We start from the raw sequence: 113,646 nt of genomic DNA on the forward strand, positions 1-113,646 counted from the left end.
AAGACTGACATTTACTATGAGCGAAAAACTTCGTTTACCGGCAGGTGAACTTGTTCTGCGTACTCTGGCTATGCCGGCCGACACCAACGCTAACGGGGACATCTTCGGCGGTTGGATCATGTCACAAATGGATATTGGCGGCGCTATCCTGGCAAAAGAGATCGCAGAGGGACGCGTGGTGACCGTGGCGGTGAACGCGATAACCTTTCTTAAGCCGGTGGCGGTAGGCGATGTAGTGTGCTGCTATGCCCACTGTATCCGCACCGGGCGCAGCTCTATCACCGTGAACATTGAGGTCTGGGTGAAAAAGGTCGCCTCCGAGCCGATTGGGCAGCGCGAATGCGTTACCGAGGCGGTATTTACCTATGTCGCGGTAAACGACGCGAATAAATCCCGCGCGCTGCCTGCTGGGAAGGCCAACTTCCGCAACGACGCCGCGCAATAGACGCCCCCACGCCGGGCCATCGCTGGCCCGGCGCTTATTCGACGGCCGTCCGGCCATCGATCCGAAAATAGACGGTCACCTCAACGTTCTGCCCCGGGCGTCCGGGCTGGTAACGCCAGCGGCGCGCGGCGCGCTTGACCTCTCGCTCAAATACCCCTGGCGGATCGGCCGACAGGATACTGACATTGCCGACGCGCCCCTCGCTATCGACGTCAAAACGCAGCCTCACCCGTCCCTCAATATGCAGCGCCAGCGCACGCTGAGGATAGGCCGGCTCAGGTCGGCTGGCCGCCTGCGGCGCGCCCGACGCCGCAGGATGCCCCCCGTTCGCCGCCGGCGCGTGACCGCTTGCCGCACCTGGCAGAGCGCCTGCTGTCCCCGTCGCCTTTGGCGCGACGCCCTGAGCCTGATCCGACGGCGTTACCGCCTGCGGCGTTGATGATACCGCCTTGGCCACCGGCGCCTGAGGCACCGGCGGTTTCGCCTTCGGCGGCGCCGGTTTCACCTCCCGCTGACGGGGCTGCGCCCTCTCGCTCGGCTTCGGCTGCGGCTTCTCGGGCGGCGGCGCCTCTTTTTCCCTGTGTGCCTCGGGCGCGGTGACGTCCGGTGCCGCTGCCGGCGCCGGCGCCGATCCGGCCTGCTGCGGCGCGGCCTGTGGCGCAGACGCCGCCTGCCCTGCGGCGGCAAACATGGCCGGATTGACCATTATCGCCTGGATCTGCCCCGCTTCCCCGGCAGGCTGTGGGCGGATCTCATGGTAGGAGGCATACAGCAGTCCGGCAATCAGCGAGGCGTGCAGGGATACCGATAGCGCCATCGGCCAAGAAAGGCGACGGACCAGGAAAAATCGCTTCAGGGTTAATTTATCAGCCGACAAGGTGTTGGTAACTCAATGGGTAAATGGACATCGCGTATTGCAGTCAAGTTTAAATGCAAATAGCAATCATGTTCAACTGAGAACTGTCGAAGAGCGCAAAACTGTGCGACCGCACGGATTATCCCCTGCGCCGACAGTACAGATATTGCGCCTATGGCAACGATACCTTAACGTATCGGCTCAGGCGGCGCCGTATTTTCCCCAGCGTCAGGCTCTGCGCCTGTGCCCCTCGCAAGAGAGGCCAAAACCAGAGCACACTACCCTCGATTGGCTCGAATCAATACAAGGAGGAGAATATGTTGTACCTGATTTATGCTCAGGATGCACAGGATACGCTGCAGCAGCGTCTGGCGGCACGCCCGGCCCATCTGGCCAGGCTGCAGACGCTGCGCGATCAGGGACGTCTGCTGACAGCCGGCCCCCTGCCGGCTATCGACAGCAGCGATCCCGGCGCCGCGGGGTTCACCGGCTCGGCGGTGATCGCCGAATTTGAATCGCTGAGCCAGGCCCAGGCATGGGCGGGAAATGACCCTTACGTTGCCGCCGGAGTCTACCGTCAAGTCAGCGTAACCCCCTACAAACAGGTGTTCTAACGCCGCGTCACCGCATTCAGGACGAGTCATACCCAAGAAAAAAGCCCGCATTCGCGGGCTTTCCCTTACCGCAGAGAAGCGCACTTAGCCGGGGCTACATGGAGATTCCATTAAAATGCTAAATGCGCTTTTCTGTCACATTGCTGTGATGCCGGGCAGTCTACCCTGATTCCTCGCGGGTCGCAATATCATGATAATTCGGATAAATGCGTTCGCTGCTTTTATTATCACCTGGCGCTTATTGGGGGACTCGCCGCTCCGTAGCACGCGGGCTGGATCTCCGCCGCCGACTCTGGCAGGATGGATAAAAAACGGACTATCCCACTGTATTCAGCGGTGATTGGCGTCCAGCGCGCCTGCCGCTATCCATCGTGTCATCCAAGGAGAGCATGCAGAATGGCAAACAGTAAGAAGAACGCCAAAACCCATATCGGTTTGGATCCCAAAAAATCAGCCGCGCTGGCCGATGCACTCAATATCCTGCTGGCCAACTACCAGATCCTGTATATGAATGTGCGCGGCTACCACTGGAATATCAGCGGACCGCAGTTTTTTGAGCTGCACGTTAAGTTTGAAGAGACCTATAACGATCTGTTGCTTAAGGTCGATGAGCTGGCCGAGCGGATCCTGACGCTCGGCTACCGCCCGCGTCACGCCTTCAGCGACTATCTGAAAAGCGCCGAGATCAAAGAAGACGTCGATGTCACCGACGATTGCGGCACCCTGCAGGGATTATTGAGCGGCTATGCCCTGCTGCTGCAGCAGCAGCGAGAAATCCTGCGACTGGCGACGGACGCGGCGGACGAGGGAACCGTCTCTCTGATGAGCGACTATATTAAGCAGCAGGAAAAGCAGGTGTGGATGCTGAACGCCTATCTGGGGCAATAGCCGGCGGGCGAAAGGTGACCTCAGCCCCGCTGCGCGGGGCTGAATGACTACCACCCGTAGGCAACGGAATAGAGCAAAGAACGGTGATGCTGGATTCTGTGTAAACGGCGAATGCAATAGATATGACGGTTTCTGCGTGACTGACCTTCCAGCCAGCGGCTGCGCCGCCGATGGATCTGACGCAGCATACGCCAGCGCCCTACTTCATTTCGACTGTGTCGCATTGTACCCCTCCGGATAATTGCGCTGCGATTATACCCCCCTGAGAGACAAGCCAACCCCCCGGGCGAGCCCATCGTATAAAAAGTGCCGCGCGCCGCGATCTGTATATATTTAACCGCTAAAGGTTTCTTCTTTGTATATCTGTGCGTAAACTCTCAATTGATGGATTTGTGCAAGGACAACCTGCGGTTATGAGCACTTTTTATACAGTAATCAGCTGGCTGGCAATCTTTGGCTACTGGCTGCTGATCGCCAGCGTCACGTTACGGATATTAATGAAACGCCGGGCGGTTCCCTCCGCCATGGCTTGGCTGCTGATCATTTACATTCTGCCGCTGGTCGGCATTATCGCCTATCTCTCCTTTGGTGAGCTGCATCTGGGAAAACGTCGCGCCGAACGCGCGCGCGCCATGTGGCCATCCACCGCACGCTGGCTGGCCGATCTGCGCAGCTGTCGTAGCATTTTTGCCACCCATAACAGCGAGGTCGCCGCACCGCTGTTCCAGCTGTGCGAACGACGCCAGGGCATTGCCGGCGTCAAGGGTAACCAGCTGCAGCTGCTCACCTCTACCGACGACACGCTCAACGCCCTGATCCGCGATATTGAGCTGGCGCATAACAGCATTGAGATGATGTTTTATATTTGGCAGCCCGGCGGGTTGGCCGATCGGGTTGCCGAGGCGATGATGGCGGCGGCCAGACGCGGCGTACGCTGCCGCCTGATGCTCGATTCGGCCGGTAGCGTGGCGTTTTTCCGCAGCCCTTATCCGGCCATAATGCGCGAAGCGGGTATTGAGGTCGTCGAGGCGCTGCAGGTCAACCTGCTGCGCGTTTTCCTGCGCCGCATGGATCTGCGTCAGCACCGCAAGGTGGTGCTGATCGACAACTTTATCGCCTATACCGGCAGCATGAATCTGGTTGACCCGCGCTACTTCAAGCAGGACGCCGGTGTCGGACAGTGGATCGATGTCATGGCACGCATGGAGGGACCGGTCGCGACCACCATGGGCATCTACTACGCCTTCGACTGGGAGATGGAGACCGGTAAACGCATTCTGCCGCCAGAGCCGGTATGCAATATCCTTCCCTTCGAAAAAGAGTCGGGCCACACCATTCAGGTGATCGCCTCCGGCCCCGGCTTCCCGGAGGAGCTGATCCACCAATCGCTGTTGACCGCCGTCTACTCCGCGCGCCAGCAGCTGGTGATGACCACCCCCTATTTTGTTCCCAGCGACGACCTACTGCACGCCATCTGTACCGCCGCCCAGCGCGGCGTGGATGTCTCTATCATCGTGCCGAAAAAGAATGACTCGATGATGGTCGGCTGGGCCAGCCGCGCCTTTTTTACCGAAATGCTGGCCGCCGGCGTTAAAATCTATCAGTTTGAGGGCGGCCTGCTGCATACCAAGAGCGTGCTGGTCGACGGTCAGCTCAGTCTGGTCGGCACCGTCAACCTGGATATGCGCAGCCTGTGGCTCAACTTTGAAATTACGCTGGTCATCGACGATGACGGCTTCGGCAGCGATCTCGCCTGCGTACAGGAGGACTATATCGCTCGCTCCTCCCTGCTGGACCCGCTGGCGTGGTTAAAACGCCCGCTGTGGCAGCGCGTCGTCGAGCGCCTCTTTTACTTTTTCAGCCCTTTGCTGTAACCGTCCGCGGCTCGGACTCCCCTCTGGCCGCGGCCTCAATGAGATACTGACATGATGGATTTAAACAACCGCCTGAGCGAAGAAGAGACCCTGGATCAGGCCTACGATATTTTCCTGGAGCTGGCGGCGGACAATCTGGATCCGGCGGACGTGCTGCTGTTTAACCTGCAGTTTGAGCAGCGCGGCGCTGCCGAGCTGTTCGATCCGGCCGAAGACTGGCAGGAGCATGTCGATGTCGATCTCACCCCGGACTTCTTTGCCGAGGTGGTGATCGGCCTGACCGACGGTAATCCGGACAGCGACGATATCGAGGATGTCTTCGCCCGCATTCTGATCTGCCGAGAGAAGGATCATAAAATGTGCCATATCCTGTGGAAAGAGTAGCACCGCCGCTCTTCGCCCACTAAAAAACCGCCGTCAGGCGGTTTTTTAGTGCTCCCCCCGGCTACAGCGGATCGACCTTCAGGCAGGAGACCGCGTGACGAAAGCTGCCCTCCAGCAGCGGCCGGGTCTGTGCGCACTCCGGCCCAGCCTGAGGACAGCGGGTGCGGAACACGCAGCCCGACGGCGGATCGATCGGCGACGGCAGCTCCCCCTCCAGCAGCTGAATCTGCTTATTGCGCTCCCTGTCGGGATCCGGCACCGGCACCGCCGACATCAGCGCCTTGGTATAGGGATGCTGTGGGTTGTGATACACCTCATCATAGGTGCCCAGCTCCACCGCATGTCCCAGATACATCACCAGCACGCGGTCGGAGATATGCTTTACCACCGCCAGATCGTGTGCGATGAAGATCAGCGACAGCCCCATCTCCCGCTGCAGCGACTGCAGCAGGTTGACCACCTGCGCCTGAATCGACACATCGAGCGCCGACACCGGCTCGTCGCAGATAATCAGCTTGGGCTCCAGGATCAGGGCCCGGGCAATCCCAATACGTTGACACTGACCGCCGGAGAATTCGTGCGGATAGCGGTTGATGAGATTAGGCAGTAGGCCCACCTTCATCATCATCGCCTTCACCCTGTCGCGCATCTCGCCGCGCACCATCTGCGGATAATAGGTCCGCAGGGGCTCGGCAATAATCTCCCCAATCGTCATCCGCGGGTTTAGCGACGCCAGCGGATCCTGAAAGATCATCTGGATATCGCTACGCACCTCGCGCCACTGCTTTTCGTTCATGCCCAGCAGATCGCGCCCCAGCCAGCTGACGCTGCCGGAGGTCGCCTTCACCAGGCCGATCAGCGCGCGGGCAAAGGTCGACTTGCCGCAGCCTGACTCGCCGACAACGCCCAGCGTTTCCCCCTGATACAGACGTAGGGTCACACCGTCCACCGCCTTTAGGCGCTTGGGCGGCTGCCAAAACCAGGCCTTGTTGTCTCGAATATCAAAATGAACCCGTAGATCAGCCACTTCCAACAATACGTTTTTGTCACTCATCGGCCCACTCATGCCAGTTCCTCCACCGTTCTGAAGCAGGCGCGTAGACGCCCCTCGCCAAAGGCCGTCAGCGGCGGCGCCGCATCGCAGCCGGCATCGGCATAGGGGCAGCGCGGCTGAAACGGGCAGCCGGCCGGCAGACGCAGCAGGTTAGGCGGGTTGCCCGGGATGGTCAGCAGCGCCCCGCTCTCGGCATCCAAGCGCGGCACCGCGCTCAGCAGCCCGATGGAGTACGGGTGCGATGGGTGATAGAACACGTCGCGCGCCTGGCCATACTCCATGGTACGCCCGGCATACATCACCAGCACCTTGTCACAGATACCGGCAACGACCCCCAGATCGTGCGTTATCATAATGATCGCGGTGTTAAACTCCCGCTTCAGCTCATTGAGCAGCGTCATGATCTGCGCCTGCACCGTCACATCCAGCGCCGTGGTCGGCTCATCGGCAATCAGCAGCCGCGGGCGGCACAGCAGCGCCATCGCAATCATCACCCGCTGGCGCATCCCGCCGGAAAATTCATGGGGGAACATGCGCATACGCTTACGCGCCTCCGGCATCTTCACCGCATCCAGCATCCGCACCGACTCATCAAACGCCTGCGCCTTGCTCATTCCCTTGTGCAGCATCAGCACCTCCATCAGCTGCTCGCCCACCCGCATATAGGGGTTGAGGGAGGTCATCGGGTCCTGAAAGATCATGGCGATCTCTTCGGCGCGCAGCCGATTAAGGGCCTTCTCCGGTAAATTTAAGATCTCACGGCCATCGAAGCTGGCCGAACCGTCGATGCGCCCATTCGGTGCCAGCAGCCCCATCAGGGCAAACGCGGTCTGCGACTTTCCCGAACCGGACTCACCGACGATCCCCAGCGTCTCGCCAGCGTCCAGCGAGAAGTTCAGATCGTTGACCGCCGTGACGTCGCCGTCCGGCGTTGTGAAGGTCACGCGTAGGGAGCGTACGTTCAGTAAGCTGGATTTCATCTCTGCGCTCCTCAGCGATCTTTCGGGTCGAGGGCATCGCGGAGCCCATCACCGATAAAGTTAAAACAAAATAGCGTGATCACCAGAAAAGAGGCCGGGAAGATCAGCAGCCAGGGGGAAACCTCCATCGAGTTGGCCCCATCGCTCAGCAGGGCGCCCCAGCTGCTGAGCGGCTCTTGGGTACCCAGCCCCAGGAAGCTCAAAAACGATTCAAACAGGATCATGCTCGGCACCAACAGCGACGCGTACACCACTACCACGCCCAGCACGTTAGGCACCACGTGGCGCAGGATAATACGCCCCGTCGTCACCCCGCCCACCTGCGCCGCCTCGATAAACTCCTTACGCTTCAGGCTCAGCGTCTGCCCGCGGACAATACGCGCCATATCCAGCCAGGAAACCATGCCGATCGCGATAAAAATCAGCAAAATATTCTGGCCAAAGAAGGTCACCAGCAGAATGACAAAGAACATGAAGGGAAACGAGTTAAGGATCTCCAGCATGCGCATCATCACCGAGTCCACCTTACCGCCCAGGTAACCGGAGAGAGCGCCGTACAGCGTACCGACCACCACGGCCACCAGCGCGGCGGCAATCCCGACCATCAGCGAAATACGTCCACCGATGGCGACACGCACCAGCAGATCGCGTCCGGAGGAGTCGGTACCGAAGTAGTGCCCCCCTCCAGCGCCGGCACCGCCGACATCATCTCCCAGTCGGTATCGTCGTAGGCAAACGGCGACAGCATCGGGGCGAATATCACAAACAGGGCGATCAGCAACAGAATGCACAGGCTGACCAGCGCCGCGCGGTTATGCATAAAGCGGCGGCGTGCATCCTGCCATAGGCTGCGCCCTTCCACGTCCAGCTGTTCGCTGAAGCTGCTCACCGCGGCGGCGCTGTTTTTATTCACTAACATAGGCGCCTCTTTCAGTAACGGATTTTGGGATCGATTACGGCGTACAGCACGTCAACGATGGCGTTAAAGGCAATCGTCAGGGTGCCGACCAGGATCGTCAGGCTCAGCACCAGCGAATAGTCCCTGTTCAGCGCGCCGTTGACGAACAGTTGGCCGATCCCCGGCAGGCCATAAATAGTTTCAATGACCATCGAGCCGGTAATGATCCCGACAAAGGCAGGCCCCATGTAGGAGAGCACCGGCAGCAGCGCCGGACGCAGCGCATGGCGCAGCACAATGCGGTGCAGCGGTAGCCCCTTGGCCCGGGCGGTGCGGATAAAGTTAGAGTGCAGCACCTCGATCATCGAGCCCCGGGTAATGCGCGCGATACCGGCAATATAGGAGAGCGACAGCGCCACCATCGGCAGCAGTATGAACTTCAGCGCCCCGCCGTTCCAGCCGCCGCCCGGCAGCCAGTGCAGCGAGATGGCGAAGATCAGCACCAGCAGCGGCGCGACCACAAAGCTTGGGATCACCACCCCGGTCATGGCAAAGCTCATCACCACATAGTCCCAGCGCGAGTTCTGCTTCAGGGCCGCGATGACCCCGGCAGAGACTCCCAGCACCACCGCCATGACAAAGGCGGCAAAGCCCAGCTTGGCCGAAACGGGGAACGAGGCGGCCACCAGATCGTTGACCGAATAATCCTTGTATTTGAACGAGGGGCCAAAGTCTCCCTGCGAGAGCTGCAGCAGGTAGTGGCCATACTGCTTCCAGATGGGATCGTTGAGATGGTATTTGGCTTCGATGTTGGCCATCACCTCCGGCGGCAGCGTGCGTTCACCGGTAAACGGGCTGCCCGACGCCAGACGCATCATAAAAAACGAGATGGTGACCAGAATAAAAAGCGTCGGAATCGCTTCCAGGAAGCGACGGAATATAAATTTTAGCATAGCCCAAACCCTGTACGTCAGCCCCGCGGGCTGTCAGCCTCGCCGGCGGCCGGTCTCCCGGCCGCACGACGGACAATTAATGTTGAACGATATAAAGGTTTTTGTCGTAGACATAGTCCAGCGGATCCTTGCCGGTATAGCCACCGACAAAGGGTTTCACCAGACGGGCGTTAACATAGTAATACACGGGAACGATGGCCGAATCACGGTCCAGCTGCTGCTCAGCCTGCTGGTAGACCGCCGCGCGGCCGGCTTTGTCCGGCGCCTGCAGCGCGCTAGCCATAATGCGGTCAAAGGCCGGGCTCTTGTAGTGCGGGGTATTGTTGCTGCTGGTCGACAGCATCATATTGAGGAAGGAGCTCGGCTCGTTATAGTCGGCGCACCAGCCGGCGCGGGCGACATCGTAATTGCCCTGATGGCGCGAATCGAGGAAGGTCTTCCACTCCTGATTCTCCAGCTTCACATCGATCCCCAGGTTTTTCTTCCAGATCGAAGCCGCGGCAATCGCCAGCTTCTTGTGCAGATCCGAGGTGTTGTAGAGCAGGTTAAACGTCAGCGGCTTGCCCGGGCCATAGCCCGCCTCGGCCAGCAGCTTCTTGGCCTCTTGGTTGCGCTTCTCCTGCGACCAGCCGAACCAGGCCGGTTGCGTCAAATCAGCGCCGTCGGTATAGGGCGGCGTAAAGCTGTACGCCGGCAGGTCGCCCTGGTTCTTGACCTTATTCACGATAATATCACGGTCCAGACCCAGCTTCAGCGCCTCACGCACGCGGGGGTCGTTAAACGGCGGCTTCTGGTTATTGATTTCGTAGTAATAGGTGCAAAGATACGGGTCTACCTTCACCTGCTCGGGGATCTCTTTTTTCAGCTTCTGGAACAGCTCGATCGGCATATTGTTATAGGTCATATCGATCTCGCCGGCCCGATAGCGGTTCACATCGGTCACCTCCGAGGCGATGGGCAGGAAGGTCACCTTATCGATGATCGTCTTCGCATTGTCCCAATACTGCGGATTTCGCTCCAGCACGATACGTTCGTTGACGATCCAGTCTTTCAGCTTATAGGCGCCGTTGCTGACATAATTCTGCGGCAGGGTCCACTTGTCGCCGAACGTCTCTACCGCCGCCTTGTTGACCGGCTTCATCGCATAGTGCGCGGTCATCTCCGGCAGATAAGGTACCGGTTCGCTCAGGGTCACCTGGAACGTGCGATCGTCCAGCGCCTTGACCCCCAGAGCGGATTTATCCTGCTTGCCGGCGATGATGTCATCGATATTCGCGACGTGGGCATACTGCAGATAGCTCGCGTAGGGCGATGCAGTCTTGGGGTCGGCCATCCGCTGCCAGCTATAGACGAAGTCCTCTGCGGTGACAGGGTCACCGTTGGACCACTTCGCGTCCGGGCGCAGGTAAAATATCCACACCTTGTTATCTTTGCTCTCCCAGCGCTGCGCTACGCCGGGAATAGTATGCCCTTGGCTATCGTGCTGCGTCAGCCCTTCTAGCAGATCGTTGGTCACGTTGTTTTCCGGTACCCCTTCGATCTTGTGCGGATCGAGGGAGGAGACCTCCGAACCATTATTTCTGACCAGCTCCTGTTTAGCCGCCAGCTGTACGCCGGCCGGTACCTCGGCGGCCTGCGCCACCGCCGCGACGCCCAACGCGCTACAAATCCCAAGGGTTAATATACTTTTTTTAATGATGTGTTTGCTCATTACTACCACTCCCGTATTCAAAAGGAAGCCTGCGGGCAGGCGGGTCAACATCGTTATTTATTCACTGCAGTAATGAAGGAACGGTTCATTCGCTGCAGCTTGCCTTATACCGCCCTCGCGGCGGCTGGCATTTATTGTTGCCGGGTAACAAAATAACGGCGCCTAGGGCCGCTTGATGATGGGCTGGCTCAGTGCGGCTACCCAGAAGCCGCTCCCGTAGCATCCTGGGCTACCGAGAGCGCCCTCCCGTATGCCAACGCCCGTAAAACAGCGTGACGTCCTGAGCGAGCCGGCTGATGGCCATGTGAGCACTGTTGTATTTCGTGCTTTCTCACAGACTGCCCTCTCCCATGACAAAAATCAATTGTAAGTTACTGATATAACATAAAATATAAGCTTAAAGCATTTTGCATTGTCTAAAATTTCAACCTCATGCCGAAAATCAAAACAATATTGCAATGAACAAGATTTATTTAGACAAAAAAACTAACTGAAATGAATGATGAGAGGAAAAAACGCCGGACAATGTACACAATGTCGGCGTCTGTATAGGACAATTTTACGGAAATGGGCGCGAGGCAGGCGAATTAACCCACCGATGAATACGATCGCAAAATAAAAATAAGATGATTAAATATATTGCGCAGATATATCTATTAGCGGAGCGGCGTCCCCGCCGCCCCCTGTCGATTACAGCAGGCCGGGAAAAATAGCCTTCACCCCGGTGACGATAAATTCAATGCCCAGCGCCATCAGCAGCAGCCCCATGATACGGGTCACGACGTTGATCCCCGTCTGCCCTAACAACCGCACCAGCAGCGGCGCGGCGCGGAACAATAGCCAACAGCAGAAGGCGAACAGAATGATCGCCAGCGAAAAGCCCAGCAGGTTTTGCCAGCCGTGATAGCGGGAGCTCCAGACGATGGTCGAGCTGATGGCGCCGGGGCCGGCCATCAGCGGCAGCGCCAGCGGCACCACGCCGACATTTTCGCGGATAGCCGTTTCCGACTTCTCCTGCTTATTCTGCTTATCCTCACCCAGCTTACCGCTGATCATCGACATGGCGATCGTCATCACCAGGATACCGCCGGCAATACGGAAAGAGTCGATGGAGATACCAAAGACGTTCAGTATCGAGTCCCCCAACAGCAGCGCCGTAATCAGTATAATGGCCACCGACAGGTTCGCCGTGAGGTTGGTTCGGTTACGCGCCGCGGCGGCCTGATAGCTGGTCATGCTGATAAACACGGGCAAGATCCCGACCGGGTTTACCAAGGCGAACAGACCAATAAAGAATTTGATATACCCGGACAGGTCCAGCAGAGACTGAGTCACTATGTGCTCCACAATATAAAGATGATGGTCATCGCGCGTAATGTAATTGAAATGACTGCGCCGATCTATCATTCCACCGCAGAATTTTTACTGTTTGCCGCGGATATGCGCAGTATCGTCTGTGACTAAATCCGGCGACGAGATAACGGTTTTGTTGTTTTTTATACCTAAAGGCGCTGAGTTTTCGTTAAGAATGAGAACAGCTCTCAACAAAACCATGCTGAATGGTGTCAGCTTGGCGTTTTCGTGACTTTAATCACAAAACAAATACCCAAGAATGAGTAAGCTCGACGATATCAAAAAGAGGGAGACGGATGGCCATCTCGGCGAGGTATCAGGATAACGCGTTCAATGCAACGCCCGCGACCATCCACGTTAAGCTGTTTTAGCAAATTAGCAGCCCGTCGGCAGCAAATGCCCGGCTGAGCGACGCGCCAGCATCTATACTGGTATGCCCCATGCGGCTGATTGACTAAAAAAGTTTAACATTATCAGGAGAGCATTCATGGCTGTAACCAACACTGCTGAACTCGATGCGCTGGTCGCCCGTGTCAAAAAAGCCCAACGCGAGTTTGCCAACTTCTCTCAGGAACAGGTAGACAAAATCTTCCGCGCCGCCGCGCTGGCCGCTGCCGATGCCCGTATTCCGCTGGCTAAAATGGCCGTCGCTGAATCCGGTATGGGTATCGTGGAAGACAAGGTGATCAAAAACCACTTTGCCTCCGAATATATCTACAACGCCTATAAAGATGAAAAGACCTGCGGTATCTTGTCCGAAGACGATACCTTCGGCACCATCACCATCGCTGAGCCGACCGGTCTGATCTGCGGCATCGTACCGACCACCAACCCGACCTCCACCGCGATCTTCAAGGCGCTGATCAGCCTGAAGACCCGCAACGGCATCATCTTCTCCCCGCATCCGCGTGCCAAGCAGGCGACCAACAAAGCCGCCGATATCGTGCTGCAGGCGGCCATCGCCGCTGGCGCGCCGAAAGACATCATCGGCTGGATCGATGAACCCTCCGTCGAGCTGTCTAACGCGCTGATGCACCATCCGGACATCAACCTGATCCTGGCCACCGGTGGCCCGGGCATGGTGAAAGCGGCCTATAGCTCCGGCAAGCCGGCCATCGGCGTTGGTGCGGGCAACACCCCGGTGGTGATCGACGAAACCGCGGATATCAAACGCGCCGTCGCCTCCATCCTGATGTCCAAAACCTTCGACAACGGCGTCATCTGTGCCTCCGAGCAGTCAGTTATCGTCGTCGACTCTGTCTACGACAAAGTGCGTGAGCGTTTTGCTACCCACGGCGGCTACCTGCTGCAGGGTAAAGAGCTGAAAGCCGTTCAGGATATCATCCTGAAGAATGGCGCGCTGAACGCCGCCATCGTAGGCCAGCCGGCAGAGAAGATCGCCGAAATGGCAGGCATCAGCGTACCGGCGGGGACTAAGATCCTGATCGGCGAAGTCAGCGTCGTTGACGACTCCGAGCCGTTCGCACACGAAAAACTGTCTCCGACCCTGGCGATGTACCGTGCCAAAAACTTCGAGGACGCCGTAGAGAAAGCCGAGAAGCTGGTTGCCATGGGCGGTATCGGCCATACCTCCTGCCTGTACACCGACCAGGATAACCAGGGCGCGCGCGTAAACTACTTCGGCGAGAAGATGAAGACCGCCCGTATCCTGATCAATACCCCGGCCTCGCAAGGGGGGATCGGTGACCTGTACAACTTCAAGCTGGCGCCTTCACTGACGCTGGGCTGCGGCTCCTGGGGCGGTAACTCCATCTCTGAAAACGTGGGTCCAAAGCACCTGATCAACAAGAAAACGGTAGCGAAGCGAGCAGAAAACATGTTGTGGCATAAACTTCCGAAGTCTATCTACTTCCGCCGCGGCGCCCTGCCGATCGCGCTGGAAGAAGTAGCAACCGACGGTGCCAAGCGCGCCTTTATCGTCACCGACCGTTTCCTGTTCAACAACGGTTATGCCGACCAGGTTACCAACGTACTGAAAGCGCACGGTATCGAAACCGAAGTCTTCTTCGAAGTTGAAGCCGACCCAACCCTGAGCATCGTGCGCAAAGGCGCCGAGCAGATGAACTCCTTCAAGCCGGACGTGATCATCGCGCTGGGCGGCGGCTCCCCGATGGATGCAGCCAAGATCATGTGGGTGATGTACGAGCATCCGGAAACCCACTTCGAAGAGCTGGCGCTGCGCTTTATGGATATCCGTAAGCGTATCTATAAGTTCCCGAAAATGGGCGTCAAAGCCAAAATGATCGCCATCACCACCACCTCTGGCACCGGCTCTGAAGTCACGCCGTTCGCCGTAGTGACCGACGATGCGACCGGGCAGAAATACCCGCTGGCTGACTATGCGCTGACCCCGGACATGGCCATCGTTGATGCCAACCTGGTGATGAACATGCCGAAATCCCTGTGCGCCTTCGGCGGTCTGGATGCGGTAACCCATGCGCTGGAAGCCTACGTTTCCGTTCTGGCCAACGAATACTCTGACGGCCAGGCGCTGCAGGCCCTGAAGCTGCTGAAAGAGTTCCTGCCGGCCAGCTATGCCGAAGGCGCCAAAAACCCGGTAGCCCGTGAGCGTGTACACAACGCCGCTACTATCGCCGGCATCGCGTTTGCCAACGCCTTCCTCGGGGTATGTCACTCCATGGCCCACAAACTGGGCTCCGAGTTCCATATTCCGCACGGTCTGGCCAACGCCCTGCTGATCTCTAACGTTATTCGCTACAACGCGAACGACAACCCGACCAAGCAGACCGCATTTAGCCAGTACGACCGTCCGCAGGCGCGTCGCCGTTACGCTGAAATCGCTGACCATCTGGGTCTGAGCGCACCGGGCGACCGCACCGCGCAGAAGATCGAGAAGCTGCTGGCCTGGCTGGAAAGCATCAAGGCTGAGCTGGGTATCCCGGCCTCCATCCGCGAAGCCGGCGTACAGGAAGCCGACTTCCTGGCGAAAGTGGACAAGCTGTCCGAAGATGCTTTCGACGATCAGTGCACCGGCGCCAACCCGCGCTATCCGCTGATTGCCGAGCTCAAGCAAATTCTGCTGGACACCTACTATGGCCGCGAGTTTGTCGAGCACGCGCAGGAAGAGAGCAAGGCCGTCGCCGCGCCGAAAGCGGAAAAGAAGGCCAAAAAAGCCTGATTAACCCTGCTCCATGCCGGTGCACGCTGATGCAATCGGCATAAATCACTGCCACGGGCCCCGCGTAAGCGGGGCCCGTTTCCTTTCTCTATCACCCCCGCAATCCCCCACCGATGCCGCCCCTCCGAGCCCCCCAGACGCGCGCCTCTCCCCGCCGTAGCGCCAACCGTACGGCTACAGGGGGGATGACGCTCGCGGCATACAGCGACTCCACCACTGCGCAACCGTACGGCTACGGGGATGACACCCCCGTGGCGGCGGGTCACAGGGCTCGGCAGCAGGAGCCCCTCCGAACATCATTAGACTAGCCTCCGCATCGCCTGCCCGGCAGGGACGATATCGATGCGGGGCTCGCGGGGCGGCAGTCATCGGACAGATCACGGCGCGATGGCCTTAGGGAGGCGCTGGAGAGGCTGAGAGGCGTTGAGCGCGGCCGCTGAGAGGGCGCGACGCGCGCTGATGAAGCGATGACGCTACGGGGCAGTCACGCCGAGCGTTTCCTTATAGTGCCGGCGGCAAACGGAGACATAGCGCTCGTTGCCGCCGATCACGACCTGCTCACCGTCTTTCAGCGCCCGCCCGTCCTGATCCAGGCGCAGCACCATATTCGCCTTGCGGCCACAGTGGCAAATAGTCTTAAGCTCAACCAGCTTATCGGCCCAGGCCAGCAAATATTGGCTACCGGGAAAGAGCTCCGCCCGGAAATCAGTACGCAAACCGTAGCACAGCACCGGAATATCCAAATCATCGACCACCGTCGACAGCGCCAGCACCTGCGCCTTGGTGAGAAACTGACTTTCATCAACCAGAACGCAGTGTACGCACTGCTGCCGATGCGCCTGGCGGATCTCGGCCAGCAGATCCGTCTGCTGGTTATACAGCATCGCAGGCGAGTGTAGGCCGATACGCGAGCTGACCTGCCCCACCGCATAGCGGTTATCTATTTCAGCCGTGAATACCAGGGTATGCATACCCCGCTCGCGGTAGTTATAAGAGGACTGTAACAGCGCCGTGGATTTCCCGGCATTCATTGCAGAGTAATAAAAATAAAGTTGTGCCATCAAACAGCCTTAAACCGAAAAAATCACCTGATGTGCAAGATTCTACCATATATACAGGGCCGCGTGATGTCCGGGTTATTCCCCAAGACACCGCGCCACAGATGTGCAAAATCTGTACAAACCGCGCTTATCTACTGGCATACCAGCGTACACTTACAGAATAAATATGACATGATTCATGCAAATAAGTGATCGACCTAACGGTTGTTTCCGGCAGGCTTATGATGAGCATACCATGGACTTCTCCCGGACAATTGTCCGGGCAAAGGCAGAGTCAGGGTGCATTTATATACATTAAACGGCTAATCAACAGGTAAAACCGTACACGGTATGGCCTAGCCGGCATCGTACGGCGATATAGATAATAGGGTGAAATATTAACAAGGTCAGCCTCTCGATATTTGACTCATACAGACGAATATTTTTCCATTCTTACAAAATTCACTATTGCGTTAAATAAAGTCGCACTCTATTATAAAGATGACGCCCCCACCAATATAATTTGAGATTAGGAAAATGAGCGAAGCATTAAAAATTCTTAACAACATTCGTACTCTCCGCGCCCAGGCCCGTGAATGCACTCTGGAAACTCTAGAAGAAATGCTGGAGAAACTGGAAATCGTGGTAAAAGAGCGCCGCGAAGAAGACCAGCAAGCTCAGGCCGAGATCGAAGAGCGTACCCGCAAGCTGCAGCAGTACCGTGAAATGCTGATCGCTGATGGCATCGACCCGAATGAACTGCTGCAGACCATGAATGCCACCAAAGTTGCCGGTAAAACCAAGCGCGCTGCGCGTCCGGCTAAATATCAGTATGTTGACGAAAATGGCGAAACCAAAACCTGGACCGGTCAGGGCCGTACGCCTGCCGTGATCAAGAACGCCATTGAAGAGCAGGGCAAGTCTCTGGATGACTTCCTGATCTAATCAAGACGTTCGGTATACCCATGTTAAAAATAGCCTCTGATGAGGCTATTTTTGTTTTACCCCCCTCGCCCCTGCCTGCACCGCCGCCGCGCCTGCCTCATTATCGATAATGAGGGTTTCAGTATGGTTATTATCGCTGCACCCTTTACCACCATTAGGAATAGTCTCATTCATGAATTTAATCAATTATAGGTATCCCACTACCCATACCTTTGTCTAGTTGCATAATGAAAAAAAGATGGCGCCCCTGAGGACGCCATCTTTTATTTACCGACTTACTTGCTTAAATTCAGCCCTTTGATCCAGGCAGCGAAATCTTTGCCCAGCGCAGGATGACGCAGCCCATACTCGACAAACGCCTGCATATAGCCCAGCTTATTTCCACAGTCATGGCTACGCCCTTTCAGGTGGTAAGCCTCAACGGTTTCATTCTTCAGCAGCATAGCAATCGCATCCGTCAGCTGAATTTCCTCACCGGCTCCCGGCGGAGTTTTAGACAGCAGCGGCCAAATGTCCGGAGAGAGAACATAGCGGCCAACGATAGACAGGTTAGACGGTGCCTTATCGCGCGGCGGTTTTTCGACCACGGCACGAATAGCAATGCTTTCCCCCGCGGCCAATTGCGCACCGCTACAATCCACCACGCCATAATTAGACACATCGGCCATCGGCACCGGCTCAACCATAATCTGACTGGCGCCGGTGGATTCATAACGACGCAGCATCTCACTCAGGTTATCGCTGCTTAAATCTGCGCTGTATTCATCCAGAATAACGTCAGGCAATATCACGGCAAAAGGCTCATCGCCGACCAGCGGATGTGCGCACAGAATGGCGTGACCCAAACCTTTAGCCAACCCCTGACGCACCTGCATAATGGTCACGTGCTTGGGACAAATCGCCTGGACTTCGGCCAGCAGCTGACGCTTAACGCGCTTCTCCAGGATCGCCTCCAGCTCAAAGCTGGTATCGAAGTGGTTCTCGATGGAGTTCTTCGATGAATGCGTGACTAAAATGATCTCATTAATACCGGCGGCAATACACTCATTAACCACGTACTGGATCAGCGGCTTATCTACCAGCGGCAACATTTCTTTAGGAATAGCTTTCGTTGCCGGCAGCATACGCGTTCCCAATCCGGCCACCGGGATAACGGCTTTTTTTACTTTTCTCACTGACGTTGACATACAACCTCTCTATACGAATGGCGCATTGTTCGCTCGTCCATAACCGAACGATATGAATGCAAAACTCTCAGCGAGTATACCAGCTCGGTAATCGCACGCATGCCTTTCATCTGTATTTAAGATCAAATGGATAAACAAACGACAGCGCCGAGAATGGCGCCGATTGATGAGAGAAAGGATAGCAGAAAATACCGAAAAACGCGGGGCGCCACCTACCGCGCGATGGCCCCCGGTGCCAGATGCCGCAGCGGCTGTAGCGCCTGATGCTCCGGTGCCGTCAGCATCAGGCGAAGCTGCCCTACGCTGCCCCAGATCTGACACTGCCAACTCCGGCTGCGCAGGCTGAGCTGGTTCATATGCACGCTCCCCAGGGTCCCCAGCGGCATAGCGCCGCTCAGCTGGACCGTACGCTCCTCTGCCTCCAACCGAGCGTGTAACCCTGCGGAAACCAGCACCACATGGCCGCTGACGGCATGATAATACCCGGCCAGCATCGGAAATTGCCCGCGCAGCCCCGCCTTGCGTAACAGTTGATTGACGCGTTTAAGGATCACCGACATATGCGGCAATGGCCGCTCCTGAGCGGCCAGCTGGCTCTGCAACAGCGCGTTAAAGATAGCACGGATCATCAGCGCCGCGAGAACGCCATACTCTGCGCTGCGCGTCGTATCCAGGCAGTAAAACGCCATCTCCCGCGACGACAGCGGCGCGATATCTAGCACCAGGCCACAGCTGTCCGGATCCGTCAGCTGACGGTAGTTGACTCGGCAGCCGGCGATCACCTGCTGAACCGGCGGCTGGAGCTGGCGCAGAAGCCGTACAGCCTGCGCGGGATCACGCTGCAGCGCGGCCCAATCATGGCTCAGGGCATTCTCCTCCAGCGCCAGCGAATCGAACAGCGCCGGGTAAAGGCAGGCCAGAAGCATCTGTCGAAAGCGGGTAAAATCACGCACCGGCTTCAGCAGGACATCCTTCGCCCCGAGCCGCATGGCCCGAGCAATATCGCTGACCGACTCCGTCGCCGAAATCACCATCACCGGGGTCTGGCTGCCGCGCATCAGCAGATGGCGCAATAGCTCAATGCCATTCATCTCCGGCATGAACAAATCACACAGGATAAGATCGGGATGGCACTGCGGATACAGCCTCAGCGCCTCGCGCCCGTTGGCCGCCTCGGTGACCCTGACGCCCTGCGTCGTCAAATACCCGGCCAGCAGGCGACGAAACACGACGTCGTCGTCGACGATCATAATCTGTTTATCGGTGAGCACCTGTGACATGGCCGGCCTCTCATACCCTGACTGATCCTAGTGTGGTTCAATATCGGCACGCTTGCCCTGACGACCAGTAAAAATGTTATATATTGCGCGATTCCCCGCAGTTTTCTAAAAATCAGATTTTTACTTATCTGCAGCAGATATTGGTTATTATGATCAGAATAGAAGCCGGGCGATATTGCGCCTAACCTTTTCTCACCAATAGTTGCAAATGGTTATTCCTATGACGTTACACCACCCTCTCGATGCGCCCTGCCCCTGCGGCAGCGAGCGCGGATTTTCTGACTGCTGCGCCCCTTATCTGAACGGGGAGCGGCGGGCGACAACGCCGGAGCAGCTGATGCGCTCACGCTACAGCGCCTTTGTCACCCACCACGCAGACTATCTGATCGCCACCTGGCACCCCGATTGCCAGATGGCAGCGGAGCGCGATGCGATTATCGCCAGCTTTGCCGATACCCAGTGGCTGGGACTCCGCGTTATCGCTACCCTGCCGGGCCGCGATGCGCATGAAGGCTTTGTGGAGTTTATCGCCCGCTTTCATACGCCCTCGACCCAGCAAAACGGCGCGATCCATGAACGATCGCGTTTTCTGGATCTCAATCACGCTTGGTACTATGTTGATGGAGCCCGGCCCACGATAGGACGTAATGACCCCTGCCCGTGCGCCAGCGGCAACAAATATAAAAAATGCTGCGGACGCTAGGCTGCGTCCCGCCCTGAACAGGAGATTTGACGCTCCCTTCCCGGCGGGCGCCGCGGCAACGGCCCCGGCGAAAACAAGGATGCAAACACATGTCACAACCCGTTATTCAACGAAAAGTACTGCGCACCGTCTGCCCCGATGCCAAGGGGCTGATCGCCAAAATCACCAATATCTGTTACAAGCATCAGCTCAACATTATTCAGAACAATGAGTTCGTCGACCACGCCAGCGGACGCTTCTTTATGCGTACCGAACTTGAGGGGATCTTTAATGACGCCACTCTGCTGGCCGATCTAGATGACGCACTGCCGCCGGGATCCGATCGCGAAATCATCACCACATCCCGTCAGCGCATCGTCATCTTGGTCACAAAAGAGGCCCACTGTCTCGGCGATCTGCTGATCAAGAGCGCCTATGGCGGGCTGGATGTCGAGATTGCCGCCGTCATCGGCAACCACGCGACGCTACAGGCATTAGTCGAAAAGTTCGATATCCCCTTCGTCCTGATCGGTCACGAAGGCCTCAGCCGTGAGGCGCACGATGCGGCCGTCGCCGAACAGATCGATCGCTTTGAGCCGGACTATGTGGTGCTGGCCAAATATATGCGGGTGCTGACCCCCGACTTTGTCGCCCGCTATCCTGACCGCATCATCAATATCCATCACTCGTTTCTCCCGGCGTTTATCGGCGCCCGCCCCTATCACCAGGCCTACCAGCGCGGGGTGAAGATCATTGGTGCGACGGCGCACTTTGTAAACAATGATTTGGATGAAGGGCCGATCATCATGCAGGACGTTATCCACGTCGATCACAGCTATACCGCAGAGGAGATGATACGCGCGGGGCGCGATGTAGAAAAAAATGTGCTCAGCCGGGCCCTGTATCGCGTACTGGCTCAGCGGGTGTTCGTCTGTGGCAATCGCACTGTAATTTTCTGATTTGTTCGTTTTTTCTCTGTTTTCTGTACGCCCGCACAGCAGTGCGGGCAAAAAAACGGCAAACGAATTTTTTTTCCTCTCCAGCGCTTTACAGCGCGGCGCGATTTGTTATTATGCGCCCCGCTTCCGGTGATAACGAAGCGCGACAATCTGGTGGGGTTCCCGAGCGGCCAAAGGGAGCAGACTGTAAATCTGCCGTCTCAGACTTCGAAGGTTCGAATCCTTCCCCCACCACCATTCTTCTGTTGTTCTCTGCTATACATCCCAAGCACCTATATCAAACCAGCACCCGAGCTGAGGAAGGTGAGAACCTTCGACCAAGGTTCACGTCGAGCAACGCGAGACAACGTTGCCGCAGGCAACGGCCCGCAGAACGAGGCGCAGTGCGCCGAGTCATCCTTCCCCCACCACCATTCTTCTGTTGCTCTCTGCTATACATCCCAAGCGCCTATATCAAACCTGCACTCGAGCTGGGGAAGGTGAGAACCTTCGCGACCAAGGTTCGCGTCGAGCAACGCGAGACAAACGTTGCCGCAGGCAATGGCCCACAGGGCGAGGCGAGACGCAGCACGCCGAGTCATCCTTCCCCCACAACCATTATTCTGTTGTTCTCTGCGATACATCTCAAGCGCCTGTATCGCCCCCAAACGCTACGCGGGGAAGATGACCACCTGACACCCTGCCCTGCGCGGCGCTTATCCCTTGCCATCCGGCGGGACATTCGCTATACCTCACACTTTGCCTGCAAATTAAGGGAAATAATGCGTAATGCAATTTGTGTCTTTTGCGGAGCCAGCGACGGCGTGGCCGAGCGCTACGTAGACAGCGCGCGCCATTTGGGGCGCACCTTGGCCCGCCAAGGACGAACGCTGATCTACGGCGGCGGCGGCAAAGGGCTGATGGGGGCGCTAGCCAACGCGGCGCTGGAAGCCGGCGGCGAGGTTCACGGCGTGATCCCCCAGCGCTTAGTGGACGCCGAAACGGCGCATCACGGTCTGACGTCGCTGGAGATCGTCCCCGATATGCACACGCGCAAGGCGCGTATGGCGGCCCGGGCCGACGGATTCATCGCCCTGCCGGGCGGTATCGGTACCCTAGAGGAGCTGTTTGAGATCTGGACATGGAGTCAGATTGGCTGCCACAGCAAGCCAGTAGGGCTGCTGGATGTAGCAGGCTATTATCAGCGCCTGTGCGACTTTTTGCGCTACAGCGCCGACGAGGGGTTTATTCGCGCCCCCTATCTGGCGACGCTGCTGCGTGATGACAGCGCCGGACGCCTGCTGGATGCGTTCGACGCCTACCGGCCGCACAACCTGAGCCGCTGGGACTGAACGCCGCCCATCCCCCGAATACCCCCACGCAGGACAAGGTTCAGCTCGCGCCCGCCATCTGCTACCATGCGGGCACCTTTATTCAATGGCCAGAATCCATGAAGTTTATCTCTTTCAACATCAACGGGCTGCGCGCCCGTCCCCATCAGCTCGCGGCGATTGTTGAGAAGCACAGCCCGGACGTGATCGGTCTGCAGGAAACCAAGGTACATGACGATATGTTTCCGCTGCAGGATCTGGCGCAGCTGGGCTATCACCTGCACTACCACGGCCAGAAAGGCCACTACGGCGTCGCCCTGCTGACCCGTATGGCGCCGCTGGCGGTGCGTAAAGGCTTCCCGGGTGACGATGCCGAAGCGCAGCGGCGCATCATCATGGCCGATATACCCACCGAGCTGGGCACGCTGACCGTCATTAACGGCTACTTTCCACAGGGCGAAAGTCGCGATCACCCGATAAAGTTCCCGGCAAAGAGCAAATTCTACGCCGATCTGCAGCGCTACCTGCAGGACTCACTCTCGCCGCAGAACCCGGTGCTGATCATGGGTGACATGAACATCACCCCACGCGATATCGACATCGGGATCGGCGAGGATAGCCGGCGGCGCTGGCTACGCAGCGGCAAGTGTTCCTTTCTGCCGGAGGAGCGGGACTGGCTGGATCGTCTGCTGGCGTGGGGGCTGGTCGATACCTATCGCCAGGCCAACCCGCAGTATGATGACCGCTTCTCGTGGTTCGACTATCGCTCCAAGGGGTTCGACGATAACCGCGGTCTGCGTATCGACCTGCTGCTGGCCAGTCAGCCGCTGGCCCAGCGCTGTACCGATACCGGTATCGACTACGCGATCCGCGCCATGGAGAAACCCTCGGATCACGCCCCGATCTGGGCCGAGTTCGCACTGTCATGAGCGCGCCGGCGGCGGAAAAAATCTTGCACGTCGTCGCCGCCATCATTGAGCGGCGCGGTGCCATCCTGCTAGCCCAGCGCGGCCGGGGGCAGGATCAGGCGGGGCTGTGGGAGTTTCCCGGCGGTAAGGTCGAGGCGGGAGAGAGCCAGCCCCAGGCGCTGCAGCGTGAGCTGGATGAAGAGCTGGGGCTACGCTGCCGGGTCAGCGACTACGTCGCCAGCAGTACGCTGCATCTGCCGGGTAAACGCATCCACCTGCACGCCTGGCGGGTACAGCCGGAAGAGGGGGAACCCGAGGCGCGGGAGCACGCGGCGCTGTGCTGGGTTACCCCATGCCAGGCCCAGACATATGACCTGGCACCGGCGGATAGGCCGTTGCTGCAGGCCTATCTGGATCTGCTGGCGCGTTTTCACGCCGATGCCTGAGGCCATCGCGGAGAGAGCCTGTCGCGTTTACCCTTTCTTCAGCACCACCCAGCGCAGGTTGTTGGTACTCAACACCTGTGGATTGGCCTGACACTGTAGCAGCAGGCCATCCGTGCTGACGACCGCGCCCTCGGAGTAGTAGCGATCCTGATACAGGCAGCAGCGGCTGCAGCTCACGCCGTTGACCCCGTTGGTATATCCGTTGGCCGGCATCGGCACCACCACATCGATACCGCCGGCGGCGACGGCGGCGGCTCCCTGCTGGGCGCCGTCGGTGGAGACCGATCCCTGAGCCTGCAGCGCCCCGCTCCACAGCAGCGCAGCAAGCGCCATCATTACGGCCTGTTTCATGCTTTTTTCCTCTTATTTGACGCAGTTGACGCCCCCTTGGCGCGCCGCGGCCGGGCGCTTTCAGCGGGCGGCAGATCACAGAACGCTCGGGGGTTCACGGCGGTGCGCGCCTGGTGGATCAGCTGCTGCAGCGTCTCCACCAGCGGTTGCATAAAGTCCTGGTAGCGGCAGCCCCGCTCGCTGATCTTCGTCAGCGTCGCCTCCCAGTGCGCCGTCATATCCGGGCGACCGGCCATCTCGGGCAAACAGTGGATCAGCGCGCTTCCCGCCTGGCTGGCGTGGATATAGCGCCCCTTTTTATGCAGAAACCCGCGGCGAAACAGCAGTTCGATAATACCGGCGCGCGTAGCCTCGGTACCTAAACCATCGGTCGCTCGCAGGATTTTCTTTAGCGATTTATCCTGCACAAAGCGGGCGATCCCAGTCATGGCCGACAGCAGCGTGGCATCGGTAAAGTGGCGCGGCGGCTGCGTCTGGCGCGCCATTAGCTCGCCCCGTTCGCAGTGCAGCAAGTCATCGCGGGCCACCACCGGCAGCGGCATCCCCTCGTCTTCGTCGTCCCGCTCCTTGGCGCCGAGCAGCGCACGCCAGCCGGCCTGAGACAGAAAGCGCGCCTTGGCGATAAATACCCCGCCCTCAATCTCCAGATCGATAACGCACTTACGGTACTGCGCATCGGGGCAGAACTGCATCAGGTATTGACGGGCCACCAGCTGATAGATGTTGCGCTCATCCTCATTCAGCGTAACGCCACCTGCCCGGGCCGTAGGAATGATGGCATGGTGGGCATCAACCTTGGCGTCATCCCAGCAGCGGTTACGCCGCTGGACGTCGACGCTCTCCAGATTGGCCAGCGCCGGCGCATGGGCGGCAATCGCCGCCATCACCGCATGACGCCCGGCAAAGTGCTCCTCTGGCAGATAACGGCTATCGGAGCGGGGGTAGGTCAATAGCTTATGGGTTTCATACAGGCGTTGACAGGTATCCAGCACCTGCTGAGCGCTCATGGCAAAGCGTTTGGCGGCCTCGATCTGCAGCGCTGACAGGGAGAACGGCAGCGGCGCCACCTCGGACTCACGCTTATCGTTATAGCCGGTCACCCGGGCAGGCTTATCCTGGATCCGGGCGATAACATGCTCCGCCAGCGCGCGGTTGAGCAGACGCCCCTCCTCATCCTGATGAGGCTCACAGGCCTCGCTGGGCTGCCACTGCGCCCAGAAACGCTCGCCGGCCGGCGTCACAATATGCGCTCGCACCTCGTAGTAGTCCTTGGCGACAAAGTGCGCTATCTCCTCGTCGCGGCGCACCACCAGCCCGAGCACCGGCGTCTGCACCCGGCCGACGGAGAGCACACCGTTATAGCCTGCGTTGCGCCCCAGCAGGGTATAGGCGCGGGTCATGTTGATGCCGTACAGCCAGTCGGCGCGCGCGCGCGCCAGCGCGGAGACGCACAGCGGCATAAACTCATGGTTATCGCGCAGCCGCTCCAGCGCCCGCGCCACCGCCTGGGGGTTAAGATCGTTAATCAGGCAGCGCTGCACCTGACGCCGCTTTTCCGGCGCCAGGGCCAGAAAGTCGAGCACCTCATCCACCAGCAGCTGTCCTTCACGATCCGGGTCGCCGGCGTGTACCACCTGCTGCGCATCGCGCAGCAGACGCTCGATCACCTTCAGCTGTTTGGCGCTCGATGCCTTGGGCCGCAGCTGCCACTTCTGCGGAACTATCGGCAGATCGGCTAGATTCCAGCGCGCGTAGCGGGCATCGTAGGCGTCCGGCTCGGCCTGCTCCAACAGATGACCCACACACCAGGTCACCACGTCGCCGTCGCCGCACTGAATATAGCCGTCCGCACGTCGGTGTGGTTTAGGCAGCACATCCGCAATGGCCCGCCCCAGGCTGGGCTTTTCCGCAATAAACAGCCGCATCAGTCATCCTATATCTGGCTGAGAGAGAGGAGATATTCCCTGACGGCCCGATAGTCACCGCGAAAAACAATCCGCGCTGCCTTCTTCTCCAACTGGTAGCCGTACATCGGATCATAGTAGTCATGCAGCAGCGGAACCAGCCAGGCCAGGTGCCCCTCACTGCCGCGGCCAGCCTGCTGCTGCTGCAGCGCCCTGACCAAGTGGGCATCCAGCTCAGCGTAACGCTCCAGCCCCAGCCGGCGACGGATGGCAAACAGCCCGTGATGCAGGTACTCCGCATAGGCCTGCCAGCCCGCTTCTCGCCCGTAGGCGCGCTCATACTCCACGCGCATCAGGTCGATATACTCCTCCTGCAGCCGGGCCAGACGGGCCTCAAAGGGCTCATCCACCACCGCCACCGCCGCCTGCAGCATCTGATTATAGAAGCACAGCGGAACATGGTTAGAGCCGATCACCCGCCCCTCATCCTCCAGGATCCAGCGGCGGATACCGGCGCGGTGCTTCTTCAGCAGGGCGATACCGAGCTGATTCTCAAAGTCAATCTGCGTGCCCTGTGCAACCACGGTACGCCCAAAGGAGGAGCCGCGGTGGTGGGCGGCGCCCTCCAGATCGATACCGGCGTGCAGCTCACGCAGCATCCGCGTTTTGCCGCAGCCAGTATTGCCGCCGATCAGCACCATCGGCAGCGCCGACGCCTGCTCGGTAAACTGCAGGATGGCATGGCGCAGCGCCTTATAGCCCCCGTCGATCAGCGGATAGTCCAGCCCCGACTCGCGCAGCCACTGCTGTACGATATGGGAGCGCAGGCCGCCGCGGAAACAGTAGAGATAGCCCTCGGGGTGACGCTGGCACTGCTCACGCCAGGCCGCGATGCGCGCGGCGCGCACCTCGCCGTAGACCAGGCGATTACCCAGCGCGATGGCGGCGTCCTGCCCCTGCTGCTTGTAGCAAATACCGACCGCCTCGCGCTCGCTGTCCAGCATCAGCGGCAGGTTACAGGCGCTGGGAAACGCCCCGGTCTGAAACTCTACCGGGGCGCGCACATCGATTAACGGAATATCATTGGCCAGGATGGCGAGGTAGTCCGTGCCATCTGGGCGGGTTACAGCCTTGCCTGTCATCCCTGAACCTCGATCAGCGGTTCACCCGCACGCGGCGCGTGCAGCTCACCGATGGCGCTCAGCGTCAGACCATGGCGCAGCGCGATGTCGCGTACCGCCGCCTCGGCCTCCGGCGTTACCGCCAGCAGCAGACCGCCGGAGGTTTGCGGATCGCACAGCAGCTGGCGCTGCAGCGAGTCCATCGCCCCGACTAGATGCCCATAGCTGTCAAAGTTACGCCCGGTTCCCCCCGGCACGCAGCCCTGGGCGATATACGCCTCGACACCGGGAAGGCGCGGGATCTGATCAAACCACAGCGTCGCCTGCAGACCTGAGCCCTGGCAAATCTCGCTCAGGTGACCCAGCAGGCCAAACCCGGTCACGTCGGTCATCGCCGTCACGCCCTGAATATCGGCAAAGTCGGCGCCAGGACTGTTCAACTGACACATGGTATCGCGCGCCAGCCCGCGGTGTTCGGGGCGCAGTGCGCTCTTCTTCTCTGCGGTCGTCAGCACGCCGATCCCCAGCGGCTTGGTCAGGTAGAGACGGCAACCAGCCTGCGCCGCACTGTTCTTCTTCACCCGCTCGGTGCTGACCGTCCCGGTGACCGCCAGGCCAAAAATGGGCTCCGGTGCGTCAATGGAGTGGCCCCCGGCCAGTGAGATACCGGCTTCGCGGCACACCTGGCGCCCCCCTTCGATAACCTGACGGGCAATCTCCGGCGCCAGCTTCTCCAGCGGCCAGCCCAGGATGGCGATCGCCATGATCGGTTTACCGCCCATGGCGTAGATATCGCTGATGGCGTTGGTGGCCGCGATACGGCCAAAATCATACGGATCGTCTACGATGGGCATAAAGAAGTCGGTGGTGCTGATAATGCCAACCCCGTTGCCGATATCGTAAACCGCCGCGTCATCGCGCGTCTCATTCCCTACCAGCAGGTGGGGATCGACAAACTTGGCCTGCTCACTGTGCAGGATGGACTCCAATACTTTCGGCGAGATTTTGCAGCCACATCCCGCCCCATGGCTGTACTGTGTCAAACGAATGGCCGGCGCAGTCATACCCTACTCCTCTCCATCAAGAAAAATAAAATCATGCAATAGTAGCGCCAGCGCGATGAATTGATAAGTCACGCGATCAATTCACCGCGCGATCGCACAGAGGCAAACGGTTACGCGTGCAGGAAATGGTCATTCGCCGCGCCCCGGAGAGGACGCTGACTCCGGGGCGCGTGATACGCATGCTGAATGAGAGAGGCGGGAAGATCAGAACGGGCGGACAAAGGCGCTGCTATCCAGCGGCTGTACCCTGGCGGCCTTCAGGGTGGGCGTGCCCAGATAGAGGAAGCCGACGATGACATCCTGCTCGCGGCAGCCAAACGCCTGACGCACCCGGGGCTCCTCGGTCCAGTGGCCGCTGCGCCAGATACCGTTAAATCCCTGCGCCTGCGCCGCCATCTGCATCGCCATCACGGCACACCCGGCGGAGGCGACCTGCTCCCACTGAGGCACCCGGCTGTCACAATTGCAGTGGGCGATCACCGTAACGATCAGCGGCGCGCGAAAGGGCGCGCTGCGGGCCTTCTCAACGCCTTTCTCATCGCGCCCCTCGGCCAGCGCGATATCGTGCAGCAGCGCGCTCAGGCGCTCACGCCCGTCGCCCTGCACGGTCACGAAGCGCCACGGCTGCAGGCCGCCGTGGTCCGGCGCGCGCAGCCCGGCCTGAAAGATATTTTCCAGCGCCTGAGCGGACGGGGCTGGATCGCTCAGGCGGGAAGCGGAACGGCGCTGCAGCAAGAGCTCTAATGCATCCATGGGACTCTCCAAGTGATAAGTCAAACACATAATCTGTAATGATGTTACAGAGAGGTTACGGCAATTATCCTCCCGCGCGCCGTAAGATGCCAGCCCCGGCATACGCACAGAGGGCGGACCAGCGCAGCCGGGCGCATATCGACGCTGACTTTTCCCGGCGACGCCGCTAGGATAGCGGAATTGTAATCATTGACCTGGAGTTAACATGCGCATGCTATGGCGCTATATCGCCGGCGCGTTTCGCTGGTGCTGGCGAATACTCAATTTTATTCGCGAGTTTATCCTTAACCTGTTTTTGGTCCTGCTGATCCTGATCGGCGTCGGTATCTACCTTCAGTTTCAGGATACGCCCGTCGATCCCGCTACCAAAGGCGCTCTGCTGGTGGATCTCAACGGCGTGGTGGTCGATAACCCCGCGTTGAACAGCAAGTTCGGGCAGCTGGGCCGAGAGCTGCTGGGCATCCGCGGTGCGGCGCTACAGGAGAACTCCCTGTTCGATCTGGTGGAGACCCTGCGCCAGGCCAAAAGCGATCCCAACATTACCGGGCTGGTGCTATCGCTGAATAACTTTGCCGGCGCGGACCAGCCGTCGCTGCAGTACATTGGCAAGGCGCTGGCCGAGTTCCGCGCCAGCGGTAAGCCGATCCTGGCGGTCGGCGAAAGCTACACCCAGGCGCAGTATTTCCTGGCCAGCTATGCGGATAAGATCTACCTCTCTCCCCAGGGCAGCGTCGGCCTGCAGGGGATGGCGACCAATAACCTCTACTATAAGAGCCTGCTGGATAAGCTGGATGTCAGCACCCATATCTTCCGCGTCGGCACCTATAAGTCCGCCGTCGAACCGCTGATGCGCGACCAGATGTCGCCGCAGGCGCGCAGCGCTGACAGCCAGTGGCTCAACGGTATGTGGCATAACTATTTAGCCATGGTTGCCGCTAACCGGCACCTTACGCCGGAGCAGGTTTTCCCCGGCGCCGAGCAGATGCTGAAAGGGCTACAGGCCACCGGCGGTGATATGGCGCAGTACGCCGTACTGCATCGGCTGGTCGATGGGCTGGCATCGCGCAGCGAGGTCGAGGGCATTCTGTCCAAACAGTTTGGCTGGGATGCGCGCGCGCGCGACTACCGCCACATCAGCCTCTATGACTATCCCCTGAAGCCGAAGCGTACGGGCAATGGTCAGATCGCCGTTATTTTTGCCAGCGGGCCGATCATCGATGGCAACGCGACGCCGGGCAGTGTGGGCGGCGATACCACCGCGGCCCAGATTCGCCAGGCGCGTCTCGACCCGGCTATCCGTGCGATCATCCTACGGGTCAACAGCCCCGGCGGCAGCGTCACCGCCTCTGAGGAGATCCGTTCGGCGCTGGCGGCGGCGCGCGACGCCGGTAAGCCGGTGGTGGTCTCCATGGGGGGACTGGCGGCATCCGGCGGTTACTGGATCTCGACGCCCGCCAACGCCATTGTGGCCAGCCCCAGCACCCTCACCGGCTCGATAGGGATCTTTGGGGTCATCAATACCTTTGAAAAGCCGCTGAGTCAGCTGGGGGTCTATACGGACGGCGTCGCGACCTCGTCGCTGGCCGACACCGCCCTGACCAAAGCACTGCCGCAGAGCGTCAGCGAACTGATGCAGTTGACTATTGAGAACGGCTATCAGCGCTTTATCAGCCTGGTGGCCACCGCCCGTCATAAAACGCCGGCGCAGATCGATAGCATCGCGCAGGGGCGCGTCTGGCTGGGCGTCGATGCCAAAGCCAATGGGCTGGTCGATCGGTTGGGCGACTTTGACGATGCCGTTAGCCAGGCGGCGACGCTGGCCGGCATCAAGCAGCCTCAGCTGCGGTGGTATGTCGATAATCCGAGCCTCAGCGAAATGGTGTTCAGCCAGCTGACTAGCTCCGTCCAGGCCTCCCTGCCGCAGGCGCTGCAGGGCATGATCCCCGCTTCACTGCTTCAGCTCTCACGCCAGATCTCGGCGCAGAGCGATTGGGTCGCCTCTCTCAACGATCCGCAGCAGCGCTACGCGCTGTGCCTGAGCTGTAGCGAGATCCGTTAATCCTGCCTCCCGCCGGACCAGCAGGCCATTATTCATGGCTGCTGGCCCGGCGGGCTTTTTTTCTTCCGTATTATCCCTATAATCCACGCATATTTGCGCATCAGCGCCCCAGCTACGGCGAACTTTCTGTCATGCAAAAAAAATCTATCTATGTGGCCTACACCGGCGGCACCATCGGCATGCAACGCTCCGCACAGGGCTACATCCCCGTCTCCGGGCACCTGCAGCGTCAGCTGGCGCTGATGCCGGAGTTTCACCGCCCCGAGATGCCGGACTTTACCATCCATGAGTATCAGCCGCTGATCGACTCGTCCGATACCACGCCCGCCGACTGGCAGCACATCGCCGACGATATTCAGGCCAACTACGCCGACTATGATGGCTTTGTGATCCTGCATGGCACCGATACCATGGCGTTTACCGCCTCGGCGCTCTCGTTTATGTTCGAGAACCTGGCGAAACCGGTGATCGTCACCGGCTCACAGATCCCGCTCGCCGAGCTGCGCTCCGACGGGCAGACCAATCTGTTGAACGCCCTCTATCTGGCGGCCAACTACCCGATCAATGAAGTCTCGCTGTTCTTCAATAACAAGATGTTCCGCGGCAACCGGACGACCAAGGCGCACGCCGACGGCTTTGACGCCTTCGCCTCGCCCAACTATCCCATCCTGCTGGAGGCCGGGATCAACATTCGCCGTATCGCGCCGCTGGTAACGCCGCTGCATCAGGCGCCGTTCCGGGTTCACCCCATCACGCCGCAGCCGATCGGGGTGGTGACCCTCTATCCTGGAATCTCGGCCGATGTGGTACGCAACTTCTTGCGCCAGCCGGTGCGGGCGCTGATCCTGCGCTCCTACGGCGTCGGCAACGCGCCGCAAAACCCAGAACTGCTCGATGAGCTGATCCTCGCCTCACAGCGCGGTATCGTTGTCGTCAACCTGACCCAGTGCTTCTCCGGCCGGGTCAACATGGAAGGCTACGCCACCGGCAACGCCCTGGCCCACGCCGGGGTGATCAGCGGTTTTGACATGACGGTTGAGGCGGCGCTGACTAAACTGCATTATCTACTGAGTCAATCGCTGGCCGCAGACCAAATCCGCCGCCTGATGCAGCAAGATCTGCGCGGTGAGCTGAGCGAGAATCCCTAGAGCGCCCCATCACCGAGTAGGCCGGCTCTAGTCACACAACCATGGGAGAAAGACCGATGTCCGCCGCACTTTTGCTGATCGATCTACAGAATGATTTTTGCCCCCAGGGCGCCCTGGCGGTGCCTCGGGGCGATGAGGTCATTCCCATCGCCCTGCAGGCGGTCGCCATGGCGCGCCGGGACGGCATCCCAGTGATCGCGACCCAGGATTGGCACCCGGCGGAGCACGGCAGCTTCGCCAGCCGCAGCGGCGGGCAGATAGGCAAGGTCGGCGAGCTCAATGGGTTGCCCCAGGTCTGGTGGCCTGACCATTGCGTGCAGAACACCATCGGCGCCGCGTTTCATCCGGCCCTGCGCGATACCGCCTTCGATTTTGTGGTGCATAAGGGAACCGACGCCGCAGTAGACAGCTACAGCGCCTTTTTCGACAACGGGCGACGCGGCGCCACCGCGCTGGATGCCTGGCTACGCCAGCACGGCATCACCCGCCTGTGGCTGCTGGGTCTGGCGACGGATTACTGCGTGAAGTTTTCGGTGCTGGACGCCCTACGCCTGGGCTATCAGGTCAATATCATTCGCGACGGCTGCCGCGGCGTGGATCTCACGCCCGGCGATAGCGAACGCGCGCTGGCTGAGATGGTCAGCGCCGGGGCGGCCCTAACCCCGCTCACCGCGCTCAGCCACCTGCGCTGAGCCGCGCGCGCCGCGCCGTTGGCCCCCTACTCCGCCTACGGCGCATTAAACAGCGCCTTCAGCGCTTGCTTGCTTTTCATTTCTATCTCCCCGCGGGTGTTCACCGTTAAATGCGCCGCACGGTGATTATGACGCGACTGGTACAGCATCACCATCTGCAGCGCCTCACCGCGCTGCGACTCGCTCAGCCGAGAGCCGTCCGGCCACTTGCCCAGCTCAACGGCGGTCGTCAGACGCCGGTAGACATCTTCATTCATTATTGAGATCAAGCGCTCAATATCCATATGTCCTCGCTAATATCCGCTTTGCTGAATCGCTTCACCATGGTACTATCATTTCAAGACATCAAGGGGTTATCCTAGGGTCCAGCGGCCATCCTCTCCGGCGCAGAAATGCAGCGCGGCGGAGTTCACGCAATAGCGCTCACCGCTGGGCTGGGGACCGTCGGGAAACAGATGCCCCAGATGGGCATCGCAGTGCGCGCAGCGGATTTCGATGCGGTGCATATGGTGCGAATCATCATCCAGACAGCGAATGGCGTCGGCGCTATAGGGGCGAAAGAAGCTCGGCCAGCCACAGCCGGAGTCATATTTACTGTCGGAATAGAACAAGGGGCTGTTGCAGCACAGGCAGTGGTATATCCCCTCCTGGCGGTTATGCAGCAGCCGGCCGCTAAACGGCGGCTCGGTGCCACGCTGCTGAGTGACATAGCGTTGCATTTCGGTTAATTGATGTGGGGACTGAGAGGGTTTTTCTTTAGCCATGTTATGTTCCGCGGCCTGCGTCGAATGGATAGGATTGGGCAGAAATAAAATGCCATCCAACATAACAAACAGTTAACAATAGATCAGCATCATTTGGTCTAAACTGTGTGGCTGGAGCGCGACGGGGGTGACTTTTGTGATGAGTATCACAAACAGACAGCACGCAGGTTTGAGACTCTCGCCGCCGCCCCCATGTATGATGGAATACGGTGAGTTTGGCATCGTGGATGCTATCTGCACAGTCGCCGCGGCGGCTTTGACGTATAGCAACAATTGACACGATTCCGCTTGACGCTCCATAAGGTTTTTGTAATTTTACAGGCAACCTTTTATTCACTAACCAATAGCTGGTGGAATATATGACTATCAAAGTAGGTATCAACGGTTTTGGCCGTATCGGCCGTATTGTTTTCCGTGCTGCTCAGGAACGTTCTGACATCGAAATCGTTGGCATCAACGATCTGCTGGATGCCAACTACATGGCATACATGCTGAAGTACGACTCTACTCACGGTCGTTTCAACGGCACTGTTGAAGTGAAAGATGGCCACCTGATCGTTAACGGTAAAAAAATCCGTGTTACCGCTGAAAGAGATCCGGCTAACCTGAAGTGGAACGAAATCGGCGTTGACGTTGTTGCCGAAGCGACCGGTCTGTTCCTGACCGACGAAACCGCGCGTAAGCACATCGCCGCCGGCGCCAAGAAAGTCGTCATGACGGGCCCGTCCAAAGATGCTACCCCGATGTTCGTGATGGGCGTAAACCACAAGAACTACGCTGGCCAGGAGATCGTTTCCAACGCATCCTGCACCACCAACTGCCTGGCTCCGCTGGCTAAAGTCCTGAACGACAACTTCGGCATCGTTGAAGCGCTGATGACCACCGTTCACGCCACCACCGCAACCCAGAAAACCGTCGACGGCCCGTCTATGAAAGATTGGCGCGGCGGCCGCGGCGCTAGCCAGAACATCATCCCGTCTTCTACCGGTGCAGCCAAAGCCGTTGGCAAGGTCATCCCGGAGCTGAACGGTAAACTGACCGGTATGGCTTTCCGCGTTCCGACCCCGAACGTCTCCGTTGTCGACCTGACTGCACGCCTGGCCAAGCCGGCGACCTATCAGCAGATCTGTGACGTGATGAAGGCCGCTTCTGAAGGCGAAATGAAAGGCGTTCTGGGCTACACCGACGAAGCCGTCGTTTCTACCGACTTCAACGGCGAAGTATGCACCTCTGTGTTTGATGCCGACGCCGGTATCTCTCTGAACGACAACTTCGTGAAACTGGTTTCTTGGTACGACAACGAAACGGGTTACTCCAACAAAGTTCTGGATCTGATCGCGCACATCTCCAAGTAAGCGCGCATTGTGATCTCGTGATAAAAGGGCGACACTCGGTGTCGCCCTTTTTATTTTGTGTCTGCGGCACCGCCTTCACCGAGGAGTCTTACCATGTCCCAGAACATGTCCGAAAAGATTTTTTCCTTACCGGTCGAACGACAGATCACCCCTTACCTCAGCCTGCGCCAGCTGGATGCATTGCCCATCGTGGTGGTCAACCATCCGCGGCTGCGGGCCGCCGTCGCCCTACAGGGCGCCCATCTGCTGCTGTGGCAGCCCAGCGGCGAAAAACCGGCGCTGTGGCTCTCGCCGGACTCAGCCTTTCAACCGGGCGAACCGATCCGCGGCGGCGTGCCCATCTGCTGGCCCTGGTTTGGCCCAGCCCAACAGGAGGGCTATCCGGCACACGGCTTCGCCCGCAACCTGCCCTGGACTCTCAGCGCGCATGATGAAGACGCGCAGGGCGTAACCCTGACCCTCACCCTGAAAGAGAGCGACGCCTCGCGTAAATACTGGCCTCATGACTTTAGCCTGACGGCCCGCTATCGTCTCAGCGACCACTGCAGTATGGAGCTTGAGGCCTATGGCGACTACCGCTGCCAGGCCGCGCTGCACACCTATTTCAATATCGCCGATATTAACGCCGTCTCCGTCTCTGGGCTGGGCGAACCCTATCTGGATAAAGTCAACGGCGGCGCCGAGGCTATCCAACAGGGAGCGCTGACCTTCAGCGCGCGTACCGACCGCGTCTATACCGCGCCGGAGCCATTCAGCGTCATTCACGATCGCGGCTTCCAGCGCAGCATCGAGATCCATCATCACCATCACAGCGACGTCGTCGCCTGGAACCCGTGGCGTGAGATTGCCGCCGCCATGGCCGATATGCCCAATGACGGCTATCACACCATGGTGTGCGTTGAGACCGCCCGCGTCAGCCAGCCGCTGCAGGTCAGCAGCGGCTGCCCTGCCCGTCTGGCCGCCACGCTGCGCCTGCGTCCGCAGCGCTAATACGCATCAACCGGCTCTCCGCTGCGCGGGAGCCGGGATCTCCCCGGTGCGCTTGGCACCCGCGCACGCGGCGCAGCCGTAGCCCCCGTTCCCCGCCGGTCACCCGTGCCCGCAGTCAGCGCATTCACCGACATCCCTCTCATCGCGGCCGAAATCCGCCGGCACGCTCTCTGGCTTGCCGGCGGCGATGCTATCCCGTCTAACCGGCGCTCATGCCTGTCCTGCCCACCGCCGGAGGGGCGACGATAAGCACAGGGTGCGCGACGGAGCACCTCACCCCGCGCTGAGCATCCGCCGCGCCGGTCATATCTACGCCGCGCTCATACCGAGTAAACACACATCGCTTAAAAATAATTATCATTATCAATTAATATGTATGACCTTTTAAATGCTTCTGGGTTATGTATATGATAAAAAAAATACTTCTTACTACGCTGCTCCCCGTCAGTACCCCCCTTGTCGCGCAGGCGACGGGGACGGAGAAGAACGATGCCGAGGATATCGTCTATGTCATCGAAAAGAAGGAGGAAAAAATTAATGAGACGACGCTCTCGCAAAATGAGATAGAGAATCAGCTTATTTTTGATATGCAGGATATTGTCCGCCACCTTCCCGGCGTCGGCGTCTCCAGCGATGGCCGCTTCGGCAACAATGGATATAGCATGCGAGGCGTCGATAAGGATCGCGTGGCCATCTCCGTCGATGGCATCCCGCAGGGTGAAACTTTCGACAACCTCATTTACAAGGGATATGGCTATTTTAACGGCAGCATCAACAACATCGAAACTGACCATCTGAAAACCGTGCTGATCGCCAAGGGGGCCGACTCGTTATTCATGGGCAGTGGCGCCCTGGGCGGCAGCGTGCAGTATGTCAGCAAAGATCCCAGCGATCTGATTCGATCGGGCAATAGCGGCTTGGTTTCCCGCAGTGCCTATAGTTCGAAAAATGATGAAAAGATGCAGACCCTCGGGGGCGCGTTCAGCACGGATTTTGCCGAAGGCATGCTGCTCTACACTTACCGCAGCGGCCATGAAACCGACAACTTCCGCCATGAAAACGATGTTTTTGGCCGCGCACGTGGAACGCCGGACCCGCAGGATAAAAAGCGCCACTCGCTCCTCTCGAAGGTCAACCTTATGCTCGGCGACGCACACACCCTCAGCGCCACCGTCGAATATGCCAAGGAAAAGACCTATACCGATGAGAAGTCGTGGTACCTCTTTTCAACATATCACCGTACCGGTAACGACCTCTCAGAAAAAAGGCGCTACAGCGTTTCTGATACCTGGCAGCCCGGCATCTATATCGACACGGTCAAAACCGAGTTTAACTGGCAGAAAATCACGCAGACCGCCTTTAGCACGATCTATGAAGACTTTGAGCAGGGATATTATGGCGATATTTTTGAAGAGAAAAATCGCAGGCTGACCCAGTATGGCCGCTACCTGAATAGCGAAATCTCGTTCAACAGCTGGTCGTTATTGGCTACGCGCCATCATCTGACCCTGCGGACCCAGTATGCCTCGAAGCGCTTTGATAACGTCAATGTGGACACGACCTGGCTGGGTAACCCCAAGAAACCCCACCTGGACGATCAAAAAATCATCCGGCCGGTCTCTAGCCGTGATGTCAATGCCACCGTCGTCGATGAAATCACGCTGCCCAACAATCAGCTCAGCCTTATCGCCGGCGCCCGCTATGATAGCGTCGCACATAAACCCGACGCAGGTCGGTTATCCCTGGCGAAAGACAGCGATCCACGGCCCAACCGCTACTCAGCCCTTTCATGGGCGCTGACCGCCAGCTACGCCATAACCCCCCGCTATACGTTGCAGTATAAAATTGGTAAGGGCTTCCGCATTCCTACGGCGCAGGAGCTTTATTTCGATTATGGCGATAGCATCGCGGCTAACCGCGTTGAGCCGAACCCCAATTTAAGGCAGGAGCAAGGCCTGAGTAACGAAATCGCGCTCAGTTATCAAGGCGATATCGTACAGAATAAGATCAACGCCTATTACACCAAATACACCGACTTTATCGATCTCAAGCAGACGGAGAAACAGGTCCCCAACCCTTGGTTCGATCCCTCAAATCCCTCACGCTGGAACAAGCCAACCCTTCCACAAAACCATCTGCAATATACGAATGTCGCCTCAGCCTATGTCTGGGGGCTTGAGCTGACAAACGAGTTCCACCTCGCCAAGGCGCTCGGTTGGCAGGATAGCTATAGCTTACGCAATAGTCTGAGCTACGCCCAAGGGAGAGATGCCAGCGGAAACTCATTGCTCTCCATTCAACCTTTTAAATGGGTTTCTTCATTAGCCTATCGCCATCCCAGCGCCAGATATGGCGCGGAGCTCTTTATGACCTATGCGGCGAAAAAGAAGGAGAGTCAGGCCATTCACAATGGACGCGCCTGGCCATACCTGAGCGCAAGCTATGTCGTCTTCGATACTACCGCCTATTATAACGTCAGTGAAAATATCTCACTGCGCGCCGGCGTGTTTAATATGTTAAACAGAAAATATAGCACTTGGGATACCCTGCGCAGCCTGCCGGAATTCGGTACGACCAATCAGATAGACAGCGATAGAGTTGGCCTACGGCGCTTCACCGCACCGGGGCGAAACTTCGCCGCCGATATTTCATTCTACTTCTAAAATGAAAGCAGGGTCGCCGAGGCGACCCTGCCGATCGTAACGCGATGCACGCGGCGACGATTAGAAACGGTAGGTCACGCCAGACCACAGCATGCCGGTATAGTTCTTCGCGATCATCGGGCTGTCCTTAATTTGGCTGCTCAGCTGCACAAAGCGGCCGGCGAAGAACGCGTTCCAGTCCGCATTGATGCGATAGTAGGTGGTCAGCTCCAGGTAGGGTGACTAGCTGTTTTCCGGGCTGTACTGCTGCAGACTGCTGCGACGCGCCTCGCTGTCGGACACGCCAAAGTAGTAGCTGTTCTGATTGGCGCTGTTCCAGGTCACGCCGACGCCGGGAGTAAAGCTCCAGTCCCCGCGGTGCAGGGTGTATAGGTAGGCCAGATCGCCCACTAGGCCATTGCTGTTATCCAGAATATCGCCCACGAAAGAGGCGCGCAGCGTTCCCCACGCTTCGTGATGGCTATAGCTCAAGCCGGCCATCACGGTCGCGTAGCGGTTATTCAGGCGCTTCATCCGCCAGTCATCGCTGTCGCTGGCGCGAAAGCGCCACGGAGAATAGAACGCGGTGGCGCTCAGCTGATCCTGCTGATCCTTCCACAGATAGTAACCGGCGGTCAGACTGTGAAAATAGAAGCTGTCGCTGTCATAGTTCACCATCGGCACAGGATAAACGCGGTCGTTATCGCCACGGTAGGGATCCGGGGCGACCAGAGCGGAGGCACCGATAGACCAAGTGCCGGCGTGGGCGGCGGCAGTAACCAGCAGGGCCAGTGAGCCCAGCGCAGAGAGCGTACGTTTTTTCACCGTTAACATCATCCAATACAGAATAAAAATATGTCGGATGATTATACTCATAGAGTGGTTAATCGCATCACCTTTTACCTGGAAAACAGTTAACATGCCACTTTTCATCCTATTCTAATCCCTACTTCCCGCGCGACCGCCGGACGCGGGTATCCTGCGCCGCCGCATCACCGTGTCTAAACTGAGTGCTTGAAATGCCATGGGAAAAAAGCCGTGAGCGGCGGGCAAATTCCTGGAGGCCAACTAAGCTTGATCTCAGGGGGAGACTACGGTCGGCCTGCCATGTGCGGATGCCCCGGCGCAACAGCGCGTTTTCGCGCGACCGCAGCGACGCGGCATTATCCTTAACCTGTGCTGAAAAAAGGACGGGCATCGCTATGAACATATTTGACCAATATCGCCAGCGCTATGAAGCGGCCAAGGATGAAGAGTTCACGCTGCAGGCATTTCTCACCCTCTGCCGCCAGGATCGCAGCGCCTATGCCAATGCGGCAGAGCGTCTGCTGCAGGCCATCGGCCAGCCCGACATGATCGATACGGCGCAGGATCCCCGCCTCTCCCGTCTGTTCTCCAACCGCGTCATTGCCCGCTATCCCGCCTTTGCCGAATTCTATGGCATGGAGGATGCCATCGAGCAAATCGTGGCCTACCTGCGCCACGCGGCACAGGGGCTGGAGGAGAAAAAACAGATCCTCTATCTGCTGGGGCCGGTCGGCGGCGGCAAGTCCTCTTTGGCCGAGCGGCTGAAGGCGCTGATGCAGTGCGTTCCCATCTATGTGCTGAGCGCCAACGGCGAGCGGAGCCCGGTCAACGACCATCCCCTGTGTCTGTTCGATGCCCGGGAGGATGGCGCCATCCTCAGCCAGGAGTACGGCATCCCGCCGCGCTATCTGGGAACCATCATGTCGCCGTGGGCCGCCAAGCGCCTGCGTGAGTTCGGTGGCGATATCACCCAGTTCCGGGTCGTCAAGGTGTGGCCCTCGATCCTGCAGCAGATCGCGATCGCCAAGACCGAGCCGGGCGACGAAAACAACCAGGATATCTCCGCGCTGGTCGGTAAGGTGGACATTCGCAAGCTGGAGCACTACGCCCAGAACGATCCCGATGCCTATGGCTATTCCGGCGCGCTGTGCCGGGCCAACCAGGGGATCATGGAGTTTGTGGAGATGTTCAAGGCGCCGATCAAGGTGCTACATCCGCTGCTGACCGCTACCCAGGAGGGAAACTATAACGGCACCGAGGGGATCTCTGCCCTGCCCTTCAGCGGTATCATTCTGGCACACTCCAACGAATCAGAATGGGTGCAGTTTCGTAATAACAAGAACAATGAGGCCTTTCTCGACCGCGTCTATATCGTGAAGGTCCCCTACTGCCTGCGGGTATCGGAAGAGATTAAGATCTACGACAAGCTGCTGCGCAACAGCGAACTGGCGCTGGCGCCCTGTGCGCCGGGCACCCTGGAGACACTGGCCAGCTTCAGCGTGCTGTCGCGCCTGAAAGCGCCGGAAAACTCCAGCCTGTTCTCCAAGATGCGCGTCTATGACGGCGAAAGCCTGAAGGACACCGATCCCAAGGCTAAGTCCTACCAGGAGTATCGCGACTATGCCGGGGTCGATGAGGGGATGAACGGCCTCTCCACCCGCTTCGCCTTTAAGATCCTCTCCAAGGTCTTCAACTTTGATCATGCCGAGGTCGCCGCCAACCCGGTACACCTGTTCTACGTCCTGGAACAGCAGATTGAGCGCGAGCAGTTTCCCCAGGAGACGGGGGAAAAATACCTTGAGTACCTGAAAGGCTATCTGATCCCCAAATACGTCGAGTTTATCGGCAAAGAGATCCAGACGGCCTATCTGGAATCCTATTCCGAGTATGGCCAGAATATCTTTGACCGCTATATCACCTATGCCGACTTCTGGATCCAGGATCAGGAGTACCGCGATCCGGATACCGGACAGCTGTTTGATCGCGAGTCGCTCAACGCCGAACTGGAGAAGATCGAAAAGCCGGCGGGGATCAGTAATCCCAAGGATTTCCGTAACGAAATCGTCAACTTCGTGCTGCGCGCCCGCGCGCACCACAGCGGTCACAACCCTAACTGGACCAGCTATGAGAAGCTGCGTACAGTGATCGAGAAAAAGATGTTCTCCAACACCGAAGAGCTGCTGCCGGTGATCTCTTTCAACGCCAAGACGTCCAGCGAGGAGCAGAAGAAGCACGATGACTTCGTGCACCGCATGATGGAGAAGGGCTATACCCGCAAGCAGGTCCGCCTGCTGTGCGAGTGGTATCTGCGGGTCCGTAAATCATCCTGACGACCCGCTCCGGGCGGCGCCCTGCCGCCCTTTCCACTTGGCAGACTGGGAGGCGCCATGGCCTACTTCATCGATCGCCGCCTGAACGGCAAGAATAAGAGCGCGGTAAACCGCCAGCGGTTCCTGCGCCGCTACCAATCGCAGATCAAACAATCGGTCGCGGATGCCATCCACCGCCGCTCGGTCTCTGACGTAGAGAGCGGCGAATCGGTCACGATTCCACGCGACGATATCAGCGAACCGCTGTTTCAGCAGGGGAGCGGCGGTGAACGCCACCGGGTTCACCCCGGCAACGATCACTTTGTCCCCCATGACCACATAGAGCGCCAGCAGGGCGGCGGCGGCAGCGGCGATGCCGGCAACGGTGAGGGGGGACAGGATGACTTCGTTTTCCAGATATCCAAGGACGAGTATCTGGATCTGCTGTTTGAAAACCTGGCCCTGCCCAATCTGCGCCACAGTCACTACCAGCAGCTGACCGAATTCAAAAACCATCGCGCCGGCTACACCGCTAGCGGCGTTCCGGCCAACATCAGCGTCGTGCGATCCCTGCGGAACTCGCTGGCGCGACGTACCGCCATGAGTGCCGCCAAGCGGCGCGAGCTGCTTCAGCTGGAGCAGCAGCTCGACGCGCTGCAGCACAGCGAACCGGCGCAGCCGCTGGAGGCCATGCGGCTACGCCAAGAGATCGAGGCGCTGCGCCAGCGTATTGCCCGGGTGCCGTTTATCGACAGCATCGATCTGCGCTATAAAAACTACGAGCGACGCCCCGAGCCCTCGAGCCAAGCGGTCATGTTCTGCCTGATGGATGTCTCCGGCTCCATGGATCAGGCCACCAAAGAGATGGCCAAGCGTTTCTATATCCTGCTGTACCTGTTCCTGAGCCGAAACTACAAGAATATCGAGGTGGTCTATATTCGCCACCACACCCAGGCCAAGGAGGTCGACGAGCAAGAGTTTTTCTACTCTCAGGAGACCGGCGGCACCATCGTCTCCAGCGCGCTAAAGCTGATGGATGAGATCGTCCGCGCCCGTTACGATCCCGCTCAGTGGAACATCTATGCCGCCCAGGCCTCCGACGGGGACAACTGGGCCGACGACTCTCCCCTGTGCCAGCAGCTGCTCACCACCCGGCTGCTGCCGCTGGTACGCTACTATTGCTATATCGAAATCACCCGCCGCGCCCACCAGACCCTATGGCGGGAGTATGAGGGGCTGAGCCAGCGCTGCGACAACTTTGCCATGCAGCATATCCGGGAACCACAGGATATCTACCCGGTCTTTCGGGAGTTGTTCGCCCGTCAGCTAGCCCCCCGCTGATTCGCCGCCGCCGGACAGGGCGGCGGACAACCATCTCGATACTCGCCCGCCGTTCGACGGCGGGGGTATCCTAAACGCTCGGCATATCATTAAATTACTTTACAATCGGCCACAGAACGTTTGTCATGTCCCGTGGCCTAAACGGGCACACCTTTTTATTATTTTCATGCTGTAGGAAAGTCATCGCATGCATTTCACCCAAAAAACCACCCACTGGCGGGAAGTGTGGCAGTTGATCAGGCCCTACTGGGTTTCAGAAGAAAAAGTCAGCGCCTGGACCCGCCTGTTCGCCATCGTCGTGTTGACCCTGGCCGCGGTGTATATCAACGTCCTGTTTAACGAGTGGAACCGGGTGTTCTACGATGCCCTGCAAAACCGCAACTATGCGGTCTTCAAGGCGCAGCTGATCCGCTTTAGCTATCTGGCGTTTATCTACATCGCGATCGCCATCTTCCGTATTTACCTGACCCAGGGGCTGCAGATGCTGTGGCGTCAGTGGATGACCCGGCGCTATATGGATAAATGGCTGGGGCATCAGGCCTACTATCACACGGAAATGCAGCAGTCGATCGATAACCCCGATCAGCGTATCGCCCAGGATCTGAACACGCTGACCAGCGGCACGCTCTCCCTGACGCTGGGGTTTCTCTCCAGCCTGGTGACCCTGTTCTCCTTCGTCACGATTCTGTGGTCGGTCTCCGGTTCGCTTTCGCTGATGATCGCCGGCCATGCGCTGGAGATCCCCGGCTACATGGTGTGGTTCGCCCTGCTGTATGCCGGACTCGGCTCCATGATGATCTGGCTGGTGGGCCGCCCGCTGGTCGATCTCTCCTTCGATCAGGAGCGCTTTGAGGCAAACTTCCACTTTGGCCTGATCCGAATCCGCCATAGCGCCGACCCCATCGCGCTGTACCACGGCGAGCAGCAGGAGCGCCGGCAGCTGGAGGGTCAGTTTCAGAATATCCGTCGCAACTGGTGGAATATCATGCGTCTGACCCGACGCCTCAACTTCGCCAGCAACTTTTACGGCCAGTTCGCCATCATCTTCCCGATTCTGGTGGCCGCGCCGCGCTATTTCGCCAACGCCATCCAGCTGGGCACCCTGATGCAGATCTCCTCGGCCTTCGGCCAGGTGCAGGAGGCGCTATCCTGGTTTATCAATGCGTTTGACGATCTGGCCTCCTGGAAAGCCTGCGTTAACCGTCTGGCCGGCTTCAATAAGGCGGTAGAGGAGATCAACCGCCATCCCGGCGACATCCGCCATGGTCAGACCCAGTGCGCCGACGAGGCGCTCAATATCAAGGCGCTGACCCTGCAGCTTCACCAGGGGCGTACGCTGTTTAACAATGTCACTCTGCGGGTGCTGCGCGGCGATCGCGTGCTGATCACCGGCCCCTCCGGCTGCGGTAAGTCGACCCTGCTGAGCGCCATCGCCGGCGTCTGGCCCTACGGCCACGGCGAGATCCTGCGTCCAGATGAGACGACGCTGCGTACCCTGTTCCTGCCACAGCACAGCTATCTGCCGATAGGCAGCCTGCGTGAGGCCATCTGCTACCCCTACAACGCAACCACCTATAGCGATGACGAGCTGAAGGCTATTCTGCGAGCCTGTCGCCTGAGCCACCTGTGCGATGCATTGGGCAGCCGCTCCAACTGGTCACAGCAACTCTCCCCCGGTGAGCAGCAGCGCATCGCCTTTGCACGTGCGCTGGCGCTGCGCCCGGATATTCTGTATCTGGATGAGGCCACCAGCGCACTGGATGAAGATACCGAACAGCACGTTTACCGCCTGCTAGAGGCGTCTCTGCCGGGCGTGACGCTGATCAGCGTCGCTCACCGCAGCAGCGTCGCGCCGTTCCATACCCTGCGCTGGCGTTTTCATCGGGAGGCGGAGGATGACCAAGGGGGAGAATTTGCCCCGTCGCAGGTCGAGGTCTCCACGCTCGGCGAGCACTAAACGTAGACGGCTGGGGCGCATGCCCCGGCCGCCTACGTCGCCTTCTGCTTACTCGCTGCGCGAGATGATCGTGTGTCCTACCTATGCGGCGGGATGATCGGGTGCGTTGAGCAGCCTCTCCAGCCGCGGCGCCAGCCACCAACAGATCGGCGCAACGATCAGGGTCGCCAAAGCCAAGGCATAGAAGTAGCCGCCATACTGCTGCAGAGAGCGCTGCGCGTCTCCCCCCGCCTCACTGTCGCTGGCGGAGAAACCGGCCAGCGAGGCCAGTGCTAATACCATCCCCCAAGCGCCATAGATAAAACCACGCACCTCACGCGGGAATAACTTGGCGATCATCGACTGGCCTAACGCCGATATCAGTAGCTCGCCGATGGCGAACAGCAGATAAGGCGCAATAATCCAGAACGGCGAGACGATGCCCGCCTCATTGCCGAAGAAACGCGCGCTACCGGCAAGCGACAGCGCAGGCCAGCATCCCCACGGCGAATTTGACCGGCATCGACGGATCGCACCCGCGCTCGCCCAGCCAGGTATAAAGCCAGGCCAGACCGGGGCTGAGTACGATAACCCACATCGGATTTAACGCCTGGAAGGAGACCGGATTGATATCGACCCCGAACAGAGAGGGGCGCACATTATTGATGGCGAAAAAGTTCAGCGAGGTCGGCATTTGGTTGTAGAGGATGAAGAACAACAGTGCTTGCCCCATAAGCACCAGCCCCACCACCATTTTCAACCGCGAAATAGGCGACTCCCGGCGCATGATGCGCACGCCATGGCATAACGGCGCTCACCCCATTACGACCAGCACCATGCTCTTATTACGATTGATGCAATAATATTTTTCCCCGGCGACCAGCGTCTCTACGCCAGCCAAGGGGCTGAATCCATGTTCATACGCCACCTCACGAATAGCGCGAATACACTCCCGCTCAGTTTTTGCCCGATTGAGAAAGGCTTTATATCCGCTACAGAACAATTCCATCTGGCTAATATATTTAGAAGATAAATAGCTATCCATCGCACTCCCCTTAATATTAACTCTGGGTCTGGCAATAATGTAACCTACGTTTTACTGCGTTATTGAAATAGATCTCTAAATAACTTATTGATTTCAGAATTATATTTCATTAAAAGATATCGAGATTATATTTATCACTACACTAAAGGGAGTGCATTAATAAATAATTCATGCCATCATCGCCACTCTCGGTGATAAATGCTGCGCGAGGCACATCTAGCGGATAATAAGGTGGAACGCTGACAGCGCAGCCCTTGCCAGCGTGCCACGCCGCGCCTCTGCAACACGCGGCGAAAAATATAAATACTATTTATGATTATTACAGGACAACCCGGCGGACGGCGATTCTCACCGGAGGCCGAATCGGTGAGCGTCGCGCCATTGCCGCAGAGAGCGGGGACATTTAGCCGCACAAGCGTGAGGCAAATCAACTAACTGTGAAGTAAACCACAACACATAGCATCCTCTGCCTATCAGAGTAGGTATCATTAGTAAAAGATGCTAGTGTTATTAATTATAACCATAGACGACTAATTAATTTCGTCATCTTATTGACTAGCCGGTTAATTGATACCACCCACCGGATCATTTGCTGTAGCACCAAGGGAAAGACACCATGAGTACACTCACTGAACTGCCTGATTATCGCATTCACTTTAGTGATCCCATTCATTTTGAACACGAAGTATCCCGCCTGATCGGTGAAACCGTCAGTGCACTTATCGAGCGCGATGGCGACATCATCTATGGCGATCTGATCCATGCTATCGCACGTACTGCCCGCACCGAATCCTGTCAACAGCGTCGGGCGCTGCTGCTCAGCGCCCTGGATCGTTTATTGGGCGACCAACCGCTGCCCGACGACCTCCCCTAGCATATCACCACCGCCAGCCAGACGCTCTCGCCGGGCTGGCCTTCCCATATAAGCGTACGGCAACATGTGGCAACACAAGGGGCTGGCGCAGCAGCCTATGCTGCGTTATGGTGATCAAAGGGCAGATTGCCTCTGCCATCGGCCCCTTTCCGCTGGATCGGTACATCCGTAACCGCGATCATTTTCAAGGAGACTTTTTATGACCAAGCCGCATCACATCGCCGAATGGGCACGCGTGCGTGAAACCTCTTTAGAAATTGCCGAAGCCATCTTCGAACTGGCGCACGGTGACGAAGCCCTGGCGCAACAGATTTGGGAAGAAGGAAACGATGATGTCCTGCCGCTGGCCTTCGCCAAAACGGACCAGGATCAGCTCTACTGGGGAGATGAGACCATCTCCCGCGCAGATGTCTAACCCGTATTATCCCCTGCCCGCCGTGCCCACTGCGTTACGGGTATAGCGGGCAACCGACAAATCATCGGCGCGGATCGCCGGCGTCACGCCGGAAATGATATCCGCCAGCAGCTGTCCGGATCCGCAGGCCATGGTCCAGCCCAGCGTGCCGTGACCGGTATTGAGATACAGATTCTCCAGCGGCGTCGCCCCCACCAGCGGTGTTCCGTCCGGCGTCGCCGGACGCAGCCCGCACCAAAAGCTCGCCTGCGGCAAAAATCCGCCGCGCGGATAGAGATCGCACACCACCCTCTCCAGCGTCCGGCGCCGGGCCGGCGGCAGCGACATGTCAAAGCCAACCACCTCCGCCATACCACCGACCCGGATACGCCGATCGAAGCGGGTGATCGCCACCTTATAGCTCTCATCCAGCACCGTCGAGCGCGGCGCGGCGTCAGGATCATCGATGGGCAGCGTCAGAGAGTAGCCCTTCAGCGGATAGACCGGGATCGCCACGATATCCTGCAGCAGCCCGGTAGAGTAGGCACCCAGCGCGACCACATAGGCGTCCGCCACCAGCGTATCGTGGCCATACTGTACGCCCTGTATCCGCGCCCCGCTGCGCAGTAGCCGCAGGGCCTGGGTATTAAAGATAAAGCGAACCCCGGCCTGTGCCGCCCGCTGCGCCAGCTGACGGGTAAACAGCTGGCAGTCCCCGGTTTCATCATGGGGCAGATGCAGACCGCCGCTCAAGCGCGCACTCGCCGCCGCCAGCGCCGGCTCCACCGTCGGCAGCTGCGCCGCCGACAACAGCTGGTAAGGCACTCCGGCCTCGCGCAAAACGGCAATATCACGCGCGGCGTTCTCATACTGCTGCGGCGTGCGGAACAGCTGCAGGGTTCCCAACTGCCGCCCTTCGTAATCGATGGGTGTCGTCCGGCGCAGCTGCGCCAGACAGTCGCGACTGTATTCGGCCAGCCGGACCATCCGCGCTTTATTTAGGCCATAGTGGGCACTGTCGCAATTACGCAGCATCTGCCACAGCCAGCGCAGCTGAAACAGCGAGCCGTCCAGGCTCATCACCAGCGGCGCATGGCGCTGAAACAACCATTTAAGCGCCTTGAGCGGGATCCCCGGCGCCGCCCAGGGTGCCGCATAGCCCGGCGAGATCTGTCCGGCGTTGGCCGCGCTGGTCACGCCGATCACGCCGCTGCCCAATATCGCTACCCGCATCGCCATCCCTCCGCTGCCGTACGAATGCCCTATACGCGGTACATCAAGCATATGCGATAACCGGAGCACGCGCCGCGGCAATCCGGCAGTTTTCAACACGGTAGGCTACGCTTGTATCAGGACGGCATGCCGCGGTCCGTATAATGGCTTGAGGGAGGTGTGTGCATGGCCAGGTCAAACGCTGCAACCCGTAACTCCGCACCGTGCCTGAGCGATGGCCCGGACTGGACGTTTCCGCTGCTTCAGGCGTATCTGAATGAGATCAATCGGGTCGCCCGGCACTACCGGCTGGATACTTATCCACACCAGATCGAAATTATTACCGCCGAACAGATGATGGACGCCTACTCCAGCGTCGGCATGCCGATCAACTACGCCCACTGGTCCTTCGGTAAAAAGTTTATCGAGACCGAGCGACGCTATAAACAGGGCCAGCAGGGGCTGGCCTATGAGATCGTGATAAACGCGAATCCCTGCATCGCCTACCTGATGGAGGAGAACACCATTACTCTGCAGGCGCTGGTGATGGCCCACGCCTGCTACGGCCATAACTCCTTCTTTAAGAATAACTATCTGTTCCGCACCTGGACCGACGCTGGCTCCATCATCGATTACCTGCTGTTTGCCCGTAACTATATCCGCCAGTGCGAGGAGCGCTACGGCGTTGAAGAGGTCGAGAAAATTCTGGACTCCAGCCATGCGCTGATGAACTACGGCGTAGATCGCTACAAACGACCGCAGAAGATCTCTCTGGATGAGGAGCGCGCGCGCCAGAAGGCACGCGAGGCCTATCTGCAGAGCCAGGTCAACGATCTCTGGCGCACCCTGCCACGCCGTGAGGCCGAGGTGCTGGCCAGGCAGGACCAGCGCTTCCCCAGCGAGCCCCAGGAGAACATCCTCTATTTCCTGGAAAAAAACGCCCCGTTGCTAGAGCCATGGCAGCGGGAAATCGTGCGCATCGTGCGCAAGATCAGCCAATACTTTTACCCGCAGAAGCAGACACAGGTCATGAATGAAGGCTGGGCCACCTTCTGGCACTATACCCTGCTCAACCACCTCTACGACGAGGGGCGGGTCAGCGATCGCTTTATGCTGGAATTTCTGCACAGCCACACCAATGTGATCGCCCAGCCAGCCTATAACAGCCCCTATTACAGCGGCATCAACCCCTACGCCCTGGGGTTCGCCATGTATCAAGATATTCGGCGCATCTGCCAGCAGCCGACCCCTGAGGATCGGGAGTGGTTCCCCACTATCGCCGGGCGTGATTGGCTGGAGACGCTACACTTCGCCATGCGCGACTTTAAGGATGAGAGCTTCATCAGCCAGTTCCTATCGCCGCGCCTGATGCGCGAGTTTCACCTGTTCAGCGTCCTGGACGACGAGCGCAATAGCTATCTGGAGATTGAGGCCATCCACAATCAGGAGGGGTACCGGATCCTGCGGGAGCGGCTTTCGTCCCAGTACAATCTGAGCAACCTCGAGCCGAATATTCAGGTCTGGAACGTCGCGCTGCGCGGCGATCGCTCGCTGACCCTGCGCTATATTCCCCATAACCGGATCCCGCTGGATACCGCCAGCCGCCGAGCGGTCATCAAGCATCTGCAGCGGCTGTGGGGCTTTGACGTTTATCTGGAGCAGGTAAACGAGGACGGCGGCGTAGAGCTGCTGGAGCGCTGCCCGCCGCATCCTGACGGGATCTGAAGTAAAAACCGGGGGGCGCTAAGCGCCCCCCGGTTATCGGGGATAGGAGATATCGGCTGGATACGCCGCTGACTCAGGCGCGCCCCTCGGCCAAATCGCGCGGGATCCCGCTCTGCATTCCGTGCCAGATGGCGCCGCTCTCTTTGCCGTAGCTGCGGACAAACTCCATCACCTGATCGTGCTGACGGGTCGCCGCCAGCTCACCGAGACGCGAATAGAACGCCAGCGCCAGGCGGCGCGCCTGCGGATTGGCAAAGTAATAGCGCCCGACTCGGGTGTACAGCCCCTTCAGCCCGTTGAGGATCAGGCCGTAGATCGGATTGCCGCAGGCGAAGGCCAGCGCGCGAAAAATACGGTAGTCCAAGTCAGCAAAGGCATCGGCGCTATCCTCTACCGTCGGGGCGTCGGCGACGATGGCCTGCACCTTATCCGGATGCTGACGCACTGCGGCGCGAATGAAGATAGCGGCAATGTTGGTACGCACGGCCAGCACATTGTCGATCAGCTGCGGGACGCTATCGTGATCCAAACGCGCCAGCGTCTCCAGAATATTCAGCCCAGAGGTTTCCCAGAAGTTGTTCACCTGGGTCGGCTTACCATGCCGGATCGTCAGCCATCCATCGCGCGCTAAACGCTGCAGCACCTCACGCAGGGTAGTACGGGTAACGCCAATCAGCTCAGACAACTCTCGCTCTGCGGGCAGGATAGAACCGGGTGGAAAACGGTTATTCCAAATACTTTCAATCAAATACTCTTCCGCAAAACCAGCTGGACTCTGCGCCTTAATAACCATGTTGTTAACGTTCCGTCACGACAATAAGAATAAGCAAAAACAAGATTGCTCATCATACCAGATGGCAACCCGCTGATATAGCGCCGATAGCGCTTAAACATACAAACTGTGCCCACGGCGGCAAAAGCACACGTACGGACACAGAATGAGAATAAAATTCATTTTCTATTGAGCCTGCGGCGGCGGCAGGCGTATAATAAGAATAATTATCAATATCACGGAGAGAGATCATGGACGTCACGGGTATCCTTATCGCCAGCGCCGCCGCACTGAGCGGCGTCGCGCTGCTGATCACCCTATTTGCCGACCGCGGCGCTCCGCGTTTCCTGCGCACGCCGTCTCCCCGCGCAGAGCCACGCTGCGACCGCGCCCGACTTCCTGCACAGGAGGAGACTCCCCTTCCCCCTCTGGGCAATCCGGCTCTACTCCCGACGGCGCAGCCCCGCCTTGGCTCGCTGGAGTTTCCCTTACCCGCGCCGCGCATCGCGCTGGGCAATCTGGGGACTCTCCCGTAACGGTTATCGCCTTCCTATCGCATGCCGCGCCATCTCCTCCGCATGTCATGCCAACAAATAATCCGCTCACAGTTTTTTATTCCACACTCTGGGCGCTGAACCGCGTTACGCCTCCTTTCCTGCGTTCCCCATTGCAGCCCCGCGTCAAAATCGGCAAGATTTGCCCTCATCGGTGCGCCGCGCGGCGTCCGACCTGGCCGTGGAAGGTGCCGTGCTAGGACGCTTATATTAAGCAACAATACAATAATCAAATGATTTATAAGAGGTTATATCAAGGCGCCACTTTGCCGCCCGCCGTGAAAGTAGTATAGTCTAATTATTTCCCGGCAAAGATATTCTCCGTTCCGCTTTCTGGGATCGCGGCCGATACCGGCAAATCACATAAGAAATCAGGTTTAACGACGTTATGACAATCACATATACCCAGGCCTTCGCGAGGAACTTCCTCGGTAACGCGCCGGGCTGGTACAAAATTGCCATTCTGGCTTTTTTAATCATCAACCCACTGGTTTTTGCCCTCAGCCCTTTCTACGCCGGCTGGCTGCTGGTGATCGAGTTTATCTTCACCCTGGCCATGGCGCTGAAGTGCTACCCCCTGCAGCCCGGCGGCCTGCTGGCACTCGAGGCCGTATTTATCGGGATGACCAGACCGGAGAAGATCGCCCATGAGATAGCGGCCAATCTGGAAGTGCTGCTGCTGCTGATCTTCATGGTGGCCGGTATCTATTTTATGAAGCAGCTGCTGCTGTTTGTCTTCACCAAGCTGCTGCTTAACATTCGCTCGAAGATAGCCCTATCGCTGGCCTTTTGTCTGGCAGCGGCATTCCTGTCCGCCTTTCTCGATGCTCTGACGGTGATCGCCGTTGTCATCAGCGTCGCGGTGGGATTCTATGGCATCTACCATCAGGTCGCCTCCGGCGGCGGTGGTAACGTGGCGCTCAGCGACGACAGCCACCTGACCGACAGCGCCAAACGCGATGCCCTCGATCAGTTCCGCGCCTTTCTGCGCAGCCTGCTGATGCATGCCGGCGTCGGCACCGCCCTCGGCGGCGTCATGACCATGGTCGGTGAGCCGCAGAACCTGATCATCGCCAAAAACGCCGACTGGCACTTCGTCTCGTTTCTGCTGCGCATGGCGCCGGTTACCGTGCCGGTCTTCTTCTGCGGTATATTCACCTGCTACCTGGTCGAGCGGTTCTCCCTGTTCGGCTACGGTGCCCAGCTGCCGGATCGCGTGCGCCAAATCCTGCTCAACTTCGACCGGGAGAGCACCAACAGCCGCAGCCGTCAGGATAAGCTGCGCCTGATGATACAGGCCCTGGTCGGCGTCTGGCTGGTGAGCGCATTGGCCTTCCACCTGGCGGAGGTCGGGCTGATCGGGCTGAGCGTGATCGTACTGGTCACGTCGCTGTGCGGGGTCACCGACGAGCATCTGATCGGCAAGGCGTTTCAGGAGTCGCTGCCCTTCACCGCGCTGCTCACCGTGTTCTTCTCCGTCGTGGCGGTGATCATCGATCAGCACCTGTTTACCCCGGTGATCCAGTTTGTGCTGCAGTCGCCGCCGGATCGCCAACTGACGCTGTTCTATCTGTTCAACGGCCTGCTCTCATCGATCTCCGATAACGTCTTCGTCGGTACGGTCTACATTCACGAGGCGAAGGCGGCGCTGGAGTCCGGTGCGATCTCCCTGAAGCAGTTCGAGCTGCTGGCCGTCGCCATTAACACCGGCACCAACCTGCCGTCGGTAGCCACCCCCAACGGTCAGGCCGCGTTCCTGTTCCTGCTGACCTCTGCGCTGGCGCCGCTGATCCGTCTCTCCTATGGCCGCATGGTCTGGATGGCGCTGCCCTACACGGTGGTGATGACGCTGGTGGGCCTGCTGTGCGTGACCTTCGCGCTGGAGCCGGCAACCCAGCTCCTGTCCCAGTGGCATCTGCTGACCCTGCCGCCGGCGCAGGACGTGCTCAGCGGCGGGCTCTAACTCCCGTCCGTCGCGCATTTCAGATAATTTTTTCTGGCAGTGTGCAGTCAATGGTTTACACTGGCTGCACCTTTTTGTGACATGGAAATCAGGTTATGTTGCAATTTTTGAAGCGTTGTTCGCAAGGGCGTGGCGCCTGGCTACTGATGGCGTTGACGGCGCTGCTGCTTGAGTCGACCGCGCTCTATTTTCAGCATGTGATGCTGCTAAAACCCTGCGTCATGTGCATCTATGAACGCTGTGCCCTGTTCGGAATTCTGGGGGCGGGGCTGCTGGGCGCCGCGGCGCCGAAAACCCCGCTGCGCTGGGCCGCGCTGCTGCTGTGGCTGTACAGCGCCTATCGCGGGCTAGAGCTGGCCTGGCAGCATACCATGATCCAGCTGCATCCCTCGCCGTTCAATACCTGTGACTTCTTTGTCTCCTTCCCCGCTTGGCTGCCGCTGGACAAATGGCTGCCGTCCGTCTTTTTCGCCAACGGGGACTGCGCTGAACGCCAGTGGCAGTTTATGAACCTGGAAATGCCGCAGTGGCTGGTCGGGATCTTTGCCGCCTATCTGCTGATCGGCCTGCTGGTGCTGCTGGCTCAGCTGGTCAAAGAGAAGCGCCGCTCGCTGTTTAATCGCTAGACTCGCCGCTAACACCGCGCGACCAACCTCCAAAGGCACCCTCGGGTGCCTTTGGCTTTTCCGGGCGTGTGCGGCGGGATGCTTAGCGGGCGACCAGCACCGAGGTGCGGGCGTGACGCACGATCGCCGCCGCGTTGGAGCCCAGCAGATAGGTTTTCATGCTGGGGCGCCGCGAGCCGATCAGGATCAGGTCGGCATTGATGCACTGCGCCTCTTTCAGGATTTCGTCATAGATACCGCCCTGGCGCACCACCACGCTGATGTTCTCCGCCGGCAGCGCCAGCGTATCGGCCAGCGCCTGCAGGCGCGAGCGCAGCTCAGCGCTCATCACATCATCGAACTGATTGGTCTGCGGATTAAAGCGGTTAAGGATAAAGTCGGGGATCTGGGCGACGACATACATCAGGCGCACCCGGGTATCTGGGCTGCGGATCACGGCCTTCACCTGCTCCAACGCCATCGCCGTCAGCGCCTCTTCTCCCAGATCCAGCGGTAGTAAAATGTTCTGATACATCTTTTCCCTCTCCTGTTCTGTGATGGTATTCCCGCGGTACGCGTAGCACGACGGCGCTGCGACGGGCTAATTCATCATACAAATCAAGCCGAAGGACCACAACCGGTTTACTCCTGTCCTTCCCCCTGCTGCCACAGCGGCTGGCGCATAATATGCTGCTCCCAGTCGCTGACTTCGCTTTCACGCACCGCGATATAGCGCACGGAGATACGCGCCGCATGCATCGCCGACTTAGACCCGCTGCGCAGCGGATGCCACGTCGGCAGCGGCGCCCCCTCGCTCAGCAGGCGATAGGCGCAGGTCGGCGGCAGCCATTCAAAGGTCGGCAGATTCTCCCGCGTCAGCTTGATGCAGTCCTCTTCATACTCAAAGCGCCGCGCGTAGTGGCGACACTGACATGTCTTGATATTGAGCAGGTTGCAGGCCACGTTAGTAAAATAGATCTCATCAGTATCCTCATCCTGCAGCTTATGCAGACAGCACTGACCGCAGCCGTCACACAGCGCCTCCCATTCGGCGTCACTCATCTGTTCCAGCGTTTTTTCCTGCCAAAAAGGCGTTGTACCCATCTTCACGTTACCCGCAGCTGTGCTATCAAAGGCGCCCTGTATAGACGCTTTGGGCGCCAGATGCAAGTCTCTTTCGCGATAGCGGGTACCTCATCGACGCCTCCGCAGCGGCCTCAAATGATCCGGGTCGTCAGCGTGCGAGCATTCAGACCGATGGTCAGCATGTCGCCGGAGAACAGCGGACCGACGCCGGCCGGCGTCCCCGTCAACACAACGTCCCCGGCGCGCAGGGTAAAGAAGCGGCTCATATAGCTAATCAGCGGCAGGATGGGGGTCAGCATGTCGCGCGTATTGCCAGACTGGCGCAGCACACCGTTGACGCTCAGCGTAAGGCCGGCATTCTGCGCGTCGCCGAATTCGCTCTCGGGGATAAAACCGGAGAGGGGGCAGGCGCCGTCAAACGCCTTGGCCTTCTCCCAGGGATAGCCGTGCCTTTTACACTCGCGCTGCACGTCGCGCAGGGTGAGATCCAGCGCCACGCCATAGCCGGCGACGGCGCGCGCCACCCGATCCTCATTCGCCTGGCTCAGCGGCATGCCGATCAGCACCGCCAGCTCGACTTCGTGGTGCACCTCGCCCAGCCCGTGGGGGATCACGATCGGCTGACGCAGATCGCACAGCGCACTCTCCGGCTTGAGGAACAGCACGGGCTGCGGCGCCACCTGGCTGCCCATCTCACGGATATGCTCACGATAATTATTACCGACGCAGACCACCTTACTGACCGGTAGCTCCAGCAGGGCGCCCTGCCAATCACGATGCTGATACATCCTTCCCCTCCCCTCAGGCTGGGGCCGCCTGCGGCAACCCGGATCATCAGTCTATCGATTATCCGCAGCGACGAAAGTGCCCGCCCGACCAGAGCGTGATACCGTTCACAGCATTAGAGCACGCGGCGCCAGAAATGCGCCTCAGCAGGTCGTTTTCCCCTGAGCATGCAGGTGCCCCTTCAACAGGTTTTCCGGCGGCGGCGGCAGCTGTAGATAATATCCTTGCTCGGCCAGTGCCGCTTTCACCGTCGCGAGATCCGCCCCGGCCAGACGCGTGCGAGTGGCTAAATTAAGCACCATGGCCAGCTGCGGCAGGCCGAAGCGCTTCACTAAATCAGGTGGAACCCGGGAAAAATCGTCTTTCTTTTCCACATACAGATATGTTTGATCGCGTTTTGCGCTTCTGTAGATCACACAAAGCATTTTTTCCACTCTATTTAATTCTGACGGCGACTTGCCTAGATATACTGCTGACTATAACATGCTTAGATACATCGGAATATCACGCACGCCGTGGTTATTTCGGAGATTTCCAAGTTGCTGAGCTGAGTCAGGATAGATGTCACAAGCGCCAATAGAACTGAAAGGCAGCAGTTTTACACTCTCGGTTGTTCATTTGCATAATTCTCAACCAGAGGTAATTCGCCCGGCATTAATCGCCAAGGTCGGTCAAGCGCCCGCGTTTTTGAAAAATGCGCCTGTTGTTATTAATATTACTGATGTGAATGGCAGTGTGGAATGGCGTGAAATGCTGCGCGTGTTCAGCGCCGCAGGACTGCACGTCATCGGCGTCAGCGGCTGTCGCGACGAAGCCCAAAAACAGGCGGTACTGCATGCGGGTTTACCGTTGCTCAGCGAGGGTAAAGGCGCGGTGAAGAAGGCGCCCGTCGCCCCGGCGGCCCCCGTCGCGGCAAAAACTAAAATCGTCAGTACCCCGGTGCGGTCAGGGCAGCAGATCTATGCGCGCAGCTGCGATCTGATCGTCACCAGCCACGTCAGCGCCGGCGCAGAGCTGATCGCCGACGGCAATATACATGTCTACGGCATGATGCGTGGGCGGGCGTTGGCCGGCGCCGCCGGCGACAGTGGCAGCCAGATCTTCTGCAGCCATCTCTCCGCCGAACTGGTGTCCATCGCCGGTCAGTACTGGCTAAGCGATCAGATCCCGGAAAACTATTATGGGCAAGCCGCCCGCCTCACCCTGAGCGACGGCGCCCTTACCATTCAACCTTTATTCTAGTCCCTTCTTCAAAAAGGATATTTTCATGGCACGCATTATTGTTGTTACATCGGGTAAAGGGGGCGTTGGCAAGACTACATCAAGCGCGGCCATCGCAACCGGACTGGCACAGAAAGGCAAAAAAACCGTTGTTATCGACTTTGACATTGGCCTGCGTAACCTTGACCTGATCATGGGCTGTGAACGCCGCGTCGTGTATGACTTTGTCAATGTCATCCAGGGTGATGCGACCCTAAATCAGGCGCTGATCAAAGACAAGCGCACCGAGAACCTATTCATCCTGCCCGCCTCTCAGACCCGCGATAAAGACGCGCTGACCCGTGAAGGGGTAGAGAAAGTGCTCGACGCTCTGCAGGAGATGGGCTTTGACTTCATTATCTGCGACTCACCGGCCGGAATCGAAACCGGGGCGCTAATGGCGCTCTACTTCGCCGATGAGGCGATCATCACCACCAACCCGGAGGTCTCCTCGGTACGCGACTCTGACCGTATCCTGGGAATCCTCTCCTCCAAGTCTCGCCGGGCCGAAAACGGTGACGATCCGATCAAGGAGCACCTGCTGCTGACGCGCTACAATCCGGGCCGGGTCAGCCGCGGCGACATGCTGAGCATGGAGGACGTGCTGGAAATCCTGCACATTCCGCTGGTCGGCGTGATCCCGGAAAGCCCGTCGGTTCTGCGCGCCTCCAACCAGGGCGAGCCGGTGATCCTGGACAATGAGTCCGATGCGGGTCTGGCCTATCGTGATACGGTCGAGCGCCTGATGGGCGAAGAGCGTCAGTTCCGTTTTGTTGAAGAAGAGAAAAAAGGCTTCCTGAAACGCCTGTTCGGGGGATAAGACATGGCATTACTTGATTTTTTTCTGTCGCGCAAAAAAACGACAGCCAATATCGCCAAGGAACGGCTGCAGATCATCATCGCGGAGCGGCGCCGGGGAGACAGTGAGCCCCACTATCTTCCTCAATTGAAGCGCGACCTGCTGGCGGTTATCTGTAAATATGTACAGATCGATCCGGAAATGGTCAGCGTACAGTTGGAACAGAAAGGGGATGATATTTCGGTTCTGGAGCTTAATGTCACATTGCCGGAAAACGAAGAAGCAGCGAAATGAGCAATAGGCGCTGTTCCCTTATTTATTAAGGGGACAACTGTATAAATAAACAGATAAATGACAATCGTCTGTTTATTATGACGACGTACTTACAGAATAATCTGATTATTATGCTACGGCGCAGATTATCCGTTCGATAAAATGAATAAATTTTGTTTTATCCTACACCCCAGCTCACCAATACAATAAAGGCAGCGCTAAGGCTGCCTTTATTATTTAGCGCCGGCGCACGCTATTTTTTCAGTACGCCATTCAGCCCATCGGCCAACAGCTGGCCGCGCCAGCCGCTCAGCAGCTCTGGCTGCTCCGTCTTCAGCTGCCACTGCACGCTCAGCAGCTGATTGATCTGGCGCCGAGACGCCAGCAGCTCCGCCGTCAGTCCCCGCTGCTCCGCCACCTGCTGCACCAGCGTCTTAATATGCTTAAACGCCTGCTTGTAGCCCGGATGGTCGATCAGACGCTCGACGGCGGGCGGCAGCTGCGCCTCCTCCAGCGCGGCGGCACGCTCGACGATCTCCAGCAGCGCCTTACCGTGATAACGGATCTCCGGCCCGCTGACGCCGATTTCGCTCAGCTCGGCCATCGAGCCCGGCATGTAGCGCGCCACCAGCCACAGGCTCTCCTCACGCACCACGAAGTTCACCGCCATATCGCGAGTGCGGGCCTGATTCAGGCGCCACTCACCCAGCAGTTGCAAACAGGCCAGCTGACGCGGACGCAGCTGCCAGGCATTGGTCATCTCCCGGTAGGCCAGCGCCGGCTCCACCGTCTCGGCGCGGCGGCGGCACAGGGCCTGACATTCGTCGAGCGCCGCCGGCAGCCAGCCGCAGGCCTCAACCTCGGCCAGCAGCTTATGCGCCATCGGCAACAGGTAATAGACGTCTGCCGCGGCATAGTCACACTGACGCTCACTGAGCGGACGGGCCAGCCAGTCGGTGCGCGACTCGCTCTTGTCCAGATCGACCTGCTGGTAGGCGCTGACCATGGCGGCAAAGCCGCTGGAGAGCGGGCGGCCGGTAAAAGCGGCCAGGATCTGCGTGTCGATCAGCGGCTGAGGCAGAGTCTGGAAATCATGCAGGAAGACCTCCAGATCTTCGCTGCCGGCGTGCAGCAGTTTGACGACCTGCGGGTTACGCAGCAGATCGACAAACGGCTGCCAGTCGGAGATCGGCAGCGGATCGATGAGCGACAGCGTCTCACCGTCATACAGCTGCACCAGCCCCAGCTGGGGATAGTAGGTACGGGTGCGGACAAACTCCGTATCCAGCGCGATATACGGGCAGGCGCTGGCGCGTTCACAGACCTCTTTCAGCGCGCTGCTGGAGGTAATTAACTGATACTTTAGCATTATAATCTCATTAAAACGCCTGCCGCAGCAGGACGTGAACGGGCGGTCTCGCATCACCCCGCCCAAAAAAAACAGTGCGCCGACGGCTACGCCGGCGCCCCGCTATCAACAACCAGAGACAGGGTACGCGTCGAGGCTACCGTTTGTCATCTGCCGCCCGTGCTTCGCGCAGCGTCCGGCGTAAAATCTTACCCACGTTGCTCTTGGGCAGCTCCGTATAAAACACCACCTGCTTCGGCACCTTATAGCCGGTCAGGTGACGGCGACAGTGGCTTACCAGCTCATCGCGGGTCAGGCTAGGGTCGCGCTTCACCACGCACACCTTGACCATCTCTCCCGAGCTTTCGCTGGGAACACCGATGGCCGCGCACTCCAACACCTTGGGATGCAGCGCTACCACCTCTTCAATCTCATTGGGATACACGTTAAATCCGGAGACCAGGATCATATCCTTCTTGCGATCGACGATGCGTAAAAAGCCCTGCTCATCCATGGTACAGACATCGCCGGTGGCCAGCCAACCGTCACGCATGATCTCTTCCGTTGCCTCTGGACGCTGCCAGTAGCCACGCATAACCTGTGGGCCGCGCACCTGCAGCTCTCCCGCCTCCCCCTGCGTGACCTCACGGCCTTCGTCATCCACCAAACGGACATCCGTCGACGGTACCGGCAACCCGATGCTACCGCTGTAGCGCTTCAGATCGTAGGGATTCCCCGCCACCAGCGGCGAACACTCGGTCAGCCCGTAGCCCTCCAGTAAATGGTGACCGGTCAGCTGTTCCCAGCGTTCGGCTACCGCCTGTTGCACCGGCATCCCGCCGCCCACCGACAGCCGCAGCGATGAGAAGTCCAGCTCGTGGAAGTCTTCATTGTGCAGCAGTGCGTTAAACAGCGTATTCACCCCGGTCAACGCCGTGAACGGATAGCGACTCAGCTCGCGCACCATGCCTGGAATATCGCGCGGATTGGTGATCAGCAGATTGCGGCCGCCCAGCTCAATAAACAGCAGGCAGTTTACCGTCAGGGCAAAAACGTGGTAGAGCGGCAGCGCCGTAACCACCATTTCATGGCCCACCTTCAGCAGCGGGCTATACGCCGCCTTGGCCTGCTCCAGATTCGCCTGCATATTGCGGTGGGTCAGCATCGCCCCCTTGGCGACGCCGGTCGTACCGCCGGTATATTGCAGAAAGGCCAAATCATCGTTGACGATATCCGGCTTAACGTACTGCATGCGGCGCCCGCGCTGCAGCGCACGGCGGAACGAGATCGCGTCCGGCAGATTATATTTAGGCACCAGACGCTTGATGTACTTGACCACAAAGTTAACCAGCGTGCCCTTCGCCGCCGGCAGCTGATCGCCCATCCGCGTCAGGATCACGTGGCGAACCTGGGTCGAGAACACCACCTTTTCCAGGGTATGGGCAAAGTTGGAGACGATGACAATCGCGCTGGCGCCGCTGTCATTCAGCTGGTGTTCCAGCTCGCGCGGGGTATACAGCGGGTTGACGTTAACCGCCACCATCCCGGCGCGCAGGATGCCGAACAGCGCGATCGGATACTGCAGCAGGTTAGGCATCATCAGCGCGACGCGATCGCCTTTCTGCAGCCCAAGACCGTTTTGCAGGTAGGCGGCAAAGGCGCGGCTGCGCTCCTCCAGTTTGCGGAAGGTCATTACCTGTCCCATATTGATGAACGCAGGCTGATCCGCGTAGCGTGCTACCGCGTGTTCAAACATGTCCACCAGCGAGGCGTAATGATCCGGATTGATTTCCGCCGGCACATCTACCGGATAGCGTTTAAGCCAAACCTTTTCCAAGGCGCTTCTCCCGTGTTTCTTATCTGTATGAGGGGTACGAATATCGCCCCGCGCGGGCGGTGCCACGCGTATCGAACGGGCGATAGCGCTGTCGAATATGCCCTCCTGGCATTAAAAAACAAATAACCCCGCAGGGCGGGGTTTCTTTGTTCGCAGCCGGCGCATCCACACGCAGCGCGCGGACGGCAGGCAGCGTGTTATTTTATACCTGACGGGCGCCAATGACACCAAAATCTGCCCGCCGTCCCCGACTTTGTCCGCTTTTAACGCGCAAACGCGCAGGCTTTGCGCAATCTACGCGCCGCTAAGGCTGCGGCACCACGACGTTTTCAATCCGTGCCGGCATCGGAGCATACCAGCCCCAGCCCGGGCCGAAGCCCGGCCCCCAGTAAGGGCGGCGCCAATAGGGATCATAGCCCCAGGGGCCGGGGCCGATCGGCTGCGGCGGCATAATTACCTGCTGATCGACCTGCCAACGCTGATAGCCGCCGATATCCATGGTGACAAAATTATAGGGCGTCTGGCCGATCTTTCCCTCTACGCTGCCGGTCAGCGGTCCGACCACCGTCACCAGCTGGTGATTAAAGTTGATCGGGTCGAGAAAGACGCGGCTTTTGGCCAGAATGCGCCCCAGCACCGGCTGCCCCAGAATCGGTCGGGCGCCGCTGTCCAGCGGCATCACGGCGATCTCCAGGTAGCTAGCCTCTTTTTTGTTGGTGACGCTGACCACCGTGCCGCCGAAGCGGGACTCCTGGCCGACGTATAAATCCGGCGCATTATGCACCGCCGCAAAGTTCTGCTGCGGCGTCGGCGAGGTGCCACGCACGGACGCCGGAACGCTCACACACCCGGCCAGCAGCAGCGCAGCGGCTGCCCCGGCGATGCACTTCATCTTTATCCGCATCATTACGCTCCCCTTATGCCGTACCCAAGGCGACGGCGCGATATGTCCGCCGTTGGCGGCACCTACTCTCTTTGACCCGCCGTTCAGCGCCGGGTTCCCCGGGGCGCGGCTAGCCGCGCCCCGGCAATTTCTTCCAGGTCACCTCATTGCGCAGATAGATCGGCTGCGCCTGCTCCACCGCCACCGTCTCCCCTGCCTGCCAGGCGTGCAGCGCCAGCGGCAGCATATCTTCGGCATGAGGCAGCAGCATTTGCCCGTCGCGCAGCGTAAGGCCCACGTCCTGCGCCAGGTCGGGATAGGTCTGCCAGCCGGTACCGACCGTCGCCCACTCTCCCTGCAGCGCGGCCAAACGGGCGCCCGCCTGCTGTGGGTTAAGCACCGCCTCGCTGGCGCCGCCGTGCCAGACGCCGGCGCTATCGCGACAGTACTCCCCCAATAAACCTCGCCCATCCGCGCATCGATCGCGCTCACGACCCGGCTCTCCGCCGTACAGCGCCAGGCGCCCTGCGCCATCGTCGCCAGCGTGGAGACACCGATCATCGGCAGCCCGGCGCCCAGCGCCAGCCCCTGGGCGATCCCCACGCCGATACGCACGCCGGTAAAGCTGCCCGGCCCGCGGCCAAAGGCCAGCGCATCCAGCTCGGCCAGCGTCACCCCCGCCTCGGCCAGGATCTGCTGCACCATCGGCAGGATACGCTGGGTGTGTTCACGTGGACAGATCTCAAACAGCGCCAGAGACTCACCGTTATTCCACAGGGCAACGGAACAGGCTTCCGTTGCGGTATCAATCGCTAAAATTCGCGTGGGCATGCCAACCTCGGCAAGAAAAGAAATGAATTATCAATGGGCAGAATAATAACACAGCCCCTTAACCCTGTGTTTCTCAATTCGCCTCTCCCTCTCCCTCTGCCGACGCCGCGCTTGGCGCGGCGCGGAGAAAGTCGATGACCCGCGCCAGATCGCGGGTGCGCGGCGCAGGCGGCAGGCTGCGCAGGAACACCTCGCCATAGGGGCGCATCACCAGACGGCTGTCGCAGATAATGATGGCTCCGCGATCGCGGCTGTCGCGGATTAAACGCCCTACCCCCTGCTTCAGGGTGATCACCGCATCGGGCAACTGCACCTGGGTAAAGGGATCGCCCCCGCGCAGACGGCAATCCTCCATCCGGGCCTTGAGCAGCGGATCGTCCGGCGCGGTAAAGGGCAGCTTGTCGATAATCACGCAGCTCAGGGTATCGCCGCGCACGTCCACGCCCTCCCAGAAGCTGCCGGTCGCCACCAGCAGCGCGTTGCCGGCGGCAATGAAGTCGGCCAGCAGCCGGGACTTTCCGCTCTCTCCCTGCACCAGCACCGGCAACGTGAGGCTGGCGCGAAAGACCTGCGCCAGCTCGCGCATCATGGCGTGTGAGGTACACAGAAAGAAACAGCGGCCATTATTGGCCTCGATCAGCGGCGTCAGCATCTGCGCTAACTGCGCGGCGGCACCGCGCTGATTGGGGGGCGGCAGGAAGCGCGGCACGCACAGCAGCGCCTGGTGGGCGTAGTCGAAGGGACTAGGCAGCAGCAGGCTCTGCGCCGCCGTCAGCCCCAAACGCGCGCTGAAGTGCGAGACGTCATCCTCCACCGCCAGCGTTGCCGAGGTAAAAATCCAGGCACCGGGCTTACTGCACATCAGCTCACTGAATTTCTCCGCCACCGTCAGCGGCGTCAGCGCCAACACGAAGTGACGCGGCGTACACTCATACCAGTATGAGTAGCCGGGCTGCATAACGTCGGAAAGGCGCTTCAGGCGGTTGCGGTACAGCGTGGCGCGCTCAAAGGCGGCATCGAGCAGCGCCGAGCGGCCCAGCGACATCTTCATCACGTCATAGCACAGCTCTAACGCATCGTCCACCAGCACCAGGGAGCGGCGCACCTCGGCCTGCGCCAGAATATCGCGCAGGTTGCCGCGAAAGCCGGGATCGCCCAGCACGATACGCAGATCGAGGCTGCGCTGGGTCAGCAGATCGGCGCTTTTCTGCAACTGGGCGACGTCTCGCAGCTCGGTGCGGTACGCCATGATCATGTCGCGCGCCAGATCCAGCAGCTGGCGGCTGGAAAGCTGCTGGCCAAAATATTGACTGGCGATGTCTGGGACCTGGTGCGCCTCATCAAAAATGGTCACCTCGGCCTCCGGGATCAGCTCGCCAAAGCCCCCCTCTTTGACCACCAGATCGGCCAAAAACAGATGGTGGTTCACCACCACGACCTGGGCATCCATGGCGCGGCGGCGCGCTTTAACCACGTAGCACGCTTTATAATGGGGGCAGTCCCCGCCCAGGCAGTTGTCGTTATTGCTGGTCACCAGCGGCCAGACGGCGCTGTCTTCAGCCACCCCGTGGCAGTGGCTGATATCACCATCCTCGGTCTGCGACGACCAGCTGCGCACCCGCATCAGCTCCGCCAGCAGCGCCGGGGCGATATCGCCACCGGCCAACGACTGCTGTTCCAAGCGCTCCGGGCACAGGTAGTTGGCCCGCCCTTTCAGCAACGCGGTCGCCCCCTGAAAGTTCAGCACCCGCTTCATCAGCGGCAGATCGCGGTTATACAGCTGATCCTGCAGCGCCTTAGAGCCGGTCGAAATGATCACCTTATGGCCGCAGCGCAGCGCCGGCACCAGATAGGCAAAGGTCTTGCCGGTGCCGGTACCGGCCTCCACCACCAACGATCCTCGCGCCTCAATCACCGCGCTGATCGCCTGCGCCATCTGACGCTGGGCCTCCCGGGGGTGAAGCCGGGAATACTCTGGGTTAATAGCCCGTCGGGGGCAAAATCATCGGCCACGGCATCTCTCATCTGGAGGGGTAAAGGGGGGATTATGCCAACTCCGCGGCGCAAGCTCCATCCTCCTGCGCATATCGCACAGGGCGCGGGGGATACAGTCTCGACGCTTTTGAGTATACTGTCGCCGCAGACACCACCACTTATTAAGGGCGAGATTTATGTCTATCGAACGTATCAATCCGGAGCAGCGCTGGTCTGATGCCACCGTCTTCAACGACACCATCTACTTTACCAGCGTGCCGGAAAACCTGGATGCCGACGCGACGGCGCAGACCGCCAATGCGCTGGCCGCCATCGACATGCTGCTCAGCCAGCTGGGTAGCGATAAGACCCGGATTCTTGATGCCACCATTTTCCTGGCAGACGGTGCGGACTTTGCGGCCATGAATGCCGCCTGGGACGCCTGGGTCGTTCCTGGTAAAGCGCCGGTGCGCTGTACCGTGCAGGCCAAGCTGATGCACCCGCAGTATCGGGTAGAGATCAAGATCGTCGCCGCCCGCTGAGCAAACGGCCCGCGAGCGGGCCGTTCTCCGGAATTCAGGCCAGCTTAATCACCGCCATACCGGCCAGCAGCAGCAGCAGTCCGCACCACCCCTTGCTGTTTAGCCGCTGACCAAACAGCACCCAGCCCGCCGCGATCGTCGCCATAATGCCAAAGCCACCCCACAGGGCGTAGGCGACGGACAGCTCAATCCCCTTTACCGCCTGACTCAACGCGCCAAAGGCGGCCAGCACGGCCAGCAGCGACAGTACGCCCGGCAGCAGGCGGCGAAAACCGTCAGACCATTTGAGCAGAATATTGGCCGCGATCTCCAGCGCCACGGCCAGCGCTAGCCAGGCGCCGTATACCCATTCAAGCGACGACATGTTTCCTCCCCGTCGACCCCGTCACCGAACTGGAGGGTGAGCGTCTCTGTTTCACCGTACCGGACTTCAGCAGGATGATCCCCCCACCAGCAACCCCAGGCCGCTCAGCTTGAGCGCGGATATCGGCTCGTCAAACCACAGTACGCTGAACAGCGTAATAAACAGGATGCCAATCCCCTCCCACAGGGCATAGGCCACCCCCAGCGCGACCCGCTTCACCGCAAAGGCCAATAGAATATAAGAGAGGGTCACCATCAGCAGCATGACGACATTGCCGCTCATCGTCCCGCTGACGTTGGCCCATTTCATCGAAAGGGTGCCAATAATTTCGGCCACGATGGCACATGCCAGGAAAATCCAGTAAATCATATTATTTCTCCAATTATTTAATTTTATTTATTGGCGTTTGGTTTTATTCCACTGCGCCGACCACTGGATTAACAACGCGTTAGATATAAGAATCCATCGCCAACGCGCGGCGCCGTTTACGTAGCGTGGAAAGCGTGCGATGACACCGCCAGCGCGGGCGTACTGAGCGCATCCCGTGGGACATTTCTGGAGAAAAAGACGCTATAGCTCACTGCACCAGTGATACTCACTGGCAATCGTGGAGGAAATGAATAACAGATATGCAGAGGTTTTAATCATTAAACGATTATGCGTTTTCATAGTGGTTTACCCTCTTCCCCCGTACCTGAATCTGGGCGTACGGTTTGCGCAGTGTCCTCCGGTTATTAATTGATATATTAGTTGTAGCACAGGCTATTTTTTATAGCAAACCGCCTTTTACTACTTTCTTTAAATAAAATCACTGAAAATAAATAAGTTATCATCCATAAAAAAACAAGGCCGCCCTAAAATGGCGACCTTGTTCTCCTGCCGGGTCAACGCATTAGGCGCACGCCCCGTGAGCAGGCGGCGCGCCAACGGCTGACTAACCCCGCTCGCGCGATGACTAACCATGCAGCGCGCAAAAAGTTACGCCTGAGCGCCAGCAACCGCCTCTTTCGCCAACGCGGTGATCCGCGCATAGTCCCCGCTCTCCAAGGCGTCCGCCGGGATAAGCCAGGAGCCGCCGATGCACAGCACGCTCTTCAGCGCCAGATAGCTACGGTAGTTGCTCGGTGAAATACCGCCGGTCGGGCAGAAGCGGATATGGGAGAACGGCCCGGCGATGGCCTGCAGCGCTTTCACGCCGCCGTTGGCCTCCGCAGGGAAGAATTTAAACTCTTTCAGACCGTAGTCCATTCCCTGCATCAGCTCAGAAACGGTGCTGATACCCGGGATCAGCGGAATGCTGCCGGCCACGGCGGCTTGCAGCAGCCCCACGGTCAGTCCCGGGCTGATGGCGAACTGGGCGCCGGCCTCGGTCACCTGGCGCAGCTGCTCCGCATTGGTCACGGTACCGGCGCCGACGATGGCCTCTGGCACCTCCTGGGCAATCAGGCGGATAGCCTCTAGCGCACAGTCGGTGCGCAGGGTCACTTCCAGTACCCGCACCCCACCGGCAACCAGTGCCTTGGCCAGCGGCACAGCCTGCTCCAGCGTGTTGATGACGATAACCGGTACGACCGGGCCTGTTGTCAGAATGGATTCCGCACTCACTTTCCAGTTGTTCATTGTCGCTTCTCTCCAGATGCCTTACGGCGGATTAATAAGTGACCCCGAGCCCCGGCATTCCCTGCCGGTCTGACGCCTGGGCCTGCGCCCGGGATCGATCACAGCTATTGAGGCGGTCTGCGCCGCCTCGCCTATCAGGAATGGTAAAACGGGATGCAGCTGGCGCCCTCTTCGGCGCCGGACAGCTGTTCGCGTAGCGCGTTGAACAGCTCGCGGCCACAGCCGTCGTGCAGCGCGGAGAGATCCGGCTGGAATGCATCGCGCGCCGCCAGCTCCGCCTCATCCACCAGTAGAGTCAGCTCGCCGCTGCGCCCATCGACCCGGATCATGTCACCGTTGCACACCTTGGCCAGCAGGCCACCGGCACAGGCCTCCGGCGTCACATGAATCGCCGACGGCACTTTACCCGAGGCGCCGGAGAGCCGGCCATCCGTTACCAGCGCCACCTTCAGCCCGCGATCCATCAGCACACCCAGCGGCGGCATCAGCTTGTGCAGCTCCGGCATCCCGATGGCCCGCGGTCCCTGATAGCGCACGACCACCACGCAGTTGCGATCCAGCGCGCCCGCCTCAAAGGCCGGCAGCACGTCATGCTGACTGTTAAACACCACCGCCGGCGCTTCAATAATCTGGTTCTCTTCCGGTACCGCCGAGGTCTTCATCACCGCGCGCCCCAGGTTACCGGACAGCACTTGAGTCCCTCCGTGATGGGCGAACGGCGCCTCAACGCTGGCGATCACCGCCGTATCGTAGGAGCACTCGGCGCCTTCGCGGTACACCAGCTGCCCGTTCTCCAGGAACGGCTCCTGGGTGTAACGGCGCAGGCCGTGACCCGCCACAGTATCGACGTCGTCATGCAGCAGCCCGCCCTTCAGCAGCTCGCGCACCAACAGCGCCACGCCGCCGGCCGCCTGGAAGTGGTTGATATCGGCCGGGCCGTTGGGGTAGATGCGGCACAGCAGCGGCACCGCCTCTGACAGCTCGGAGAAGTCATCCCAGTTGATCAAGATGCCCGCGGCGCGCGCCATCGCCACCAGGTGCATAGTCAGGTTGGTGGAGCCACCGGTCGCCAGCAGGGCGACAATACCGTTGACCACGACCTTTTCATCCACCATTCGCCCGATCGGCAGATAGCTACCGCTGCTCTCGGTCATCCGCGTCACCTGACGCGCCGCCGCGTCGGTCAGCGCATGACGTAGCGCGCAGTCCGGCTGAACGAAGGAGGCGCCCGGCAGCTGCATCCCCATCACCTCCATCACCATCTGGTTGGAGTTAGCCGTGCCATAGAAGGTACAGGTGCCCGGCGCATGATAGGAGGCGGCCTCCGACTCCAGCAGGGCCTCACGCCCGGCCTTGCCCTCAGCAAACAGCTGACGGATGCGCACCTTCTCCTTGTTCGGCAGACCGCTGGCCATCGGCCCGGCCGGTACGAACAGGGTCGGCAGGTGGCCAAAGGACATCGCCGCCATAAACAGCCCCGGCACGATCTTGTCACAGACGCCCAGGTACAGCGCACCGTCGAACATGTTATGCGATAGCCCGACCGCGGCGGACATGGCTATCACTTCGCGACTCATCAGCGACAGCTCCATGCCGTCCTGACCCTGAGTCACCCCGTCGCACATCGCCGGCACGCCGCCGGCTACCTGACCGACAGCCCCGACCTGATGCAGCGCCTGCTTAATCTGCGCCGGATAGCTTTCATAGGGCTGGTGGGCGGAAAGCATATCGTTATACGAAGTGATAATCGCGATATCACTTTTGGTCATGCTCTTCAGCGAGGCCTTATCCTGCTGAGTGCAGGCGGCAAAGCCGTGCGCCAGGTTGCCACACGCCAGCTGGGCGCGCTGCACGCGAGTGCTGCGTGCCCGCTCAATCTTGGCCAGATATGCCGCGCGGGTAGCGCGGGAGCGTTCAATAATGCGTTGGGTAACACGTTCTACGATTGGATTCATTACAGCCTCATGCCGTCCAGTAGACGTCGACCGGCGTCATGCTCTGCTGGAGCACGGCGCGGATCGGCATCTCATTCACCTCCGCTCCGCCGGCGGCCTGCTCATATACCCTGCGTTTGGCGTTGCCCACCAGGTGCAGGTAAATATGACGGCTGTCCAGCAGGGCCGGGAGTGTGAGGGTGATGCGATCGAGCGGCGCCGTGAGCGGGGTCATCCCCATACACACGCGTCCGGAGTCCATCGCGAGAGCCGGGAGCAGATTCTCTGCCCCGGGGAAAAGTGATGCGGTATGGCCGTCGTCCCCCATACCCAGGATCAGCGCGTCAAAGGGGCGCGCCATTACCGCCAGCGCCGCCTCTGCGGCTTTTGCACCGTCAAAGGGGGTCGCCGCGTCGTTCTTCAGGCCAATAAAGTGCGCCGCCGCCGCCGGCCCCTGTAACAGGTTCGCCCGTACCAGCTGCTCGTTGCTGGCGTCATCGTCCGTCCCGACCCAGCGTTCGTCCGCCAGGGTCACCCAGACCCGTGACCACTCGAGCACCTGCTCACGCAGCACCGCAAACAGACCCAGCGGGGTGCGTCCACCGGATACCACCAGGCTAGCCTGCCCGCGGGCGGCGATCCCCTGGCGCAGACGCTCGGCGATAGCCTGCGCCAGGTGGGTGTTCAGCGCGTCCGCGCTGTCAAATTCGATAAGGTGTGCCATTTATCTCTGCTCCTCTCGCGCTGCCCGGGGCGACCTGCGCCCCGCGCAGTCCGCTCAGAATTCGTTCCAGCAACGCCCGTCACGGGTGATCAGCGCCACCGATGACACCGGCCCCCAGGTACCCGCCTGATAAGGCTTCGGCGCGTCGTTGTTGTCGGCCCAGGCCGTCATGATGGAGTCGACCCACTTCCAGGCCTCCTCCACCTCATCGCGGCGGACAAACAGCGCCTGAATGCCGCGCATCGCCTCCAGCAGCAGGCGCTCATAGGCGTCCGCCAGATGCTCCTGGTGGAAGGTATCGGAGAAGCTCAGATCCAGCTTGGTGGTCTGCAGGCGGTGTTTATGCTCCAGCCCCGGCACCTTATTCAGGATATCGATCTGTACCCCTTCGTCCGGCTGCAGACGAATGGTTAGCTTATTCTGCGGCAGCGCCTGATAGGAGTCGCTGAACAGGTTCAGCGGCGGGTTTTTGAAATAGATAACCACCTCAGAACACTTGCTCGGCAGGCGCTTACCGGTACGCAGGTAAAACGGCACCCCGGCCCAGCGCCAGTTGTCGATATCGACGCGAATGGCGATAAAGGTTTCTGTATTGCTGCACTTGTTCGCCCCCTCCTCTTCCAGGTATCCCGGCACCTTCTTTCCCTGCACGAAACCGGCGGTGTACTGGCCGCGCACCGTCGTCTCACGCACGTTGCCGTGGTTGATTCGGCGCAGAGAACGCAGCACCTTGACCTTTTCATCACGAATACGGTCGGTGGAGAGGTCCGCCGGCGGATCCATGGCGATCATGGTCAGGATCTGCAGCAGGTGGTTCTGCACCATGTCACGCATCTGCCCGGCCTGATCGAAATATCCCCAGCGCCCTTCGATACCGACCTCTTCCGCCACGGTGATCTGCACGTGGTCGATCATGCTATTGTCCCAGTTATTGGCAAACAGCGCGTTGGCAAAGCGCAGCGCCAGTAGATTCAGCACCGTCTCCTTACCCAGGTAGTGGTCGATACGGTACACCTGGTTCTCATCAAAATAGCGCGCCACCTGATCGTTGATCGCTCGCGATGAGGCCAGATCGGTCCCCAGCGGCTTCTCCATGACGATACGGCTGGGCTGAAGGTTCATCCCCGCATGCCCCAGCCCCTGGCAAATCGCGCCAAAGGTGCTTGGCGGCATGGCAAAATAGTTAATAGTCACCCGCTGCTGCGGCGCCACCCTCTCCGCCAGACGCTGGAACTGCTCAGTATCGTTGACGTCCAGGTTGCAAAAGTCGAGGCGGTCGCTCAGACGCTGCCACAGCGCATCGTCCAGCGGCTCTTTCAAAAAGGTATCCAGCGCCTCCCGAACCACCTTACGGTAAGCCGTGGCATCCCACTCGGCGCGTCCGACGCCGATAATGCGCGTCTCGGGGTGAATGTGGCCGGCCTTTTCCAGCTGATACAGGGAAGGCAGCAGTTTGCGCCGGGCCAGATCGCCCTTGGCGCCAAAAATAATCAGGTCGCAAGCCTGTGCCGTTGACGTTACCGCCATATCTCTCTCCTCGTGCAGGTTACTTGTAATTTTTTTACAGAATCGTTCTGATGACCCTGATTGTAGCGAGAAAAACGACTTTTTCGTTGCCCTTTCATACACAGTTAGTGCGTAAAGGCGTAGCGCTAGCGTGCCATTGCACCGTGCGACCGTCTCTTCATGTAATTTTCTACCAAATTTGTAGAAAAATTACCATGCCGAAAGTTAGACACAGCTCATACATTACAAAAAAAGCCGCAAATACGCCTCTGATGGGCTGCAAAGCCGTTATCTGTCGTTGTATATTTTCAACAAACGTTCATAGATTTCTCCTCTAGATGAAATCGCCCAACCCCATGAGTGGCCCTCTCCTATGAATACGCTGGAAAAAATCCAGGCGAGTCTGGATCAGCTGAGTAAATCCGAACGCAAAGTCGCCGAGGTGATCCTCGCGGCGCCGCAGACCGCCATCCATTCCAGTATCGCCACCCTGGCCAAGATGGCCGACGTCAGCGAACCTACGGTAAACCGTTTCTGCCGCCGGCTGGAAACAAAAGGGTTTCCAGATTTTAAACTGCATCTGGCACAGAGCCTTGCCAACGGTACCCCCTACGTCAACCGCAACGTTGAAGAGAGCGACAGCGTCGACGCCTATACCAGCAAGATCTTCGAGTCGGCGATGGCGGGCCTTGAGATGGCCAAAAACCATCTGGATATGGCCACCATCAACCGCGCGGTCGATCTGCTGACCCAGGCGAAGAAAATCTCCTTCTTCGGGCTGGGCGCCTCCGCCGCCGTGGCGCATGATGCCATGAACAAATTTTTCCGTTTCAATATCCCAGTGGTCTACTTTGACGACATCGTCATGCAGCGCATGAGCTGCATGAACTCCAATGAGGGCGACGTGGTGGTGCTGATCTCCCACACCGGGCGCACCAAAAGCCTGGTGGAAATGGCGCATCTGGCGCGGGAGAACGATGCGACGGTGATCGCCATCACCTCGCGCGACACACCGCTGGCCCTGGAGGCCTCCCTGGCCCTGCTGCTGGATGTGCCGGAGGACACCGATGTCTATATGCCAATGGTCTCACGCCTGGCACAGCTGACCCTGGTGGATGCGCTGGCAACCGGCTTTACCCTGCGCCGCGGAGCGAAATTCCGAGATAACTTGAAGCGGGTCAAGGAAGCCTTGAAGGAATCGCGCTTTGATAAAGGTCTCGCCCTGCCCGCGCACTTTGAGTAAGGGGGCGGTCTCCTCGCCAACAGACTGAATAATACACGCCGGTCGCCTGCAGTTTAGCCAACCGGTGTCCCTCCCGCCGGCGCCGCTGCCAGTGGGGCTATCCGGGTAACCGCGGCGGCCTTGGGCCGGTGCATTTGCCCACCGTTGTATTGGCAATACCAATGCTTCACATGTCAATGGAGTTATGCATGTCCAGACGGCTCAGAAGAACCAAAATCGTTACCACGCTTGGCCCGGCTACCGATCGCGACAATAATCTGGAAAAGATTATCTCCGCCGGCGCCAACGTGATGCGTCTTAACTTTTCACACGGCACGCCGGAAGATCATCTGCTGCGCGCCAATAAAGTCCGTGAAATTGCCGCCAAACTCGGTCGTCATGTCGCCATTCTCGGGGACCTGCAGGGCCCTAAAATCCGGGTATCCACCTTTAAGGAAGGTAAGGTTTTCCTCAACGTTGGGGATAAATTCCTGCTGGATGCCTCGCTGGACAAGGGAGAAGGCGATAAAGAGAAGGTTGGCATCGACTATAAGCGGCTGCCGGAAGATGTGGTGCCAGGCGATATCCTGCTGCTCGACGATGGCCGAGTTCAGTTGAAGGTGATCTCCGTACAGGAAGATAAGGTGTTCACCGAGGTCACCGTGGGCGGCCCGCTGTCCAACAACAAAGGGATCAACAAGCTGGGCGGCGGGCTCTCCGCCGATGCCCTGACGGAAAAGGACAAGGCCGATATCCTGACCGCCGCCAAGATTGGCGTCGACTATCTGGCCGTCTCCTTCCCGCGCTGCGGAGAAGATCTCAACTATGCCCGTCGTCTGGCGCGCGATGCCGGCTGCGAAGCCAAGATCGTCGCTAAGGTCGAGCGCGCCGAGGCCGTCGCCAGCGACGAAGCGATGGATGATGTGATCCTGGCCGCCGACGTCGTGATGGTCGCCCGTGGCGATCTGGGGGTTGAAATCGGCGATCCGGAGCTGGTGGGGATCCAGAAAAAGCTGATCCGCCGCGCCCGCAAGCTGAACCGCGTCGTGATCACCGCGACCCAGATGATGGAATCCATGATCACCAATCCGATGCCGACCCGCGCGGAGGTCATGGACGTGGCCAACGCCGTACTGGACGGTACCGATGCCGTGATGCTGTCTGCCGAAACCGCCGCAGGCCAGTACCCGGCCGAAACCGTGGCCGCCATGGCGCGCGTCTGCCTGGGAGCAGAGAAGATCCCCAGCATCAATATCTCCAAGCACCGCCTCGATGCCCAGTTCGACAATACGGAAGAAGCGGTCGCCATGTCCGCCATGTACGCCGCCAACCACCTCAAGGGGGTAACGGCCATCATTGCGATGACGGAGTCCGGGCGCACCGCGCTGATGATGTCTCGGATCAGCTCCGGTCTGCCGATCTTCGCCATGTCCCGCCATGAGCGCACCCTGAACCTGACAGCCCTGTACCGCGGCGTCACGCCGGTGCACTTTGACAGCCACACCGACGGCGTGGCCGCGGCCCAGGCGGCGGCCAACCTGCTGCGGGATAAAGGCTTCCTGGTCTCCGGCGATCTGGTGATCGTCACACAGGGCGATCAGATGGACACCATCGGCAGCACCAATACCTGCCGCACCCTGCGCGTAGAGTAATCGGCTGCATACGCAGCGGGGGCGCCTAGCGCCCCCGCTTTTTTCATCCTGCCGTCATCCTGACCTCGCCGCGCGACGCCCTACAGCGTCAGCACAATAAACAGCGCCATGCCCGATAGCACCGCCGAAAACGCCTGGCGCTGCCGCGCCTCGCTCATCTGACGGCGCAGGCGCATCGCCAGCGGCTGCGTCAGCAGCGCACAGCTAAACACCGGCAGCACCACGCTCAGATTGACATAGCCAAACTGCCCGGCGCCGGGCAAGAGTGCGCCCGCCGGCGGGGTGCGCAGCAGATAGGTCGTCACCGTTACCGCGCTGCCCAGCAGCAGCAGCCAGTTGCAGTAGACCGCCACCTGCCGGCGCGGTATGGCGGGTAACAGGGAAAGAAGCGGCGCCAGCACCGAGCCCCCGCCCAGCCCTGTGATCCCGGCCACGGTTCCCCCTGCGAAGCAGAGCCCCATCCCACGGTTGCGCGTACAGCGGGGCGACATCGCCGACGCGGCGACCGGGCGTGGACGGCGCAGGTTACGCAGCGCCATCAGCAGCAGAATGGCGGCAAAGATCAGCAGAATCGCTTTCCCCGGCAGCAGGAAGCTGATGTGTACCCCTAGCTGCATGCCGGCGCTGACGCCCAGTGCCCACCAGATCAGCAGGCGAGCATCGGGGCGGGCCTGCTGACGCCAAAACGCCAGCACGTTGATAAATGCCGCCAGCATGACCACGCTTAGGGAGGTGGCCGCCAGCAGCTGCACCTCACAGTGGGGAAACAGGACGTGCAGCACCGGCACCAGGACGATGCCGCCTCCCAGTCCAAACAGCGCGGAAAGCAAACTGGTCGCCGCCCCACACACGCAGAGCAGCGCAAGAACCCCAAGACTCATTCTCTTCCCTTCAATCACACGGCCGGCGCTCAGCGAAGCAGACCGCAGCGCATCATAAATCCTGGCGGCAATAGGGCTCTATCTCTCCCGGTCTGCGCGTTTTCAACAGCTTCAGGATCCAGGTGTACTGCTCCGGGTGCTCCCCCATCAGCAGCTCCACCTCCTGATTCATCCGCCGGGCAATATAGGCGTCATCCTGTCCTGCGATGTCGTCCATCGGCGGGCGAAGATAGATGTCCAACCGCCCCTGTTCGCCATCATACACCGGAAACAGCGGAATGATGCGCGCCCGGCACAGCTTCATCAGCCGCCCGATGGCCGGTAATGTGGCCTTATAGGTGGCGAAAAAGTCCACAAACTCGCTGTGCTCTGCGCCGTGATCCTGATCGGGCAGGTAATATCCCCAGTAGCCTTTGCGCACCGAGCTGATAAACGGTTTGATGCCATCGTTGCGCGCGTGCAGGCGCCCACCGAAACGGCGGCGCGCACGGTTCCACAGATAGTCAACCAGCGGGTTCTTCTGATTATGGAACATGGCGGCCATCGGCTGCCCGTCGGCGGCCAACAGCATGGCGGGAATATCGACGGCCCAGCCATGGGGCACCAAAAAAATCACGTTCTCCCCCTGCTCGCGCGCCTGCTCAATGATCTCGCCGCCGTGCCAGTGGGTGTGACGCAGCAAGCGCCGCGGACCGCGCAGGGTCAGCTCGGCCATCAGGAACATGGACTGCCCCGCGCGGGCGAACATCGTATCGATGATCGCCTCGCGCCGATGCGCATCCATCTGCGGGAAGCAGAGCATCAGATTGATGCGCGCGCGACGGCGCGCGCCGCTGGCCAGGCGTCCGGCCAAGCGCCCTACGGCGCCGATCATCCGATCGCGCAGGCGCAGCGGCAGGAATGCCATCGCCACCATCAGCGCGATCCCCAACCAGACGCCCCAATAACGGGGCGAGAGGAAGGCGGCGCGAAAGCGCGGAATAAACTCAGCGTTTGATTTGGTCTCGTGTTGCATCAGTGGACTCTTTTATGATCCCCACGCGGATGACGCGTGGGATGGCTGGAAATTGTAGCCATTTGGCAGACAAAAAAAAACTGTCCCACCCCGAACGGGACGACGGGTGAAATCCAGGGCGACGGCAAGTGGCACATATAAAAAGCCCGCCGAGGCGGGCTTAGGGTGACGCGCTAACCTGGTCGGGGCTCAGTCCAGCTGCAGCTGAGGCACGACGTCACGCATCTGGGCGAGGAACGCGCTGCGTTCTTTGCCGGTCAGGGCATCGGAGCGCGGCAGGTTCACCGTCAGCGGGTTTACCGCCTGATTATTCACCCAAAACTCATAGTGCAGATGCGGACCGGTCGAGCGGCCGGTATTACCGGAGAGCGCAACGCGATCGCCGCGCTTCACTTTCTGGCCCGGCTTCACCAGGATCGTCTTCAGATGCATAAAGCGGGTCGTATATTGACGGCCATGGCGGATCACCACGTAGTTCCCTGCGGCACCGCTGCGCTTGGCTATCACCACCTCGCCGTCTCCGACCGCCAGCACCGGCGTCCCGACCGGCATGGCGAAGTCGACCCCTTTATGGGGCGCAACGCGACCCGTCACCGGGTTCAACCGATGCGGATTAAAGTTGGAGCTGACGCGGAAATGTTTGCTGGTCGGGTAGCGCATAAAGCCTTTGGCCAGCCCGGCACCCTGGCGGTCATAATACTTACCGTCCTCGGCGCGGATAGCATAATAGTCTTTATCGCCGCTGCGCAGGCGTACCCCCAGGATCTGGCTCTGGGCGCTCTTGCCATCCAGCATCTCACGCGACAGCAGCACCGAGAAACGATCGCCCTTCTGCAGCCTGCGGAAATCCATCTGCCACTGCAGCGCCTTGATAACCGTATTAATCTCACTACGGCTCAGCCCCGCCGCCTGAGCGCTAGCCACAAAGCTGCCGTTGAGCGTACCGGTGATCACCCGGTTTTTCCACTCGCCCTGCTGGTTTTCTACCGTCTCCTTATACCCGCTGCTGCCCAGCTCATATATCCGGCTCTCGCGGCGCGAGACCTCCCAGGTCAGCTTCTGCAGCGTACCGGCATCGTTAACCTGCCAGGTCAGGGTCTGACCGACGTTCAGGTTACGCAGGGCGGGATACTGCTTGGCCAGCGCCGAGACATTGGACATATCGACGCCGTACTGAGTCAGGATGCTACCCAGGGTATCGCCGCTGGAGACCACGTAGTCGTGACTGCTGGCATCATCGCTGCCGTCGTCGATCTCATCCTTGGGCACCTCGTCTTCCGGCGCCGGCTGATCGAGGGGCTCGCTGGCCTCTGGCGCTAGCGCGCTGAGCGGCGGCGTCTCCAGCAGAACGCTTTTCGCGGTGTCGCTCTCCACCGCGCGAGGATGGTAGACAAAAGGCTGCCAGATGGCGACAGCCAGGGTGACAACGCTCAGGGATCCCAGCATCACCCGGTGGGGGCGGGGCAAGTTACTGTATGCCTGAGCGATAGAACGCGCTATCTGCTGCACTCGGATTTTCCTCTTAATCTCCCTTCAGGCAGCTTGAATACTGGTGCGCCAGCGTGGTCAAAAAGACCATATAGCTGTCCGCACTCAGTGGGATCGCGCTTCCCAGGGGATCTAGCGTACCCTGCCGGACAGGGGTCCCCTGCGCAATCGCCGAGATAACGGCTGGCCTGAACTGTGGCTCAGCAAAAACGCAAACTGCCTTTTGCTCAACCAGCTGTGTTCTAATTTGGTGTAAGCGCCGTGCGCCAGGCTGTATCTCGGGATTGACCGTGAAATGTCCCAACGGAGTCAGGCCAAAGGTTTTCTCGAAGTAACCATAGGCATCGTGAAAGACAAAATACCCTTTATCCTGCACAGGCCGCAGCATGATACCAACTTTCTTTTCTGTCTGCTCGAGTTGTTGCTCGAATTTACGTAGGTTGACATCCAGTTTGTCTTTATTTTGTGGGCTTCGTTGCACTAGTCGGTCATGAATCGCAATCGCCACCTGTTTTGCAATCGCCGGAGAGAGCCAAATGTGCATATTATATTGACCGTGATCGTGATCATGATCGCGCGCTAAGCCAGCGCTGGCGCCATTTGTAACAATATGTGACCCGGAAGAATCGGAATTTTTTGCATGCTTTTCGTCCTGCGTAATATGATGATCGTGGTCATCATCATCATCGCCCGCAATGAGTTGACTACGCACGCCCGGCAGGGTGCTGAGCATGAGATTTTTGTTACTTTCTAGCTGTTGAGTCGGTTTTTCAAGGAAACTCTCCATTTCCGGCCCTATCCATACCACCAGGTCGGCGTCACGCAATCGTTTGATATCCGAGGGACGCAGTGCATAATCGTGGGGCGAGGCGCCGTCAGGCAGCAGAACCTGCGTCGGCATCACGCCGTCGGCAATCGCCGCCGCGATGAAACCCAGCGGCCGAACCGAGGTCACCACGTCAGCCTGCGCGCTGCCCGCCAGCGCACACAGCGACAGCGCGGAAGCAATAAGCGTGCGTTTAATTATATTTTTTTGCGGTATCATGACAAAATTCCCTGCGTAACGTTTGATGAAACGTTATATTATAACATTCCACTCATAGTGCAATATGCCGTAACCATGTCACAGCAAGATAATCTACCGCTGGTCACCCTGCAGCACGTCGCCGTGCGCTTCGGGAGCCGCGATGTACTGGATAACGTCTCCCTCACGCTGCGGCGCGGGCGTATCCTGACCCTACTGGGCCCTAACGGCGCCGGTAAATCCACCCTGGTACGCGTCGTGCTAGGGCTGATCACCCCCACGCGCGGCGAACGCACCACCCGCCCAGGGCTGACGATTGGCTATGTTCCCCAGAAACTGCATTTGGACGCCACCCTGCCGCTGACGGTCGAGCGCTTCATGCGTCTGCGCCCCGGCGTAAAACGCCAGGACGTACTGCCGGCGCTGCAGCGGGTTCAGGCCGGGCACCTGCTCAAGCAGCCGATGCAGAAGCTCTCCGGCGGCGAAAACCAGCGTGTACTGCTGGCTCGCGCCCTGCTCAACACCCCGGATCTGCTGGTGCTGGATGAGCCGACCGCCGGAGTTGACGTCAACGGCCAGCTGGCGCTGTATGATCTGATCGACCGCCTGCGCCACGAGCTTAACTGCGCGGTGCTGATCGTGTCGCACGACCTGCACCTGGTGATGGCGAAAACCGATGACGTCCTGTGCCTGAACCAGCATATCTGCTGCTCCGGCACCCCTGAGGCGGTCGCCAGCCATCCGCAGTTTATCGCCATGTTCGGCGCTCACGGCGCCCAGCAGCTGGCGGTCTATCGCCACCACCACAACCACCGCCACGATCTGTGCGGTAAAATTATTCTCAAGACACGCAGCGGAGAGGCCGATGATTGAACTGTTGCTGCCCGGCTGGCTGGCCGGCGCGCTGCTGGCGCTGGCGGCGGGCCCCTTGGGATCGTTCGTGGTATGGCGGCGCATGTCCTACTTTGGCGATACCCTCGCCCATGCCTCGCTGCTCGGCGTCGCTTTCGGCCTATTGCTGGAGGTAAACCCGTTCTATGCGGTGATCGCCGTCACGCTGCTGCTGGCCTGTATGCTGGTCTGGCTGGAGCGCCGTCCCCAGCTGGGCATCGATACCCTGCTGGGCATCATGGCGCACAGCGCACTTTCGCTGGGGCTGGTCGTGGTGGCGCTGATGTCCAACGTTCGCGTCGATCTGATGGCCTACCTGTTCGGCGATCTGCTGGCGGTGACCTATCGGGATGTCGCGATCATCGCCGTTGGCGTCGCGCTGGTGCTGGCGCTGCTGCTGTGGCAGTGGCGCGCCCTGCTGTCGATGACCATCAGCCCGGAGCTCGCCCACGTTGACGGCATCGCCCTGGGGCGGGTAAAGCTGCTGCTGATGCTGACCACCGCCCTGACCATCGGCCTGGCGATGAAGTTTGTCGGCGCGCTGATCATCACCTCGCTGCTGATCATTCCGGCGGCCACCGCCCGCCGCTTTGCCCGCACCCCGGAGCAAATGGCGGCCGGCGCCGTGCTGGCCGGCCTGTTGGCCATCAGCGGCGGTCTGGCGTTCTCCGCCTGGTATGATACCCCGGCGGGGCCGTCGGTGGTGTTGTGCGCCGCCCTGCTGTTTATCCTCAGCCTGGGCCGTCGCCAGAGCGCCTAAACCTGAGCACCGCGCAAAAAAATCCCGTTACTCGCGCCGCGGTAACGGGATTTTTTATAGCCGAGCTTACTCCGCGCGATCGATGCCGAAGTGCTGGTAGGCATGGGCGGTCGCGATGCGCCCGCGCGGGGTGCGCTGTATGAACCCCTGCTGGATCAGATACGGCTCCAGCACATCCTCGATGGTCTCACGCTCCTCGCCGATCGCCGCCGCCAGGTTATCCAGCCCGACCGGCCCGCCCATAAACTTGTCGATCACCGCCAGCAGCAGCTTACGATCCATATAGTCAAAGCCCGCCGCATCCACATCCAGCATATTCAGCGCCTGCGCCGCGACCTTACCGTCAATATGTCCATCGGCGCACACCTCGGCAAAGTCGCGCACCCGACGCAGTAGGCGGTTGGCGATACGCGGCGTACCGCGCGAGCGGCGCGCCACCTCCAGCGCCCCCTCATCCGTCAGCGTCAGCCCCAGGCACTGCGCGCTGCGCCCGACGATATGCTGCAAATCGGCCACCTGATAGAACTCCAGGCGCTGCACGATGCCAAAGCGGTCGCGCAGCGGCGAGGTGAGCGATCCGGCGCGAGTGGTGGCGCCGACCAGCGTAAAGGGCGGCAGGTCGATCTTGATCGAGCGCGCCGCCGGCCCTTCGCCGATCATAATATCCAGCTGGTAGTCTTCCATTGCCGGATAAAGCACCTCTTCCACCACCGGCGACAGGCGGTGGATCTCATCGATGAACAGCACATCGTGCGGCTCCAGGTTGGTCAGCATGGCCGCCAGATCGCCCGCTTTCTCCAGCACCGGCCCCGAGGTGGTGCGCAGATTGACGCCCATCTCATTGGCGACGATGTTCGCCAGCGTGGTTTTCCCCAGCCCCGGCGGCCCGAAGATCAGCAGGTGATCCAGCGCATCGCCGCGCAGCTTGGCCGCCTTGATGAAAATCTCCATCTGCCCGCGCACCTGCGGCTGACCGACATAGTCGGCCAGGCTCTTCGGCCGAATGGCGCGATCGAGGAACTCCTCTTCGCTCTGGGCGCCGGCGGCAATCAGACGATCGGCTTCTATCATCCCGTGCTCTCCAGGGTTATTACAGCGCCGCGCGCAGCGCGTCGCGGATCAGGGTTTCACTGTCAGCGCCGACCACCGCCACCCGGTTCACCAGACGGCTGGCCTCCTGTGGCTTGTAGCCCAGCGCGATCAGCGCGGCAACCGCCTCGCCTTCGGCATCCGCCTGGGCCTGCGGCTGGGCGCTCGGCGGCAGGTCATCCGCCGGGGTAAACAGATCGCCGCTCAGCCCCTTGAAGCGGTCCTTCATCTCGACCACCAGCCGCTCGGCGGTTTTCTTACCCACGCCCGGCAGCTTGACCAGCGCCGCGACCTCTTCACGCTCAACCGCCGCAACAAACTGCTGCGCCGACATCCCGGACAGGATCGCCAGCGCCAGCTTGGGCCCGACGCCGTTGACCTTGATCAGTTCACGGAACAGCGCACGCTCCTGCTTATTGTTGAACCCGTACAGCAGCTGGGCGTCTTCGCGCACCACAAAGTGGGTAAAGATCACCGCTTCGCTGCCGACCTGCGGCAGCTCATAAAAGCAGGTCATCGGCATCTGCACCTCATAGCCGACGCCGTGGGTTTCCAGCACCACCTGCGGCGGCTGCTTTTCCAGAATAGTTCCTCTGAGGCGACCAATCACGCGCACACCCTCTCTGTCTCAGTCAAATAATCCCTCCGCTTATACCATAAAAAAGGCTGGATGAATATCCAGCCTGTAATAAAGCGTCGGGCATCTCCCGCCCTCTCCGCGCGGCGCGGTCAGCGCAAGCGTCCCCGCGCCAGATTCAGCCTGCCGCTGCTGACGCGCAGCGCATTCTGGCTGACGTGGCAGTGGGTGATCGCCACGGCCAGCGCATCGGCGGCGTCCGCCTGTGGATTCGCCGGCAGCTTCAGCAGCGAGCGCACCATATGCTGCACCTGGGCCTTTTCCGCCCCGCCGTTGCCCACCACCGTCTGCTTGATCTGCCGCGCCGCGTATTCAAACACCGGTAGATCACGGTTCACCGCCGCCACGATGGCGGCGCCGCGCGCCTGTCCCAGCTTCAGCGCCGAATCGGCGTTCTTGGCCATAAAAACCTGTTCGATGGCGAAGCAGTCGGGATTAAACTGGGTGATGATTTCACTGACGCCGGCGTACACCAGCTTAAGACGGGTAGGCAGATCGTCGACGCCGGTGCGGATGCAGCCGCTGCCGATATACTCGAGCTGCCTCCCCTGCTGGCGGATCACGCCGTAGCCGGTGATCCGCGAGCCGGGGTCAATCCCGAGGATGATACTCATTCCAGAGTAGCCGCAACCTCATCGGAGATTTCACCGTTGTGATACACTTCCTGCACGTCATCGCAGTCTTCCAGCATATCGATTAGGCGCAGCAGCTTCGGCGCGGTATCCGCATCCATGTCGGCCTGGGTCGACGGGATCATGGAAACCTCGGCCGACTCGGCGACCAAACCGGCGGCATCCAGCGCATCCTTCACCTGGCCGAAGGTTTCCCACGGGGTGTATACATCAATGGCGCCGTCGTCATAGGTCACCACGTCATCGGCGCCGGCCTCCAGCGCCGCATCCATCACCGCATCTTCATCCAGACCCGGCGCATAGGAGATCACCCCTTTCTTGGTGAACAGATAGGCCACGGAGCCATCGGTACCCAGGTTGCCGCCGCACTTGGTAAAGGCGTGACGCACTTCAGACACCGTACGGTTGCGGTTGTCGCTCAGACACTCCACCATCACGGCGGTACCGCCCGGGCCGTAGCCTTCATAAATGATGGTTTCCATGTTGCCGTCGTCATCGCCGCCCACGCCGCGCGCGATGGCGCGGTTCAGGGTGTCGCGGGTCATGTTGTTGGACAGCGCCTTATCAACGGCCGCGCGCAGACGCGGGTTTGCGTCCGGATCGCCGCCGCCCAGCTTGGCGGCGGTCACCAGCTCGCGAATGATCTTGGTAAAGATTTTACCGCGCTTGGCATCCTGCGCAGCCTTACGATGTTTGGTGTTGGCCCACTTACTATGACCTGCCATATAAATCTCCGCTAAAGGCGCAAAGGCCCTAAAATAGTCAATATGCACGCCTGTAAATCAATGCGAACGGCCAGCATGACCGCCCGTACAGGCACGTAATCAAGGGACGAACTGTTCGATCGCCTGTCGGTTACTCCAGGACTTGGTCAGTCCGGCCGCCCCTGCGGCATCCAGCCAACGGTAGGCCAGATGTTCGCTGAGCGGGATCGCCCGCTCCACGGGAATGGCCAGACAGAACCAATGCTCTAGGTTACGCGTCACGCCGGGCGCATAGCGGTGGCGCAGGTGCGCAAACAGTTCAAACTCCACGCAGCGCTGGCAGTCCGTCAGCGTCAAATGCTCCTTGACGATGTCGATACCCACTTCTTCCTTTACTTCACGCTGCGCGGCCTGCGACGGCGACTCTCCCGCTTCCAGGCTGCCGGTTACCGACTGCCAGAAATCGGGATCGTCGCGCCGCTGCAACATCAGCACCCGTCCCCCTGGCGGGCATAGATCACCACCAGGATGGATTCCGGACGCTTATAGGCCATTACTCGTCGCTGCCCTGTTTGGCACAGACGGCGATGGACAGCTCCTGCAGCGCCGCCGGGTTGGCGCGGCTCGGGGCGTCGGTCAGCGGACAGGCCGCCGCCGTGGTTTTCGGGAATGCGATCACGTCGCGGATATTCTCCGTACCGGTCAGCAGCATCACCAGGCGATCCAGGCCAAACGCCAGACCGGCGTGCGGCGGGGTGCCGAACTTCAGCGCATCCAGCAGGAAGCCGAACTTCTCGCGCTGCTCCTGCTCGCTGATCCCTAGGATATCGAAGACCGCAGACTGCATGGCGCCGCTGTGAATACGGACGGAGCCGCCGCCCACCTCATAGCCATTCATCACCATATCGTAGGCGTTGGCGATGGCGCCGACCGGATTGGCCTTCAGCGCCTCCGGGCTGATATCGCGCGGCGAGGTGAACGGGTGGTGCATCGCGGCCAGGCCGCCTTCGCCGTCCTCTTCGAACATCGGGAAATCAACCACCCACAGCGGCGCCCAGCGCGACTCGTCGGTCAGCTGCAGATCGCGCCCGACCTTCAGGCGCAGCGCACCCATGGCATCGGTGGCCACCTTGGCGCTGTCGGCGCCGAAGAAGATGATGTCGCCGCTCTGCGCGCCGCTACGCGCCAGAATGCCTTCCAGCACCTCGGCGTTGAGGAACTTAGCGATCGGGCTCTGCACGCCATCCATCCCGGCGTCGCGATCGTTGACCTTCATCCAGGCGAGCCCTTTGGCGCCATAGATGCCGACAAACTGACCGTACTCATCGATATTCTTACGGGTCAGGGTCGCACCGTCCGGCACGCGCAGCGCGATCACCCGCCCTCTGGCATCGTTGGCCGGACCGGAGAAGACCTTAAAGTCGACGTTCTTAACCAAATCGGCCACATCGACCAGCTCCAGCGGGTTACGCAGATCCGGCTTATCCGAGCCGAAACGGCGCATCGCCTCTGCAAAGGTCATCACCGGAAAGTCGCCCAGATCCACCCCTTTGATCTCCATCCACAGCGCGCGGGCCAGCGCTTCCATGATCTCACGCACCTGCTCGGCGCTCATGAAAGAGGTCTCCACATCGATCTGGGTGAACTCCGGCTGACGGTCTGCGCGCAGATCTTCGTCGCGGAAGCACTTCACTATCTGATAGTAGCGGTCAAAGCCGGACATCATCAGCAGCTGTTTAAACAGCTGAGGCGACTGCGGCAACGCATAAAACTTGCCTTTATGCACCCGGCTCGGTACCAGGTAATCGCGGGCGCCTTCCGGCGTCGCCTTGGTCAGCATCGGCGTTTCGATGTCCAGAAAGCCATGTCCATCCATAAAACGGCGCACGAAGGCGGTAATTTTGGCGCGGGTCTTCAGGCGCTCGGCCATCTCCGGGCGACGCAGATCCAGATAGCGATACTTGAGGCGGTTCTCCTCGCTGTTGGTCTGGTTAAAGTCCAGCGGCAGCGGCTCCGCACGGTTGATGATGTTCAGGCCGTTACCGAAGACCTCGATATCCCCAGTGGACATATCCCGGTTACGCTGGCTCTCCGGGCGCGCGCGCACGGTGCCGGTTACCTGCACGCAAAACTCGTTACGCAGCTCAGAGGCCTGACGGAAGGCATCCTGATGATCCGGATCGAAGAACACCTGAACCACCCCTTCGCGGTCGCGCAGATCGATAAAGATCAGACCGCCCAAATCACGGCGGCGGTGTACCCAACCACACAGGGTCACTTCCTGGCCCACATGGGACAGATTCAACTGCCCGCAATAATTAGTACGCATAACGATATCCTTTGGCTTTCTTAATTTATTTTGCCGACGCCGCGCCCGGACAACCGGCCGGACACGAGCTGCCTGCGCAGCGCTCTGTTGAAGACGGTGTTTTGTCGGTACGTGGCTTAAAGTCGGTCGCGTACCAGCCGGTCCCCTTTAGCTGGAAACCAGCGGCTGAAATCTGTTTTTTCAGGGCAGGATGACCGCACGCCGGGCAATCAACCAGCGGTGCATCGGACATTTTTTGCAATTTCTCTAGATGATGATTGCAGTCGCTACAAACGTATTCGTAGATCGGCATAGCTCGGGCGGATTTACATGCTTGGTGAAAAAAGGGGGCTATTATACTGGAAATTCCCCGCTGCGATAAGAGCGCGCGCGCACTTTGCACTGTTTCTCGCCATCTGACACCCTCTGCCTAAGTTGTTATGTTTATGTTATATTTTACCGACCATCACCACGGAGTACGCCATGTTCTACCTGGGGCTGCCGCAGTGGCAACACGCGGCGTGGACAAAGATAGGCCTGCATGACCTAGCCGACTATAGCCGCCACTTTAACTGCGTTGAAGGCAACACCACGTTTTACGCCCTGCCTACGCCGGCGCTGGTACACCGTTGGCGCGATATGACTCACGACGGGTTCCGATTCTGCTTTAAGTTTCCGTCCGCCATCAGCCATCAGGCGGCGCTCCTGCACTGCGATCAACAGATTGGCGCTTTTTACCGCGCTCTGCAACCACTGGATCGGCGTCTGGGGCAACTTTGGCTACAGCTACCGGCCGCCTGTGGCCCCGAGCATCTACCGCGCCTATGGTCATTTCTCGACGCGCTACCGCGCGGCTATCGCTACGGCGTCGAGGTGCGCCACCCGGCCTTTTTCGCCAAGGGCGACGCCGAGCGCGCGCTTAACCGCGGCCTGCGGCAGCGCGCGGTCAACCGCGTGCTCCTCGACAGTCGGCCGGTGCACCACGCCCAACCCCACAGCCACGCCGTACGCGAGGCCCAGCGTAAAAAGCCGTGTCTGCCGGCGCACGCGCTGATAACCGCCGACGCGCCGATGGTACGGTTTATCGGCGGAGACTGCCCCGACGCTAATCTGCGCTGGCTGCAGCCATGGCTGCCGCGCCTGCAGGCCTGGAGCCGGGATGCCACTCCCTACCTGTTTATCCATACGCCGGACTGTCGCGATGCGCCACAGCAGGCGCAGTTTCTGTGGAATGCCCTGTCCCAGGCCGCCATCGACGGGCTGCCGCCGCGCCCGGATTGGCCGCTGCAGTCGGCCCTGTTTTGATCCCACATCGCGCGGGCGTTGGGACAATCGTCTGAAAAAATGACAATACTCAACAGATTACACAGGACATTCCGCCGACCTGCGGCTATCATTTACAGGCCAATATGATTCAGGCAATGGAGCTAAAAAGAATGGTAAGCGCGCTCTATGTCGTGCTCGGCGCACTGTTGTTAGTGACGTTTTCCTGGCAGGTGGTTCGGCTGCGCATGCTTTACCGCGTCAGCTATGGCGACGGTGGCTTTTATGAGCTGCAGACCGCCATCCGGATTCACGGCAACGCCGTGGAGTATATCCCCATCGCAGCCATACTGCTGGTGATGATGGAGATGAACGGCGCTCGGGTGTGGATGGTCCACCTGTGCGGCGTACTGCTGATCCTCGGGCGTCTGATGCACGCCTGGGGCCTGCGTCAGCATGAAATGCAGTGGCGCCGCTCCGGCATGAGCGCCACCTACCTGTCGCTGCTGCTGATGGTGGTGGCCAATCTCTACTATCTGCCCTGGGGACAGCTGCTGCAGACCGGTGATTAAACCGCAAGGCCCCCGCCGCGTGCGGGCCGCCTTGCGTGACCCTACGCCGATTTGCCGCGGCGCATCCGCGCCAGGCAGAACCCGCCCCACAGCACGCCCAGCCACAGCGGCAGCAACAGCACCGATACCCGGATCCCCGGCGTCAGCACCATAATCACCAGGATCAGGCCAAGAAACGCCAGACACAGGTAGTTACCATAGGGATACCACAGCGCGCGGAACCGCGTCGTCACGCCCAGGCGATTCTGCGCCGCCTTGAACTTCAGGTGCGCCATGCAGATCATCACCCAGTTGATCACCAGCGTAGAGACCACCAGCGCCATCAGTAGCTCGAACGCCTTGCCCGGCATCAAATAGTTAATCAGGATCACCAGCGAGGTCGTCAGCCCCGAAAGACCGATTGACCACACCGGGATCCCGCGGCGATTGACCCGGGTCAGGCGACGCGGCGCATTGCCCTGCTGCGACAGCCCATATAGCATACGGCTATTGGAGTAGACACAGCTGTTATATACCGACAGCGCGGCAGTCAGGATCACCACGTTCAATACCGCCGCTACCGTGTTGCTGTTCAGGTGATGGAAGATCATCACAAACGGACTGCTGCTGGCGCCGATCTGCGACCAGGGGTACAGGGCCAGCAGCACCAGCAGAGAGCCGATATAAAAGATCAGGATACGATAGACCACCTGATTGGTTGCCTTGGGAATGCTCTTTTCCGGCTCGCTGGCCTCCGCGGCGGTGATCCCGATCAGCTCAAGGCCGCCGAAGGAGAACATGATCACCGCCATCGCCATGATCAGCCCTCCCCAGCCGTGCGGTAAAAAGCCGCCGTGCGCCCACAGATTCGCGACCCCGGCCTGGGGCCCGGCGTCGCCGGACAGCAGCAGCCAGCTGCCGAACGCGATCATCCCGAGGATCGCCGCCACCTTGATCAGGGCGAACCAGAACTCGGTTTCACCGTACAGACGCACGTTCACCATATTCAGCGCGTTGATCAGGACAAAGAACAGGCTGGCCCATATCCAGGTCGGCACATCCGGCCACCAGTACTGCATATAGATACCGGCCGCGGTCAGCTCGGCCATGCCGACCAGCACGAACATGACCCAATAGTTCCAGCCGGAGACAAAACCGGCAAACGGTCCCCAATATTTATGGGCAAAGTGGGCAAACGAACCGGCAACCGGCTCCTGCACCACCATCTCCCCCAGCTGGCGCATGATCAGAAACGCGATTACGCCGCCGATGGCATAGCCCAGTAAAACCGCCGGGCCGGCCAGCTGAATGGCCGGGCCGATCCCCAGAAACAGACCGGTGCCCACCGCGCCGCCCAGGGCGATCAGTTGGATATGCCGGTTTTTTAATCCTCTCTCAAGAGTCGTACTGGTGTGCTGCGAATCGCCCATTTTTTCCTCTGTGCGATAGCGTCATGGCAACTGAATTAACTGCGGTCTCCGTGGCGCATCGTATTATTTTGTTTACAACGCGTCGAGCTTTGTATCACTCGACACTATTGCAATCAAGGCAAATTCCATGCTAGCTGACGCGACTGCGCGCAGAGTATACAGCGCCCGGCGCGGCGCCGACAGAGTGCGCGCCGGACGAAATGGCGCATAGCCGCCGTAAGGCATTCTCTGCTAGAATATGCGCCCCTTATTGAAACTCCCTACATCCGCTATGTCTGACTGCGATAAAAATCCCGCGCTGGGCGCCGGGCGCGATATGCTGTTTTCCGCCCCGATCGCCAAGCTGGGCGACTGGACCTTCGATGAGCGCGTGGCCGAAGTGTTTCCCGACATGATCCAGCGCTCGGTCCCCGGCTACTCCAACATCATCGCCATGATTGGCATGCTGGCGCAGCGCTTCGTGCAGCCGGGAACCCGGGTATACGATCTGGGCTGCTCCCTGGGCGCGGCGACGCTCTCCATGCGCCGTAACATCCAGGCCGCAGAGTGCGAAATCATCGCCATCGACAACTCCCCGGCGATGGTCAGCCGCTGCCGCCGTCATATCGACGCCTTCCGCAGCCCGACTCCGGTGCAGGTGCTTGAGGCCGACATCCGCGAGGTCGAGATCAGCAACGCCTCACTGGTGGTGCTCAACTTCACGCTGCAGTTTCTGGCCCCGGACGATCGCCAAACCCTGCTGGATCGCATCTACCGCGGCCTGCTGCCCGGCGGCGCGCTCGTCCTGTCAGAAAAATTCAACTTCGCCGACGCCACCGTCGGCGAGCTGTTGTTCGATATGCATCACGACTTCAAGCGCGCCAACGGCTACAGCGAGCTGGAGATCAGCCAGAAGCGCAGCATGCTGGAAAACGTCATGCTGACAGACAGCGTAGAAACCCATAAGCAGCGCCTACGCCAGGCCGGATTCCACCACGCCGAAACCTGGTTTCAGTGCTTTAACTTCGGCTCGCTGCTGGCCATCAAGGAGGCCCAGCCATGATCGACTTTGGTAATTTCTATGCCCAAATAGCCCACGGCCCGCTGAGCAAATGGCTAGAGGTGCTGCCGGCACAGCTGGCGGCCTGGCAGCGCGACGCCCTGCACGGCTACTTTCGCGACTGGAACAACGCGGTCGAACGGCTGCCGGCCCTGACGCCGCACCGTCTGGATCTGCTGCACGGGGTCTGCGCCGAGGCGGAGACCCCGCTGAGCGAGGGACAGCGCATCGGCATGGAAAAAATGCTGCGCGCCCTGATGCCCTGGCGTAAGGGCCCCTTCGATCTGTATGGCATTCACATCGATACCGAATGGCGTTCAGACTGGAAATGGCAGCGCATTCTGCCGCACTTGTCGCCGCTGGCCGGGCGCACCATTCTCGACGTCGGTTGCGGCAGCGGCTACCACCTGTGGCGTATGGTTGGCGCCGGCGCGCACCTGGCGGTCGGCATCGATCCGATGCAGCTTTTTCTATGCCAGTTCGAGGCGGTGCGTAAGCTGCTCGGCGGCGATAGCCGCGCTCACCTGCTGCCGCTGGGGATCGAGCAGCTACCGACGCTGGCAGCCTTTGATACGGTGTTCTCTATGGGCGTCCTCTATCACCGCCGCTCACCGCTGGATCATCTGTACCAGTTGAAAAACCAGCTGGTCAGCGGGGGAGAACTGCTGCTGGAGACCTTGGTTATCGAGGGCGACGAACAGCAGGCGCTGATCCCCGGCGAGCGCTACGCGCAGATGCGCAACGTCTACTTTATTCCCTCTGCCGCCATGCTGATCCGCTGGCTGGAGAAATGCGGCTTCTGCGACGTCCGTCTGGTGGATCAGTGCCCCACCGGCGTAGAGGAGCAGCGGCGTACCGACTGGATGACCAGCGAGTCCCTGGCCGACTTCCTGGATCCAGCGGATGCGCAGAAAACCATCGAAGGCTATCCGGCGCCGCTGCGCGCGGCCTTCATCGCCCGCAAGCCCTAAGCACCCGCGCCATAAAAAAGGGCCCCAACCAGCGAGGTGTGGGGCCGTACTTTTTAGCGAACCCTCCGCTACAAGGTCGTACTTACTTCTACTGGAGACCCGTTCTTCAGGCGCTGCAGCCGACGTTTTCCATCATCTGCAGCGCAGACTTCATCGCCTCAACCATACCGCCGTCCACACAGTAGTGGCTAAACTCGTCGTTCTCCGCATGGCTCATGCTGACCCCCGCCTTGCGGTAGCGCATCGTGGACGGCACGCTGTGACCGGCGGAGGTATGCACCTCCTGCAGACCTATCTCGCTGAATTTATGCAGGTTGGAGAGGCGCACCCCGGCGCCGGCCATGATCAGTGGCCCGCGGCTGGCCTGCTGCAGCTGACGCAGCAGCGGCAGCCCGGCCTCCGCCGTCTGCTGCTGCCCGGAGGTCAGAATGCGCGCAATACCGAGATCGGTCAACTGGGAAAGCGCCAGCAGCGGGTTGGCGCACATATCGAAGGCGCGGTGGAAGGTCACCGCCATCGGGCCGGCCTGCGCCATCAGCTCACGCATGCGACGCAGATCAATGTGCCCCTCTTCATCCAGCAGGCCGATCACCGCGCCGGGAAACCCCAGATCGCGCACCAGCGCCAGATCGCATTTCATCAGCGCAAACTCGCTGTCGCTGTAGCAGAAATCGCCGCTGCGCGGCCGGATAATCGGGTGCACGGGCACGGTCACCCGCTCCCGGCCCCCCACCAGCGTGCCATAGCTGGGGGTGATCCCGCCATCCTGCTGGCTAGCGCACAGCTCAATGCGGTCTGCTCCCGCCGCCTGCGCTATCTCGGCGCAGGCCAAGGAGTAGCAGCATACCTCTAACGTCAGCATTCAAACCTCCGAATCAACAGCCAAAACGGTGCGGATGTGAAAAATACTCATATCCACAACCCAAATATTGAGAATATCCCCGCACCTCGCCTACTCTGTAGGCGACGCGGGCGCGATATGCGCCGCGGGGAGCGCTAGCTGACAGAGCGCTGCGCTCCGGCAGTAACCGGTTTCAGCCTCAGGGACGTAGTTAGCCTACTAAAGGATAATCGCGATGACATTCAATTTCGATGAAGTGATCGACCGCCGTCACAGTGACAGCGAGAAATGGGGTAAATATGCGGAGCAGGACACAATTCCGCTCTGGGTGGCCGACAGCGACTTTCGCTCTCCTCCGTCGGTGATCGACGCGCTGCAGGCCCGGATCGCCCACGGCGTCTTTGGCTATGGCATGGCGCCCCAGGCACTGAGCGAGCTGTTCGTCGCCCGCATGGCGCAGCGCTATCGCTGGGCGATACAGCCCGACTGGCTGGTCTTTTTGCCCGGGCTAGTCTGCGGCCTCAACCTGACGGTGCGCGCCCTGACGACGCCGGCGCAGGGCACCCTGGCCCCCCATCCGATCTATCCCCCCTTTATGAAGTCCGCCCGCCAGGCCGGGCGCGCCCAGACCCCGATGCCGGTGACGCTGCGCCATGGCCGCTGGGTCATATCGCTGGACGAGGCCGAGGCGGCCCTCAGCGGCGAGGAGCGCCTGCTCATGCTGTGTAATCCGCAGAATCCGGGCGGCACGGTATACCGCCGCGAGGAGCTGGAGGCCCAGCTGGCCTTTGCCCAGCGCCACGATCTGCTGATCTGCTCCGATGAGATCCATTGCGATCTGCTGCTGGATCCCAGCGTGCGGCACACGCCGATCGCCACCCTGAGCGACGACGCCGCCCAGCGCAGCGTGACTCTGATGGCGCCATCAAAGACGTTCAATATCGCCGGGCTCGGCGCCTCGATCGCCATCATTCCCAACGCCGAACTGCGCCGCCGCTTTATCGACGCCCGCGTCGGCATCGTGCCACAGGTGGATATTTTGGCCTTTGCCGCCGCCGAGGCCGCCTATCGCCACGGCCAGCCGTGGCTGGATGCACAGCTGGACTACCTGCGCGCCAACCGGGATCGCGTCACAACGCGGATCAACGCGATACCGGGGCTGCACACCGTCAGCGCCGCGGGCACCTATCTGGCCTGGATCGATGCCAGCGCGCTGCCCGTCGACAACCCACAGGCATTTTTCGAACGCGCCGGCGTGGGCCTCTCCGACGGCGCCGACTTCGGCGCGCCACGCTTTATCCGCCTTAACTTCGCCTGCCGCAGGGCGCTACTGGATCGCGCGCTGGACCGCATGGCGGACGCCGTCGCCCGGCTGTAGAGGCCTCGTCAGCGCCGCTCGCTGGCGACGATCTCACGCAGGGAATAGGGGTGGAATTTTAGGGTGGTAAGCCGATCGCCGACCGCCAGCGTCGGATTCGGCAGCCGCTCTCCCTCGCCGCGAGGATGGCTGAAGGTCAGGCGGATCCCCGGCGCCAGCAGGGCCTCATCCGGCAATAGCGCCAGCGCCCGACGGTGCAGCGTGTCCGGCGGCCCCGCCAGCACCAGCTCAACGTGCTGCCATCCCTGGTGCGGGTAGCGTTTTTCCCCGGGATAAGGGAGCTCTACGCAGTCGATAAGCCAGGGGCCTACCCGCAGCGGCTGCGCCAGATCAAACAGGCAGATCGGGCGCCCGTTGATGATATTCTCCGCCAGCAGCGTCCCAAGGCGCAAAAAGCCTCGCCGCCAGCGGTCGGCGGTCTCCGTCTGGTGGCAGCGCAGCGAAATGTGATCCGCCGTAAAGTGCGCTAAATCCAGCGACAGCGCCGATGCCAGCTGCGTCAGCGCCTGCTCAAAGCGCACCAGATCCGCAGCCAGCTCACGCAGCTCATCAATATCGGCCAAACCGTTCATGCCTTTCTCCTCTCATCCCCAGTGGGGCGCTCCGCCGCCGCGCACGGCCAGCGGAGCCCCTTCGCGGCGGGTACTCTACCCTGCCTGGCGCGTAACATCCATCCCACCGCAGGCGCATCGAGGGGGGCGGTGCGGCGGGTGCTGACGGCGGAGCCGATTTCCCCTATAATGACCGGCTGTTTTCCGCCGGGTGAGATGCCCCGGCGACCATGATTCGGTTTTCACATTCACGACGCCGGCGCCGCGCGCGGCCGGTGCGAATAGCTTAAGGTAATCCCGTGAATATTCAGGCAATTATTTCAGATAAAGTCACTCAGGCACTGGTTTCTGCCGGTGCGCCGGCCGGCAGCGAGGCCCTGGTCCGTCCCTCCGCGAAAGTCCAGTTTGGCGACTATCAGGCCAATGGCATTATGGCCGCGGCGAAAAAAATGGGCCTGCCTCCGCGACAGCTCGCCGAGCAGGTAGTGGCCAATCTGGCACTGGATGGGATCGCCAGCAAGATAGAGATTGCCGGCCCAGGCTTCATCAATATTTTCCTTGATGCCGCCTGGCTGGCCGCGCAGGCCGACGCCGCGCTGGCCGATCCGCGCCTGGGCGTGGCTCGCGTCGAGCCGCAGACCATCGTCGTTGACTACTCCGCGCCGAACGTCGCCAAAGAGATGCACGTCGGTCATCTGCGCTCCACCATCATCGGCGACGCCGCCGTACGCACCCTGGAATTCCTCGGCCACAACGTTATCCGCGCCAACCACGTCGGCGACTGGGGCACCCAGTTCGGTATGTTGATCGCCTACCTGGAAAAGGTGCAGGCCAGCAGCGAAACCGGCGACATGGCGCTGGCCGATCTGGAAGCCTTCTACCGCGAAGCCAAAAAGCACTACGATGAAGACGCGGCCTTTGCCGAGCGCGCGCGCGGCTATGTGGTGAAACTGCAGGGCGGCGATGAATACTGCCGCGAAATGTGGCGCAAGCTGGTGGACATCACCATGCGTCAGAACCAGCGTAACTATGACCGTCTCAACGTGACGCTGACCGACGATGACGTCATGGGCGAGAGCCTGTACAACCCGATGCTGCCGGGGATCGTCGCCGATCTGAAGGCCAAAGGGCTGGCCACCGAAAGCGAAGGCGCCACCGTCGTCTTCCTGGACGAGTTCAAGAACAAAGAGGGCGAGCCGATGGGGGTGATCGTCCAGAAGAAGGACGGCGGCTACCTGTATACCACCACCGATATCGCCTGCGCCAAGTACCGTTATGAGACCCTCGGCGCCAACCGTATCCTGTACTACATCGACTCCCGCCAGCATCAGCACCTGATGCAGGCCTGGACCATCGTGCGCAAGGCCGGCTATGTACCGGACTCCGTCAGCCTAGAGCACCACATGTTCGGCATGATGCTGGGTAAAGACGGCAAGCCGTTCAAAACCCGCGCCGGTGGCACTATCAAGCTGGCCGATCTGCTGGATGAGGCCATCGAACGCGCCGCCAAGCTGATCGCCGCCAAGAACCCGGAGCTGAGCGGCGACGAGCTGAAGGCGCTGGTGGAAGTGGTCGGTATCGGCGCGGTCAAGTATGCGGATCTCTCCAAAAACCGCACTACCGACTATATCTTCGACTGGGACAACATGCTGGCCTTTGAGGGCAACACCGCCCCCTACATGCAGTATGCCTATACCCGCGTCGCCTCCATCTTCAAGCGCGCCGGCATCGATGAAAATGCCCTGCAGGGTGCCATTATGCTGACGGACGATCGTGAAAAGGCGCTGGCCACCCGTCTGATGCAATTTGAGGAGACCATCCTGAGCGTCGCGCGCGAGGGGACTCCGCACGTCATGTGCGCCTACCTGTACGAAGTTGCTGGCCTGTTCTCCAGCTTCTATGAGGCCTGTCCGATCCTCAACGCCGAGGAGGAGAGCGTGCGCGCCAGCCGTCTGAAACTGGCTGCCCTGACGGCCCGTACGCTGAAAACCGGTCTGGATACCCTGGGGATCAAGACGGTCGAGCGCATGTAACGCTGCCGCCGAACCGCAACGCTCGCCACCGCCGTCGGCGGTGGCTGACGATCGATAGTAAAAAGCCACCTGCCCCGCAGGTGGCTTTTTGATGACCGCGATCGCGGGGCTGTGGCTGCCCCGACGTTTACAGCACCGCGCTGCGGGTAAAGTCGCGCAGGCGGAATCCCAGCAGGGCCAGCACTGCAAAGTAGCTGACCGCGCCGGCCACCACCAGCCCCACCAGACGCAGCAGCCGATAAGGCATATTTCCGATATCCCACGCCGGCATCAGCCACATCATGCCTATGAGCACCGCCGTCATCACCAGCACCGCCAGCACCAGCTTACTCAGGAATCCCAGCCACCCCTTTTGCGGCGTGAACAGGCGCTGACGCCGTAGCTGCCAGTACAGCAGGCCGGCATTCAGGCAGGCGGCCAGGCCGATGGAGAGCGACAGCCCGGCATGCTTTAGGGGACCGATAAAGATCAGGTTCATCACCTGGGTCAGGATCAGCGTGACGATGGCGATCTTCACCGGCGTCTTGATATCCTGGCGGGAGTAAAAGCCCGGCGCCAGAATCTTCACCATGATAATCCCGAGCAGACCGATGGAGTAGGCCACCAGCGCCCGCTGGGTCATCGCCGCATCAAAGGCGCTGAATTTACCATACTGGAACAGCGCCACCGTCAGCGGCTTCGCGATCACCCCCAGCGCCACGGCGCAGGGCAGCACCAGCAGAAAGCAGAGGCGCAGTCCCCAGTCCAGCAGACGGTTATAGTCGTCCAAACGGCCAGAGGAGAAGCTTTTGGCCAGCGACGGCAGCAGGATAGTCCCCAGCGCGACCCCCAGCACCCCCGACGGCAGCTCCATCAGGCGGTCGGCATAGTACATCCAGGATACGGAGCCGGAGACCAGGAAAGAGGCGAAAATCGTATTGATGATCAGCGAGATTTGGCTGACGGAAACCCCGACGATCGCCGGCCCCATCAGCTTGAGCACCCGCCATACTCCGCGATCGTGCAGGTTGAGGCGCGGCAGCACCAGCATGCCTATCTTCTTCAGGTGCGGCAGCTGGTAACCCAGCTGCAGCACGCCGCCCACCAGCACGGCCCAGGCCAGTGCCAGGATCGGCGGATGGCAGTACGGCGCCACAAACAGCGCAAAGCCGATCATGCTGACGTTCAGCAGCGTCGGCGCAAAGGCCGGTACCGAAAAACGGTTCCAGGTATTCAGCACAGCGCCGGCCATCGAGGCCAAGGAGATGAGCAAGATATAGGGGAAGGTAATGCGCAGCAGCGCGCTGGTCAGCGCAAACTTGTCCGGCGTATCAGCGAAGCCGGGCGCGGTAGCATAGATAACCCAGGGGGCCGCCAGCATGCCGAGCAGCGTCACCAGCGCCAGGATCAGGGTCAGTAGACCGCTGACGTAGGCGATAAAGGTCTGCGTCGCCTGCTCGCCCTGCTGGTTTTTATACTCCGCAAGGATCGGCACAAAGGCCTGGGAAAAGGCGCCCTCGGCAAAAATCCGCCGTAGCAGGTTGGGCAGCTTAAAGGCCACAAAAAAGGCATCGGTCGCCATCCCGGCGCCAAAGATCCTGGCGACCAGCGCGTCACGGGCAAACCCCAGCACGCGCGAAAAGAGGGTCATTGAGCTGACCGCAGCCAGTGATTTAAGTAGATTCATCGGTTCATCGTCAGGGTTGCGGCCCCGCCGCGGCGGCGGGGAAAACAGGCCAACTAGTCTACTTATCCCATGATGAATAGCCAGCGCAGGATGTAACAAAAGGCGAGTTCCCCGACCACCCGACGATTAATCCAGCGCTGCGCGGCCGAAAGCGTGGCTACGACGCCTGATCATCGCCCAGCAGGCGGGCCAACTGCTGCTTCAGCGCGGCGACCTCGGCCTCCAGCGCGGCCACCCTCTCACCGAGCGCCTCCGGCGCGGCGGGCGGCGCCGACGGCAGCATCTCCGCCGCCACCTCGCCGCAGAACAGGTGGGCATAGCGGCTCTCCCGCCGTCCCGGCTCACGCGCCAGGCGCTGCACAAACGGCCCATCCTCACGCTCCGCCAGGCGATTGAGCGCCTGCTCCGCCTCGGTCACATCGGCAAAAGCATACAGGCGGTTACAGCGGGTACGCAGCTCACCCGGCGTCTGCGGGCCACGCAACAGCAGGCAGCAAATCAGCGCGACCTCTGCCGCGCTAAAGCGCAGATCGCCAAATTCAGAGTTGCAGAAGCGGTGCTCGTACTTCACCACCCGGCTGCCCGGCGCATTCACGCTGCGGATCCGGTGCCTACGGATCAGCAGATCCAGCGCGTTTTGCACCTCGCTCTCGCCCAGCTCCAGCACCGGCTCGCGATTGGTTTTCTGGTTACAGGCGGTCGTCAGCGCGTTGAGCGACAGCGGATACTGCTCCGGCGTCGTGATCTGCTTTTCCAAAAAGCAGCCGATGACGCGCGCCTCTAGCGGGGAAAGAATATGTTTAATCATGCGAGACTATCTCCAGGTCGTTCATCCATTCTGCGGCGTCAGCGCCCCACGGTCCACTCGGGATTCGTCAGGGCGGTCAAGACATGATCCTGCCATTTTCCATTGATTAACAGGTAGTTTTTGGCATACCCCTCTTTTTCAAACCCCAGACGCTGCAGCAGGGCGCCGCTGCGCTGGTTGTGCGGCATATAGTTGGCCATGATACGGTGCATATGCTGCTGGCGCTGCATATAGCGAATCGCCGACTGGAGCCCTTCATACATCACCCCATGCCCCTGCCACTTGCCCGCCACCGAATAGCCCAGAAAGCAGGCGTGGAACGCGCCGCGCAGCACATTGCTGAAGTTAGCGACCCCGCGCACCTCCTGCTCATCGTGGCCCAACAGGATGAAATAAAACGCACCGCCCTGCTTTTGCAGCTCACGGATCATCGACAGCCGAGCCTGCCAGCCGGACGGATAGCAGTGGCTCTCATCGCGAATCGGCTCCCAAGGGCGCAAGAAGTCGCGGTTTTCCGCATAGTAATCGGCCAGCCGGTGCGCGTCGCGCTCGTTGACCAGCCGCACGATCAGCCGATCCGTGGTCAGGCGAACCCTCGGGCCTGCATTGCCGTAGCCAAACATGAATCCCTCCGTGTGCATTGCCGTCATCGAATGGTTCCGGCCCCCTCTCGCTCCCCGGCGCCGTACCGATAACTATAACCTCTCTGTCCATGGTCGGTAAGTCATTGACTGGCGTTATAATATACAAACGCGCTCCATGCTCAGTAATTTCTCCCGGATCTGCTGGTCGCTTAACGCTATATTCCACAACTTATCATCCAGACCATACAATTTACTGTTTATTCAGCCAATCTATCATTTCTCTGTTTTTGCTTTCGTGAAACGGCGAAAATGAACGTACCGTATGTTATCGCTTTACTCGCGCTCAATGGTGGAACATGTCGCTGGTATTACAGGCCAGGCGATCGGGGAAGTACTTTCTGCTGATCGATAATCTGCTGGTCGTGCTGGGCTTCTTTGTCGTTTTTCCCCTCATCTCTATCCGCTTTGTCGACCAGCTGGGCTGGGCCGCCCTGATGGTCGGCATCGCCCTCGGCCTGCGCCAGCTGCTGCAGCAGGGGCTGGGCATTTTTGGCGGCGCGATCGCCGATCGCGTCGGCGCCAAGCCGATGATCGTCAGCGGCATGCTGCTGCGCGCCGCCGGGTTCGCCACGATGGCCGTCGCCAGCGAGCCGTGGATCCTCTGGACCTCCTGCGCGCTTTCCGCCCTGGGCGGTACGCTGTTCGATCCCCCGCGAACCGCGCTGGTGATCAAGCTCACCCGCCCCCATGAGCGTGGCCGCTTCTACTCCCTGCTGATGATGCAGGACAGCGCCGGCGCGGTGATCGGTGCCCTGATCGGCAGCTGGCTGCTGGCCTATGACTTTCACTACGTATGCTGGGCCGGCGCCGCCCTCTTTGTGCTGGCCGCCGCCTGGAACGCCTGGCTGCTACCGGCCTACCGTATTTCGACCATCCGGACGCCGGTGCGTGAAGGCATGCTGCGCGTGGTGCGCGATCGGCGCTTTTTGACCTATGTGCTCACCCTCACCGGTTACTATATGCTGGCGGTGCAGGTCATGCTGATGCTGCCGATCGTGGTCAACGACATCGCCGGCGGACCGGGGGCGGTGAAATGGATGTACGCCATCGAGGCGGCGCTGTCGCTGACGCTGCTCTACCCCATCGCCCGCTGGAGTGAAAAGCGCTTTAGCCTGGAGCAGCGCCTGATGTTCGGCCTGCTGCTGATGACCCTCAGCCTGTTCCCCCTGGGGCTGACCACCACGCTACAGTCGCTGTTTGCGCTGATCTGCTGCTTCTATCTCGGCTCGATTATCGCCGAGCCGGCACGTGAAACCCTCAGCGCCTCGCTGGCCGATGCCCGGGCGCGCGGCAGCTACATGGGCTTCAGCCGCCTCGGGCTGGCGCTGGGCGGCGCCCTCGGCTACACCGGCGGCGGCTGGATGTATGATATGGGACGCAGCCTGGCCATGCCCGAGCTTCCCTGGGCACTGCTGGGGATCATTGGCCTGCTGACGCTGGTGCTGCTCTACTGGCAGTTTTCACTGCGGGCGCCCTACGCCACGCGCCAGCCCCGCTCAAGCTAACGCGGCGGCGGGAATTCAGTCTTATCCGATCCCCGCCGCAGCCCCAAGCATTTATGCTGTAACATACGTACTGTGTGGCGCTTCATCCCGTTACGGCGGTTTTTCCCCGCGGTTATCTGTGTCACAATCAGCGTTTTATGTATCGGGTTGTTCCCGTCGCCGAGGCTTCACTCATGAGAAAACTATGGTTTACCGCTGCGGTTCTGGCCGCCGGTCTGGTGCTGACTGCCTGTAACAAGCTGACCAGCTACAGCATCAGCGAGCAGCAGATCAATACCTACCTGGATAAGCACAGCCAGTTTGAAAAACAGATCGGGGTCCCCGGCCTGGTCGATGCCCGCATCACGCTGGATCAGCTCAGCAGCCAGATTGGCCGCAGCGAGCCCAACACCATTACGCTGAGCGGCCATGCCAACGTTGCCATCAGCTCCATTCTGGGCCCCCAGCAGAGCGAACTGCAGCTGACGCTGCGCGCCAAGCCGGTATACCAGCGCGATGAGGGCGCCATCTATCTGCGCGATTTAACGCTGGTGGACTATAAGGTGCAGCCGGAAAAAATGGAGACGCTGATGAAGGCGCTGGCGCCTTACCTGAACCAGTCCCTGCGCAGCTATTTTGATCAGCAGCCGGCCTATGTGCTCAATCCGGAGAACAGCAAGACCGAAGCCATCGCCCGTAAGCTGGCCAAGGGGCTGGAGGTCAAGCCCGGTGAGCTGGTGATCCCGCTGACCGACTGATCTTACGCCGTACGGCGTTGCACCCTGCGATAAAACGGCGCCCTGCGGCGCCGTTTTTTTTCACTCGCCCCGGTGACGCCGGGGGATATCGAGGCCCCCGTCAGGCAGCGCCGCCGTCCGCGTCGCTCGCCGTTCCCTCTTCGTCCTCAGCCAGATCGTCGCGCAGCGCCTGCAGCGCCTCACGAGTCAGCTCCGCCAGCGTACGGTAAAACGGCGTGCGCGCATGGGCCTCGACCTTGCCCAGGAACTGGGCGGCCCACGGCATCAAATATACATCGAACAGGCTGGCCTGGGCCAACACCTCGTCACGCTGCCCCTGATCCTCCAGCCACGAGGCCGCCAGCAGCAGCTGGCCAAAGCTATCCGCCGCCCCGGCCCCCAGCGGCATACCACGCTGCAGCAGAAAGTCGCGCACCTGCGACTCCTCAGCATCCGCCACGTAGGCGCTGCGCTGGGTCGCCACCGCCCCTTCGGCGGCGAACAGCCCCTGGTAATCCTGCGCCAGCGCGCCGCGATCGCCTGCGCCGGCCTGCAAGCGCGCCAGCAGGGCATCCTGCTCCAGCGGCCAGTACTGCTGCAGCTGGTTATTCTGTAGCAGGGTAAACAGCGGATCCAGCAGGGGATCCTGAGGCTGTCGGGCAAACAGAGAGCCTAGCAGGCGACACACTATAGAAAAATCGTTCATATCCGTTCCTGACCAATAGCGCAAAAGTGACATTGTCACTAATGCGCATTACCAATCGGCAAATTCAGGGATCGCCGGTCTGCCCCGCCGCTGCAAAAAGTTCAGCACACGCCGCGGTGAGGCATTCAGCACCCGCTCCGGCGGGAAGTTTACCTCATTCAGCACCCGGATACAGTGGCTAAAGTTCCCCATATCAAACGCGATATGGGCATCCGAGCCCAGGGAGAGCCAGCCGCCGGCATCGCGCACCGCCGCCGCGATCGCCCGGCAGTTATCGGCGCTGCCCGCGCGCGAGTGGCTAAACGAGGAGTTATTCAGCTCCAGCGCCACGCCATGCTCGGCGGCAGCGCGGGCCACCGCGGGAATATCCAGCGGATACTTGGGATTGCCGGGGTGCGAAATAATATCCGCCTCGCCGCGGGCGATCGTCGCCAGCAGCGCCTCGGTATGAAACGCGCGATCGACCGGCGCCAGCACCGGCTCATGAAAGCCGGCAATGACCACGTCCATCTCAACCAGCATCCGCCCATGGCAGTCGATATCGCCCTGGCGGTTCTTGATGTTCGCCTCGATCCCGCGCAGTATGCCAACGCCGTTTACCGTCCGCGGCCAGACGCGCATATTCATAAAGTGCCAGGGGTGCGGGGCATCGGCCATATCGGGGCCATGATCGGTAATCGCAAACAGGCGCAGGCCGCGCGCGGCCGCCTGAGCGATATAGTCATGCAGCGTGCTGTAGGCATGGGTACTGGCCACGGTATGCATATGTAAATCGACAGAATACATAAACCTCTCACCTCTCCTGGAATCTGCGTCGGGCCGCCTCGGCGGCGCCCCCTCGGCGGCGTTTCGTAACGGGTCGTGGCATCGACGCCCTGTTCGGCGGCGAGACAGGATAATACTCTAACAAAGATCCCGCACAGGTTCAGCCACCGCCGCGCGGGGTGTCCCGGCGTAATGCTAAACGCGCCGTGACCAATCTCCGCCTAGCCAGGATAGGCAGGATAGGCAGGATAGGCAGGATAGGCAGGATAGGCAGGATAGGCAGGATAGGCAGGATAGGCAGGATAGGCAGGATAGGCAGGATAGGCAGGATAGGCAGGATAGGCAGGATAGGCAGGATAGACGTTAGCATCCAATCCATTACATTAATCACGATATAATGCCATCCCTAACCGCTTATTGAAAAAATTGTCACTGTATGATTTTTGCTTTACCATGCGCCTCTTGAAATAGTCCTATTGGTCGCCGCCCGTTGCCCTAGGCGGCTCGCCAGGATTACTGTCTTTATCAGGAGCGTGGGATGGTTCTGGAAAGGACTTTACGCAGAGCCGTAGCCGGTCTGTTTGTTATTTTATTTATCAGCTCCGGCGCCTTGGTTATTTATAGCAGCGCGCGCGAATGGCAGAATATGCGTCTGGTAACCTCTGCCATTGTCAATGGTATTTCAAAAAGTCAGCTGGACAACGACAACCGCAATATCCAACGACGCAGTAAAATTATTGAATATGTCTCTAAAAAAGGCAGCCAGATCCCCGATCTGTTTGCCGTCGCCCGCGATTTGCACTGGGGTAACAGCGTCTATCTGCTGGATGGCGAGCACCTACGATTGCTGGATGACAGCGCCCATGACTGGCTCTCTGACGACAAGAAGCAGCGGCTGATTGCGCAGATGCGCGGACACCAGCAGCGTCAATGGTATGGCCATCTGGATCGGGGCGAAACCGTGCTGCCCTATCTGAAATATACCACCGGTGACGGCAAGGTCATGGTATTCCTTCTGGATATTTATGGTCTGGAAAAGGTATTAGATCAACACAGCGCCACCACCCCGATTTATCTTTATCTGTTTGACGACGACAATAAACTCATCGCCCGCTCAGCCAATGCGCCACAGCTGCTGCCGGACAGCATCCGCGGTGAAAATCTGTGGCGTAACAGACCATTGGAAATAAAGGTAATCCAGCAGAACGAATTGCTTAACGGGAAAAAGGCAACGCTGGTGGGCTATATCCCCGTCATCTATCTGTTAAAGCTGATTGGATTTAACCTGCTCTATTTTATTCTGTCATTTGGCTGCGCTATCTTTTTTCTGAGCTACTTTTATAAAAAAATCAAGCGTGAAATCGAGCGCGAGCGCGAGGAGTTTCTCTCCGGTAAAACGCCGTCGCGGCAAAACGGTCTCTTTTTTAATGACGCCGTCAAGCGGCGCGTCGAGCTAGACAAAAAGGCGCTGCTGCGCGATCCGCTGACCAAGCTGTATAACCGGCGCAAGTATGATTATGACATCGCCCAGCGCCTCTATCAGCAGCAGCCCTTTTACCTGCTGCTGCTGGATCTGGATGCCTTTGGCCAGGTAAACGATGAGCAGGGACAGGATGAGGGGGATCGCCTGCTGGCCCAGTTGGCGGCGGCCTTTGCCCGCCGTCAGGAGGGCTGGCGCTTTTACCGCATCGGCGGCGATGAGTTTGCCGCTCTGCTCGATAAAAAACGCGTGCCGGACATCGACACGCTGACGCAGTGCTGCCGTGCGCTATTGGCCGAGGCCGAACGCTACGGCGCACGCCTTAGCATCGGGGCCAGCGACAGCGACGAGGCCAGCGAGCTGCTGGTGCTAAAGACCCTGGCGGACAATCGGCTGTATATCAGCAAGCACCGGGGAAAACACTGCGTTACCCTGCCGCCCCGGCGCACGGAGGGCACGCCCTCCTCCCCTGCGCCGGCGCAGGCGGATCAGTAGCCGCGCGCGACGTCGACCACCCCTTCTGGGCGCCGCCCTGCCTCGATCGCATGAATATTGTCGGCGATATAGTCCATCGCCACCTGTGGCAGGGTGATCGCCGCGATATGCGGCGTTATGGTCACCCGCGGATGCTGCCAGAACGGGTGATCCGCCGCCAGCGGCTCCTGAGCGAAGACATCCAGCGTCGCCGCCGCCACCTGACCGTTCCCCAGCGCCGCCAGCAGCGCATCCTGATCCAGATGCACCCCGCGGGCCAGATTGATGATATAGGCGCCGGCATTCATCTGGGCAAACAGGCGCTGATTCAGCATGCCCTCGGTCTGCGGCGTGTTCGGCAGCAGGTTGATCAGCAGCTGCAGCCCCTGCAAAAAGGCGGGCAACTGCTCGCTGCCGTAAAAGCTTTGCACCTGCGGATAGTCCTTCACCGTGCGGCTCCAGCAGCGCACCGGCACACCAAAGGAGGCCAGGCGACGCGCCACTCTCCCCCCAGGACGCCGGCGCCGAGCACCCCCACGGTAAACGCGCTGGCCTCATGGGGCGCCAGATAACGCCAGATCCCCTGACGCTGTTGCAGCTCATACTCATCAAAGCGGCGGAAATAACGCATCACCGCTGCGACGGCGTACTCCTCCATCTGCTGAGCCATGCCGGTGTCCTCCAGGCGCACCAGCGGCACCCCCGCCGGCAAAATGCCGGGGTGTGCGCGCGCCTGGGCCAGAATGGCATCCACGCCGGCGCCAAGGGCAAATATGGCCCGCAGTCCCTGGCGCTGGGCCAGCATCTCATAGGGGGGTTGCCAGACCAGCGCATAGTCGGCGGGCTTATCATCGCCCGGCTGCCACTGACGGATATGGGCCTGCGGAAGACGCTGGCGCATACCGTCAAGCCAGGTCTGAGCAGTGAAAAAAGGATGGTAGTAGATGATCTCCATGACGGCCTCCTGATCGTGTTGACGACGCTCTCCGCCGTTTTCCCCGCGGATAAAAAAACGGCGAATACCCTTTTGTCAGGATCTCCGCCGTCTGTCAACGTCAAGCGCCATTATTGCCTATCGCTCAGGCCGTTGACCTCTTGCTGTAGGCAATCAGCCGACGCAGCAACGGCACCAGCAGCACCAGGATCACCCCGGTGGCGATAGAGCCCCATCCCAACGCATTAAACACCGCGCTGTAGCCCGGGTTGGTTTCCAGCGGCGTATTGCCGCTGTTTTGCGGCATCAGCCCGGAGACATAGCCCGCCAGCACGGAGGCGACCCCGGTCACCATCATCCAGCACCCCATCATCATTCCTTGCAGACGGGCGGGAGCCAGCTTGCCTATCATGGCATAGCCGATCGGCGAGATCAGCAGCTCGCCCAGGCTTTGCAGCAGATAGCTGATGGCGATCCATTTAAACGCGACCAGCCCATCGGCACCGGCCAGCGAAATCCCCAGCGGCAGCACCAGCATGCCCAGCCCCATGCAAAACAGCGAGGCGGCAAACTGGGAGGGGATATCGATGCGCAGGCCGATACCGCGCAGATACTTAAACAGCCAGGCCATCAGCGGACCGCCGATGACGATCACCAGCGTATTGATATTCTGGATCCACTGAGGCGCGACCCGCCAGCCATAGACGTTCAGATCGATGTTGTGCTCAGAGAACAGCATTAGCCCCATCGGCGCCAGCTGATACAGCGACCAGAAGACCAGCGATCCCAGCGCCAGGATCAGGTAGGCCACCATGCGGCGACGCTCATCCGCCTGGCGGTGACGCGCCGTCATCGCGCACAGCAGCACGAAAACCAGGATCCCCAGCAGGATCACAAAGTTACTGCTGAAATCAGCGTGAGTCAGCAGGATACGCAGCACCGGCACCAGCGCCACCAGGATCAGCAGTCCCACCAGCATTCGCCGATAAAAGGCACGGCCGCGGATCTGACGCAGCGGCGTATTGATGTCGGCCAGAATACGCCAGCGGGACAAGGTCACCACGATCGCCACCGCATTGCCCAACGTGGCAAACAGGAACAGCGCCCGATAGTTTTCCGTCAGCTGGAAATACCCCGCCACGGAAAAACCGATGAAGAAGCCCAGGTTCATCCCGGCATAGTTCCATAAAAACGCACTTTCCCGTCGATTATCGTCCGGCGCAAAACGCTGGGTCAGCATCATATTGATACAGGTCACGTTCAGCCCGCTGCCGGTCAGAAACATCGCCAGCCCCCAATACAGGCCGGTCACGCCCATCTCGGCAATCAGATAACAGCCGATCACCTGCAGCACCATCCCCAGCACAAACAGGTTACGGTTACTGAGACAGCGCCCGCCCAAATAGCCGCCGAACAGGTGCAGGCCATAGTTAAAGGCGCCAAAGATCCCCATCATGGCGTTAGCCTGCGTCTCGCTGAATCCGAGACGTTTCGTGGCATACAGCACCAGGGTGGAATAGAGCACGGCAAAGCCGAGCGTGGCAAACGTTTGAATAAAAAACAGAGCGCCGGTTCCCGATGGGACGGCACCTGGGTGAGAGGGGGTGGTTGAAGCGCTCACCGCTTTTCTCCTTGAACGAAAGGGCTGGTTACGACTCATCCTGAGAACTTCCCGGTGTTGTGCCGGTCGGCCTTTGTTGTTGTTCCATACCGTTTGTGTAGGCCGCATTCACATTTAGCGGGATAAACGACCAAAAGACCAGCCTTAATCTTAATTAATTACCTGTTTAGCTATTATTTAAGCAATTTATAAGCGTAACTATTCACTTTTACCCATACTTTGTGCTGTTTAATTCGGAATAGGCATGGCCCCCTGCGCCCGCCGCCCGCCATTGCTCCTCCCCGCTAGGCGCCGCCTCCGCCAGCGATTACAATGGCGCCTTCACCTACCTTCGATAAGGCGATCCATGCGACTCTCCTCCCTGCTCCGCGGCGCCGCGGCGCTGTGCCTGGCGTTAACCCTCAACACCCATGCCGCCGCTACGCCCTGGGACACCCACCTGCAGCGCGCGCGCGGTGAGACCGTCTACTTCAACGCCTGGGGCGGCAGCCCACAGGTCAATGACTACCTGGGCTGGGCAGCCCAACAGGTTAAGCAACGCTACGGCATCAATCTGGTGCAGGTTAAGGTGAGCGACATCGCCGAAACCGTCGGCCGTATTCGGGCGGAACAAGCCGCCGGCAACCTTGAGCGCGGCAGCGTGGATCTGCTCTGGATCAACGGAAAAAACTTTACTGCGATGAAGCGCGCGGGCCTGCTGTATGGCCCCTTCGCCGAACAATTGCCCAACTGGCGCTGGGTAAACCTATCGCTGCCGGTGCGCAGCGACTTCACCGTCGCCACCGAGGGCTATGAGGCGCCCTGGGGCGTCGGTCAGTTGGTGCTGCTCCGCGATGCCGCCGCGCTGCCGACGCCACCGGCCGATCCTCAGGCCCTGCTGACATATGCCCGACAGCATCCTGGCCGGGTGACCTACCCGCGACCGCCGCAGTTTCACGGCAGCAGCTTTCTAAAAAGTATCCTGATGCAGCTCAATCCGACGCTGCCGCTGAGTCAGCCCGTGGATCCACAGACCTTTGCCCGCGATAGCGCTCCGCTGTGGGCCTGGCTGGATCAGATCCACCCCTCTCTGTGGCGCCAGGGACGCGTATTCCCGACCAGCGATGCCCAGCAGCTACAGCTGTTCAATGACGGCGCCCTCGATCTGGCCATCAGCTTCAACCCCGGCATGGCTCCCGCGGCGATTGCCGCCGGAGAGGTGCCGCCCGATACCCAGGCGTATGCCTTTAAGGCCGGCGCCCTGAGCAACGTGCACTTTCTGGCGATCCCCTTCAACGCCCCGGCCAAAGACGCCGCGCAGGTGGTCATTAACTTCCTGCTCTCGCCCGAGGCGCAGGCGCGTAAGGCCGACGGCCGAATCTGGGGCGATCCGACCATTGTGGACGTTGCCCGCCTGCCGCCTGAGCAACGGCGCACCTTTGGCAAGGCGCCCACGCTGTTCCACGCGCTGGCCGAACCGCACCCCTCGTGGCAGGAGGCGCTGGATGCCGAGTGGCAAAAACGCTACGGGCACTGACTGAGCTCCGGCGCCGCCGATGCTGCAAATTACGCCGCCGAATGCGGCGTAATTCACCAATTTGTTGAATGTTTAGCTAAACGGTTGGTTTTACGAAAAAAGAGTATTGACGCCGCGACGGCTTTTCCCTACATTAGCGCCCATCGCAGCGCACTGCGCAACAGCGAAAACAATTTGGTGAGGTGTCCGAGTGGTTGAAGGAGCACGCCTGGAAAGTGTGTATACGTGAAAACGTATCAAGGGTTCGAATCCCTTCCTCACCGCCAGATTCTAGAAAGCCCGGCCTATGGCCGGGCTTTTTGCTTTTTCGCGATGACCGACCTAGCGGCCGCGTTCCCTCTCGCTCAGCCTTCACATCGCCGCCTTGAATGCGTCATCGAGGGCCACGCTCTCACCTTTAACGTCGGGAAAAACTCGCCATCTCGCTCCGGGAGTGGGGTCGCCTCTCGTATTCGCTCGTTAGCGAATCAAGCAGGCGGTCAGTGTCTGATGACTCACCGGCGCCATCGTCCTCCGGAGAGGGTAAGCTCCGCGAGCTCATCGCCCGCGGATCCTGCTTACTCATAGCGTGCGCAGAAGGCGCTAAGCGCACCGGCTAAGCCCGCCGGATTCTCCCAGGCCATCGCGTGGCCGCACTGCGCCACGGTAATACACGTCGTCCCTAAGGATTGTAGCCGTGAAAAATCCGCATCGGGCAGCGACGCCTCACCGAAGATCAACCCGGTTGGCCCCATCATTCGCAGGAATAGCGCTAACCAGGCGTTTCCGGCGATCAGGCTAGCCGCCGAGCGCCAAACCGCCCACGGCGCGGCGACCGCGAGGCTGCCCGCCCAGGTGCTATCCTCGCTCGCCACGAAAGCAGAGTGCCCCGATACAATATAATCCTGCTGGGTACTCGCATAGATTTTCTGACTAAACAGGCCGCCGCCAGGATGAAAATTCGGCTCAGAGACGATCAGTCCGCGAACCCCCGCCGCCGCCTCGGCAGCACTCTCGATGGCAATGCTTCCCCCCATGCTGTGTCCATAGATGAAATAATCGCGCAACCCGATAGCCCGAATGACCTCGTTAACCACGAGGGCCTGCTCCCTGATGGTGTACCCATACTCCCACGGCTTGTCGCTATACCCGTAGCCGGGCAAGTCGATCAGAATAGCGGCTCTGCGTCTAAAATGAGGATCGCCAACCACGCGAGGATAGTCATACGATGCGGCACATCCCAGGCCGTGTATAAACACCACGGGTATCCCCTCCCCCGGCAAGATCAGCCAACGTACCCGGCAGCGCGCAACTGTTGAATAGCACGATGATAGCAAAAGCTCCTCCTCATTCGAGCTCTACGATACCGCTTGCTACCTCGCCACATAGATATCAGTGCTTCACTATAGCGGGATAGCACAACGTCGATATTCGCTTGGGCTGACCCCGACTCGTTTGCGGAAAACACGGGAAAAATAGAGCTGGTCATCATAACCGACCTGTTGACCAATCACCGCGACCGTTAGCGGCGTCGTCTGCAACAACAGCTTCGCGCGGGTGATGCGCTGATCCTCACGCCAACGCACAATGCTCACACCGACTTGCTGGCGAAATAGATGTGCTAAGCGCGAAGATGACAAAAAGACCTGCTCGGCCAACGCCTCAATGGAGATCTCCACCGCCAGATTCTCGTTCAGTAACTGGCATGCCTGTTGAACCCGCAGATCGAGCGTCGGTCGATCCGCCTGAGAGAAGATCTCGTAGCAACGAATCAGCAGACGCTCCAACAGATTCATCGCCAGTTGCTCCGACATCGGCCTTATCGCTTGATGAGTTTCTGCTATCGAGATGAACAGATCTTCAAACTCACGCAATAGTGCTCCCTGGCCAAGACTAAGTCGCCCAACCTGCCCCGTCATCCAGGGCCATTTTAGCCAATCAATCCAGTAGGCTCGAGGGCGAAAGTAGACCCAACGATGGTACCAGTCGTGTGAAGCTGGTGCCCGACCATAATCATGCGCGATACCCGGAGGAAACAGCAGTAACTCACCCGGCATCACATCAAAATGTTGCTCACCACTGACGATGTGCCCCTTACCACGGATGGTTAGATTGATAATATATCCCTTCATTCCGTGAGGGCGGTCGATCATAAAGTCGAGCGGACTCCCCTGTTCGATAGGCGTTAACCCAGAAACCAGGAAAATATCGAAGTCATAGCCGGGTAGCAGTGGATTGAGCTGCTGCGGCTTGTCGTGAGGTGTTACCGCCATAACTGTCGACATCCCCATCAAAAAATCGGATTCACAGCGCTTTATTGTAAGAATCCTCCCCCCTACCGCTATGCATCCTCCCTGCTAAGGCACGAAAACCCGTGCCAGCTCACAGCGTAACCCCCATTCAGAATGCAATGGCATTCGATAGCCCCCGCCACTCACCGTTCATCTTCGCGTAGTCGGTGGCGACGGAGCGTAACCGATGCGCCCCTCGCCCCTTAGCCTCATCTTAGATAAGCGTTCAGCCACCAAGCAAGCAAGCAAGCAGGGAGGTAGAATGGCCTAGAGCCGTGCCTTGCGTACTTGTTTGTAACGGTCGAAGAGTACCGCCGCCAACAAGATCACGCCACGCACCACATATTGAGCAAACGGAGAGATATTGAGGAGATTCATCGCATTCTCCATCACCCCTAAGATCAATACCCCGGCAATAACGTAGGAGATCTTACCGATCCCCCCTTCATCGAGACGCCCCCAAGAACACAAGCCGAGATCACCACCAACTCAAAGCCGATCGAGGTCATCGGCTGACCTGAAGTCATGCGCGAAGCAAGGATGATCCCCGCCAGTGCGGCAATCATGCCGGTCATGGTGAAGATGATAATCTTAGTACGTACCACATTAACTCCGGCGAGGCGGGCCGCCTCCTCGTTTCCCCCCATCGCCAAGGTATTACGACCAAAGGTCGTCTTGTTCAGCAACAAGCCAAACAACACAAAACTGATAGCGGTTAACCAGATCGGTGTTGGGATCCCAAACAAGGCCGAGTTTCCCAGCTCGAAGAAGCCCTCTTCAGCGATACCGACCGCTTTACCATCGGAGATAATGTACCCCATACCGCGTGCAATCTGCATGGTTGCTAACGTCGTGATCAGCGCGTTGATCTTAAACCTCGCAACGACAATGCCATTGATCAAACCGAATAGCAGGCCAACCGCCAGACCGGCCAAAATACCGATGGTAATGCTTTCCGTGAGATTAATAGCCACCGCACAACTCACTCCCGAGCAAGCGACCACTGAACCAACCGACATGTCGAACTCGCCGGAGGCTAAGCAAAATAACATACCACAGGCCACCATGCCGGACATCGATACGGCGAGTCCTAGTCCCTTCATATTGATCCAACTGGCAAAGTTAGGTACCAACCCACAGGCCAATAAGAACAGGATCACAAAGATTACCAGCATGCCATACTGATCCCAGATGCGTGCTAATGAGCGGCGGTAACGCGCCATGCCCGCAGGAGCCTGCTGGGCGGCGGCCGTGTTGCTTGTATCCATGGTTTATTCCTCACGTCTGGAGTTAGCGAGTCGGCATGGCCAGCGTCAGAACACCAGCCTCCGTCGCCTGCTGATGGGAAAACGTACCGGCGATCAGACCATCACGCATCACGAGGATACGATCGGCTACCCCCAAGACCTCAGGCAGCTCGCTCGACACCACCACCACGGCAATACCGGCGGCGGCCAGGTTGTAAATCACACGATAGATTTCATTCTTGGCTCCGACATCGATCCCGCGAGTTGGCTCATCCAGCAGGATCACCTTCATCTCCTCGGATAGCCAACGCCCCAAGATCACTTTCTGCTGGTTCCCGCCGGAGAGATGCATCACGGCTTGCTGGGCGGAGGGGGTTTTTACCCGCATCTCCACGATCCGTTGTTGCGCATTCTCCCGCTCCCAACGCCGATTAACCCAGAATCCGCCCCATGCCTTACGACGCCGGGCGCTGATATTAATGTTCTCCTGTACCGAGTGAATGGGAATAATGCCTAGCGCTTTACGATCCTCGGTACAAAGCATGATGCCGCTGGCGATAGCATCAATCGGATTACGGATGCGCACCGGTGCCCCATGCACACAGATCTCGCCAGCGCGTGGCCTCTCCGCACCAAAGATCAGCTTCATCAGCTCGCTACGCCCCGCGCCAACCAGACCGAAGATACCCAGAATCTCACCGCGTCTTACCGAGAATGAAAGCGGCATCGCCACTCCCGGCCCCTCAATATCCTTGACCTCTAGTCCCCATTCGCCTAATGGACGTGGACGATAGTCATAAATATCCGTTAACTCACGTCCGACCATGGTCTTAACCAGCTCATCTCGCGACACCCCCGCC

The 113,646-nt window shown here is 59.8% G+C and carries 103 protein-coding genes, 2 tRNA genes, 2 other RNA genes and 8 pseudogenes (1 of these 115 running past the window's edge); 50 read left to right on the plus strand and 65 right to left on the minus strand.

Going from position 1 to position 113,646, the window contains the following annotated elements; translation table 11 throughout:
• Window positions 1-16 precede the first annotated feature (16 nt).
• Entirely contained in the window at window positions 17-445 is a 429-nt protein-coding gene (yciA, locus tag QY76_RS12320) for an acyl-CoA thioester hydrolase YciA (protein ID WP_012848376.1), read from the plus strand.
• A 34-nt stretch (window positions 446-479) separates the two neighbouring features.
• Here yciA and QY76_RS12325 read toward each other — a convergent pair whose 3' ends face one another.
• On the minus strand, window positions 480-1,322 hold the full coding sequence (locus QY76_RS12325) for a TonB family protein (protein WP_049648828.1): 843 nt from the start codon (window positions 1,320-1,322) through the stop codon (window positions 480-482).
• Window positions 1,323-1,618: 296 nt separating this feature from the next.
• Here QY76_RS12325 and QY76_RS12330 point away from each other — a divergent pair, with 296 nt between their 5' ends.
• Window positions 1,619-1,915, plus strand: coding sequence for a YciI family protein (locus QY76_RS12330; protein WP_034165128.1), 297 nt, complete (start codon window positions 1,619-1,621; stop codon window positions 1,913-1,915).
• A gap of 396 nt (window positions 1,916-2,311) precedes the next feature.
• Entirely contained in the window at window positions 2,312-2,803 is a 492-nt protein-coding gene (locus QY76_RS12335) for a Dps family protein (protein WP_034165127.1), read from the plus strand.
• Between the two features lie 47 nt (window positions 2,804-2,850).
• On the opposite strand, the gene QY76_RS18060 is transcribed toward QY76_RS12335, so the two are convergent.
• Window positions 2,851-3,027 carry a YciY family protein gene (locus tag QY76_RS18060; protein ID WP_071844171.1) on the minus strand — a complete coding sequence of 59 codons (177 nt, stop codon included), beginning with the start codon at window positions 3,025-3,027 and terminating at the stop codon, window positions 2,851-2,853.
• 189 nt (window positions 3,028-3,216) lie between these two features.
• On the opposite strand from QY76_RS18060, the gene cls reads away from it, so the two are divergent.
• Window positions 3,217-4,677 carry a cardiolipin synthase gene (gene cls / locus QY76_RS12340; RefSeq protein WP_045427011.1) on the plus strand — a complete coding sequence of 487 codons (1,461 nt, stop codon included), beginning with the start codon at window positions 3,217-3,219 and terminating at the stop codon, window positions 4,675-4,677.
• A 54-nt stretch (window positions 4,678-4,731) separates the two neighbouring features.
• Window positions 4,732-5,061, plus strand: a complete 330-nt coding sequence (locus tag QY76_RS12345; RefSeq protein WP_034165159.1) for an HI1450 family dsDNA-mimic protein — start codon at window positions 4,732-4,734, stop codon at window positions 5,059-5,061.
• A 61-nt stretch (window positions 5,062-5,122) separates the two neighbouring features.
• Here QY76_RS12345 and oppF read toward each other — a convergent pair whose 3' ends face one another.
• From oppF to QY76_RS12375, 6 genes and pseudogenes are all read right to left on the minus strand, one after another.
• Window positions 5,123-6,115: a murein tripeptide/oligopeptide ABC transporter ATP binding protein OppF gene (oppF, locus tag QY76_RS12350; protein ID WP_371200644.1), complete on the minus strand. Its 993-nt coding sequence runs from the start codon at window positions 6,113-6,115 to the stop codon at window positions 5,123-5,125.
• 8 nt (window positions 6,116-6,123) lie between these two features.
• Window positions 6,124-7,095 (minus strand): ABC transporter ATP-binding protein, encoded by a 972-nt coding sequence (locus QY76_RS12355; protein WP_045427005.1) that lies wholly within the window; start codon window positions 7,093-7,095, stop codon window positions 6,124-6,126.
• A gap of 11 nt (window positions 7,096-7,106) precedes the next feature.
• Window positions 7,107-8,014: pseudogene (gene oppC, locus QY76_RS12360) on the minus strand (oligopeptide ABC transporter permease OppC).
• Window positions 8,015-8,025: 11 nt separating this feature from the next.
• Window positions 8,026-8,946 carry an oligopeptide ABC transporter permease OppB gene (gene oppB / locus QY76_RS12365; RefSeq protein WP_045427002.1) on the minus strand — a complete coding sequence of 307 codons (921 nt, stop codon included), beginning with the start codon at window positions 8,944-8,946 and terminating at the stop codon, window positions 8,026-8,028.
• Between the two features lie 76 nt (window positions 8,947-9,022).
• Complete coding sequence (gene oppA, locus QY76_RS12370; protein WP_045426999.1) at window positions 9,023-10,657, minus strand: oligopeptide ABC transporter substrate-binding protein OppA; 1,635 nt, start codon at window positions 10,655-10,657, stop codon at window positions 9,023-9,025.
• A 690-nt stretch (window positions 10,658-11,347) separates the two neighbouring features.
• A complete protein-coding gene (locus QY76_RS12375; RefSeq protein ID WP_012848364.1) occupies window positions 11,348-11,992 on the minus strand; it encodes a YchE family NAAT transporter in 645 nt (214 codons plus the stop codon).
• 505 nt (window positions 11,993-12,497) lie between these two features.
• Between QY76_RS12375 and adhE the strand changes: the two genes are divergently transcribed.
• The gene (gene adhE, locus QY76_RS12380) at window positions 12,498-15,170 is read left to right on the plus strand and encodes a bifunctional acetaldehyde-CoA/alcohol dehydrogenase (RefSeq protein ID WP_034165120.1); all 2,673 of its coding nucleotides are present in this window, start codon (window positions 12,498-12,500) and stop codon (window positions 15,168-15,170) included.
• A gap of 473 nt (window positions 15,171-15,643) precedes the next feature.
• Here the strand turns inward: adhE and QY76_RS12385 are convergent, their stop codons facing one another.
• Window positions 15,644-16,231: a thymidine kinase gene (locus tag QY76_RS12385; RefSeq protein ID WP_034165119.1), complete on the minus strand. Its 588-nt coding sequence runs from the start codon at window positions 16,229-16,231 to the stop codon at window positions 15,644-15,646.
• A 516-nt stretch (window positions 16,232-16,747) separates the two neighbouring features.
• Between QY76_RS12385 and hns the strand changes: the two genes are divergently transcribed.
• On the plus strand, window positions 16,748-17,155 hold the full coding sequence (hns, locus tag QY76_RS12390) for a histone-like nucleoid-structuring protein H-NS (RefSeq protein ID WP_045426989.1): 408 nt from the start codon (window positions 16,748-16,750) through the stop codon (window positions 17,153-17,155).
• Window positions 17,156-17,200: 45 nt separating this feature from the next.
• On the opposite strand, the gene QY76_RS19605 is transcribed toward hns, so the two are convergent.
• The 3 genes from QY76_RS19605 to rssB all read right to left on the minus strand — a co-directional run bounded on the left by QY76_RS19605 (window position 17,201) and on the right by rssB (window position 19,622).
• Window positions 17,201-17,329: a hypothetical protein gene (locus tag QY76_RS19605; protein WP_256379270.1), complete on the minus strand. Its 129-nt coding sequence runs from the start codon at window positions 17,327-17,329 to the stop codon at window positions 17,201-17,203.
• Between the two features lie 101 nt (window positions 17,330-17,430).
• Window positions 17,431-18,342, minus strand: a complete 912-nt coding sequence (galU, locus tag QY76_RS12395; RefSeq protein ID WP_012848356.1) for a UTP--glucose-1-phosphate uridylyltransferase GalU — start codon at window positions 18,340-18,342, stop codon at window positions 17,431-17,433.
• Between the two features lie 212 nt (window positions 18,343-18,554).
• Window positions 18,555-19,622 (minus strand): two-component system response regulator RssB, encoded by a 1,068-nt coding sequence (gene rssB, locus QY76_RS12400; protein WP_034165118.1) that lies wholly within the window; start codon window positions 19,620-19,622, stop codon window positions 18,555-18,557.
• 220 nt (window positions 19,623-19,842) lie between these two features.
• Between rssB and QY76_RS12405 the strand changes: the two genes are divergently transcribed.
• The 8 genes from QY76_RS12405 (at window position 19,843) to QY76_RS12430 (ending at window position 23,927) form a co-directional block, all read left to right on the plus strand.
• Window positions 19,843-20,325, plus strand: coding sequence for a YchJ family protein (locus QY76_RS12405; protein ID WP_034165117.1), 483 nt, complete (start codon window positions 19,843-19,845; stop codon window positions 20,323-20,325).
• Between the two features lie 89 nt (window positions 20,326-20,414).
• Window positions 20,415-21,263 carry a formyltetrahydrofolate deformylase gene (gene purU, locus QY76_RS12410; RefSeq protein WP_034165116.1) on the plus strand — a complete coding sequence of 283 codons (849 nt, stop codon included), beginning with the start codon at window positions 20,415-20,417 and terminating at the stop codon, window positions 21,261-21,263.
• A gap of 152 nt (window positions 21,264-21,415) precedes the next feature.
• Window positions 21,416-21,500: transfer RNA gene (locus QY76_RS12415), tRNA-Tyr, on the plus strand.
• 46 nt (window positions 21,501-21,546) lie between these two features.
• Window positions 21,547-21,676, plus strand: a non-coding RNA gene (locus QY76_RS18065) — RtT sRNA.
• 46 nt (window positions 21,677-21,722) lie between these two features.
• Window positions 21,723-21,860, plus strand: a non-coding RNA gene (locus QY76_RS18070) — RtT sRNA.
• Between the two features lie 164 nt (window positions 21,861-22,024).
• Window positions 22,025-22,594 (plus strand): TIGR00730 family Rossman fold protein, encoded by a 570-nt coding sequence (locus QY76_RS12420; RefSeq protein ID WP_045426988.1) that lies wholly within the window; start codon window positions 22,025-22,027, stop codon window positions 22,592-22,594.
• A gap of 98 nt (window positions 22,595-22,692) precedes the next feature.
• Window positions 22,693-23,502, plus strand: a complete 810-nt coding sequence (gene xthA / locus QY76_RS12425; protein ID WP_034165114.1) for an exodeoxyribonuclease III — start codon at window positions 22,693-22,695, stop codon at window positions 23,500-23,502.
• Complete coding sequence (locus tag QY76_RS12430) at window positions 23,499-23,927, plus strand: pyrimidine (deoxy)nucleoside triphosphate diphosphatase (RefSeq protein WP_034165113.1); 429 nt, start codon at window positions 23,499-23,501, stop codon at window positions 23,925-23,927. The genes xthA and QY76_RS12430 overlap by 4 nt, the downstream gene beginning before the upstream one ends.
• Window positions 23,928-23,954: 27 nt before the next feature.
• Here QY76_RS12430 and QY76_RS12435 read toward each other — a convergent pair whose 3' ends face one another.
• The 5 genes from QY76_RS12435 to QY76_RS12455 all read right to left on the minus strand — a co-directional run bounded on the left by QY76_RS12435 (window position 23,955) and on the right by QY76_RS12455 (window position 29,120).
• Entirely contained in the window at window positions 23,955-24,278 is a 324-nt protein-coding gene (locus QY76_RS12435; protein WP_034165112.1) for a DUF1496 domain-containing protein, read from the minus strand.
• Window positions 24,275-26,203 (minus strand): DNA topoisomerase III, encoded by a 1,929-nt coding sequence (locus QY76_RS12440; protein ID WP_034165111.1) that lies wholly within the window; start codon window positions 26,201-26,203, stop codon window positions 24,275-24,277. The genes QY76_RS12435 and QY76_RS12440 overlap by 4 nt, the downstream gene beginning before the upstream one ends.
• An 8-nt stretch (window positions 26,204-26,211) precedes the next feature.
• The gene (gene mnmH / locus QY76_RS12445; protein ID WP_034165110.1) at window positions 26,212-27,324 is read right to left on the minus strand and encodes a tRNA 2-selenouridine(34) synthase MnmH; all 1,113 of its coding nucleotides are present in this window, start codon (window positions 27,322-27,324) and stop codon (window positions 26,212-26,214) included.
• Window positions 27,321-28,367: a selenide, water dikinase SelD gene (gene selD, locus QY76_RS12450; protein WP_034165109.1), complete on the minus strand. Its 1,047-nt coding sequence runs from the start codon at window positions 28,365-28,367 to the stop codon at window positions 27,321-27,323. Before selD ends, mnmH begins: the two co-directional genes overlap by 4 nt.
• 204 nt (window positions 28,368-28,571) lie before the next feature.
• On the minus strand, window positions 28,572-29,120 hold the full coding sequence (locus QY76_RS12455) for an NAD(P)H nitroreductase (RefSeq protein ID WP_034165108.1): 549 nt from the start codon (window positions 29,118-29,120) through the stop codon (window positions 28,572-28,574).
• A gap of 205 nt (window positions 29,121-29,325) precedes the next feature.
• Here QY76_RS12455 and sppA point away from each other — a divergent pair, with 205 nt between their 5' ends.
• The 3 genes from sppA (at window position 29,326) to pncA (ending at window position 33,019) form a co-directional block, all read left to right on the plus strand.
• Complete coding sequence (sppA, locus tag QY76_RS12460; protein ID WP_045426980.1) at window positions 29,326-31,179, plus strand: signal peptide peptidase SppA; 1,854 nt, start codon at window positions 29,326-29,328, stop codon at window positions 31,177-31,179.
• A gap of 131 nt (window positions 31,180-31,310) precedes the next feature.
• Window positions 31,311-32,327, plus strand: coding sequence for an asparaginase (gene ansA, locus QY76_RS12465; protein ID WP_045426977.1), 1,017 nt, complete (start codon window positions 31,311-31,313; stop codon window positions 32,325-32,327).
• 56 nt (window positions 32,328-32,383) lie between these two features.
• Window positions 32,384-33,019: a bifunctional nicotinamidase/pyrazinamidase gene (gene pncA / locus QY76_RS12470; protein WP_034165105.1), complete on the plus strand. Its 636-nt coding sequence runs from the start codon at window positions 32,384-32,386 to the stop codon at window positions 33,017-33,019.
• Between the two features lie 35 nt (window positions 33,020-33,054).
• On the opposite strand, the gene QY76_RS12475 is transcribed toward pncA, so the two are convergent.
• Both QY76_RS12475 and msrB read right to left on the minus strand, forming a co-directional pair.
• Window positions 33,055-33,303, minus strand: coding sequence for a YeaC family protein (locus QY76_RS12475; protein ID WP_034165104.1), 249 nt, complete (start codon window positions 33,301-33,303; stop codon window positions 33,055-33,057).
• A gap of 69 nt (window positions 33,304-33,372) precedes the next feature.
• A complete protein-coding gene (gene msrB, locus QY76_RS12480; protein WP_034165158.1) occupies window positions 33,373-33,783 on the minus strand; it encodes a peptide-methionine (R)-S-oxide reductase MsrB in 411 nt (136 codons plus the stop codon).
• Between the two features lie 359 nt (window positions 33,784-34,142).
• Between msrB and gapA the strand changes: the two genes are divergently transcribed.
• The 3 genes from gapA (at window position 34,143) to QY76_RS12500 (ending at window position 38,791) form a co-directional block, all read left to right on the plus strand.
• Window positions 34,143-35,138, plus strand: coding sequence for a glyceraldehyde-3-phosphate dehydrogenase (gapA, locus tag QY76_RS12490; protein ID WP_012848336.1), 996 nt, complete (start codon window positions 34,143-34,145; stop codon window positions 35,136-35,138).
• Window positions 35,139-35,243: 105 nt separating this feature from the next.
• Window positions 35,244-36,128, plus strand: coding sequence for a D-hexose-6-phosphate mutarotase (locus tag QY76_RS12495; RefSeq protein WP_034165157.1), 885 nt, complete (start codon window positions 35,244-35,246; stop codon window positions 36,126-36,128).
• Window positions 36,129-36,529: 401 nt separating this feature from the next.
• Window positions 36,530-38,791, plus strand: coding sequence for a TonB-dependent hemoglobin/transferrin/lactoferrin family receptor (locus tag QY76_RS12500; protein WP_049648829.1), 2,262 nt, complete (start codon window positions 36,530-36,532; stop codon window positions 38,789-38,791).
• Between the two features lie 60 nt (window positions 38,792-38,851).
• Here QY76_RS12500 and QY76_RS12505 read toward each other — a convergent pair.
• Window positions 38,852-39,646, minus strand: a pseudogene (locus QY76_RS12505) (MipA/OmpV family protein).
• 326 nt (window positions 39,647-39,972) lie between these two features.
• Here QY76_RS12505 and QY76_RS12510 point away from each other — a divergent pair.
• From QY76_RS12510 to QY76_RS12520, 3 genes are all read left to right on the plus strand, one after another.
• Window positions 39,973-41,907, plus strand: a complete 1,935-nt coding sequence (locus QY76_RS12510; protein WP_045427046.1) for a PrkA family serine protein kinase — start codon at window positions 39,973-39,975, stop codon at window positions 41,905-41,907.
• A gap of 57 nt (window positions 41,908-41,964) precedes the next feature.
• The gene (locus QY76_RS12515; protein WP_045426968.1) at window positions 41,965-43,227 is read left to right on the plus strand and encodes a YeaH/YhbH family protein; all 1,263 of its coding nucleotides are present in this window, start codon (window positions 41,965-41,967) and stop codon (window positions 43,225-43,227) included.
• Between the two features lie 187 nt (window positions 43,228-43,414).
• Window positions 43,415-45,184, plus strand: coding sequence for an ABC transporter ATP-binding protein/permease (locus QY76_RS12520; RefSeq protein WP_045426965.1), 1,770 nt, complete (start codon window positions 43,415-43,417; stop codon window positions 45,182-45,184).
• Between the two features lie 81 nt (window positions 45,185-45,265).
• Here QY76_RS12520 and QY76_RS19610 read toward each other — a convergent pair whose 3' ends face one another.
• The 3 genes from QY76_RS19610 to QY76_RS18805 all read right to left on the minus strand — a co-directional run bounded on the left by QY76_RS19610 (window position 45,266) and on the right by QY76_RS18805 (window position 46,208).
• Window positions 45,266-45,523 (minus strand): hypothetical protein, encoded by a 258-nt coding sequence (locus QY76_RS19610; protein ID WP_309545123.1) that lies wholly within the window; start codon window positions 45,521-45,523, stop codon window positions 45,266-45,268.
• A 109-nt stretch (window positions 45,524-45,632) separates the two neighbouring features.
• Window positions 45,633-45,896 (minus strand): hypothetical protein, encoded by a 264-nt coding sequence (locus tag QY76_RS19615; protein WP_256379271.1) that lies wholly within the window; start codon window positions 45,894-45,896, stop codon window positions 45,633-45,635.
• A gap of 81 nt (window positions 45,897-45,977) precedes the next feature.
• Complete coding sequence (locus QY76_RS18805; protein WP_034165218.1) at window positions 45,978-46,208, minus strand: hypothetical protein; 231 nt, start codon at window positions 46,206-46,208, stop codon at window positions 45,978-45,980.
• Window positions 46,209-46,824: 616 nt separating this feature from the next.
• Here QY76_RS18805 and QY76_RS18080 point away from each other — a divergent pair.
• Complete coding sequence (locus QY76_RS18080) at window positions 46,825-47,082, plus strand: hypothetical protein (RefSeq protein WP_038631549.1); 258 nt, start codon at window positions 46,825-46,827, stop codon at window positions 47,080-47,082.
• Window positions 47,083-47,281: 199 nt separating this feature from the next.
• Window positions 47,282-47,497 carry a YccJ family protein gene (locus QY76_RS12535; protein ID WP_034165216.1) on the plus strand — a complete coding sequence of 72 codons (216 nt, stop codon included), beginning with the start codon at window positions 47,282-47,284 and terminating at the stop codon, window positions 47,495-47,497.
• Between the two features lie 6 nt (window positions 47,498-47,503).
• Here the strand turns inward: QY76_RS12535 and QY76_RS12540 are convergent, their stop codons facing one another.
• Complete coding sequence (locus QY76_RS12540; protein ID WP_071844222.1) at window positions 47,504-48,709, minus strand: D-amino acid dehydrogenase; 1,206 nt, start codon at window positions 48,707-48,709, stop codon at window positions 47,504-47,506.
• 165 nt (window positions 48,710-48,874) lie between these two features.
• Between QY76_RS12540 and QY76_RS12545 the strand changes: the two genes are divergently transcribed.
• The gene (locus tag QY76_RS12545) at window positions 48,875-50,413 is read left to right on the plus strand and encodes a SpoVR family protein (RefSeq protein WP_049648830.1); all 1,539 of its coding nucleotides are present in this window, start codon (window positions 48,875-48,877) and stop codon (window positions 50,411-50,413) included.
• 73 nt (window positions 50,414-50,486) lie between these two features.
• On the opposite strand, the gene fadR is transcribed toward QY76_RS12545, so the two are convergent.
• On the minus strand, window positions 50,487-51,206 hold the full coding sequence (fadR, locus tag QY76_RS12550; RefSeq protein ID WP_034165214.1) for a fatty acid metabolism transcriptional regulator FadR: 720 nt from the start codon (window positions 51,204-51,206) through the stop codon (window positions 50,487-50,489).
• Between the two features lie 230 nt (window positions 51,207-51,436).
• On the opposite strand from fadR, the gene QY76_RS12555 reads away from it, so the two are divergent.
• From QY76_RS12555 to dsbB, 3 genes are all read left to right on the plus strand, one after another.
• Window positions 51,437-51,721, plus strand: coding sequence for a hypothetical protein (locus QY76_RS12555; protein WP_034165213.1), 285 nt, complete (start codon window positions 51,437-51,439; stop codon window positions 51,719-51,721).
• A gap of 406 nt (window positions 51,722-52,127) precedes the next feature.
• Complete coding sequence (gene nhaB / locus QY76_RS12560; protein WP_045426962.1) at window positions 52,128-53,702, plus strand: sodium/proton antiporter NhaB; 1,575 nt, start codon at window positions 52,128-52,130, stop codon at window positions 53,700-53,702.
• Window positions 53,703-53,797: 95 nt separating this feature from the next.
• Window positions 53,798-54,328 carry a disulfide bond formation protein DsbB gene (gene dsbB / locus QY76_RS12565; protein WP_034165211.1) on the plus strand — a complete coding sequence of 177 codons (531 nt, stop codon included), beginning with the start codon at window positions 53,798-53,800 and terminating at the stop codon, window positions 54,326-54,328.
• Window positions 54,329-54,410: 82 nt separating this feature from the next.
• On the opposite strand, the gene QY76_RS12570 is transcribed toward dsbB, so the two are convergent.
• From QY76_RS12570 to QY76_RS12585, 4 genes are all read right to left on the minus strand, one after another.
• Window positions 54,411-54,842, minus strand: coding sequence for a universal stress protein (locus QY76_RS12570; RefSeq protein WP_045426959.1), 432 nt, complete (start codon window positions 54,840-54,842; stop codon window positions 54,411-54,413).
• Window positions 54,843-54,949: 107 nt separating this feature from the next.
• Window positions 54,950-55,411 carry a YcgN family cysteine cluster protein gene (locus tag QY76_RS12575; RefSeq protein ID WP_034165225.1) on the minus strand — a complete coding sequence of 154 codons (462 nt, stop codon included), beginning with the start codon at window positions 55,409-55,411 and terminating at the stop codon, window positions 54,950-54,952.
• Between the two features lie 113 nt (window positions 55,412-55,524).
• Window positions 55,525-56,181 carry a fumarylacetoacetate hydrolase family protein gene (locus QY76_RS12580; RefSeq protein WP_045426956.1) on the minus strand — a complete coding sequence of 219 codons (657 nt, stop codon included), beginning with the start codon at window positions 56,179-56,181 and terminating at the stop codon, window positions 55,525-55,527.
• 141 nt (window positions 56,182-56,322) lie between these two features.
• Window positions 56,323-56,604, minus strand: a complete 282-nt coding sequence (locus tag QY76_RS12585) for a YcgL domain-containing protein (RefSeq protein WP_034165208.1) — start codon at window positions 56,602-56,604, stop codon at window positions 56,323-56,325.
• Between the two features lie 136 nt (window positions 56,605-56,740).
• Between QY76_RS12585 and minC the strand changes: the two genes are divergently transcribed.
• From minC to minE, 3 genes are read left to right on the plus strand one after another with little or no spacing between them, the layout of a single operon-like run.
• Entirely contained in the window at window positions 56,741-57,421 is a 681-nt protein-coding gene (gene minC / locus QY76_RS12590; protein WP_034165207.1) for a septum site-determining protein MinC, read from the plus strand.
• Between the two features lie 25 nt (window positions 57,422-57,446).
• The gene (gene minD, locus QY76_RS12595) at window positions 57,447-58,259 is read left to right on the plus strand and encodes a septum site-determining protein MinD (RefSeq protein WP_045426953.1); all 813 of its coding nucleotides are present in this window, start codon (window positions 57,447-57,449) and stop codon (window positions 58,257-58,259) included.
• 3 nt (window positions 58,260-58,262) lie between these two features.
• On the plus strand, window positions 58,263-58,532 hold the full coding sequence (gene minE, locus QY76_RS12600) for a cell division topological specificity factor MinE (RefSeq protein WP_045426950.1): 270 nt from the start codon (window positions 58,263-58,265) through the stop codon (window positions 58,530-58,532).
• A 232-nt stretch (window positions 58,533-58,764) separates the two neighbouring features.
• Here the strand turns inward: minE and rnd are convergent, their stop codons facing one another.
• The 5 genes and pseudogenes from rnd to QY76_RS12625 all read right to left on the minus strand — a co-directional run bounded on the left by rnd (window position 58,765) and on the right by QY76_RS12625 (window position 65,423).
• Window positions 58,765-59,880 (minus strand): ribonuclease D, encoded by a 1,116-nt coding sequence (rnd, locus tag QY76_RS12605; protein ID WP_034165204.1) that lies wholly within the window; start codon window positions 59,878-59,880, stop codon window positions 58,765-58,767.
• A gap of 136 nt (window positions 59,881-60,016) precedes the next feature.
• Entirely contained in the window at window positions 60,017-61,696 is a 1,680-nt protein-coding gene (fadD, locus tag QY76_RS12610) for a long-chain-fatty-acid--CoA ligase FadD (RefSeq protein WP_045426947.1), read from the minus strand.
• A gap of 304 nt (window positions 61,697-62,000) precedes the next feature.
• Entirely contained in the window at window positions 62,001-62,603 is a 603-nt protein-coding gene (locus QY76_RS12615; protein WP_034165202.1) for a Slp family lipoprotein, read from the minus strand.
• A gap of 106 nt (window positions 62,604-62,709) precedes the next feature.
• Window positions 62,710-63,410: pseudogene (tsaB, locus tag QY76_RS12620) on the minus strand (tRNA (adenosine(37)-N6)-threonylcarbamoyltransferase complex dimerization subunit type 1 TsaB).
• 73 nt (window positions 63,411-63,483) lie between these two features.
• Window positions 63,484-65,423, minus strand: a pseudogene (locus QY76_RS12625) (ATP-dependent DNA helicase).
• Between the two features lie 158 nt (window positions 65,424-65,581).
• Here QY76_RS12625 and QY76_RS12630 point away from each other — a divergent pair.
• Entirely contained in the window at window positions 65,582-65,926 is a 345-nt protein-coding gene (locus QY76_RS12630) for a RidA family protein (protein WP_012848308.1), read from the plus strand.
• 34 nt (window positions 65,927-65,960) lie between these two features.
• On the opposite strand, the gene mdtI is transcribed toward QY76_RS12630, so the two are convergent.
• The 6 genes and pseudogenes from mdtI to zwf all read right to left on the minus strand — a co-directional run bounded on the left by mdtI (window position 65,961) and on the right by zwf (window position 72,095).
• Window positions 65,961-66,290, minus strand: a complete 330-nt coding sequence (mdtI, locus tag QY76_RS12635; RefSeq protein ID WP_034165200.1) for a multidrug/spermidine efflux SMR transporter subunit MdtI — start codon at window positions 66,288-66,290, stop codon at window positions 65,961-65,963.
• Window positions 66,277-66,659, minus strand: a pseudogene (gene mdtJ / locus QY76_RS12640) (multidrug/spermidine efflux SMR transporter subunit MdtJ). The gene mdtI and the pseudogene mdtJ overlap by 14 nt, the downstream one beginning before the upstream one ends.
• Window positions 66,660-67,268: 609 nt before the next feature.
• On the minus strand, window positions 67,269-67,910 hold the full coding sequence (locus tag QY76_RS12645; protein WP_034165198.1) for a bifunctional 4-hydroxy-2-oxoglutarate aldolase/2-dehydro-3-deoxy-phosphogluconate aldolase: 642 nt from the start codon (window positions 67,908-67,910) through the stop codon (window positions 67,269-67,271).
• 134 nt (window positions 67,911-68,044) lie between these two features.
• Window positions 68,045-69,865: a phosphogluconate dehydratase gene (edd, locus tag QY76_RS12650; RefSeq protein WP_034165197.1), complete on the minus strand. Its 1,821-nt coding sequence runs from the start codon at window positions 69,863-69,865 to the stop codon at window positions 68,045-68,047.
• A gap of 7 nt (window positions 69,866-69,872) precedes the next feature.
• Window positions 69,873-70,568, minus strand: a complete 696-nt coding sequence (gene pgl, locus QY76_RS12655; protein ID WP_034165196.1) for a 6-phosphogluconolactonase — start codon at window positions 70,566-70,568, stop codon at window positions 69,873-69,875.
• 54 nt (window positions 70,569-70,622) lie between these two features.
• Window positions 70,623-72,095 (minus strand): glucose-6-phosphate dehydrogenase, encoded by a 1,473-nt coding sequence (gene zwf / locus QY76_RS12660; protein ID WP_045426940.1) that lies wholly within the window; start codon window positions 72,093-72,095, stop codon window positions 70,623-70,625.
• A 352-nt stretch (window positions 72,096-72,447) separates the two neighbouring features.
• On the opposite strand from zwf, the gene QY76_RS12665 reads away from it, so the two are divergent.
• Window positions 72,448-73,317 (plus strand): MurR/RpiR family transcriptional regulator, encoded by an 870-nt coding sequence (locus QY76_RS12665; RefSeq protein WP_034165194.1) that lies wholly within the window; start codon window positions 72,448-72,450, stop codon window positions 73,315-73,317.
• A 188-nt stretch (window positions 73,318-73,505) separates the two neighbouring features.
• Window positions 73,506-74,948, plus strand: a complete 1,443-nt coding sequence (pyk, locus tag QY76_RS12670; protein WP_034165193.1) for a pyruvate kinase — start codon at window positions 73,506-73,508, stop codon at window positions 74,946-74,948.
• Window positions 74,949-75,028: 80 nt separating this feature from the next.
• Here pyk and QY76_RS12675 read toward each other — a convergent pair whose 3' ends face one another.
• The 4 genes from QY76_RS12675 to znuA all read right to left on the minus strand — a co-directional run bounded on the left by QY76_RS12675 (window position 75,029) and on the right by znuA (window position 79,377).
• Window positions 75,029-75,829, minus strand: coding sequence for a sulfite exporter TauE/SafE family protein (locus QY76_RS12675; RefSeq protein WP_034165192.1), 801 nt, complete (start codon window positions 75,827-75,829; stop codon window positions 75,029-75,031).
• A gap of 52 nt (window positions 75,830-75,881) precedes the next feature.
• The gene (gene lpxM / locus QY76_RS12680) at window positions 75,882-76,844 is read right to left on the minus strand and encodes a lauroyl-Kdo(2)-lipid IV(A) myristoyltransferase (protein WP_034165191.1); all 963 of its coding nucleotides are present in this window, start codon (window positions 76,842-76,844) and stop codon (window positions 75,882-75,884) included.
• A gap of 189 nt (window positions 76,845-77,033) precedes the next feature.
• On the minus strand, window positions 77,034-78,353 hold the full coding sequence (gene mepM, locus QY76_RS12685) for a murein DD-endopeptidase MepM (protein ID WP_034165190.1): 1,320 nt from the start codon (window positions 78,351-78,353) through the stop codon (window positions 77,034-77,036).
• Between the two features lie 13 nt (window positions 78,354-78,366).
• Complete coding sequence (gene znuA / locus QY76_RS12690; RefSeq protein WP_045426937.1) at window positions 78,367-79,377, minus strand: zinc ABC transporter substrate-binding protein ZnuA; 1,011 nt, start codon at window positions 79,375-79,377, stop codon at window positions 78,367-78,369.
• A gap of 75 nt (window positions 79,378-79,452) precedes the next feature.
• Between znuA and znuC the strand changes: the two genes are divergently transcribed.
• A complete protein-coding gene (gene znuC / locus QY76_RS12695; protein ID WP_034165188.1) occupies window positions 79,453-80,229 on the plus strand; it encodes a zinc ABC transporter ATP-binding protein ZnuC in 777 nt (258 codons plus the stop codon).
• Window positions 80,222-81,007, plus strand: coding sequence for a zinc ABC transporter permease subunit ZnuB (gene znuB, locus QY76_RS12700; protein ID WP_045426936.1), 786 nt, complete (start codon window positions 80,222-80,224; stop codon window positions 81,005-81,007). The genes znuC and znuB overlap by 8 nt, the downstream gene beginning before the upstream one ends.
• Before the next feature lie 66 nt (window positions 81,008-81,073).
• Here the strand turns inward: znuB and ruvB are convergent, their stop codons facing one another.
• The 7 genes and pseudogenes from ruvB to QY76_RS18085 form a co-directional block, all read right to left on the minus strand.
• Window positions 81,074-82,078, minus strand: coding sequence for a Holliday junction branch migration DNA helicase RuvB (gene ruvB / locus QY76_RS12705; RefSeq protein WP_034165186.1), 1,005 nt, complete (start codon window positions 82,076-82,078; stop codon window positions 81,074-81,076).
• 19 nt (window positions 82,079-82,097) lie between these two features.
• Window positions 82,098-82,706: a Holliday junction branch migration protein RuvA gene (gene ruvA / locus QY76_RS12710; RefSeq protein WP_045427037.1), complete on the minus strand. Its 609-nt coding sequence runs from the start codon at window positions 82,704-82,706 to the stop codon at window positions 82,098-82,100.
• A 119-nt stretch (window positions 82,707-82,825) separates the two neighbouring features.
• On the minus strand, window positions 82,826-83,347 hold the full coding sequence (gene ruvC / locus QY76_RS12715) for a crossover junction endodeoxyribonuclease RuvC (RefSeq protein ID WP_034165185.1): 522 nt from the start codon (window positions 83,345-83,347) through the stop codon (window positions 82,826-82,828).
• Window positions 83,344-84,090, minus strand: coding sequence for a YebC/PmpR family DNA-binding transcriptional regulator (locus tag QY76_RS12720; RefSeq protein WP_015461351.1), 747 nt, complete (start codon window positions 84,088-84,090; stop codon window positions 83,344-83,346). Before QY76_RS12720 ends, ruvC begins: the two co-directional genes overlap by 4 nt.
• Window positions 84,091-84,189: 99 nt before the next feature.
• Window positions 84,190-84,623 (minus strand): annotated as a pseudogene (nudB, locus tag QY76_RS12725) (dihydroneopterin triphosphate diphosphatase).
• On the minus strand, window positions 84,623-86,398 hold the full coding sequence (gene aspS, locus QY76_RS12730) for an aspartate--tRNA ligase (RefSeq protein ID WP_045426930.1): 1,776 nt from the start codon (window positions 86,396-86,398) through the stop codon (window positions 84,623-84,625). Before aspS ends, nudB begins: the two are co-directional and overlap by 1 nt.
• 25 nt (window positions 86,399-86,423) lie before the next feature.
• Entirely contained in the window at window positions 86,424-86,690 is a 267-nt protein-coding gene (locus QY76_RS18085; protein WP_015461350.1) for an FmdB family zinc ribbon protein, read from the minus strand.
• Between the two features lie 170 nt (window positions 86,691-86,860).
• Between QY76_RS18085 and QY76_RS12735 the strand changes: the two genes are divergently transcribed.
• Window positions 86,861-87,682, plus strand: a complete 822-nt coding sequence (locus QY76_RS12735) for a DUF72 domain-containing protein (RefSeq protein ID WP_034165182.1) — start codon at window positions 86,861-86,863, stop codon at window positions 87,680-87,682.
• A 131-nt stretch (window positions 87,683-87,813) separates the two neighbouring features.
• A complete protein-coding gene (locus QY76_RS12740; protein ID WP_012848286.1) occupies window positions 87,814-88,212 on the plus strand; it encodes an MAPEG family protein in 399 nt (132 codons plus the stop codon).
• A 41-nt stretch (window positions 88,213-88,253) separates the two neighbouring features.
• Here QY76_RS12740 and QY76_RS12745 read toward each other — a convergent pair whose 3' ends face one another.
• Window positions 88,254-89,621, minus strand: a complete 1,368-nt coding sequence (locus QY76_RS12745) for an amino acid permease (RefSeq protein ID WP_034165181.1) — start codon at window positions 89,619-89,621, stop codon at window positions 88,254-88,256.
• 271 nt (window positions 89,622-89,892) lie between these two features.
• Between QY76_RS12745 and cmoA the strand changes: the two genes are divergently transcribed.
• Window positions 89,893-90,663 (plus strand): carboxy-S-adenosyl-L-methionine synthase CmoA, encoded by a 771-nt coding sequence (gene cmoA / locus QY76_RS12750; RefSeq protein WP_034165180.1) that lies wholly within the window; start codon window positions 89,893-89,895, stop codon window positions 90,661-90,663.
• Entirely contained in the window at window positions 90,660-91,631 is a 972-nt protein-coding gene (gene cmoB / locus QY76_RS12755) for a tRNA 5-methoxyuridine(34)/uridine 5-oxyacetic acid(34) synthase CmoB (protein ID WP_034165179.1), read from the plus strand. The genes cmoA and cmoB overlap by 4 nt, the downstream gene beginning before the upstream one ends.
• A gap of 106 nt (window positions 91,632-91,737) precedes the next feature.
• Here cmoB and cutC read toward each other — a convergent pair whose 3' ends face one another.
• Window positions 91,738-92,493 carry a copper homeostasis protein CutC gene (cutC, locus tag QY76_RS12760; RefSeq protein WP_045426926.1) on the minus strand — a complete coding sequence of 252 codons (756 nt, stop codon included), beginning with the start codon at window positions 92,491-92,493 and terminating at the stop codon, window positions 91,738-91,740.
• A 214-nt stretch (window positions 92,494-92,707) separates the two neighbouring features.
• Here cutC and QY76_RS12765 point away from each other — a divergent pair, with 214 nt between their 5' ends.
• A complete protein-coding gene (locus QY76_RS12765) occupies window positions 92,708-93,850 on the plus strand; it encodes a MalY/PatB family protein (RefSeq protein WP_034165177.1) in 1,143 nt (380 codons plus the stop codon).
• A gap of 8 nt (window positions 93,851-93,858) precedes the next feature.
• Here the strand turns inward: QY76_RS12765 and QY76_RS12770 are convergent, their stop codons facing one another.
• Window positions 93,859-94,422: a VOC family protein gene (locus tag QY76_RS12770; RefSeq protein ID WP_034165176.1), complete on the minus strand. Its 564-nt coding sequence runs from the start codon at window positions 94,420-94,422 to the stop codon at window positions 93,859-93,861.
• 278 nt (window positions 94,423-94,700) lie between these two features.
• Between QY76_RS12770 and argS the strand changes: the two genes are divergently transcribed.
• Window positions 94,701-96,434, plus strand: a complete 1,734-nt coding sequence (gene argS, locus QY76_RS12775) for an arginine--tRNA ligase (protein ID WP_034165175.1) — start codon at window positions 94,701-94,703, stop codon at window positions 96,432-96,434.
• 127 nt (window positions 96,435-96,561) lie between these two features.
• Here argS and murJ read toward each other — a convergent pair whose 3' ends face one another.
• From murJ to rimJ, 3 genes are all read right to left on the minus strand, one after another.
• Window positions 96,562-98,100: a murein biosynthesis integral membrane protein MurJ gene (gene murJ / locus QY76_RS12780; protein ID WP_045426924.1), complete on the minus strand. Its 1,539-nt coding sequence runs from the start codon at window positions 98,098-98,100 to the stop codon at window positions 96,562-96,564.
• 157 nt (window positions 98,101-98,257) lie between these two features.
• Window positions 98,258-98,905 carry a DUF480 domain-containing protein gene (locus QY76_RS12785; RefSeq protein ID WP_045427033.1) on the minus strand — a complete coding sequence of 216 codons (648 nt, stop codon included), beginning with the start codon at window positions 98,903-98,905 and terminating at the stop codon, window positions 98,258-98,260.
• A 41-nt stretch (window positions 98,906-98,946) separates the two neighbouring features.
• Window positions 98,947-99,531: a ribosomal protein S5-alanine N-acetyltransferase gene (rimJ, locus tag QY76_RS12790; protein ID WP_045426921.1), complete on the minus strand. Its 585-nt coding sequence runs from the start codon at window positions 99,529-99,531 to the stop codon at window positions 98,947-98,949.
• Window positions 99,532-99,848: 317 nt separating this feature from the next.
• Here rimJ and mdtH point away from each other — a divergent pair, with 317 nt between their 5' ends.
• Window positions 99,849-101,057 carry a multidrug efflux MFS transporter MdtH gene (gene mdtH / locus QY76_RS12795; protein ID WP_034165172.1) on the plus strand — a complete coding sequence of 403 codons (1,209 nt, stop codon included), beginning with the start codon at window positions 99,849-99,851 and terminating at the stop codon, window positions 101,055-101,057.
• Between the two features lie 173 nt (window positions 101,058-101,230).
• Window positions 101,231-101,794, plus strand: coding sequence for a lipoprotein (locus tag QY76_RS12800; protein ID WP_034165171.1), 564 nt, complete (start codon window positions 101,231-101,233; stop codon window positions 101,792-101,794).
• 100 nt (window positions 101,795-101,894) lie between these two features.
• On the opposite strand, the gene QY76_RS12805 is transcribed toward QY76_RS12800, so the two are convergent.
• Entirely contained in the window at window positions 101,895-102,479 is a 585-nt protein-coding gene (locus QY76_RS12805) for a molecular chaperone (RefSeq protein ID WP_034165170.1), read from the minus strand.
• A gap of 48 nt (window positions 102,480-102,527) precedes the next feature.
• Window positions 102,528-103,265: a phosphatase gene (locus tag QY76_RS12810; protein WP_034165169.1), complete on the minus strand. Its 738-nt coding sequence runs from the start codon at window positions 103,263-103,265 to the stop codon at window positions 102,528-102,530.
• Window positions 103,266-103,450: 185 nt separating this feature from the next.
• Here QY76_RS12810 and QY76_RS19390 point away from each other — a divergent pair, with 185 nt between their 5' ends.
• Together QY76_RS19390 and QY76_RS12820 are read left to right on the plus strand one after the other, a co-directional pair.
• A complete protein-coding gene (locus QY76_RS19390; RefSeq protein ID WP_235439401.1) occupies window positions 103,451-103,642 on the plus strand; it encodes a hypothetical protein in 192 nt (63 codons plus the stop codon).
• Between the two features lie 248 nt (window positions 103,643-103,890).
• The gene (locus QY76_RS12820) at window positions 103,891-105,219 is read left to right on the plus strand and encodes a GGDEF domain-containing protein (RefSeq protein WP_225865167.1); all 1,329 of its coding nucleotides are present in this window, start codon (window positions 103,891-103,893) and stop codon (window positions 105,217-105,219) included.
• Here QY76_RS12820 and ghrA read toward each other — a convergent pair.
• Both ghrA and QY76_RS12830 read right to left on the minus strand, forming a co-directional pair.
• A pseudogene (gene ghrA / locus QY76_RS12825) lies at window positions 105,213-106,153 on the minus strand (glyoxylate/hydroxypyruvate reductase GhrA). The gene QY76_RS12820 and the pseudogene ghrA sit on opposite strands and share 7 nt — an antisense overlap.
• A 124-nt stretch (window positions 106,154-106,277) precedes the next feature.
• Entirely contained in the window at window positions 106,278-107,753 is a 1,476-nt protein-coding gene (locus QY76_RS12830; protein WP_034165166.1) for a peptide MFS transporter, read from the minus strand.
• A gap of 346 nt (window positions 107,754-108,099) precedes the next feature.
• On the opposite strand from QY76_RS12830, the gene QY76_RS12835 reads away from it, so the two are divergent.
• Both QY76_RS12835 and QY76_RS12840 read left to right on the plus strand, forming a co-directional pair.
• Complete coding sequence (locus QY76_RS12835) at window positions 108,100-109,269, plus strand: ABC transporter substrate-binding protein (RefSeq protein WP_034165165.1); 1,170 nt, start codon at window positions 108,100-108,102, stop codon at window positions 109,267-109,269.
• Window positions 109,270-109,445: 176 nt separating this feature from the next.
• Window positions 109,446-109,535: transfer RNA gene (locus QY76_RS12840), tRNA-Ser, on the plus strand.
• Between the two features lie 291 nt (window positions 109,536-109,826).
• Here QY76_RS12840 and QY76_RS12845 read toward each other — a convergent pair.
• From QY76_RS12845 to araG, 4 genes and pseudogenes are all read right to left on the minus strand, one after another.
• Window positions 109,827-110,585, minus strand: coding sequence for an alpha/beta fold hydrolase (locus QY76_RS12845; protein WP_034165948.1), 759 nt, complete (start codon window positions 110,583-110,585; stop codon window positions 109,827-109,829).
• 66 nt (window positions 110,586-110,651) lie between these two features.
• A complete protein-coding gene (araC, locus tag QY76_RS12850; RefSeq protein ID WP_045427030.1) occupies window positions 110,652-111,521 on the minus strand; it encodes an arabinose operon transcriptional regulator AraC in 870 nt (289 codons plus the stop codon).
• Between the two features lie 285 nt (window positions 111,522-111,806).
• Window positions 111,807-112,762: pseudogene (gene araH / locus QY76_RS12855) on the minus strand (L-arabinose ABC transporter permease AraH).
• A gap of 67 nt (window positions 112,763-112,829) precedes the next feature.
• A protein-coding gene (gene araG / locus QY76_RS12860; RefSeq protein ID WP_034165950.1) for an L-arabinose ABC transporter ATP-binding protein AraG crosses the window boundary here: on the minus strand, window positions 112,830-113,646 show its 3' portion. Its footprint extends 683 nt past the window's final position; the window shows 817 of its 1,500 coding nt (coding positions 684-1,500); the start codon falls outside the window, past its right edge; its stop codon occupies window positions 112,830-112,832.

The sequence above is a fragment of the Edwardsiella sp. EA181011 genome (assembly GCF_000800725.1).
Classification (GTDB): Bacteria; Pseudomonadota; Gammaproteobacteria; order Enterobacterales; family Enterobacteriaceae; genus Edwardsiella; species Edwardsiella anguillarum.

What these genes read in the sequence shown, in the direction of transcription:
- QY76_RS12495 (WP_034165157.1), top strand. Translation starts at nt 35,244, where the DNA reads ATGTCCGAAAAGATTTTTTCCTTACCGGTCGAACGACAGATCACCCCT.
- QY76_RS12385 (WP_034165119.1), bottom strand. Translation starts at nt 16,231, where the DNA reads ATGGCACAACTTTATTTTTATTACTCTGCAATGAATGCCGGGAAATCC.
- pncA (WP_034165105.1), top strand. Translation starts at nt 32,384, where the DNA reads ATGTCCGCCGCACTTTTGCTGATCGATCTACAGAATGATTTTTGCCCC.
- murJ (WP_045426924.1), bottom strand. Translation starts at nt 98,100, where the DNA reads ATGAATCTACTTAAATCACTGGCTGCGGTCAGCTCAATGACCCTCTTT.
- zwf (WP_045426940.1), bottom strand. Translation starts at nt 72,095, where the DNA reads ATGGCGGTAACGTCAACGGCACAGGCTTGCGACCTGATTATTTTTGGC.
- QY76_RS19610 (WP_309545123.1), bottom strand. Translation starts at nt 45,523, where the DNA reads ATGATCGCCAAGTTATTCCCGCGTGAGGTGCGTGGTTTTATCTATGGC.
- pyk (WP_034165193.1), top strand. Translation starts at nt 73,506, where the DNA reads ATGTCCAGACGGCTCAGAAGAACCAAAATCGTTACCACGCTTGGCCCG.
- QY76_RS18080 (WP_038631549.1), top strand. Translation starts at nt 46,825, where the DNA reads ATGAGTACACTCACTGAACTGCCTGATTATCGCATTCACTTTAGTGAT.
- QY76_RS12675 (WP_034165192.1), bottom strand. Translation starts at nt 75,829, where the DNA reads ATGAGTCTTGGGGTTCTTGCGCTGCTCTGCGTGTGTGGGGCGGCGACC.
- QY76_RS12510 (WP_045427046.1), top strand. Translation starts at nt 39,973, where the DNA reads ATGAACATATTTGACCAATATCGCCAGCGCTATGAAGCGGCCAAGGAT.
- cutC (WP_045426926.1), bottom strand. Translation starts at nt 92,493, where the DNA reads ATGCTGACGTTAGAGGTATGCTGCTACTCCTTGGCCTGCGCCGAGATA.
- QY76_RS12570 (WP_045426959.1), bottom strand. Translation starts at nt 54,842, where the DNA reads ATGTATCAGAACATTTTACTACCGCTGGATCTGGGAGAAGAGGCGCTG.
- minD (WP_045426953.1), top strand. Translation starts at nt 57,447, where the DNA reads ATGGCACGCATTATTGTTGTTACATCGGGTAAAGGGGGCGTTGGCAAG.
- QY76_RS12810 (WP_034165169.1), bottom strand. Translation starts at nt 103,265, where the DNA reads ATGTATTCTGTCGATTTACATATGCATACCGTGGCCAGTACCCATGCC.
- QY76_RS12740 (WP_012848286.1), top strand. Translation starts at nt 87,814, where the DNA reads ATGGTAAGCGCGCTCTATGTCGTGCTCGGCGCACTGTTGTTAGTGACG.
- QY76_RS12585 (WP_034165208.1), bottom strand. Translation starts at nt 56,604, where the DNA reads ATGCTTTGTGTGATCTACAGAAGCGCAAAACGCGATCAAACATATCTG.
- QY76_RS12330 (WP_034165128.1), top strand. Translation starts at nt 1,619, where the DNA reads ATGTTGTACCTGATTTATGCTCAGGATGCACAGGATACGCTGCAGCAG.
- QY76_RS12645 (WP_034165198.1), bottom strand. Translation starts at nt 67,910, where the DNA reads ATGAACAACTGGAAAGTGAGTGCGGAATCCATTCTGACAACAGGCCCG.
- oppF (WP_371200644.1), bottom strand. Translation starts at nt 6,115, where the DNA reads ATGAGTGACAAAAACGTATTGTTGGAAGTGGCTGATCTACGGGTTCAT.
- sppA (WP_045426980.1), top strand. Translation starts at nt 29,326, where the DNA reads ATGCGCATGCTATGGCGCTATATCGCCGGCGCGTTTCGCTGGTGCTGG.
- nhaB (WP_045426962.1), top strand. Translation starts at nt 52,128, where the DNA reads ATGACAATCACATATACCCAGGCCTTCGCGAGGAACTTCCTCGGTAAC.
- QY76_RS12430 (WP_034165113.1), top strand. Translation starts at nt 23,499, where the DNA reads ATGAGCGCGCCGGCGGCGGAAAAAATCTTGCACGTCGTCGCCGCCATC.
- QY76_RS12575 (WP_034165225.1), bottom strand. Translation starts at nt 55,411, where the DNA reads ATGGGTACAACGCCTTTTTGGCAGGAAAAAACGCTGGAACAGATGAGT.
- QY76_RS12770 (WP_034165176.1), bottom strand. Translation starts at nt 94,422, where the DNA reads ATGAACGGTTTGGCCGATATTGATGAGCTGCGTGAGCTGGCTGCGGAT.
- QY76_RS12500 (WP_049648829.1), top strand. Translation starts at nt 36,530, where the DNA reads ATGTATATGATAAAAAAAATACTTCTTACTACGCTGCTCCCCGTCAGT.
- QY76_RS18085 (WP_015461350.1), bottom strand. Translation starts at nt 86,690, where the DNA reads ATGCCGATCTACGAATACGTTTGTAGCGACTGCAATCATCATCTAGAG.
- QY76_RS19605 (WP_256379270.1), bottom strand. Translation starts at nt 17,329, where the DNA reads ATGAATGAGACTATTCCTAATGGTGGTAAAGGGTGCAGCGATAATAAC.
- QY76_RS12355 (WP_045427005.1), bottom strand. Translation starts at nt 7,095, where the DNA reads ATGAAATCCAGCTTACTGAACGTACGCTCCCTACGCGTGACCTTCACA.
- QY76_RS12475 (WP_034165104.1), bottom strand. Translation starts at nt 33,303, where the DNA reads ATGGATATTGAGCGCTTGATCTCAATAATGAATGAAGATGTCTACCGG.
- QY76_RS18060 (WP_071844171.1), bottom strand. Translation starts at nt 3,027, where the DNA reads ATGCGACACAGTCGAAATGAAGTAGGGCGCTGGCGTATGCTGCGTCAG.
- znuA (WP_045426937.1), bottom strand. Translation starts at nt 79,377, where the DNA reads ATGATACCGCAAAAAAATATAATTAAACGCACGCTTATTGCTTCCGCG.
- minC (WP_034165207.1), top strand. Translation starts at nt 56,741, where the DNA reads ATGTCACAAGCGCCAATAGAACTGAAAGGCAGCAGTTTTACACTCTCG.
- hns (WP_045426989.1), top strand. Translation starts at nt 16,748, where the DNA reads ATGAGCGAAGCATTAAAAATTCTTAACAACATTCGTACTCTCCGCGCC.
- QY76_RS12630 (WP_012848308.1), top strand. Translation starts at nt 65,582, where the DNA reads ATGTCTATCGAACGTATCAATCCGGAGCAGCGCTGGTCTGATGCCACC.
- rimJ (WP_045426921.1), bottom strand. Translation starts at nt 99,531, where the DNA reads ATGTTTGGCTACGGCAATGCAGGCCCGAGGGTTCGCCTGACCACGGAT.
- cmoB (WP_034165179.1), top strand. Translation starts at nt 90,660, where the DNA reads ATGATCGACTTTGGTAATTTCTATGCCCAAATAGCCCACGGCCCGCTG.
- QY76_RS12805 (WP_034165170.1), bottom strand. Translation starts at nt 102,479, where the DNA reads ATGAACGATTTTTCTATAGTGTGTCGCCTGCTAGGCTCTCTGTTTGCC.
- QY76_RS12440 (WP_034165111.1), bottom strand. Translation starts at nt 26,203, where the DNA reads ATGCGGCTGTTTATTGCGGAAAAGCCCAGCCTGGGGCGGGCCATTGCG.
- gapA (WP_012848336.1), top strand. Translation starts at nt 34,143, where the DNA reads ATGACTATCAAAGTAGGTATCAACGGTTTTGGCCGTATCGGCCGTATT.
- QY76_RS12335 (WP_034165127.1), top strand. Translation starts at nt 2,312, where the DNA reads ATGGCAAACAGTAAGAAGAACGCCAAAACCCATATCGGTTTGGATCCC.
- adhE (WP_034165120.1), top strand. Translation starts at nt 12,498, where the DNA reads ATGGCTGTAACCAACACTGCTGAACTCGATGCGCTGGTCGCCCGTGTC.
- selD (WP_034165109.1), bottom strand. Translation starts at nt 28,367, where the DNA reads ATGACTGCGCCGGCCATTCGTTTGACACAGTACAGCCATGGGGCGGGA.
- QY76_RS12835 (WP_034165165.1), top strand. Translation starts at nt 108,100, where the DNA reads ATGCGACTCTCCTCCCTGCTCCGCGGCGCCGCGGCGCTGTGCCTGGCG.
- purU (WP_034165116.1), top strand. Translation starts at nt 20,415, where the DNA reads ATGTCACAACCCGTTATTCAACGAAAAGTACTGCGCACCGTCTGCCCC.
- QY76_RS12345 (WP_034165159.1), top strand. Translation starts at nt 4,732, where the DNA reads ATGGATTTAAACAACCGCCTGAGCGAAGAAGAGACCCTGGATCAGGCC.
- oppA (WP_045426999.1), bottom strand. Translation starts at nt 10,657, where the DNA reads ATGAGCAAACACATCATTAAAAAAAGTATATTAACCCTTGGGATTTGT.
- QY76_RS12420 (WP_045426988.1), top strand. Translation starts at nt 22,025, where the DNA reads ATGCGTAATGCAATTTGTGTCTTTTGCGGAGCCAGCGACGGCGTGGCC.
- rssB (WP_034165118.1), bottom strand. Translation starts at nt 19,622, where the DNA reads ATGTCACAGGTGCTCACCGATAAACAGATTATGATCGTCGACGACGAC.
- oppB (WP_045427002.1), bottom strand. Translation starts at nt 8,946, where the DNA reads ATGCTAAAATTTATATTCCGTCGCTTCCTGGAAGCGATTCCGACGCTT.
- QY76_RS12405 (WP_034165117.1), top strand. Translation starts at nt 19,843, where the DNA reads ATGACGTTACACCACCCTCTCGATGCGCCCTGCCCCTGCGGCAGCGAG.
- yciA (WP_012848376.1), top strand. Translation starts at nt 17, where the DNA reads ATGAGCGAAAAACTTCGTTTACCGGCAGGTGAACTTGTTCTGCGTACT.
- QY76_RS12535 (WP_034165216.1), top strand. Translation starts at nt 47,282, where the DNA reads ATGACCAAGCCGCATCACATCGCCGAATGGGCACGCGTGCGTGAAACC.
- msrB (WP_034165158.1), bottom strand. Translation starts at nt 33,783, where the DNA reads ATGGCTAAAGAAAAACCCTCTCAGTCCCCACATCAATTAACCGAAATG.
- QY76_RS12720 (WP_015461351.1), bottom strand. Translation starts at nt 84,090, where the DNA reads ATGGCAGGTCATAGTAAGTGGGCCAACACCAAACATCGTAAGGCTGCG.
- QY76_RS12455 (WP_034165108.1), bottom strand. Translation starts at nt 29,120, where the DNA reads ATGGATGCATTAGAGCTCTTGCTGCAGCGCCGTTCCGCTTCCCGCCTG.
- QY76_RS12515 (WP_045426968.1), top strand. Translation starts at nt 41,965, where the DNA reads ATGGCCTACTTCATCGATCGCCGCCTGAACGGCAAGAATAAGAGCGCG.
- mdtI (WP_034165200.1), bottom strand. Translation starts at nt 66,290, where the DNA reads ATGTCGTCGCTTGAATGGGTATACGGCGCCTGGCTAGCGCTGGCCGTG.
- ruvB (WP_034165186.1), bottom strand. Translation starts at nt 82,078, where the DNA reads ATGATAGAAGCCGATCGTCTGATTGCCGCCGGCGCCCAGAGCGAAGAG.
- QY76_RS12520 (WP_045426965.1), top strand. Translation starts at nt 43,415, where the DNA reads ATGCATTTCACCCAAAAAACCACCCACTGGCGGGAAGTGTGGCAGTTG.
- lpxM (WP_034165191.1), bottom strand. Translation starts at nt 76,844, where the DNA reads ATGCAACACGAGACCAAATCAAACGCTGAGTTTATTCCGCGCTTTCGC.
- ansA (WP_045426977.1), top strand. Translation starts at nt 31,311, where the DNA reads ATGCAAAAAAAATCTATCTATGTGGCCTACACCGGCGGCACCATCGGC.
- rnd (WP_034165204.1), bottom strand. Translation starts at nt 59,880, where the DNA reads ATGCTAAAGTATCAGTTAATTACCTCCAGCAGCGCGCTGAAAGAGGTC.
- pgl (WP_034165196.1), bottom strand. Translation starts at nt 70,568, where the DNA reads ATGGCACACCTTATCGAATTTGACAGCGCGGACGCGCTGAACACCCAC.
- QY76_RS18805 (WP_034165218.1), bottom strand. Translation starts at nt 46,208, where the DNA reads ATGGATAGCTATTTATCTTCTAAATATATTAGCCAGATGGAATTGTTC.
- QY76_RS12765 (WP_034165177.1), top strand. Translation starts at nt 92,708, where the DNA reads ATGACATTCAATTTCGATGAAGTGATCGACCGCCGTCACAGTGACAGC.
- mnmH (WP_034165110.1), bottom strand. Translation starts at nt 27,324, where the DNA reads ATGACAGGCAAGGCTGTAACCCGCCCAGATGGCACGGACTACCTCGCC.
- cmoA (WP_034165180.1), top strand. Translation starts at nt 89,893, where the DNA reads ATGTCTGACTGCGATAAAAATCCCGCGCTGGGCGCCGGGCGCGATATG.
- cls (WP_045427011.1), top strand. Translation starts at nt 3,217, where the DNA reads ATGAGCACTTTTTATACAGTAATCAGCTGGCTGGCAATCTTTGGCTAC.
- QY76_RS12615 (WP_034165202.1), bottom strand. Translation starts at nt 62,603, where the DNA reads ATGATGCGGATAAAGATGAAGTGCATCGCCGGGGCAGCCGCTGCGCTG.
- edd (WP_034165197.1), bottom strand. Translation starts at nt 69,865, where the DNA reads ATGAATCCAATCGTAGAACGTGTTACCCAACGCATTATTGAACGCTCC.
- QY76_RS19615 (WP_256379271.1), bottom strand. Translation starts at nt 45,896, where the DNA reads ATGGGGCAAGCACTGTTGTTCTTCATCCTCTACAACCAAATGCCGACC.
- dsbB (WP_034165211.1), top strand. Translation starts at nt 53,798, where the DNA reads ATGTTGCAATTTTTGAAGCGTTGTTCGCAAGGGCGTGGCGCCTGGCTA.
- QY76_RS12435 (WP_034165112.1), bottom strand. Translation starts at nt 24,278, where the DNA reads ATGAAACAGGCCGTAATGATGGCGCTTGCTGCGCTGCTGTGGAGCGGG.
- galU (WP_012848356.1), bottom strand. Translation starts at nt 18,342, where the DNA reads ATGTCAACGTCAGTGAGAAAAGTAAAAAAAGCCGTTATCCCGGTGGCC.
- QY76_RS12545 (WP_049648830.1), top strand. Translation starts at nt 48,875, where the DNA reads ATGGCCAGGTCAAACGCTGCAACCCGTAACTCCGCACCGTGCCTGAGC.
- ruvC (WP_034165185.1), bottom strand. Translation starts at nt 83,347, where the DNA reads ATGAGTATCATCCTCGGGATTGACCCCGGCTCGCGGATCACCGGCTAC.
- minE (WP_045426950.1), top strand. Translation starts at nt 58,263, where the DNA reads ATGGCATTACTTGATTTTTTTCTGTCGCGCAAAAAAACGACAGCCAAT.
- mdtH (WP_034165172.1), top strand. Translation starts at nt 99,849, where the DNA reads ATGTCGCTGGTATTACAGGCCAGGCGATCGGGGAAGTACTTTCTGCTG.
- araC (WP_045427030.1), bottom strand. Translation starts at nt 111,521, where the DNA reads ATGGCGGTAACACCTCACGACAAGCCGCAGCAGCTCAATCCACTGCTA.
- QY76_RS12820 (WP_225865167.1), top strand. Translation starts at nt 103,891, where the DNA reads ATGCGTCTGGTAACCTCTGCCATTGTCAATGGTATTTCAAAAAGTCAG.
- fadR (WP_034165214.1), bottom strand. Translation starts at nt 51,206, where the DNA reads ATGGTTATTAAGGCGCAGAGTCCAGCTGGTTTTGCGGAAGAGTATTTG.
- znuC (WP_034165188.1), top strand. Translation starts at nt 79,453, where the DNA reads ATGTCACAGCAAGATAATCTACCGCTGGTCACCCTGCAGCACGTCGCC.
- QY76_RS12665 (WP_034165194.1), top strand. Translation starts at nt 72,448, where the DNA reads ATGAATACGCTGGAAAAAATCCAGGCGAGTCTGGATCAGCTGAGTAAA.
- QY76_RS12735 (WP_034165182.1), top strand. Translation starts at nt 86,861, where the DNA reads ATGTTCTACCTGGGGCTGCCGCAGTGGCAACACGCGGCGTGGACAAAG.
- QY76_RS12745 (WP_034165181.1), bottom strand. Translation starts at nt 89,621, where the DNA reads ATGGGCGATTCGCAGCACACCAGTACGACTCTTGAGAGAGGATTAAAA.
- aspS (WP_045426930.1), bottom strand. Translation starts at nt 86,398, where the DNA reads ATGCGTACTAATTATTGCGGGCAGTTGAATCTGTCCCATGTGGGCCAG.
- QY76_RS12540 (WP_071844222.1), bottom strand. Translation starts at nt 48,709, where the DNA reads ATGCGGGTAGCGATATTGGGCAGCGGCGTGATCGGCGTGACCAGCGCG.
- QY76_RS12555 (WP_034165213.1), top strand. Translation starts at nt 51,437, where the DNA reads ATGGACGTCACGGGTATCCTTATCGCCAGCGCCGCCGCACTGAGCGGC.
- QY76_RS12800 (WP_034165171.1), top strand. Translation starts at nt 101,231, where the DNA reads ATGAGAAAACTATGGTTTACCGCTGCGGTTCTGGCCGCCGGTCTGGTG.
- znuB (WP_045426936.1), top strand. Translation starts at nt 80,222, where the DNA reads ATGATTGAACTGTTGCTGCCCGGCTGGCTGGCCGGCGCGCTGCTGGCG.
- QY76_RS12580 (WP_045426956.1), bottom strand. Translation starts at nt 56,181, where the DNA reads ATGTATCAGCATCGTGATTGGCAGGGCGCCCTGCTGGAGCTACCGGTC.
- xthA (WP_034165114.1), top strand. Translation starts at nt 22,693, where the DNA reads ATGAAGTTTATCTCTTTCAACATCAACGGGCTGCGCGCCCGTCCCCAT.